Origin of the sequence: Streptomyces sp. NPDC002054 (assembly GCF_040296685.1) — a bacterium.
Taxonomy (GTDB): Bacteria; Actinomycetota; Actinomycetes; order Streptomycetales; family Streptomycetaceae; genus Streptomyces.
Window position 1 is genome coordinate 57,485 of the sequence record NZ_JBEOXT010000015.1, and the last position, 115,343, is coordinate 172,827.

Sequence of the window (115,343 nt, forward strand, 5' to 3'; positions counted from 1 at the left end):
GCGACCAGACCCGTCCCCTGCCCGACCGGAGAACCCGTGCGTCATCCAGCCCGCCTCGCCATCGCCCTCACCGTCCTTCTCTCGACCGCCGGTTGCTCGGCGACCGGCGGCTCCTCCTCGGACCAGAAGCCCGCGGCCACGGCCGCCGGCACTCCGACGACCCTCACCAGCTGCGGCCGGCAGCTGACCCTCGACGGACCGCCCCGGCGTGCCGTGGCCCTGGACCAGACCTCGACCGAGGTCCTGCTGGAGCTCGGACTCCAGGAGCGCATGGCCGGAACGGCCAACCTGAAGACGAAGATCCCGGCGAAGTACCAGGCCGCCTACGCCAAGGTCCCCGTCATCGCCCCGAAGATCGCCACCGGCGAGCAACTGCGCGCCGCCACGCCCGACTTCGTCGTCGCCGGCTCCGGCGACCTCTTCACCAAGGACCGGGCGGGAACCCGCGAGGAGCTGGCGGCCCTCAAGGTCCCCACCTTCGTCAGCGCCGTCGACTGCCCCCGGCAGAACGAGGCCGGCCAGAGCGCCTTCGAGCTCCTCTTCGCCGACTACGAGGGCCTGGGCAAGGCCTTCGGTGTCGGCGAGGCCGCCGGCCGGCTCGCCACCGAGCAGCGCGCCGCGGTCGCGAAGGCCGGGGAGACCGCCGCGAAGGTCAAGGACCGGCCGACCGTGGTCTACCTCTACTCCGTCTTCAACGGGATGCCGTACGTGGCCGGCAAGACCGGCCTGCCCAGCGAGATGAGCCGGATCGTCGGGGCCAGGAACGCCTTCGACGACGTGAACGAGGACTGGCCGGAGGTCTCCTGGGAGGAAGTCGCCAAGCGCAACCCGGACTTCATCGTCATCGGCGACCTGTCCGAGCGCGGTCGGCCGGGCGACAGCGCCGCCGAGAAGCGCAGCGCGATGGCCGGGCACCCGGTGATCTCCAAGCTGGACGCCGTACGCAACAACAGGATCATCGAGGTGCCGGGCATCGAACTGGACCCGTCCGTACGCTCCGTGCACGCCCTGGAGTTGCTCGCCGCGGGCATGAAGGGCCTCGGGTATGCCCGCTGAGCCGGCCACCCGCCCGGGACCGGTGGATCTGCTGCACCCGGCGGCCCGCACCGCCCCCGTGACCACAGCGACCTCGGCGACCGTGCCCCGGGCCGGCCGGTCCGGGGCGGCCCGGGCGGGGCTTTTCCTCGCCGCGGCGACGCTCCTGGCCGTCTCGGTGGCGTGGGCGGTGCGCATCGGCACCGCCGACGTGGCATGGACCGATCTCGCCGCGGTGTTCGGCAGCCGGCTCGGTCTGGCCGTCGAACCGCCACCGCCGCTGGTGGACTCGCTCATCTGGGATCTGCGGCTGCCGCGCGTGCTGATGGCCGCCCTGGTCGGCGCCGCACTCGCGGTGTGCGGCACGGTCCTGCAGGCGGTCACCCGTAACGCGCTCGCCGACCCGTACCTCCTCGGCGTGTCCTCGGGCGCATCGACCGGTGCCGTGGCCGTCGTGGTCCTCGGCGTCGGCGCCGGCGTACTCGGGGTGACCGGAGGTGCCCTGATCGGGGCGCTGCTCTCCTTCGGCCTGCTCCTGCTGTTGCTGCGCCGGACCGGACTGGACTCGGTGCGCATCGTGCTGACGGGCGTGGTCGTGGGCCAGCTCTTCACCGCACTGACCTCGCTGATCCTGATGGCCTCGGCCGACGCGGACACCACCCGGGCGGTCACCCACTGGCTGCTGGGCTCGATGGCGCCCGCCCGCTGGGACGCCGTCGCCGTCTGCGCGATCGTCACGCCCCTGGGGCTGGTGGCCGCATGGCTGTGCTCGACCGCCCTCGACGGGCTCGCCTTCGGCGCCGACACCGCCGCGTCCCTGGGCATCGGCGTGCGACGCACCCGCATGCTGCTGCTCGTGGTGACGGCGGTGCTGACCTCCGTGGCCGTGGCCACCGTCGGCGCCATCGGGTTCGTCGGGCTGATCGTGCCCCATGGCGTGCGGTTCCTGACCGGGCCGCTGCACCGGGTCCTGCTGCCGTACGCGGCACTCGCGGGCGCGGTGTTCCTCGTAGCGACGGACGCCCTGGCGCGGGTCGCCTTCGCGCCCCGGGAACTGCCCGTGGGCGTGATCACCGCACTGCTCGGCGCCCCGCTCTTCCTTCTCGTCCTGCGCAAGCGGGGTGAGCTGTGAGGATCACCGCCGAAGGGCTGAGCTGGTCCGTGGCGGGTACGCCCGTCGTCCGCGGGGTCGACCTGGACATCGCCCCGGGAGAGACGGTGGGGCTGCTGGGGCCCAACGGATCAGGGAAATCCTCCCTGTTGCGGTGCCTGGCGGGCCTACGGGACCCGGACGCCGGCACCGTCCGGTACGACGGCGAGTCCGTACGGGGGTGGAGCGCCCGCCGGATCGCCCGCCGTGTCGCCTTCGTCGAGCAGGACTCGGGATCCGACAGCGACCTGAGCGTGGCGGACATCGTGGGCCTGGGACGCACCCCCTTCCGGGACCGCTGGCGCGGGCCGGACGCCGCGGACCGGGCCGTCGTCGCCGCCGCGCTGGACCGGGTCGGGCTCGGCGCGCTCGCCGGCCGCTCCTGGCGGGCCCTTTCGGGGGGTGAGCGCCAGCGCGCCCACATCGCCCGCGCGCTGGCCCAGCAGCCGTACGCCCTGCTGCTCGACGAGCCCACCAACCACCTCGACGTGAAGCACCGGTTGGACCTGCTGGAGTTGCTCGCCGGCACCGATCAGACCGTCCTCGTGGCGCTGCACGACCTGTCGCTGGCCGCCCGGTACTGCGACCGCCTGGTGCTGATGCACCACGGACGGCTGGTCGCCGCCGGCACCCCCGAAGCGGTCCTGACCGCCGAGCGGCTCGCCGAAGTCTTCGAGGTCGACGCCGAACTCACCACCGACGCCCTGGGCAACCGCGCGGTCGCCTACCGCCGCCGCGTCCCCGCCCCTTCCACCCCCTCCACCCCGCTCCCCCTGTGACAAGGAATCCCATCATGACCCTCACATCCATCCGGACCGTGGACGCGCTGACGGCGTCGGTGCTGGCCGGTGAGCACGGCCCGCTGCCCTCCGAACTCGTCGCGACGAGCGTGTTCTGGATCCACCACGGCACCCGCCTGGCCGGCGCCGACACCACCTACCTCAACCAGTATGTCCTGGTACGCCTCGGCGGCTCCTTCGGAGGGTGCGCCTTCGAAGCCGGCGAAATCGACCCGGCCGTCTGCCGCGAAGCCTCCGGCACCCCGCTCGACGTCCTGCTGCGCGAGGCGCCCCGCCCGCTGCGCATGGCGGCGCTCGATGCCTACCTCGCCGAGGCCCGCCCGCACACGAGTGCCGCGGACGCGGGAGAAGCCGAGGCCGTCATCCTTCCGGCCGGCACACCGGAGGTCCGTGCCGCGGCCCGCGACAGGGCGATCGCAGGGCTGCTGGACATCGAGGCGGGCACGAAGGTCGGCCTCATCGGTGTCGTCAACCCGCTGGTCGCCGCGATCCGCGAGCACGGCGGCGTACCGCTGCCCTGCGACTTCAACCTGAAGACCACCCGATGGGGAGACCCGGTCACGGACGACATGCACCAGGTCCTCGACGAGGCGGAGGCCGTCATCGCCACCGGAATGACCCTCGGCAACGGCTCCTTCGACACGATCCTGGACCGCTGCCGGTCCCGTGGGATCCCCCTCGTCGTGTACGCGCAGAGCGGGAGCGCCGTCGCCCGCGCCTTCCTGGGCGCGGGTGTGACCGCACTCTCGGCGGAGCCGTTCCCCTTCTCCCAGTTCAGCGCCGACCCCACCCGGCTGTACCGCTACCGCACCACCGCCAGCGCCTGACCCCGCTCGCCACGACCAAGGAATTCCCCCATGGACCAGCACATCGCGGAGTCGGTCGGCCGACCCGACCTGATACGCCTCGACGACCGGCTCGTCTGCCTCCGCTTCGAGACCATGAAGGTGGTGTCCGCCCTCGCGGCGGTCCGCCACCTGCTCGACACCGGAACCGTCCGGCGCGGCGACACCCTGCTGGACAGCTCCAGCGGCATCTACGCCCACGCCCTTGCCCTGGCCTGCCACCGCTACGGCATGCGATGCCACATCGTCGGCTCGACCACCGTCGACCGCACCCTGCGGACCCAGCTCATCGGACTCGGGGCGACACTGGAGCAGATGCCGCCCTCCAACGACCTCAAGCTCGACCAGAAGCGGCGGGTCGAACGCATCCACGAAATCCTCGCCGAACACCCCGAGTACCACTGGATGCGCCAGTACCACGACGACATCCACTACCTCGGCTACCGGTCCATCGCCGACCGCATCCGGCGGTCGGCCGGCACCGAGGCCCTGACCATCGTCGGCGGCGTGGGGACGGGCGCTTCGACCGGAGCCCTCGCCCGGTACCTCCGGGAGGAGGACCCCGGCGTCGAACTCGTCGGCGTACAGCCGTACGGCAGCGTCACCTTCGGCGCCGAGCACGTCTGTGACCCCGAGATCATCATCGCCGGGATCGGCAGCTCCATTCCGTTCCGGAACGTCGCACACGAGCTGTACGACGTCCTCCACTGGATCTCCTTCGACGCCGCCCGCGCCGGCAGCCTCGACCTGCTCCGGCGGCACGCCCTCTTCGCCGGGCTCTCCACCGGGGCCGGCTACCTCGCCGCCCGCTGGGAGCGCGACCACAGCCCCGGCCGGACCGTCCTCTTCATCGCCCCCGACACCGGCCACCGCTACGTGGACACCGTCTACGCCCGGCACACCGGAGCCGCCCGGCTGGAGGACCTGGCCCCGCGCACGGTGGCCACCGGGGCCGAACTCGCCCTCCCCTGGTCCCGAATGCGCTGGAACCGCTCCCCCGCCCCGGCGCGATCGGCCGCGTGAGCCCCGGAGGGGGCACCGCGTGCGGGAGAGTGGGGAGCATGGTGCACGTACTGGGCAGCAGGGTTCTGTTGCTCCCCACGGATCCCGAGCGCTCGCGCGCCTTCTACGGCGACACCCTGGGGCTCGCCGTTTACCGCGAGTTCGGCACCGGCCCCGAGCGCGGGACGGTCTACTTCCTCGGCGGCGGCTTCCTCGAGGTCTCGGGGCGCGCCGAGACGCCGCCCGCGCCGGGGCTGCGGTTGTGGCTCCAGGTCGCGGACGTGCAGGCGGCGTACGAGGAACTGCGCGGCCGGGGCGCCGAGGTGCTGCGGCCTCCGCAGCGCGAGCCGTGGGGGCTGATCGAGATGTGGATCGCCGACCCCGACGGCGTGCGCATCGCGGTTGTGGAGGTGCCGGCGGATCACCCGCTGCGCTTTCGCCCCTGAAGGGCGCCGCTCGCGGCGGGGTGGGCGTTGAGGTAACCGACCACCGTGTTGCCCACGGCGACGAGCGGGACAGCCACGACCGCCCCGCCGATTCCCGCGACGATGCCTCCGGTGGCCACGGCCAGGACGACGGCCAGCGGGTGGACCCGCACGGCCCGGCCCAGGATGAACGGCTGGAGCACGTGTCCTTCGATCTGCTGCACCAGGAGGACGACCATCAGGGCCATCAGCGCGGTGAAGACCCCCTCGGTGACGAGCGCGACCACGACCGCGAGGGCTCCGGAGACGACGGCGCCGACGAGGGGCACGAAGGAGGACAGGAAGACCACCACGGCGATGGGGACGGCGAGCGGGACACCGAGGAAGTAGATGCCGATGCCGATGAAGACGGCGTCGATCATTGCGACGATCAGCGTGCCGCGCACGTAGGCGGTCAGCGTCCGCCAGGCGCGCGGGCCGGCGCCGGCGACCGCGGGCCTGGCGTCTGCGGGGGCCAGCCTGAGCGTCCACAGCCAGATGCGCTTGCCGTCGTAGAGGAGGAAGAGGGTGGCGAACATGGCCAGCAGCAGTCCGGTGATCGCCTCCACCAGCACGGTCACGCCCTGGAGGCCGGTGGAGGTGATCTCACTCGTACTGGTGCCGATCGTGTCGCTCAGCCGGTCGGCAATGTCGTTGATCTGTTGTTCCGTGACATGGAGCGGGCTGTTGATCAGCCATTGTTTGAGTTCGCCGATTCCCTCCTGAACCCGTTCGGAGAGATTGTCGAGGTTGTCGAGAACCTGCCAGACGACGAACCATCCGACCAGCCCGAGCAGCACGAATCCGCAGGTCGCGGTGAGCGCGGTCGCCGCGCTGCGGGACAGTCCGCTGCGGTGCAGCCGGGCAACCGTCGGCTGGAGCAGCGCGGTGACCAGGAGCGCGACGACGAAGGCGAGCACAACCAGCCGGACCGCCTCGATCACACGCATGAGCACCCAGACGGCGGCAGCGAGCACCAGGAACCGCCAACCGGCCTCCGCGGCCACCCGCACCCCCCACGGCACCGCCGCCACGGGGTCCCGCGCTCCGGGACGATCACCGCGGCCCGCCTCCGGGGGGAGCGCGTCCGCCCACGCTCCGGCGCCCTCGGCGCCCTCAGCGCCCTCGGCGCCCTCAGCGTCCTCGGTGTCCGCGGCATCCGCAGCGTCCTCGGCGTCCCGTTGGGCCTGCAACTGCGCTCGACGCTCGCCGATCCCGGCAGCTCGCTGCTTGACGCGGCCAAGCCATCCGCCCAGACCAAGCATGCGTGGTCGCTTCACCCCGAACTCCCCGCGTACGTGTTCATGCCTGACGCCTACCCGGCATCGCGCCACCGCCCCCGGCCCTCACCCGGATGCCCGGTCCAGTGGACATCGGGGCCGCCGGACCGTTGGCTGGGAGGCCCGGAGCCCTTGGGAGGCATGGTGGCGGCGGTCGCGTGGATGCGTGGTGCGGCAGGTGCGGTGCTGTCGGTGGTGGCCCTCGGCGCCGCCGGCTGTTCGGACGGCGGCGGCAGCCCGTCCGCCGCCGTGTCGAGCGCCGCGGCGGCGGTGAAGTCGGCCGGCGAGGCGCTCTCGTCCGCCGCTGCCGAGGCCACGAAGGCCGCAGAGTCCGCCGCTGCCGTCGCGAAGGACAAGCTCGCCGAGGTCAAGGGCGGGGTCAATGCCAAGGACCAGGTGTCCTTGGGCTCGGTGGCCACCGACGGGGACGGGCGCACGACGGTCCCCGTGACGGTACGGAACACCGACGACGCGGCAAAGTCCTTCGCGGTGCAGGTCGAGTTCAAGGACGAGAGCGGCAAGCTCCTCGACACGGTGGTCGTGACGGTCTCGGACGTACCCGGGAAGGGCACGGGGCAGGGCACCGCCCGCAGCACGCACAAACTGTCCGGCACGGTGTCGGCGCAGACGGGCACGGCGCTGCGCTACTGACGGTGCAGCCGGCTGTGCCCCGCGTCAGGACGGTTGGCGCAGGCCTGCGACGAGGAGCGCGACCATGCGGCGCGCGTCGTAGCGGGGGTCGCTGTCGGCGCCGATGCAGAGGTTTCCGATGCCGCGCATGAGCTGGTAGGCGTCGAGACCCGGGCGGATCTCACCGGCGTCGGCGGCAGCGTCGAGGAGCTGGGTGCACACCGGCAGGAGGCGGTCGAGGAAGTAGGTGTGCAGCGTCTCGAATCCGGCACTGTCGCTCTGCAGTGCCGCCGCGAGGCCGTGCTTGGTGACCAGGAAATCGACGAAGAGGTCGACCCACCGTCCGAGGGCGGCGTGCGGGGTCGGACCGGTCGCCAGCAGGTCCGGCCCGGCTTCGGCGCAGGCGTCGACCTGGTGGCGGTAGACGGCGATGATCAGGTCCGCCCGGGTGGGGAAGTGGCGGTAGATCGTGCCCATCCCGACGCCGGCCTCGGCCGCGATGTCGCGTACCGGCGCGTCCACGCCCGAGGTGACGAACACCGTGGCGGCGGCGTCCAGCAGGGTCTGCTGGTTGCGCCGGGCGTCCTTCCGCTTGGATCCGGCTGCGCTGCCCGCGCCCTGACCCCCGTCGTTCACCACGACGCTCCTTCCGTGATCCGCACCACTGTCGGCTGTCGGAGCAAGGTTCCGTTTCGCCCATGATGGCAGACCGGCAAGGGTGTGGTGGACGGGTGGCAGACTGGCCCCTGTTCTGCCTAGGGAGTCGCAGTGTCGATGTTGAGCAACATCCGTCAGGCGGTACGCCGCAGCTACCGGCGTGCCGTGGACCTCAGCCACCCGGCGCGGTCGCCGCTGGGCAGCGCAGTCGTGAACTGCGTGGTCTATGCCGACGGCGTGCGGCAGCAGGGCGAGTGCGAGGTCGAAGAGGCGCTGCGGAGAGTCCGCAAGTCGGGCGGCGGATTCGTCTGGATCGGTCTGCACGAACCGGACCAGGACGAGTTCGCCGGCCTCGCGAAACTGTTCGGCCTGCACCCGCTCGCGATCGAGGACGCGGTCCACGCGCATCAGCGGCCCAAGGTGGAGCGGTACGACGACACGCTGTTCGCGGTCTTCAAGACGGTCCGCTACGTCGAGCACACGGAGCTGACGGCCACCAGCGAGGTGGTGGACACCGGCGAACTCATGGCCTTCGTCGGCACCGACTTCGTCATCACCATCCGGCACGGCGGGCACGGCTCCCTGGGCCCGCTGCGCGAGGTTCTCGAAGCGACGCCGGAGCAGCTCGCCAAGGGTCCGGCGGCGGTCCTGCACGCCATAGCGGACCATGTGGTCGACGACTACCTGGCCGTCACGGACGCGGTGCAGAGCGATATCGAGGCCGTGGAGACCGCGGTCTTCAGCGACGACAGCGGCCGGGGCGACGCGGGCCGGATCTACCAGCTCAAGCGGGAGCTACTGGAACTCAAGCGGGCCGTGGCACCGCTGGACCGGCCGCTGCAGCAGCTCGCGACCCAGCCCATGCCCGCCATCGAGCCGGACATCCGCACCTACTTCCGTGACGTGGCCGACCACCTGACCCGGGCCACCGAGCAGATCGCCTCCTACGACGCGCTGCTCGACTCCATCCTCCAGGCCCACCTCGCGCAGGTGACCGTCGCCCAGAACGAGGACATGCGCAAGATCACGGCCTGGGCCGCGATCATCGCCGTGCCGACCATGGTCTGCGGCGTGTACGGCATGAACTTCGACCACATGCCAGAGCTCCGCTGGACCTACGGATACCCACTCGTCCTCTGCATCATCGCCGTCGCCTGCTTCGTCATCCACCGGGGCTTCCGCCGCAACGGCTGGCTCTGACCCGTCGACCGTGGTGGCGAAGGCGGCCGGCGCGCCGGGATCCACGGCTCCTGGATCCCGGACACCAGCATCGACGCCTCACGAGCCGAGCGCGTCCTTGATGTCCTGCTGCCAGTAGGTGACCGTCAGCGAGCTGTCGTAGTAGAGGCCCTTCGCCGGCAGGGACGGGGTGGCGGACGCGCCGCCGCTGCTGTTGGGTGTCCGGCCCTGGAAGGCGATCGTGAGCCGCTTTCCGGTCGTCCCGCCCTCGCCGCTGCCGTCGGCCGCCGACAGCATGGCCGCTGCGTAGCCCGACTGGCCGGGCGCGAGGGACACCACCGCCTGGGGCTGGGTCTCCTTCCGCGCGGCCGGCGCCCACTGCATCTCGTCGAAGCGGAGCACCGGGTAGTACGTCAGGTCGCAGAGCTTCGAGCCGGTGTTCTTCACGGTGATCAGCATGTGGTTGAGCGGACGGGACACCGGCTGGACGGTGACGGCGGTGTTGGAGCCGTTGCACATGACGCGGTTGCCCGGGGCGGACGGGTCCGACGAGCCCTTCGACTTGGCCGGGTCGGTACCGGTCTTCGTGCCGCCGGTGGTCGGCGCGGAGCCCGGGGCAGGGGTGCCCGACGCCCCCTCCTTGCTCGCGTTACCCGTCGTCGAGGGCGTGGCCGCGGCGGAGCCCGAGGCCACCGCCGCTCCCCCGTCTTTGATGCCCGTACCGTCCTGGCAGGCGGTGAGGGCGAGCGCGGCGAGGGCGACGGCGACCGCACTCGCGAGCCGTCGGGAGGTGGGGGTGACACGGAGCGCGGACATGGCGGGTTCCTTCTCTGCAGGGAGCGGTGTGCTTGGATGGCCTCAGCCTGCGCGGTGATCCGTCCCAGCCGCCACATCCGATGGGGTATCAGGGATACTGGGACGCTGAAACAGGCTCTGAGCTGCTGAAACAACCCGTTCCTGGGATGCGGGACGGGACACGGGGTGGGAGGAATCAGTGTCGGAAGACACTGCCGAGGCCGGGTTCGCCGGGCTGTTGCGGGAGTTGAAGGACCGGTCCGGGCACAGCTACGGAACGCTCGCCAAACGGCTCCACATGAGCACGTCGACGCTGCACCGGTACTGCACCGGCGATGTCGTCCCGACGGATTACGCCCCGGTCGAACGGCTCGCCCGCCTCTGCAAGGCATCGCCCGAGGAACTCGTCGAACTGCACCGGCGCTGGGTGATGGCGGACGCGAACCGCCCGCGCAAGGGGGTTGAGCCGGGGGCCAAGGCCGCAGCCGGCCAAGCAGCAGCGGCGACAGCCGCCGAGGCGACCCGGCAGTCGGCGGAGGCGACCGAGCCGAGCGCGACGGAAGAGTCCGCGGCGAGCTCGGCGGCGCCCCGCGCGACGCTTCCGGCCGATCTGCCCGTGCCGAAGGAGCGCCGACGCAACCGCCGGGCGGTCCTCGCCGGGATCGGCGTGGCCGCCGTCGCCGGAGCGGTCGCGCTCAGCGCGAGCCTGTGGGCACGGGACGCCGACGCCCCCGACGTCCGAAGCGGCCCCGCTGCCGCCGCGCCGCTCCGGAGCGGCGAAGCGGGACGTACGGATGGCAAGGCGGCGTCCGCGACCCCGTCCGGAGCATCACCCTCGGCCTCCGCGCCCCCTGCCCCCGGTACCGCGACCCCCAGTGCCGGCACCGGCGCCCCTACGGCCGCCGCGAGCCCGGCCCCCGCCCCGGCCGGCCGCGGGGGCGACACCGAGACCGGTACACCGGTGAAGGTGAACACCCAGCCCTACACCTGGGAATCGCCCTGCGGCCAGCACTACCTGATCGACAAACCTCCGGCCCAGGTGAGCCCGCCGCCCGTGGAACAGGACGCGCCCGCGTGGGTGGCGGCGTCCGGAGCAGTGTCCGCGGGCGAGCAGTACGTCACCCTCACCCTTCAGGGCTCCGGCAAGGAGACGGTGGTCCTGAAAAGCCTGACCGTCCGCATGGCCGGCAAGCGTGCGCCGCTCGCCTGGAACGACTACGCCATGGGCTACCCGGGCGTCGGCTGCGGCGCCGGGGTACCGACCCGCTCCTTCACCGTGGCCCTCGACGCCACGCGCCCCGCCGTCGTACCCGAGGCGGGGCAGCCGAACTTCCCGTTCATGGTGAGCGAGTCCACGCCCGAGGTGTTCTACATCAAGGCGGACGCGTCCGCGTACGACGTGAGCTGGTACCTGGAGCTGTCCTGGTCCAGCGGTCCCCGCCAGGGCACCCTCAAGATCGACAACAATGGCAAGCCGTTCCGCACCAGCGGCCACAACGGGCGGCCCGGCTACGAGTTCCCCCTCGGCGGCGACGGGTGGGTCAAGGCGGGAACGACCTCCTGACCCGAACGCCGTGTCAGAGACCGTGTCAGGGGCCGTGTCAGGGGCGTGACACCTCGGTGACAGGCCCGGTCGCGACAGTGAAGCCATGAAAAGTTCGGCAATTGCGGTTTCAGGGCTGCACAAGGCATACGGCGACAAAGTCGTCCTCGACGGCATCGACTTCGAGGTTCCCGCGGGATCGGTCTTCTCCCTGCTCGGCCCCAACGGGGCCGGCAAGACGACGACGGTGAACGTCCTGACGACGTTGATGAAGGCCGACGCCGGAACGGCGCGGGTCGCCGGGCACGACGTGGTGACCGCGACCAAGGAGGTGCGCGCGGTCATCGGCGTGACCGGTCAGTTCGCCGCGGTGGACGAGCTGCTGTCGGGCCGGGAGAACCTCCGGCTGATGGCGGACCTGAAGCGCGTGCGCTCCGCCGGCCAGCTGGTCACGCGGCTGCTGGAGCGGTTCGACCTGGTGGAGTCGGCGGACAAGTTGGCGGCGACCTACTCCGGCGGTATGCGCCGGAAGCTGGACCTGGCGATGACACTGGTCGGCAACCCGCAGATCATCTTCCTGGACGAGCCGACCACGGGTCTCGACCCGCGCAGCCGGCGCACCATGTGGGAGATCGTCCGCGAGTTGGTGGCCGGCGGCACCACCATCTTCCTCACCACCCAGTACCTCGAGGAAGCCGACCAGCTCGCCGACCGGATCGCGGTGCTCAGCCAGGGCCGCCTGGTCGCCCAGGGCAGCCCCGAGGAGCTGAAGCGGCTCATCCCCGGCGGCCACGTGCGGCTGCGGTTCAGCGACCCGGCCGCGTACCGGTCCGCCGCCGCCGCGCTGCGCGAGGTCACCACGGACGACGAGTCCCTCTCATTGCAGATCCCCAGCGACGGCAGCCAGCGCGAGCTGCGCGCCATCCTCGACTGGCTGGACTCGGTCGGCATCGAGGCGGACGAGCTGACCATGCACACCCCCGACCTCGACGACGTGTTCCTCGCCCTGACCGAGCACACAGACAACACCAACGACACGAACAAGGAGGCGATCGCACAGTGAGCGCTGTCTCGACGACGTTGGCCGATTCGGCGATCATGTTGCGCCGCAACCTGAAGCACACCCTGCGGAACCCGACCACGATGTTCAATGCGGTCCTGTTCCCGATCGTCCTCATGCTCATGTTCGTCAAGGTGCTCGGCGGCGGGTTCGACGTCGGCGTCGACTACATCGACTACGTGACACCGGGCCTGCTGGTGATGGCCGTCAGCTACGGCCTCGGAGCCACCGCGACGGAGGTGAACTCCGATATGACCAAGGGCGTCATCAACCGCCTCAAGGTCATGGACGTCTCCCGCGGTGCCATTCTGAGCGGGCACGTCGTCATCACCACGGTGCGCGCCCTGGTGGCCTGCGCGGCCATCGTCGGGGTGGCCTTCCTGATGGGGTTCGACCCGGCCGCGAGCGCCCTCGACTGGCTCGGCGTGATCGGAGTCGTCCTGCTGCTCGCCTTCGCGGCCAGCTGGCTCACCGTCGCCATGGGGCTGGCCGCCAAGACTGTGGAGTCGGCGGGCATCGCCACCGTGCCGCTGATCATGCTGCCGTTCCTGAGCAGCGCGTTCGTGCCCGCGGACACGATGGGGACCGGCGTGCGGCAGTTCGTCGAGTACCAGCCCTTCACCCCGATCATCGAGACGCTGCGCGGGCTCCTCGCGGGCAACCCGGCGAGCGGGGACCTGATCGCGGCCCTCGCCTGGTGCGTCGGGTTCGCCCTCGTCGGATACGTGTGGGCGGTCTCCACGTTCAAGAAGCGAGCGTGACCTCGACCAACCGGGACCAGTCGGTCCGCTCCCCCTCACGAGCCGCCTCGGCGAACTTCGCGTCGCCGAGGCGGCTCCGCGCGCTCTGCTCGATCCGGGCCGCGTCCGGGTGGGAGCGGTCCGGCAGCCCGCGCACGCCCGTGCTCGCCGCGAGCAGCCGCGCGGCCTGCTCGTGCTCGTCGTAGCGCAGCGCCAGGTCCGCGACCCCGACCAGCACCCGCGCGATCAGCGGTGCGTATCCCGTTTGGGACGCCGCCTCGCAGGCCGCCACGCGGTGCGCCCGGGCCTCGCCGAGGTCGTCGGCGAGATAGCCGAGCAGGTCGTGCGTCTCCGCGCGGAAGTAGGGCCCCTCCGCTTCCTCGCCCAACAGGGCGGTCGCGACGCCGAGTTGCACGTGCGCCTTCTCGGCGTCGCCGCTCCACCGGGCGAGTTCCGCCTTCGCGAAGGCCAGCTCGACCAGGGCGCTCGGCCAGGTGACCCGCCCCGCGTACCCCTGCGCCTCGGCGATGGCCGCCGTACAGGCGTCCTCGTCGCCGAGCAGCCGGTACACCCGTGCCTGCAGCGATCGCACCCGGATGACGTCCTCGACGGCACCGACCTCCGTGACCACCCTGATCGCCTGCTCGTAGTACGCGCACGCAGCGGCGAACTCGCCACGCACGGCGACCCGGTCCGCCAGCTCGGTCAGGGCGAACGAGATCCCGAACCGCTCGCCGAGCGCCCGGAACTCGGCGAGCGCGCTCTCCAGGTGTGCGTCCGCTTCCCGTCCCTGGTGGCCGAGCATGATCCGGCTCTTGCCCAGGTGCAGCCGGGCCAGCGCGCGCACCCAGGGGTCCTCGTCATCGAGCAGCGATTCGAACGCGGTCAGGAACGCACCGGGTGCTTGCAGCATGCGTTCCAGCGGGGCAACGAGCCCCAGAGCCGGGTGGCGGCGCCGGCCGTCGGGGCTGCCGTCGCTGAGCCGGCTGAACCGCTGCGCCTCGCGGATCCACGCCTCCGCCTGGCGTACGTCGCTGCCCCGCCCGTCGCCCACGAACAGCACGACCAGCGCGTACACCGTGGCCCGGATGTCGTCGGGCACCTCACCGGGCGTCCTGGTGGCCGCGGTGAGCAGCTCGATGCCCTCGGTCCGGTGCCCGCCGAGCCACCAGTACCAGCCCGTGCCCGCCGCAAGCCGCATCGCCGCCTGCGCCTCGCCCGCCGCGAGCGCGCCCCGCATCGCCGCACCGATGTTGTCGTGCTCGGCCTCGAGCGTGGCCAGCCATTCCAGCTGCTCGGCACGGCGCAGGTGCGGCTCCGCGGTCTCGCTGAGCTCGGTGAAGTAGGCGAGGTGCGCGTGGCGCGCCGACTCCGATTCCCCCGCCTCCGCGAGCCGCTGCCGGGCGTACTCCTTGATCGTGCCGATCATGCGGTAGCGCGGGGCGCTGTCGGCCTCGGCGCGCAGCAGCGACTTCTCGGTCAGCGCAGTGAGCAGTTCGAGCACCTGCTCCTGCTCGACTGTGTCACCGCCGCCGCCCGCGCAGACCCGTTCGGCCGCTTCCAGACTCGCTCCGCCGGAGAACACCGAGAGCCTCCGCAGCACCGTCCGCTCGGCGTCGGTGAGCAGCTCCCAGCTCCAGTCCACCACCGCGCGCAGTGTCTTGTGCCGCGGCAACGCGGTCCGGCTGCCGCCGGTCAGCAGGCGGAACCGGTCGTCGAGCCGGTGGGCGAGCTGATCGATGGACATCGTACGCAGCCGGGCCGCGGCCAGTTCGATCGCGAGCGGCATCCCGTCCAGCGCCCGGCAGACGCGCACCATCGTCGCCAGCGTCCGGGCGTCGCCCGCGAGGTCCGGCCGCACCGCCCCGGCCCGGTCCCGCATCAGCCGGACGGCGGGTGAGGACTCGATCTCGGCCGGGCCAGCGTCCCCGTCCGGCAGGGCCAGCGGCTCGGCCGGCCACAGCGCCTCCCCGGTGATGCCGAGCGGCTCCCGGCTCGTCGCCAGGATCCGCAGCCGCCGGCACTCCCCGAGCAGCCGGTGGGCGAACACCGCCGCGGACTCGATGAGGTGCTCGCAGTTGTCCAGGATCAGCAGCGCCTCGCGCTCGCGGATCGCGGCTATGAGCCGGTCCGCCGGCTCCGCGTTCGGTGCCCCGCCGAGCAGGGTGTCCCGCAGGCCGAGCCCGGCGAGGGCCGACTGGGCCACGTCGGCCACGTCGCCGTCCGCGCCGATGGCGGCGAGCTCCACCAGCCAGGCCCCGTCCGGCAGATCGCCGAGCAGCGTGCGCGCGGTCTCCGTGGCCAGCCTGGTCTTGCCTGCGCCGCCCGGCCCGATCACGGTGGTGAGCCGGTGCCCGGCCATGAGCTCGCGGACCGCGGCGACATCGGCGTCCCTGCCGACGAAGGTGGTCAGCTCGGCGCGCAGGTTGGTCTTGCGGCTCGCTTCCCCCCGTCGCGGCTCGCCGTGGACCGGCTCGCCCCGCAGCAGTGCGAGGTGCAGCGCGGCCAGCTCCGGAGAGGGGTCGACGCCCAGCGCGTCGGCCAGGGCTTCCCTCGTACGCTGGTACACCAGCAGGGCCTCGCTGTCGCGACCGGCCGCGACGAGGGCGCGCATCAGCGTGGCGACGAGGCGTTCCCGCACCGGGTGTGCGGCCACCAGGTCGGTCAGCTCCGTGACCAACTCGGCACCGCGCCCGAGGGTGACGTCCGCCTCGGCCCGCTCCTCCGTGGCGGTCAGGCGCAGCCCCTCGAGCCGGGCGACGGCGGCGTCGAACGCGGCGCTGTCCTGCAGACCGACGTCCTGCATGGCCTCGCCGCGCCACAGCCCGAGGGCCTCGCGCAGCAGCCGCACCCGCCGGGAACCGTCGTCGGTACGGGCACGGGCCTGGCCCGTACCCGTACCCGTACCGCGGACGAGGCGTTCGAACCGGACGGCGTCGACGGCGTCGGGATCCACCGTCAGCCGGTAGCCGTCCGGCTGCCCCTCGACCACCCCCTCCGGAAGTGCCTTCCGCAGCCGGGAGACCAAGCGCTGCAGGGCGTTCGTCGCATCGGCGGGCGGGTGCTCCCCCCAGATCCAGTCGATGAGCGATGCCTTCGGGACCGCATGGCCCGGCTTGAGCGCGAGGCCGACCAGCAGTCCGCGCAGCCGCGCACCCGGCACGTCGACCGGGCCGCCGTCGTCCGTGCGCACCTCGAATGGACCCAGCATCCCGATCTGCACCCGCTGATTTTGCCATGGGCGTCCGGCCGGGTCAGTAACGGTAGTTCGGCGCTTCCGCGGTGATCGTCACGTCGTGCGGGTGGCTCTCGCGCATCCCGGCCGAGGTGATCCGCACGAATTCGCCCCGCTCCTTGAGCTCGGGGACCGTGGGCGTGCCGCAGTACCCCATGGCGGCGCGCAGTCCGCCCACGAGTTGGTGGACGATCTCCGCCAGCGGGCCCTTGTAGGGGACCCGTGCTTCGACGCCTTCGGGGACGAGCTTCTCGGTCTCGGTGACATGGCCCTGGAAGTACCGGTCCTTGGAGAAGGAACGGTCTTTCATGGCCGCGAGGGACCCCATCGCGCGGTACGTCTTGTACCGCTCGTTTCCGACGGTGATGATCTCGCCCGGTGCCTCGTCGACACCGGCGAGGGCGTTGCCCATCATCACGGTGTCGGCGCCGGCCGCGATGGCCTTGGGGATGTCGCCGGAGTACTGCACGCCGCCGTCGGAGATGATGGTGGCGCCGTGCCGCTCGGCGGCGAGGGCGCAGTCGTGGACCGCGGTGATCTGCGGTACGCCCACGCCCGCGACGATGCGCGTGGTGCAGATCGAGCCGGGGCCGATACCGACCTTCACTCCGTCGGCGCCCGCGCCGATGAGCGCCTCGGTGGCGGCGGCGGTCGCGACGTTGCCGCCGATGACCTCGACGTCCCAGGTGCTTTTGATCGTCTTGACGGTGTCGAGGACTCCCTGGGAGTGGCCGTGCGCGGTGTCCACGACGAGGACGTCGACCCCGGCCGCGACCAGCGCCTCGGCCCGCTCCACCGCGGCGGGGCCGACGCCCACCGCCGCGCCGACCAGCAGGCGGTCCTGCCCGTCGACGGACGCGTGGGGGTGGTCCTGCTTCTTGCGGATGTCCTTGACCGTGATGAGCCCCTGGAGGACGCCGTCCTCGTCGACGATCGGCAGCTTCTCCAGCCGGTGCGTGCTCAGCAGCCGCCGTGCCTCCTCCAGCGTGGTGCCGACCTTGGCGGTCACCAGCGGGAGGCTGGTCATGACCTCCCGTACGGGCTGGTCGGCGGCGCCGGCGAACCGCAGGTCGCGGTTGGTGAGGATGCCGACGAGCCGTCCTGCTTCGTTGGTCACGGGGACACCGGAGATGTGGAAGTGGCTCATCACCTCGCGTGCTTCGGCGACCCGGGCGTCGGGCCGCAGGGACACCGGGGCGGTGATCATGCCGGCCTGGGTGCGCTTGACCAGGTCCACCTCGGCGGCCTGCCGCGCGACGGGCATGTTGCGGTGGAGGATGCCGATGCCGCCGAGGCGGGCGAGGGCGATGGCCATGGGCGCCTCGGTGACGGAGTCCATGGCCGCGGCGACGATCGGCACGGCGAGTTCGATCCTCGGCGTCAGCCGGGTGCGCGTGTCCACCTGTGCGGGAACCACGTTGGACTCGGCGGGCAGCAGGAGGAGATCGCTGAACGTCAGGCCCTCCTTGCGGAACTTGCCGGGCCGCTCGGTGCCGGGTGCGACGCCGTGACTGGAGTGGTGCTGGTGCATGGTGCGTTCTCGTCGCTTTCTCGCGTGAGTGGGGGAACCGTGGGAGTACGGATGAGGTGTCAGGCTCCGGTGCCGGCGTGGGCGGGCGGCTCGGCGGCGGCCCGCCGCCGCGCGGCCTGGGAGAGGAACACCAGGGCCAGTGCCGTCGTGCTGAGTGCGGCACCCGCCCAGCCGACGGCGGCGTAGCCGGCCCCGGCGTCGATCAGCAGGCCGCCGAACCACGGGCCGGCGGTGTTGCCGACGTTGAACGCCGCCACGTTCGTCGCCCCCGCGAGGGTCGGGGCCTCGCCCGCCAGGCCGTACACCCGGGCGTTGAGCGCCGGGCTGATGGCGAACCCGGCCACGCCGAACAGGAACACCAGCGGCACGATCAAGCCGGCGCGCGGCGCCAGCGCGAGGACGGCGAGGAGCACGGCGACCGCGCCGGTCCCGGCCTTGAGCACGGCGAACGGATGGCGGTCGGTGAACCGCCCGCCCACCGTGATCCCGGCGAAGGCGCCGATGCCGAAGAGTGCGAGCACCCAGGGCACCGAGCCGGCGGACAGCCCGGCGACCTCGGTGAGCACGGGCGCCAGATAGCTGAAGGCGCAGAAGATTCCCGCCGAGACCAGGGCCGTCGTGCCGAGGGCGAGCCACACCTCGCCGTCCCGGTAGGCGCGCAGTTCGGCCCGCAGACGTGGTCCGGACCCGCGGGAGTTGGAGCCCTCGGGTACGAAGCGGAGCACCCCGAAGACGGCCAGGACGGCGATCGCTCCGACGCCCCAGAAGGCGACCCGCCAGCTCGCGTGCTGGCCGACGAAGGCACCGGCGGGGACGCCCAGGATGTTCGCGACGGTGAGCCCGCCGACGAGCACCGCCATGGCCCGGCCGCGCCGGTCCTCGGGAACCATTCCGACGGCCGTGGCGGCGCCCACCGCCCAGAAGCCGGCGCAGGCCAGGGCGCTGACGATGCGTGAGGCGAACAGGACGCCGTAGGACGAGGTGAGGGCGCCGACGGCGTGGCCCAGTGCGAAGACCAGCAGCAGCCCGGCCAGGGTGATGCGCCGCGGCACGCGCAGGGTCGTGGCGGCCAGCACCGGAGCCCCCACGACCATGCCGATCGCGAACGCCGACACCAGCAGGCCGGCCTGGGAGATGGAGACCCCGAGGTCGTCCGCGACGAACGGCAGCAGTCCGGAGAGCATGAACTCGGAGGTCCCGAGCGCGAAGGCGCTCATGCCGAGGACGTAGACGGCGAGCGGCACGCGTACTCCAGTCTGGTCGGGAATCGTGGTCGGACAACCGCGGGTGCCGGTTCCGTGCGGAGGGGGTGGCACGGAACCGGCAGTGGGCCTCAGCCGCGGTGGGCGGCGAGCCGCTCGGGGGCTTCGACGGCCGCGGTGAGCGGACCGGGGTACTCCAGCGTGACGGCGGCCAGCGCGACGGCCCGGCCGAGCAGGTCGACGGTCTCCGGGAAGGGGCGCTCGGCGGGGGCCGCGGCGCCCTGGGCGAGCCAGGTGATCCAGGCGGACACGGCGGTGTCGTTCGCCCCGATGTAGTTCTCCACCACGTGGTCCGGGCCGGTGCTGGCCGGCACCCCGGCCTCCTGCACGCCGTCGGCGGTACGGGCCACCAGCTGGGCGCCCCCGACTCCCCAGGACAGCAGCAGGGCCCAGCGCGGGTTGGTGGCGTCGAACAGCGTCCGCGCGAGCTGCACGCCGTCCATGCCCTCGACGTCCAGGGCGAGGTGCTCGGCGAGCACGTCCGCCTCCCGCTGGCTGACGACGATCACGTCGGCGAGGGGGTAGAACTCCGCCGACACCTTGCGCCGTTCCTCGATGGCCTCCGGGCCCAGGTGCAGGACGAGGAAGATGCCGTGCTCGTGTGCAAAGGCGACCGCTTCCTGCGAGGCTTCCAGCGAGATGCCCTGGTTGACGATGACGGCGTCGATCCCGGTGCCGCCGGCGTGCAGCGCGGACAGCCCGTCCCGTACGTGCTGGGCGGTCAGCGCCCAGTTGGCGCCGCGCTCCATGCGCCAGCCCTGCTCCTCGAAGAAGTCGGCGCCGGTCTGCTCGCCCGCCAGCTCCACGACGGTGGAGACGTCGGCGCCCGCCTTCCGCAGGGTCTCCAGGATGGCTGCGCCGTCCGCGTCGGGCCCGGTGCAGCCCATGACCGCGGCCGGGGTGCCCAGCGCGCGGGCGGTCACCGCGTAGATCGATGCCTTGCCGCCGGGGTGGCGGCGCTCTCCCCGGTCACCGTAGAACACGTCGACCATCACGTCACCGATGCAGACAATCATGTGGTTGTTCCTCACTTACTGGTGTCCGCCGGGGCGGCGGACGTCATGTGGTGGGCAAGAGCGGTGGCCCAAGGGGCCAGCAGATCGGGCGACTTGCGGACCAGTGCCTGGACGTCGGCGGAGCCGACGAGCCGGTAGCGCTGGGCCGGCTTGGGTGCCTCGACGGAGTTCTGGGTGTCGCAGCCGGCCACGCGCACCCCTTGGCGCCGCAGTGAGCGGCACCGTTCCAGCAGCACGTCGGCCGGGACGTCGTCCGCGACCAGGACCGGTACCCGGTTGCCGCGCATGGCCGTGGCGGGGAGCGGGTCGCCCGTCGGCCGCGGCAGGGGGGAGGCGGTGCCGTCCGGCGTGTCCCGGGCCCCCGTGATCAGATCCGGCTGGTGGGCCGAGGAGTCGACCAGGATGTGGTCCGTGGCCGGGTCGAGCAGGCCGTCCAGGAACCGGAAGTACGCGGCGAAGTCGGCCTGGTCGGCGCCGATCGCGCAGATGAGCCCGCCGGTCACGGCCTGGCGCAGCAGGGCGATCTCCTCGGCCGTCACCCGGCACTGGAGCTGCAGTGCGGACGACGCGGGCAGGCCGAGTTCCGTCCGGATGCGGCGCCAGTCGCCGGCCGTGGGCACGTCCTCCATGACGACGGCCACCACGAGCCCTTCGGGCAGGGCAGCCGCCATCGCCCGGACGGAGGCGGTCTCGTGGTGCGCCAACGGCAGGTCCGCCACCGCTGCCGCTGCCGCTGCCGCGGGCGGCGGCAGGACCGGCACGTGGCGCGCCTGGCTCGGGAAGTAGGCGGGCTCACGGGGCGAGACGGCGTGCACGCCGATCGCATTGGCCCCGGCGCGCACCACGGCGGCCAGGTCGACGGCGTTGTGCACGCGGCAGACCTTGAAGAGCCAGTCCTGCCCGTCGCCGAGGGTGGCGGGCAGGTGCGGGGCCGCCGCGGGCAGGGCTGCGTACATCCGGTGGAGCGCCTGGGTCTTGGCACTCGTACCCCAGGTGGCGAAGGCCGTCAGGTAGTCGGCCACCGGACGCAGGTCCAGTACCTCCTCCCAGCCCTCGCACAACGGCTCGGCCGCCGCCCCGCGCAGGTGCCGGGCGATGTTCTCGTAGTTGACGCAGGCCACGGTGGCCCGGATGCGTGCGGAGGCGTGCCTGCCCAGGAGCCGCTTCACGTGGGCGAGCGTGGCGAAGGTGGTGACGTTGTTGTCGTAGAGGACGACGGTTCCGTCGCCGTCCAGCCACTCGTGGATGCGTTCCCGGAAGTGCTTGGGCACCCGGGACATCAGGTGGCCGAAGCTCGGCGCTCCGTCCTCCGCCAGGCCGCGCATCGCGTTCTTGGACGAGTACGCCATGTGGGCCACGCCCACGGCGGGCTTGTCCGGCCGGGTCAGTCGGGCAATCACCCGGAAGGCGAGCCCCAGGTCCAGGGCCCCGGACGGAAAGTCGATCAGGCCGACGGGCCAGTCGCCGCTCTGCTCCAGCTGCCCGGCCAGCGAGAGCGCGGAGACGGCGATCACGCGCGGATCGTCCAGCTCCCGCATCGCGAAGGGTGTGCCGGTGCATTCGCCGACGGCCCTGCGCAGGGCGGACCAGCCTTCGGCAGCCAGGACGTCCGCCACCTGCGGAGCGTCGAACACGGTGCTCCAGTAGGCCAGATGGCAGTCCTCGACGAGCCGCTCGACCTCGTCGTCGAGGGCGTCCGGCGCATCGTCGGCGACGTTGGACTTGACCAGCACGTCCAGGGCGTGGGTGGCGGCGTTCTTCAGGTGGTCCAGGACGCCGACGACGATCCACCGCTGTGCGCGGGGTAACGCTTCCCAGCCGGCGAGGACCCCGCCGTCGGCGAGGATCCGCAGGCAGTCGAGCGAGACGTCCAGCGCCTCGGTCCACCGCTCGCGGCCGGTGGTGGGATCGGCGAACAGGTAGGGCGGGGCGGCGAGATGGAAGAGCCTGCCCCGCAGCAGGACGCGGTCCGCTGCGGACTGGGTGAGTCCGAGCAGGAGTTCGCGCAGACGTGCACGTTCGGCGGGGTCGCCGGTGGCCGTACGGCACAGGTCGTCGAGCGCGCCGAGGTACAGGTCCTGGGGCACGGCGCCGACGCCGATGCCGTTGTCCGCCGGGGGAAGGTTCGCCAGTGCGTGCCCGTGGCCGGCGAAGACCTCGTCCAGGTCGGCCAGCGCGTAGGTGGCCGCACCGGTGGTCAGCCGTGCCTGGCTCTCGACGTCCGGGAGGGTGGCCGTGAACTCCCGCCAGCTGCGGCTGGAACGGGCTCCCCGCTCGTGTACGACGCGGACGGTACGGCCGCCGGCCCGCTCGACCAGGTCGAAGAGCTCGTGGTCGTGGTAGCTGTCGTCCGCCAGCAGCTCGATCCGGGCACCGGCACCCAGCAGGTTCCGCACGGCGTCGGCCTTGCGGTCCCCGTCGACCACGGTGCCCAGCCGGCACTGTCCGGCCTCGAACTCGAGCGTGGATCCGGCGACTTCGTACGGCAGCCCGGTCAGGAGGCACCGGGCGAGCAGGCCTTCGACGACACCCGCGATGAAGGGCCGGTATCCCGCGCTGAGGAACAGGATGCGCAGGCCCGGGTCCTGACGGTAGTGCAGGTGGCGCAGGTAGCCGGCGACCTCGGGGTAGAGCGCGAGCCGGGCGGCGACGGCCGCTCCGGCGTCCTCCATCCGCTGCGCGGTCCAGGGGCCGAGGGGGGAGGCATTGATCAGGTCCAGGGTCCGTCGGCGGAATTCCACATCGGAGAGTGTGGGCTGCGGACCGTATGCCCGGTCATTGAGGGAGAGGAATTCCTGGACGCCGTGCTCGTCGAGCAGGAGGCCCGGGGAAGCACAGGCGTGGTACCAGGCGGTGGTATTCATCAGCGTGCGATCGACATCGAGGACGATCCACGACTGCTGCGGTTCGGTATGAGTCGACAGGGTCACGATATACTGCTCCACGATTTTAAGCTGAAATCGTCCGCCACGGGCCTCCCGCTACATCTGCTCATGAGATTCCTCCCTCGCTGGACTACCGGCTCGATCCGGACGACGTCACGGATCGGGTTGATGAGGACGAGACATTCCGTGCCCGGGGTGACGAAGAGATCACGGAGGTGGGAGATGCCGTGCTGCCGCGGCCCTGCGGACTGCCCGCGGACTTCCATGTGGATGTGGCCGCGAGGCTCGTAGGGTTTGCCGCCGCGCAGTTTCTCCCAGTCGACGGACCTTCGCGGCCAGTACGTTCCGTAGCAGTGCAGTTCCTGACCGGGAAGCAGGGTGAATTCCTGCTCCGAGGCGATGTCCGTGGCCTGCTGCACATGGGTCAGGCGCCGGTGCGGAATGCGCCGCAGAACCCGCCCGATGATGCGAGGGGGGCGGTCGGCATCCGTGACACGGACAAAGATTCGGACGGCATAGGAGTCGATCCGGTTGACCGAGACGAATTCCTTGACGGCATCCAGGGCGTTCAGCCCGTCCGGTGAGCCTTCGAGGCGCAGCAGATGGCTCCCGGGCGCCGGCCCGTCGGTCTGCGGGAGGAAGGCCGTGTGCGAGTAGACGCTGCGGCGTTCCAGCAGCTGGGGCGAGGTGGGCACGGTCAGCGGGGTGGCCACGCTGAACTCGCCGCCCGGCGGCAGGTAGCCGCTGGCCGTGAAGGACTCGCCGGTCAGGTGCGGGCCGCCGAGGAGCGAATGCTCCAGCACCTCGCCGCCCGGGTGGTCACCCGTGGGAGGGGCGCCCGCCGCACCGACTCTGAGATAACGGGTGTCCGGCTTCGCCATGCCCAGGGCGATCACGGTCTGCCGTGCGGTCGCGTCCTGGAAGTATTTGGCGCGGGCGAAGAGGAACGCGTCGATGCCCTGGAGGTCGACACTGAAGGACTCGGGCCCGCCGTAACGTAAGTGCGCATCGTGTAGCGGGTCGTCCGCGAGTTCCTCCGGGGCCGTGAGGCGTACGGAGGGCGGGGCCGAGGGCTGCGGGACGATCCGCTCGTTCCATCTGCTGCGTACGGCGAGGTAGCGACCTTGTTCCGTGCCGAACAGGAGACGTTTCCCGGAACGGTCGGACAGGACCCTGCCGCTGAGTGGTAAGGCTTCGCCGATGATGGCGGAATGACGCACTGGCTTTCCCCCTGAGAGCCATGGAAAGAAGAGACTGCATTCCCGGCATCGGGAATCACCGGCAGCACGGAAGACCGCTGCGGAACGCATACCCAAAGGCAGCGAAGAATAAGCGGGCGGCATCCACCGAGACCCGCTCGGAGCGGCACCGGCCTGCCTCCCTAGTGATCATGAAGCAGGATGATCATCCATGTCAACAGCAATTATCCAGGCGTTCACTCGTAGTTTCCTACCAATCATTTACCGTTTTCCTTACCAAATCCGACAGGATCGGACATGTCGCACCTATCACGGTTCGCTCCTCTTTGGCGCATATTTCATCCGAGTCGGTGGCGGGATTTCCTCGGAAGGTGGCTTGAATTTCGCCATTGACGCATCCCGAGAAAATCGAACCAGCCACCGGTGGCGTTTAATCGAGCATTGGGTACGATGCGCGAATGATTCCTCACCGATTGATTGCCACCGACCTCGACGGAACCCTTCTGCGCAAGGACGGAAAGATTTCCGAGCGCACCCGGCGGGCGCTCAAGGGAGCCACCGAAGCCGGCGCGGAAGTGGTGTTGGTGACGGCTCGGCCGCCCCGCTACGTCGACGCGCTCATCGAGGCCTACGGCCTCGCGGGCACGGCCGTGTGCAGCAACGGCGCCATCGTGTACGACATGACGTCCCGCAGCGTGGTCTCCTCCCGCGCGCTCCCCATCGACTCCGCGCGGCGGGCGGCCGAAGCCCTGTCGGAAACCGTGCCCGGCATCGGCTTCGCCGTCGAGACCGGCCACCGCGTACTGTTCGCCCCGGGATACGGCCACCGCCTTCCCGAGGACGCGGACGCGGAGTTCGCCGTCCCCGGCGTGGACGACCTGTGGCAGTCCGAGGCCCCCATCGTCAAGCTCCTGGCATGGTCGGACGCGGTCGACGCCGACAGCATGCTCGCCACCGCGGAGCGCGCCGCGGGCTCGGTGGCGCAGTTCACCCACTCAGGCGGCAGCGGGCTGCTGGAGATCAGCGCCTCCGGCGTCACCAAGGCGGGCACCCTGTCCGCCCTGTGCGCCGACCGCGGGATCGACACCGGCGAGGTGGTCGCCTTCGGCGACATGCCCAACGACCTGTCCATCCTCACCTGGGCGGGAACCGGGTACGCGGTGGCCAACGCCCACCCCAGCGTCCTGTCGGCGGTGTCCCGGCACACGGCCTCCAACGAGGAGGACGGCGTGGCGGTCGCCCTGGAACAGCTCTTCTCCCTCTGAGACCATGCAAGAGGAAAAACAGCCGCCGAACGAGGCCGTGGCAACGGACGTTTCGTGGTGGCGGATCGGCTTCATCTGCTCGGTGCTGCTGCTGGAGGGCATGAGCTCCTCCAGCATCAACGTGCAGATCGCCGCGCTGGGCAGCAGCCTGCACCTCACCCCCGTACAGCTCCAGTTGACCGCGAGCATCTTCCTCGTCGCCTACGCGGGCCTGCTGCCCGCGGCCGGCCGGCTCGTCGATGCGTGGGACCGGCGCGCGATGTTCATGATCGGCGTCGGGGTGTTCGGCCTGGGCTCCGTTCTGTGCGCCGCCGCCACCTCGGGCTGGTGGCTGGTCCTCGGCCGCTTCGTCCAGGGCGCGGGGGCGGCCTTCAGCGCACCCGCGGCCATCGCCCTGATCACGGCCAATCTGCCGCCGGGTCGACTGCGCAACAAGGCACTGGCCCTCTACGGCTCGATGGGAGCCGCCGGGTTCACACTCGGACTCGTCATCCCCGGGTTCCTCGTGACCCAACTGGGTTGGCGGGCCAGCTTCCTGGTCTACGTCCCCCTGGTGGTCGCGGTGCTGGTGGTGACCCGTACCATCGACTCCGCCCCCGGTACCGGCGCTCGCGTCGACGCCGTGTCGGCGGTGGCCCTGACCGCCTCCGTCATCCTGGCCGTCGGTACGGTCGGCAGCATCGGCGAAACGTCCCTGTGGGCGAGCGGCGGCCTGCTCGCAGCCGCGGCCGGCCTGGCGGCGCTGCTGGTCCACCGGGGCAGGCGGCGCGGAACCCGGATGTTCCCGGCGGGCGTGGTGCGTTCGCCCCGAGTGATCGTCGGATGTGTCGCGCTGGCGGGCCTGTTCGCGGCGATCGTCGCCTCCATGTACCTGACCGGACTCGAGCTGGCTCTGAACCGCGGCCACGACGAGTTCGCCGTGGGACTCGCCCTCGCACCGCAGAGCATCAGCAACGCGGCGGTCGGGATGTGGGGCGGTCGCCTGGTCACCCGCTTCGGCCCCGGCCGGGTACTGGCCGCGGGAATGGCCCTGGTGGCCTGTGCACTGGGCTATCTGGGCGCGGTCGGCTTCCAACTCCCGTACGCACAGGGGCTGCTGCCCGCCACCTTGGCCATCGGTTCCGGAGTGGCGCTGTGCTACCCGGCGGCGTCGATCATGGCGGTGAGCGCGGTACGCCCCCAGGAACACGGCACGACCTCCGCCCTGCTGACCGTCTTCCAGAACGTCGGCGGCGCGGTCGGCCTGGCGCTGGTCACCGCCTTCGGCGCGGTCCCGCTGGCCGGCGGCGCCCAGGGGCCGGAAGCCGGGATGTACATCTCGGCCGCCTGCATCCTCGTGGCCGGCGTCGCGTCCCTGGCCGTCCTGTCCCGTAACGCGCGACGGATGCAGGGCACTCCCGGCTCAACAGCAGAGCCGGTTCAAAAAATGACAGTCCATCAAGAAAGTTGAAATCCATGACTTCCATGGCTTCTTCCATGACGTCCGCTCAGCCCGAGCCCCAGCTGGTCATGTTCACCGGCGGCCGTGACAGCACGCTCGCCGCTTCCGTCCTGATGCTGCAGGGCATACCCGTCCATCTCTGGAGCGGCAACAGCGGCTGTTCGCTCCACCGGGACATCCTCGCCCTGCGCGTCGCCGAGCTCCGCGCGCGGTTCGGCGACCTGGTCGTCACCCACGTGGTGCAGGACACCAGCGGCGCGTTCCGCAGCATCGCGATCGAGAACCTCGAGCAGGACATCCTGACCCACCGCAAGAACCTCGTCCTCCTGGGCGAGAAGATCGCCATCCACGCGCACGTGATCGACTACTGCCGGCGCAACGGCATCCGCGTCGTCAACGACGGAATCGCCGCCTACCAGCAGGAGTTCCCCGAGCAGCGGCCCGTCGCGAAGGAGTACTTCGTGAACTTCCTGAACGAGTACGGCCTCGAGTACAACAGCCCCGTCTACGAGTTCGCCCAGTCGCAGGACGACGTCAAGTACCGCCTGCTCCAGCTCGGCCTGTCGACGAAGTCGCTGGAGGGCGTCTCCATCTTCGGGGACAGCTTCTCCACTCCCTCCGACGACACCATCCTCAACTACCTCAAGGAGAAGGAGGCGCTCAGCCGGGACATCATCGACTTCTTCTCCGGCAGCGCCCTCACCGTCTCCGCGTCCGCCTCCGCCTCCGTCGGTGAACTGGCGGCGGTCCCGGCGTGAGGACGATCCGGAAGGTCGCCGCGGTCGTCGTCCGCGGCGGCCTCCTGCTCGCGGTCCGCAAGCGCGGAACGTCCGTGTTCCTCTCCCCCGGTGGCAAACGCGAGCCAGGCGAGACGTCCGAGCAGACCCTCACCCGGGAACTCGCCGAGGAAACCGGGTTGCGGGTGCGCTCTTGGCGTCACTTCGGCACGTTCAGCGACCGGTCGGCCCTGGAGGCCTCGACCACCGTGGAGATCGAGGCCTTCCTCGTCGAGGCGGACGGTGTGGCCGAGCCGTGCGCCGAGATCGAGGAGGTCGCCTGGGTCGATGCCGGGTTCCGGGCGAGCGGCATCGAACTCGGCTCCGTACTGAGCCGGTTCGTCGTGCCGGAGCTGTGTGCCCGGGGGATTCTGCGGGAGGCCGCCGGTGCGCCCGGCCGCGTCGGCACGGTGGCGGCGGACCTCGACGGCACGCTGTCCTTCGACGGCCGGGGCCCCGGCCCGGCCGTCACCGAGGCCCTCACCGAACTCGCGGACCGCGGCGACGTGGACCTTGTGTACGCGACCTCCCGGGCTCCGCGCGGCACCCGGCGGCTGCTCGGCCCGCTCGCCGACCGGGCCACGCTGATCTGCTGCAACGGCGCGGTCACCGTGCAGGGCGACACCGTGACCCGTCGGGTCCCCCTGCCCGCCGACGTGCTGCGCACCGTGGTCGACGGCCTGCTCGCCGAACAGGCCGACTTCTACCTCGACTACGGCGACAGCTTCGTGGTGAGCGGCACCGGATTCCCGTGGATGGACTACCCCGACCGCGCCCAGCTGGGCCGGGGGGAGGTGCCCTCCCTGGAGGGGGTGGTGAAGCTGAGCGTGCACCCGCCGCGGACGGCCGATGCCGTGGCGAAGCTGCGCGCGGCGGCCGGGCCGGCGCTCGAGGTGTGCGCGCATGCCGACGGGGTCGTGGACGTCACCTGCGCCGGGGCGACAAAGGCGGCGGCCCTCGCGGCGTTGCCCGGTACAGATACACACCCGGTGGCCGTGCTCGGCAACGATCTCAACGATCAGGAGATGCTGGGCCTGGCCGACATCGCGGTCGTCGTCGGCGACGGCCTGCCCGGGCTCGAACGCGCCGGACACGTCCTACGGGTTCGCGCGGCGGACGCCGACGTCGCCGCGGTGCTGCGCGACCTGACCTGCTGCCGTACCGGCGCGGATCGGACCGGCGGCTGATGGGCGCTCTGGACGCCGCCGCCCTCCACCCCGGGCTCCAGGAGCCCGGCCTCGCACGGCACCACTTCGCCGAGGCCGCGGCCCTGCGCGCTGCGGTCACGGAGCGGCTGCGGCAGGAGCTGCGCGCGGCCGACTTCACCCCGTACCTGGTCCACAACACCACCTCGAGCCTGCTGGCGGTGCTGTTCGCGGCGAGCGCCTCCGGCCGTACGGTGCGCACCTGCGGTCCGGACGACCGGCACTATCCGGCCTACGCGGGGATCCTCCCCCGCGGCGGCCCGGACGCGGAGTGGGAACTGCGGACCCATGTGTCCCCACTCACCGGCACCGTCGACAACCTGGCCGAAGACGGGGACGGGGAAGTCGGGGCCGGGGTCCGGATCGTCGACGCCGCCCAGTCCCTGGGCACGGCCCTCACCTCGGCAGCGCTCTCCCGCGGTGATGTCGTGCTCGCGCCCCTGCACAAGCACCTGGGCCTGGCGGTGGGGCTGGGGCTCGCACTCGTACGCAGCAGCCGGCCGGAGCTGGAGCACGTACACCGCGTGCTCGGCGTGGCCGAGTCCGGCGCCCAGTCGCTGGACCCGCTGCGCACCGCGGAGCGGGCGCTGTGCGAGGCGGAGGGGAGGATCTTCAACCGGGCCGTGATCGACGTGGACGACGGTCTGCGGGCGTGGTGCGCGCAGCACGGCATGCGCCTGTTGAACCGAGGGCAGGGGGTCCCCTTCGCGTGCGTCACCACCGCGGACGGCTCAGCGGTCGCCGAGCGGCTGGCTCCTTCCGGCTGGCGCCATTTCCGGACCGGGAACACCGCCCGCTTCGCGTTCCACAGCCCCGGTTTCGCCGACGATCCACCGGCCGACCACACCACGGCGTTCCAGGAAGCCCTCACCCGCGCACTGCAGGGCTAGCGCGGTTCCTGGGGCGCCACCCGGCAGGCGGCGTTGGCGAAGCCGATGGGCACGCCGGCGTCCGTCAGCCCGGTCACACAGCCGTTGAGATCGCTGACCACGCCGCGGTTGCAGGCCGCCGTGACGGACGCGGTGACGTCGATCCCCGCGCGCTCGACGATGTCCGTGCAGGCGGGGATGTCCGCATGGGCGGCGGGCGCGGCGAGGGCGGCGCCTCCGAGGGCGAGTATCAGGCCGGTGAGGACACCAGCGGTACGGGTCGACATGCGCATGGGACGCACCTGCTCTCCGAGATGGTCGCGCTGCCCCCACTGAGCGGGAACTCCTACTGGGCGGCCACTCTGCAGGCGCTCACCGCGGTCCCGTTGGTCACACCGCCCGTGGTCAGGCCGGTCACGCACTGCTTCTGGTCGCCGCCCATTCCGACGGAACACGCCGTGCGGATGGAGGCCGGGGCCTCGCCTCCCTGCAACTCCCGCTCGACCTGGTTGATGCAGGCCGTGACGTCCGCGTGGGCAGCGGGGGCCGTGAGGGCGGCGGCGCCGCCGAGGGCGAGGGTCAGGCCGGTGAGGACTCCGGCGAGTCGGGTCGACGTGCGCATGGGACGCACCTGCTCTCCACGTTGGCGTGTTGGCGTTGGGAACGGCTCCGAGCACATGGGCCCGGACTCCTCCCCTCCCTTCGACGCTAGAGCAGTTCCCCGCCACCCGCGCGGCGGGGCCGCATAGACTGCTTCGGCAGTCCGCACGCAGGTCAGGAGCCCGCCCATGCACCGCTTCGATGTCGAGACACTGACGGCGGGCCGGTGGCGCAACGGCGGGGGCGCCACGAGGGAGATTGCCTCGTCGCCGACTGGCACCGAGGAGTTCGGATGGCGCGCGAGTGTCGCCGACATCGACCGGGACGGGCCGTTCTCGGCCTTCCCGGGCGTCGACCGGACGCTCACCCTGCTGGCGGGCGACGGCGTACGGCTGGCCTGCCCCAGGGTGTTCGACCGGCTGCTGTCGCGCCCGGGCGAGCCGTTCGGGTTCTCCGGCGACCACGCCCTGACCGCCCAACTGCCGGGCGGCTCCTGCCGGGTGCTCAACATCATGGTGCGGCGCAGCCACTGGACGGCCCGGGTGGATAAGGTCGCCGGCCCGGTCGTGCTGCCCGCCGGGCACGCCGGTGTGCTCTATGTGCTGCGCGGCCACTGGCAGGCGGGCCCCGACGGGCATGTCCTGGCGTCCGGTCAGGGCGTGTGGTGGGACGTAAACGACAAGGCGCCGGGCGGAGCGGTCACACCGCTCTCGCCCGGCGCCGCCGCCCTGTGGGCGGATGTCACTCCGGCGGGGTGACCCGGGTCAGCCGACCGGCGCCGCTGCCACGGGCGCGGGCTGCGGCGGGTGGATGGTCTCGGCAGGCGGGTTGGCGGTGCGCCGCGCCCACAGCCCGTACAGGACCGAGGTGACCAGCAGCCCGACGATCCAGGAGATGTCGGCGCCGTCGAGCTTCTTGGTGATCGCGCCGGTGTACAGCTTGGTGGCCAGGAACGGAATCTGCACGGCGACGCCGACGACATAGCAGGTCAGCGCGGTGACGTTCCAGCGCCCGTAGCGGCCGTCCGGGTCGTAGAGGGCGGGGATGTCGACGCGTTCGCGGGAGACCAGGTAGTAGTCGACCAGGTTGATCGCGCTCCACGGGGTGAACACCATCAGGAGCAGCAGCACGAAGTTCTTGAAGTTGGTCAGGAAGTCGTCGCTGGCGGCGAGCGCGATCACCATCGACACCGCGATGAAGCCGACGATGTAGGCGGCGCGTGCGACGGCCGAGATGCGCGAGCGGCCGTTGAAGGCGGTGACGGTGGTCAGGATCGACATGAAGCCGCCGTACGCGTTCAGGCAGTTGACGGTCAGCTTGCCGACCACGATCACCAGGTAGATGAGGACTGCGAGAAACGCCGGGCCAGCCAGGTCGCCGAGGAAGCCGACCTGGTCGGGCAGGAACGCCTTGCCCGCGACCGCCGCGGTGAGCACGCCGAGCGTCATGGCCCACTGGGAGCCGATGACGGATCCGGCGAACGTCGCCCAGAACGTCGCGCGCGTGCTGGTGTCGCGCGGCAGGTAGCGCGAGTAGTCGGCGACGTACGGGCCGAAGGTCAGCTGCCATCCGGCGCCGAGCCCCACGGCGAGCAGGAACGTCGCCGCCTCGAAGCCCTTGTTGCCGATGTGCGCGCCGACGTCGTACTGCGTGAACACCCGCACCAGCAGGTAGCCGAGGCCGAGCACGCCGACGACGGTCGCGATGCGGCCGGCGATGTGGATGAGCCGGTAGCCGGTGACGGCGACCACGGCGGTCAGCGCGCCGAAGATCAGGATGCCGGCGTCCGTGTTGTCGATGTGCAGCATCTCGGACACCGCCTGCCCGGCCAGCACACTGCCGGTCGCGGCAAAGCCGAGGTACATGAGGATCACCAGCAGCAGCGGCAGGATCGCGCCGTAGACGCCGAACTGCGCGCGGCTGGAGATCATCTGCGGGACGCCGAGCCGCGGCCCCTGCGCGGAGTGCAGCGCCATCACGATGCCACCGAGCACGTTGCCTATCAGCAGCGCGGGTATCGCCCACAGCGCGTCGGCGCCGAAGACCACCGCCAGCGCGCCGTCGACGATCGCGGTGATCTGCATGTTGGCGCCGAACCAGAGGGTGAACTGGCTGCGCGGCGTGCCGTGCCGCTCGGCGTCCGGGATGACCTCGATGGTGCGTTTTTCCATTGCGAGTCGTTCCGCAGGGGCGTGTTGGACCGGCATGGTGATGACCTCTCCCGCAGCGATTCCGGCGTGTGCTGCGCCGAATCTGGCATAGAGGTGAACAGACATCAAGATCTTGAATGAATAATTTCAACTACTGGTCATCGCGGGGCGGGCGAGCGGGGTCAGGGACGCGTACTCGAGCGGTGCGGACGGGTCGATGGATACATCGAGCGGGGCCGGTTCGGCGCCGGAGCGGACCAGGAGGTCGCCGACGGCGGCAATCATCGCGCCGTTGTCGGTGCACAGGGTCATGGGCGGGACGCGCAGCTCGATCCCGGCCGAGGCGCACCGCCTCTCCGCCAGGGCGCGGACGCGGGAGTTGGCAGCCACTCCCCCGACCACGACGAGCGTCTTCACCTCGTACGCGCGGCAGGCCGCCATGGCCTTGCGGGTCAGCACATCGGCCACGGCCTCCTGGAGTGCGGCGGCCCCGTCCGCGACGGGCACCTCCTCGCCGCGCTGCCGATGCTGCTCGACCCAGCGGGCGGCGGCCGTCTTGAGGCCGGAGAAGGAGAAGGCGTACGGGTCGTCGCCGGGCCGGGTCAGCGGGCGCGGGAAGGCCACGGCCTTCGGGTCCCCCGCCCGCGCCGCCCTGTCGATGGCGGGGCCGCCGGGATACGGCAGGCCCAGGATCCGGGCGACCTTGTCGAAGCACTCGCCGGCCGCGTCGTCCAGGGTGTCGCCCAGGTGCAGGATCGGCTCGCGGACCAGGTCCCGTACGAGCAGGAGCGAGGTGTGGCCGCCGGAGACGATCAGCACCACACAGGGGTCGGGCAGCGGGCCGTGCTCCAGGGTGTCGGCGGCGACATGGCCGGCCAGGTGGTGGACGCCGTACAGCGGCACCCCCGCCGCATAGGCCAGGGACTTCGCCCCGGCCAGCCCCACCTGGAGGGCCCCGGACAGACCGGGTCCGGTGGTGACGGCGACCGCGTCGATCTGCCCCACCCGCAGCCCGGCCTGGTCGAGGGCCTGCCTGACCACCGGGTTGAAGGAGTGCAGGTGAGCGCGTGCGGCAATCTCCGGCACCACCCCGCCGAAGCGGGCGTGCTCGTCCATGCTCGTCGCCACCACGTGCGCGAGCAGCTTCCCGTCCTGAACGATGCCCGCCCCGGTCTCGTCGCACGACGACTCGATCCCCAGCACCACCGGCCCGGCCATAACGCCTCCTTTTGCCTAACTCTTGCAACTGCAATATAGGTGCAATAAGGAAGAGCACCGGCCGCCGGATGCCGACGTCCGTGACGGTGCGCCGCCGCGGCCGAGTCCTCGCAGGTGGCTTCTGCGGAGCATGGCGGCGTAGAGGATCCCGAATGCGGTCCAGGCGAGGTAGAGGCCCGGCAGGCCGAGGCCGGCGTGCACACCGAGCAGCCAGCCGAGCGGCACCAGGAGGAGGTAGTCGCTGGTGACCGAGGCGAACAGGACCGCGCGGGTCTCTCCGGCGGCGCGCAGCTGTGCGGCGTAGGCCATGGCGGGCACAAACGGGACGAGGCTGATCAGGGCCAGGGTGTGCGGACGCAGGGGCGTGAAGTCGGCTTTGACCGCGCGGGCCTGTCCGCTGGAGCCGGGACCGCGGTAGGGCAGCTGGTAGAGACGGCCGTCGTGTTCGACGCGGGTTGCGTGGGCCACCGCCTTGCGGACGATGTCGACGTACTCGCGGGTGCGGCGGAGCGGTTTGTCGTACGTACGGCCGGCCGTGCCAGCCTTCGACGAATTGGACTATTAATCCGAAACGGTTGGGATTCTGGGTCATTGTAGTGGGTGTGCGCGATCTGGTGGGGGACGCGCGGCATCTGCCGCCGTCGGCGCAGGAGACGTGAGGCTCTGACCGCTCGCCCGCGGGCAAGCGTGTGGGTGAGCATCAGGTGCTGTCGGAAGCCGAGCAGGCGGCGCTTCGCCAGGTGGTACTCGGTCACCGTCCTTGTGACGTGGGGCTTTCGGGGCAGTTGTGGACTCGTGGCCAGGTCGGCGTGCTGATCGCGAAGCTGTACCGGGTGATGCTGACCGAGCCGGAGGTGGGGAAGTACCTCAAGAGGTGGGGACTGTCGCTCCAGCGGCCCGACAAGCAGGCGATCGAGCGGGACCCGGAGGCGGTGCGGGTCTGGCTGGAAGAGACACGGCGGCGATCCGCGTGAAAGCGAAGGCTGAGGGCGGCGAGGTCCTGTTCGCGGATCAGGTCGGCATCCGCTCCGACCAGGTCATCGGCCGCGCGTGGGGCGAGCGGGGGCCACACCCCCGATCGTGCGGCGGACCGGGAACCGGATCTCGGTGAACGCTATGTCAGCGATCAGCACGAAGGGCCGCATGCACTTCATGGTGTTCACCGAGAACTTCGACGCGAGCGTGATGTGCCGGTTCCTCGACCGTCTCTCCAGCCACTTCGACCGCAAAATCCACCTCGTGGTGGACCGGCACTCCACCCACCGCTCCCGCGCGGTCCGCGACTGGCTGGCCGATCACCCCAACCAGGTCGAGCTGCGCTTCCTGCCGTCGCACTCGCCCGAGTTGAACCCCGACGAGCTCGTGATCGCCGACCTCAAACGCAACCTGCGAGCAGCAAAGCGCGCACCCAAGTGGATGCGGTGGCGACCCCGGACATTCGCCGCCTCTCTCCCCGATTGAAAGAGCCTGGGATGATCTGGTGTCGACCCGCTTTAGAGGTACTTAGCCAGGGCCGCGTCGAGGCTGGAAAACTCCTTGGACGGGACGAGTTTGGGTGTACGCATCACCTCGGAAACCATCTCCGCATTCCGCTTCGTACATCCAGCGACTTGCTCCTCTTCGATATACCATGGAGCCTTGCCTTTTCTCCAGTCGGGGAAGAATGCGGGATTGCCCCCCGAGTCGACGACTGCAATTGGGCCAATCTTCAGCTTCTGGCCGCCGTCGTGTTCCAACGTGATGTCGAGAACGCCGAACCACGGGTTACCCCCCTCCACAATGGTTTCCGGGCCAACGGTCAGCGTAAATTTCTCGTACTTGTTGGGGGGAATCTCGTGCGTCAGCTCTTTGGAGAGGGAGAAGGGAACCTTATGCAGCCGAGGGCGTCCATCAGTAGCGGCCTCGGCCGGCTGGCTGTCCGGAATAATGAAACCGTAGGTGGCCGTAGTCAGGAGCTGCCCGCCGATGCCATAGCACGGCTCAGGGTAGCCGGACTTGCGAAACGTCATAGTTGCCTTAGAGATGAACGCGGGAGCCTTGCCGAGGTTTTTTGCCGTAACGTCGATGTGGACACCTCTGCCGCTCCCTTTTTCTGACGTGGAGTCATCGAGAGCGTTTTTTCTCTCGATGGGAATCCCATCCTTCAACTCCGCCGTGACCTTCTCCAACTCCAGGCTGGCGGTCGGCTTCGCTTCCTCGTTTCGCCCGTTGCCGTCGCCGCACTGTGACGAGCCGGTGCAGTTGTTGTTGGTCTCGCTCGTCGAGCAACCGACAAGCGTCGCAAGGAGGACGACCATCCCCATCAGGGCCGATGCCTTCACAGCCTTAGCTCGCACTGGGCTGCGGTCCGTTCTCGACACGGTTGTTGCCGTCGCCGCACTGTGACGAGCCGGTGCAGTTGTTGTTCGTCTCATCCCCTGACGAACCTGCCATCAGCGTGCCGATCACGGTGATGATGGCCGCAACGATCGGAACCACGATCAAGATCCACTGGTTCCTGGTGAGGGGGCTTGCCACTGAGTCTCGTCCTTCTATTCAGGCGGAATGAGGGCAACTAGTATCCCTTAACTTCCCTCTGGCCAAGGCCAGTTCAGGACAAACACCTCTTCGGATATCGCACTGGCGTTTAGCCTGCGCGTCAGGACTACTCCGGCGCGCGAATGTATCGGGCAAGCGTTGCCTCGACGCGTTCGTATCGATGAGCCGCAGCTCGACGTGCGGCGTGATCAGGCCGACGAAGCCGATCTGGCCGCTGACGGCCACGATGGTGCCGATCATCAGGGCGACCAAGGTGAACAGGCTGACGTTCAGCACGAGGACGGTCACCGCCCCGACCGAGGCGACCGAGGACACCCCGAGCAGCATCGGGTCGGCGAGCGGATTGCGGACCAGGGCCTGCAGCGCCATGCTGGCCACTCGTGCGGTCGCACCGGGGCGCGCAGCAATGCCATCCGCCGTACCCAGCGGGAGGCACCACCGGGCCGAGGGCACGGACCGGGAAGCCCCGGCAGACGACGCGGAGACCCTCTCCTTCACCGAAGACGAACTCGACGCCACCAACCGCTACGGCGAAGAAGGAACCGAAGCGTCGTACGGGGCTCAAACAGCACGGGGCCGGTCATCGCACACGACCCCGCCTGCTCAGCCCTGACGACGAGGACTTCGTCGTCACCGCTTCCCTCAGCTGTCGTGCCCAGTCGTAGGTTTCTTGGAGCTCGGGCCCCTCGACGTCGAAGGTGCATTCTCGGCTATCGAGATCGACAGTCCGTCGGTCAGCCATCGATGAGCCACCGTCATGTTCAGCACGCGCCCGCCGGTGGCGGTGCCGACCAGGGCCCAATACCGTTCCAGGCGGGGGTCGAAGCCGGATGACCTCGACACCAGCCCGTGCAGATATGCGCGGAAGGCGGGGGTGTCCGACTCCCGCCGGGCTCGTGCGTGGGCGGATACGAAAGCGTTCACCGCATCCCCGGCGCTGGGCGGCAGCCCCTGGGCCAGAGCGGCGGCCGTCAGAGCGGCAGCATCGTCGATCTCCCCGTAGAAGGCCGGGGCGTCCCTCATCTCTTCGTCGTGGTCCTGGGTCCAGCGGGTGAAACTGGGCGTGGAGATGAGCAGATGAAGCTCGGCGTAGGCCAGGGCCGAACCGGGATCGGGGTCCCGGGGCGGGTCGGGCGACAGCATGGCGATCATGATGTCGAGCCGGCGCTTGGGCATGGCCGCGGACAGCTCGCGATACCAGTGATCGGTGAGAGTGCGCTGCGCCTCCGGGAGCCGCTGCACGCGGGAGAGGATCTCCAGACGCCGGAGCCGTTCCTCGCCCGCGCAGTCGTCCAGGGACTTGAGCGTGGCCTCGCGCCACCGCAGTTCGGTCAATCGTTCCTGCACCATTTCGAGCTCGGTCGACACCAGTTCACCGAGGGAGCACTCACCGGTGACCACCTGCGTGATGGTCGCGATCGGGGTGTCCAGCGCCCGTAGGCGTCGGATGAGACGGATCCGCTCCCACGCGTCAGGACCGTAGCGCCGATGACCACCGGTGCTACGGGCGGCCACGGGCAGCAGACCGCTGTCGGAGTAGTAGCGGAGGGTCTTCACCGGAACCCCCGTTCCGGCCGCGAGCTCACCGATGCTCCACGTGTCGTGCGTCACAGCCTCTTGAACCTCCAGCGCGCGGGAGGTCCTAGCGTATTGATCACTGACCGGCCTCGTCCGATCCCCTCCCCGACCAAGAACGGCGGGTGCGCATGTTCCCGAAATTCCCCCTGCTCTGCGCGGTGGCACTGCTCATGGCCACCGCCGTACCGGCGACCGCCGCGGGGCAGAGCCCTACCGTCGTACGGACCGACCACGGCCTGGTACGCGGCGTGTCACACGGCTCGTACACCACCTTCGACGGCATTCCCTACGCTGCGCCGCCGACCGGACCGCTGCGCTGGCGCGCTCCGGCGCCCGCCGCCACCTGGCCCGGCGTCCGGGATGCGACGAAGCCGGCTCAACGCTGTGTGCAGATGCCGACACCAGGTGCGGGCACGGGCGCGGGCTCGGTCCTCGGGTCGGAGGACTGCCTCTACCTCAACGTCACCGTGCCGACGCCGAAACCGAAGGCGAAGCCGAAGCCGGCCGGGCAGAAGCGGCCCGTGCTGGTGTGGATGCACGGCGGTGCCTTCCTGGGCGGCTCCGGCAGCGACTACAGCGCTGAACAACTGGCGGTCCGGGGTGACACGGTCGTCGTCACGGTCAACTACCGGTTGGGGATCTTCGGTTACTTCGGCCACCCCGGGTTGGGCTCCGCCCCACCGTTCGGCCTGGCGGACCAGCAAGCCGCCCTGCGCTGGGTGCGGGCGAACGCGGAGCGCTTCGGCGGTGATCCGCGCAGTGTCACGCTGTTCGGCGAGTCCGCAGGCGCCCTGAGCATCTGTGCACACCTCACCTCGCCGACGGCCGTCGGGCTCTTCCAGCGGGCCGTACTCCAGAGCGGTTCCTGCCTCATGTCCTTCCCACGCGGCGCGCTCGGACCCGGAACACCGGCGTACCAGCCGTTCGCGTCACAGGCCGATGTCCAGACGGCCGGTGCAGAAGCCGCCCGGCAGGTGGGCTGCACAGCGGGCGGCGGAGACGAGGTACTGGCGTGCCTGCGCGGGCAGAGCACGGATCGCCTCGCCACCGCACAGCTGATGCAGTCCTTCAACCGGCCCGCCTTCGGCAATGCGCTGCTGCCGGTGGCACCGGACCAGGCGTTGGCCTCGGGACGCTTCCACCGTGTGCCGGTCGTCCTGGGCACCAACCGCGATGAGATGCGGATGTTCGTCGGCCTGTCGCTCGCCGCGTTCCCGATCCGCACCGAGAACGACTACCGCGCCCGTCTGGTGGACGCCTTCGGGCCCGCTGCCCCGGCCGTCGAGGCGCAGTATCCGGCAGCACACCACCCCACGCCCGCACTGGCCTGGGCCGCGGTGCTGACCGATCGATCCCTCACCTGCACCACACTGGCAGCCGGCCGGACCATCGCCGCTCATGCCCCCGGACTCCCCCTCTACGGCTACGAGTTCAGCGATCCGGATGCTCCTGTCCTCGCCGGCCTGCCGGCAAACCCGGGCTTCCCCTACGGCGCGGCACACGGCTTCGAGATGCCGTTCCTGTTCTCCTCCCTGCCCACCGAGCGACCGCTGACCGGCGCCCAGCGCGCCCTGTCGGACCGGATGGTCGACTACTGGACGAACTTCGCGCGCACCGGCAACCCGAACACCCCCAACGCCCCGCTCTGGCCTCTCCTCCACCCGCAGTCGGTGCAGTCGTTGGCTCCCGGACCCGGCGGAATCCACCCCGTCGATGCGTATTCCGCACACCACTGCTCGTTCTGGGACCGCCTGGCTCAGTGAGGCGAAGCCAAAGTTCCTGCCTCGGCATGTAGTTGCTAACCTGGCAAGTAGATGCTGGGGCAGACAAGTGGATGCCCCAGCGACAACGGGAGGGGTGTGCCATGCACGAACAGGTCGATGCGGCCACGGTGTTGAAGGGGATGGCGCGGATCGAGGCGACCGCGCGGGTGCGAAGCCGCTGGTACGTCGGCTACCTGTGGCTGTTCGCCGTCTGGCAGCTTGTCCTGGTTCCCGCCGTGCTGCTGTGGCACGGGCCGACGGGGACCCTGGTCAGCACACTGACGAATGCCCTCGTGGTCATGGGGCTGTCCCTGTTCGCAACGCGGCAGCCCGTAGTCCCGCGCGGCTACGGCGGCCGGCACCTCAGGGTGATCGGCGCCTGGGCGGCTGCCTACGTCTTGTCCCTCGCGCTCGGTTTCACGGTCTTCATGGACAGTGTCGCCTTCGCGGCCGTGGCTGCCCTCGCATGTGCGCTGCCGGCCGCGGCGGCAGCCTGGCGGGAGGCACGCGCCGTATGACGCCGGAAGCAGCCCCGGCGGGCGCAGGACAAGGCCCTCACCCGCGCCATGCACTCGAGCCCCTGCTGGCTTCGGCGGTGCGTCTGTCGATCGTCGCAGCCCTCGCTGCCGTGGAGAAGGCAGAGTTCGCCTACGTGCGGGACCTCGTGGAGATCACCGACTCCGCGTTGTCGAAACAGGTCTCGCGCCTGGAAGAAGCGGGCTGGGTGACGGTCGAGAAGGGACAAGTCGGACGTCGGCCGCGGACCTGGCTGCGCCTGACCGAGGACGGAACAGCTGCTTACCGCCGCCACCTCACCGCGCTCACGGCAATCGCGGGCCCACTGCCGTGATGAGGGCTCCCCGTGCTGCCCCGAAGCTCCGCTTCGGGGCAGCACGGGGAGCCCTCTGCGAAGCCCGGATAACTCCCGTCGTCACAGGTCACACGGCACATCACCGTCGTCAAGGCACCCACTGGCCATCACCCGTCCGTGGAGCCGCCTTCGCAACTTCAGCGCAAGTTGTACACATCCCCTCTCCGAATGGGCCCCGATGGTCTAGATTGACGCGTGCTTCGGATGTTCGGGCACGAGGCGACACATTTTGATCTAAATGATCTTTCGGCAAGTGATCAACTCCTGGTGCCCGAAAGGGCCGTGGGAGGGCTATGCCATTCGGGGGGAGGTGGGGCCTCCCGAAGGAGGAACAGTGCGAGGCGAACACGCCGAACCACTGGTGACCTGGGGGGGTCCTGTGCAGCAGAGGGAATTAGCCAGCCCGTTTCCGGGGACGCGCGGGCGGCCGGCAAACGGGAAAGTCAACCAGCCCGCGATCGATTGGGAGCAGCGCTACCGCCGGACCGTGATCACCAGCGATACCGTGGCCACCGCCTTAGTGGTGGCGGCGATCGGCGTCTTCTTCGGCGCCAGGGACGCGGCCAACTGGCACGAGAAGTGGGGAATTCTCGCATTCGGCACCGAACTGCTGGTGTTGGGAGCGCTTGCGGTGGGCCGGGCGTGGGCTCCGGCCGTACTCGGCCAGGGCGCCGAGGAATTCCGTCGGCTCGGACGCTCACTGTTCACGGCGGCCGTCGTACTGGCGCTCGGCGGAATCGCCCTCACCTCGCACAACATCAAGCTCTGGATCTTCGTCGCGATACCGGCGATCACGCTCATCACCATGACCGAGCGGTATCTGCTGCGCCTCTGGCTGCACAAACAGCGGAAGGAAGGACGGTGCCTGCGCCCGGTGCTCGCTGCCGGGAGCCTGGATACCGTGCACGACCTGATCACCCGGACCCGCAAGTTCCCGCATCTCGGCTGGCGGGTGGAGGCGGTGTGCACGCCGGATGGTCTCGGGCTCGACGGTGACCAGCTGGACGGAGTGCCGGTCGTCGGCCGGCTGACGGCGGTCGCAGGCCACGTCCGCCGCGACGGCTATCGTGTCGTCGCGGTCACACCGGACCCGCACTGGTCACCGGACCGGCTGCAGCGGCTGGCCTGGAACCTCGAAGGCAGCGATGCCGACATGGTCGTGGCCCCGGTGCTGATGGAGGTGGCCGGCCCGCGGCTGCACGTCGACGCGGTGCTCGGGATCCCGCTGCTGCGGGTCAGCATGCCGAACTTCACCGGGGGTCCCCGGGCGGTCAAGGAGGTCGTCGACCGGGTGGGCGCGGCGGTCCTGCTGCTGCTGTTCGCGCCGCTGATGGTGCTCGTCGGGCTGCTCGTGATGATGGACAGCCCGGGTCGGGTGTTCTACTGCCAGCGCAGGGTCGGCAAGGACGGCCGCGAGTTCACCATCGTCAAGTTCCGCACCATGGTCCCCGGGGCCGACGGAACACGTGGCGAGCTGGCCGACCGCAACGAGGGCGCCGGCCTGCTGTTCAAGCTCCGCCGGGATCCGCGGGTGACCCGGGTGGGCACGATGCTGCGCCGGTACTCGATCGACGAGCTCCCGCAGCTTTTCAACGTGCTCACCGGATCGATGTCGCTCGTCGGTCCGCGGCCTCCGTTACCGGAGGAGTGCGCTGCGTACGACCCGGACATCCGGCGTCGGCTGCTGGTCAAGCCCGGGCTCACCGGCCTGTGGCAGGTCAGCGGACGCAGCGACCTGCCGTGGGAGGAGGCTGTCCGACTGGACCTGCGGTATGTGGAGGACTGGTCGCTCGCCCTTGACACGGTGATTTTGTGGAAGACCCTGCGTGCGGTGCTTCAGGGCCAGGGGGCCTACTGATGCGCGGGGAACGTCGTCCGGTCGGCTCGCGAATGGCAGGCCAAAGAGGCTTGCCCTGGGGGAGGAACGGGTCATGAAGGTCAGCGTCTTAGGGCTGGGCTATGTGGGTTGTGTGTCGGCCGCGTGCCTGGCCAGCCTGGGTCACGAGGTCATCGGTGTGGACGTGAACCAGGTGAAGGTCGACCTGGTCAACGACGGCAAGGCCCCGGTGGTCGAGGAGCGGATCGGCGAGCTCATCGCCGAGGTCGTGAAGACCGGAGCATTACGGGCCACCGCCGACGTCCGCGAGGCGATCATGAACAGCGAGGTGTCGCTGGTCTGCGTGGGCACGCCGTCGGAACCCAACGGCAGTCTGTGCACCACGTACCTGGAGCGGGTCACCGAGGAAATCGGTGCCGCGGTGGCCGAGCGGGGTGGGCGGCATACCGTCGTGTTCCGCAGCACCATGCTCCCGGGCACCTGCCTGAATCTGTTGGTACCGATCCTGGAGAAGTACCTCGGCGGCACGGCCGGGGTGGACTTCGGGGTCGCGGTCAACCCGGAGTTCCTGCGCGAGGGCACGAGCGTGCGGGACTTCTTCGACCCGCCCAAGACCGTCATCGGCGAGTTCGACCCGGCGAGCGGCGACGTGGTTGAGGCCCTGTACGACGGCTTGCCCGGCGAGGTGTTCCGGGTGCCGATCCCGACGGCCGAGGCGATCAAGTATGCGGACAACGCCTTCCACAGCGTCAAGATCGGCTTCGCGAATGAGCTGGGCGCGGTGTGCCAGGCGCTCGGGGTGGACTCGCACCAGGTGATGGACGTGTTCCTGGCCGACCGCAAGCTGAACATCAGCCCCGCCTACCTGCGGCCCGGCTTCGCCTTCGGTGGCTCCTGCCTGCCCAAGGACTTGCGCAGCCTGGTCCACGCGGCGCGGCGGGCCGACATCTCGGTGCCCATCCTCGCCCACGTCCTGCCCTCCAACTCCGACCATCTGCAGCGCGCGGTGGAACTGGTGGAGCGCGCCGGCAAGCGTCGAGTGGGCCTGTTCGGGTTGTCCTTCAAACCCGGTACCGACGACCTCCGCGAGAGCCCGCTCGTCGAGCTGGCGGAGAGACTCTTCGGCAAGGGGTACGACCTGCGGATCTACGACCCCAATGTGAACCTCTCCCGGCTGCTCGGCGCGAACCGCGAGTACATCGAGACCCGGCTGCCGCACCTCGCGCAGCTGCTGACGGACTCCGTTGACGAGGTACTCGAGCATGCCGAGGTGTGCCTGGTCGGGACCAAGGATCCGGCCGTGCTGTCGGCGCTGCCCCATGGCGCCAGCCCGGTGATCGTCGACCTCATCCGCCTTCCCGACGCCGAGGCGCGCCGGGCCGAACCGGGGTACATGGGCCTTGCTTGGTAATGCAAAGAGCGGCGCCGGGGCGGCCCGGCGCGCGCTGATCCTGGTGGAGAACCTGTCGGTGCCCTTCGACCGGCGGGTGTGGCAGGAGTGCACGACACTGCGCGACGCGGGCTGGACGGTGCATGTCATCTGTCCCCAGGGAGAGAAGCGGGACAGGGAACCGGAGGCGGAGATCGACGGGGTGCGGATCCACCGCTACCCGTTGCGCGCGGCCACCGGAGGGCCGGCCGGCTTCCTGCAGGAGTACGGAACGGCGTTGTGGCATACGTTCCGGCTGGCCCGCAAGGTCGGCCCGGTCGACGTGGTCCACGCCTGCAACCCGCCGGACCTGCTGTTCCTGCCGGCGCTGTGGCTGAAGCGGCGCGGAGCGCGGTTCGTCTTCGACCAGCACGACCTGGTGCCCGAGCTGTACCTCTCCCGGTTCGACCGCGGCAAGGATCTGCTCTACCGCGCCGTGCTCGCGCTGGAACGGCTGACCTACCGGGCCGCGGACGTCGTGCTGGCCACGAACGAGAGCTACCGGGATGTCGCGCTGCGCCGCGGCAAGCGGCGGCCGGAGGACGTCTTCGTGGTGCGCAGCGCGCCCGACACCGCCCGGTTCCAGCCGGTACCGCCCGAGGAGGAGCTGAAGCGCGGCAAGCCCCATCTGCTGTGCTACCTCGGGGTCATGGGCCCGCAGGACGGCGTCGACTACGCCTTGCGGGCCCTGGCGAAGCTGCGCGAGGAGTTCGGGCGGACCGACTGGCATGCGGTGTTCATCGGCGGCGGCGACACCTTCGATGCGATGGTGGAGCTGTCCCGGCAGCTCGGGCTCTCGGAGCAGGTGCAGTTCACCGGGCGCATTCCGGACGCCGACCTGGCGCGCTACCTGTCCACCGCGGACGTGTGCCTCTCCCCCGACCCGCGCAATCCGCTCAACGACGTGTCGACCATGAACAAGGTCCTGGAATACATGGTGATGGGTCGGCCGATCGTCTCGTTCGACCTCCGGGAGGCGCGGGTCTCCGCCGGTGACGCCGCTGTCTACGCGCCGGCCAACGACGAGGCCGAGTTCGCCAAGCTCATCGCACTGCTGCTGGACGATCCGGAGCAGCGGGCCCGGATGGGCAAGATCGGCCAGGAGCGGATCAGCGGGCCGCTCTCCTGGCGGAACTCGCAAGCGTCGCTGCTCGCCGCCTACGCGGCTGCGTGCCGTGACCACGCTCGGGTGCCGGCGACCGAACGGGACGGGCTAGGAGGAGACCGCACCGTTGAGCGATGACACGATACGCCTGGTCACGATCGGGCGGATTATCCGTCGGCGCCGGCGGCTTCTCACCCTCTTCACCCTGGTGGGTGCGCTCGTCGGCTTCGGCACCTCCTTGCTGCTTCCGCCGCGTTACACGACCTCGGCGTCGGTACTGCTGCCGGGGGCGTGGGAGGAGCGCGAGCTGATGACGCAGACGGAGATCGCGACCAGTTCGGTGGTGGTGGACCGCGTGGCTGCCACCCTCGGCTGGTCCGGGGTCCGCGGCAGCGAACTGCGAGACCGGGTGAGCGCCAAGGCTTCCGACGGGAACATCATCAAGATCTCGGGTACGGCCGAAACCCCGGAGCGCGCACAGCAACTCGCCGACCAGGCGGCCCGGCAGTTCGTCACCTTCGCCGAGCGGATTACGGGCGACAACACCGACCCCGAAGCGGCGGCGGGGCCCGAGGCGCTTCGGAAGATGGTGGTGCAGACCAGCCGCCGCATCACCGACCTGGCCGAGGCGGCCGATCCGGGGCGGACCGTGGAGAGCGTGCAGACCCGCACCGAGCTCACCAAGCTGCGCACCGCGCTGCAGGAGGCCATCAACAAGCTGGAGCAGGTCGACCCGGCTGCCAGCAAGGCCAATATGGTCGTCATGGGACCGGCGGCCCGGCCGGCCGGCGAGGCACCGCCGACGAGGCTGCAGCTCATCATCGGCGGGGCGGGGCTGTTCTTCCTGCTCGCGGTGATCGGCCATCTCACCGCCGCACGGATGAATCGCCGGCTGCGCACCGAACCGGAGATCGCCGCGGCGCTGGGTTCAGCGCTGCTGGGTACCGTCGACGTACCGGGTGAAAGTCCCGCGCACCGGCCGGAAGACCGTGGCCCGTGGGCCCGGATCCGCCGGCTGCTGGGCCTCGACGTCCGGTGGGACCTACCGACCCCGCAGACCTCCGGCGACGAGGCCGGCCGACAGATCCGCTACCGGCGGGTGTGCGCCCGCCTTCGGGACCAGCTGCCGGCCCCCGGGCGGCTGCTGGTTGTCGTCCCGGACGGCGACGAGATCGCCCGCCGAGCCGCCAAGCAGCTCGTCGCCGAGGCCGACAGCGAGCTGCTGCGGGTGGTGGAGGTTTCGGTGTCCCGGCCGCTGGTGCCCGACCACGACGACGAGTCCGGTGCCCTGGTCGTACTCAGCGCGGGCAGCTGGACCGCAGAGGAGCTCGCCGGCATCGCCGAGGCGTGTGCGGACGCCGAGTACGAGGTCGTCGGCGCCGTCCTCGCCGGCACGGTCCGGGCCGGTGGCGACGATGCGAGGCGAGGTTCAGCGTGACGACGAGCACGAGTTCGGAGCCGTCGGCCGCCGCTCCGCTGCTGGACCTGCAGGCGCTGGTGGTCGCGGTGCGCAGGCGCCGCCGCCTCTGGTACTCCGTGGCGCTGCTGGGGCTGCTGGTCGGCGCGGCGGTGGCGGTCCTCATGCCGCCGCCGCCGACCGCGGTGACCAAAGTGCTGGTCGCGCATCAGGCGGACCAGCCGAACGACCCCGGAACACTGATCCGTACCGACGTCGCGCTGCTGCAGACCACGCAGATCGCCGGCAAGGCCCTGCAGTCCCTCGGGTCCCCGGAAAAACCAGAGGACTTCATGCAGGACTACGGGGGTATCGGCTTGACCAACAACCTGCTGCAGATCACTGTGACAGGTGACAGCGACACGGAAGCGGTGGCCAGAGCCAAGGCACTGGCCGAGGCGTTCGTCGCGGACCATGTGAGGCGGATCCAGGAAGCCGCGGACGCCGAGGCCAAGACCCTGCTCGCCCAGCGTGACCGTATGCGGGAGGAGCTCGCCCAGGTCAACAAGGCGATCGGGGACGGATCGCCGGCGAGCGGGCCGAAGGCGTCGGCGAACATGGAGTCGCTCTTCGCCCGCCGGGCCGAGCTCACCTCGCGGATCGCCGAGTTCGACCGGCGCGCCGCGGAAGCGCGCGTCGGCACGCCCCGGCTCATCGCCGGCACACAGATCGTGGACGCCCCGCGCGCGATGCAGCACTCCCTGCCCAGGGCCGCTGCCACCAATGCCGCGATCGGGCTGGTCCTCGGGCTCGTCCTCGGGCTCGCGGTGGCCGCGGTCGGCACGGTGGTGGCGGACCGCCCTGTGCTGCGCCGCAACATCGCCTCGCATCTCGGTGCCTCGGTCATCGCGGAGCTGCCCCGCCGGTCGGCCTGGCCGTGGCAGCGCCGACGGACCCGGGCGACCCGCGAACGGCTCACCACGACCCTGGCCCGCACCGTGCGGGGCTCCGCGGAACCGGTGTCTCTGCTGGAACTGGGCTGTGCGCGCAGCACGACCGTGATCGCCCTGGACCTCGCCAGGGCGCTCTCGACAGAGGGGCCGGTGGTCGTCATCGATGGCCTGCCGGGCCCGCAGCTCGCAGGCCTCCGCCCGAAGCCGGGAGACCCCACCGTGGTCAGCGGCGAGGGGGCCGCGGCCGTGTCGGATCAGGAGCGCCGGCTCGGTGTCGGCTCGGTGGCACCCGGCACTGCGTGGACCGACCTCCAGTACCTCGGCACCCGGACGGTGCTCGTCGTACGTGCCGGGCACGGCAGCGCGGCATGGCTGCACACCGTGGCGCGGCAGCTGGCGGACCAGCGCATTCCGGTCATCGGTGTCGTGCTGATCGACCCCGATCCGCTCGACCGGACGGACGGCACCTTGTGGGACGGGCTGCACGTCGCGCTGCGCGGCCAACGAGTCCCGGACACAGACCAGGAGGCGCGGTAACACATGTGTGGCATCGCAGGAACGTACCGATGGCCGGACGGGAAGGTCGTGACCGACCGGCTCACCGATACCCTGGCCCACCGCGGTCCGGACGGGGCGGGCCGGTACAGCCACCCCGCCGGTGACGGCGAAGTGCACCTCGGGCACCGTCGGCTGGCCATCATCGACCTGTCCGATACCGGCGCCCAGCCGATGGTCTCGGACGGCCTCGTCCTGACGTACAACGGCGAGCTGTACAACGCGCCCGAGCTGCGTGCCGAACTGGCAGCCGCCGGCGTCCGCTTCCGCGGGACCTCCGACACCGAGGTGCTGCTGGAGGCCTGGCGGCGCTGGGGCACGGACTGCCTGCCCCGGCTGCGCGGCATGTTCGCGTTCGGGATCTTCGACGAGCGAACCGGTGAGCTGGTGCTCGCCCGCGACCAACTCGGCATCAAGCCGCTGTTCCTGCTCCGGCGCGGTGAGGGCCTGGTGTTCGCCTCCGAGCTCAAGGCGCTCGCCGCCGCCACCGGCGGGTCGCTGGAGGTGGACCACGCGGCGCTGGTGGCCTCACTGCTGTACTACTGGGTGCCGGACTCGCGCTGCGCGTTCCGCGAGGCGGAGAAGCTGCCGCCGGGGAGCTGGCTCCGGTGCCGGCCCGACGGCCGGGTGGAGCGCGGCCGTTACTGGCATCTCAGGGACGTCGCCGCCGAGGGGCAGGAACGGGCCCGGAGCGGCGAGCGGCCGGACCTGGCCGCCATCGTCGAGGAGTCGACCCGACGCCACCTGCTCTCCGACGTACCCGTGGCGACCTTCCTCTCCGGCGGTCTCGACTCCAGCTACCTGACCGCGCTGGCGGCTCGCGACCGGCCCGGGATCTCGGCCTACACGATCGGGTTCCGCGCCGAGGACGCCAAGTTCGAGGCGATGCCGGACGACCTTCGCTATGCCCGGCAGGTGGCCGAGCGGTTCGGCGTCGACCTGCACGAGATCGAGATCGCTCCGAACGTGCTCGACCTGCTGCCGCAGATGACGTACCACCTGGACGAGCCGATCGGCGACCCCGCCGCGATCAACACGTTCCTGATCTGCTCGGCCGCCCGGGAGGCCGGGGTCAAGGTGATGCTCTCGGGGATGGGTGCCGACGAGCTGTTCGCCGGCTACCGCAAGCACCTGGCCAACCTGCTCGCGCTGCGCTACCAGCGCGTCCCGCGGCCCCTGCGGCGCGGGGTGTCCAGGGCCGTGGACCGGCTGCCGGTCGCCACGGCCCGCCGGGGGTACCGGTCGGTGCGGTTCGCGAAGCGGTTCCTCTCCTTCGCCGATCTGCCGGAGGAGACCGCGTTCCGGCGCAGCTACACCATGTACGACCAGGACGAACTGCTCGCCCTGATCGATCCGGACCTGGCCGGGACGGTCGAGGACGTGCTGACCGAGCACGCGGACGTCTACCAGGACAACGACCTCGACGACTTCGTCAACCGCATGTGCCTGGGCGACGCCAGGATGTTCCTGCCGGGCCTGAACCTCGCTTACACGGACCGCTCCAGCATGGCCGCGTCCACCGAGGTGCGGGTGCCGTACGTGGACGTCGAGGTGGTCAAGGCGGCGTTCGCCGTACCCGGCGATCGCAAGATCGTCGGACGGCAGGGCAAGGCCGTCCTCAAGGAGGCGGCCACCTCGATCCTGCCGCGGGAGATCGTGTACCGGCCCAAGGGCCTGTTCAGCGCCCCGCTGCGCGCCTGGATGAGCCGGGATCTGGCACCGCTGGTGCGCGAGGTGGTGCACGACGGCGTGCTCGTCAATTCGGGGTTCCTGCGCCGCGACGCGCTGGCGCGCATGGTCGCCGAGGACGCCGCCGGGCAGCGGGACTTCTCCAAGCATCTGTGGCATGTGCTGACCCTCGAGTACTGGTACCGCGGCGCGACCTCCGGCTCCGGCCAGAGCACTCACAGCACTCACTAAACAGCGTAGAAAAACAGGAGTTCGGGTGAAACAGGTCGTGCAGAACTACAAGAGCGGCGAGCTGGCGGTGCTCGACGTGCCGGTACCGGGATGCAAGCCGGGTGGTGTGCTGGTCCGCACCGCCTACTCGCTGATATCCACCGGAACCGAGCTGATGAAGGTGTCCGAGGCCGGCATGTCGATGCTCGGCAAGGCCCGCTCCCGGCCGGACCAGGTGGCCAAGGTCATGCAGAGCGTGGCCACCAACGGGCTGCCCGCCACCTACCGCAAGGTGATGGGCAAGCTGGACTCCTATACGCCGCTGGGCTACTCGCTGTGCGGGGTGGTCGAGCAGGTCGGCGCCGGGATCGATGACGTGGCGGTCGGCGACCTGGTGGCCTGCGCCGGCAATGAGCACGCCTTGCATGCCGAGCTGAACTGGGTGCCAAAGAACCTCTACGCCCGGGTGCCGGACGGCCTCGCGCCACAGCACGCTGCCTTCGGTACCGTCGGGTCGATCGCGTTACAGGGTGTCCGCCAAGGCGAACCGCAGCTCGGCGAGGTGGCGCTGGTCATCGGCCTCGGGCTGATCGGGCAGCTGGTGGTGCAGCTGCTGGCCGCCTCGGGAGTCCGCGTCGTCGGGGCCGACCCCGACCCGGTGCGCTGCGAGCTCGCCGAGCGCCTGGGCGCCGCTGCCTGCGGCGATCCCTCGTCCGCGGCCGTGGAATCCGCCGTCGCCGAGCTCACCGACGGTCATGGCGTGGACCAGGTGTACCTGGCGGCCGGTGGCGGCAGCAACCAGCCCGTCGAACTGGCCGCCCGGCTGTGCCGGGACCGCGGCCGGGTCGTCGACATCGGCAAGTGCCGCCTGGACCTGCCGTGGAACGCGTACTACGAGAAAGAGCTCGACGTCCGGTTCTCCCGCAGTTACGGCCCCGGGCGCTACGACCCGGAGTACGAGCTGGAGGGGCGGGACTACCCGATCGGCTATGTGCGCTGGACCGAGCGCCGCAACCTGGCCTGCTTCCTCGATCTCCACGCCCGCGGCAGCATCGATGTGGAGCCCCTGATCTCCCACATCGCCGACTTCGACGATGCCGTCAAGACGTACCAGAGCCTGAAGGACGGCGAGCTGAAGGCCGTGGCCGTGCTGTTCCGGTACGCCGAACACGCGGAGGACGGGGAGGCGGAGGCCCCGGCGGTTGCGGTGCCCGCGGTGCGACGCGGCGGCAAGGTGTCCGCCCCGGCCCGGTCCGCCACGGCGCCGGTGCGGTTGGCGTTCGTCGGCGCGGGGAACTACGCAACGTCGATGCTGCTGCCGCACCTGGCGGAGCGGGACGGCGTCGCGTTGTCGACGGTCGTCACCACGACGGCGCTGTCCGCGGCCAACGCGCAGCGGAAGTTCGGCTTCGCCCGGGCGACCACCGATCTCGACGCCGTGCTCGGCGACCCGTCGATCGACGCGGTGTTCGTGGTCACCCGGCACAGCTCGCACGCCGAACTGACCCGGAAGGCGCTGCTCGCCGGCAAGACGGTGTTCGTGGAGAAGCCCCTGGCCCTCACCGAGGACGAGCTGGCCGGTGTGCTCGCGGCGGTGGAGGAGTCCGGCAACGACCGGCTGCAGGTGGGCTTCAACCGCCGGTTCGCGCCGCTGCTGCGGGAGGCCAAGCAGCGCTTCGGCGCCCGGACCGGTCCGGCGAGCCTGCGCTACCTGGTCAATGCCGGCACGCTCGGGCACGGCAGCTGGTACCTCCGGAGCGGCACCGAGGGCACGCGGTTCGCCGGCGAGGGCGGACACTTCATCGACACGGCGAGCTGGCTGCTCGACGCCGACCCGGTCTCGGTGTACGCGACCGGCACCTCCGGCCAGGAGGACCTGCAGGTTGTACTGCGCTACCTGGACGGGTCCACCGCCACCATCGGCTACGTCACCACCGGCTCCCCCGGCTTCCCCAAGGAGACGCTGGACCTGATCGCAGACGGCAAGGTGCTGAAGCTCGACGACTTCGTCCGTGCCTCGGTGTACGACGACCGCCGCAAGCGGTGGGTCAGCTCGCGGCTGCCCAAGGCCCGGGACAAGGGGCAGAACGCCGAACTGGCCGCGTTCATCAAGGCCGTGCGGACCGGCGGCCCGATGCCGGTGCCGCTGGAGTCGCTGGTCGCCACCACGGCGGCCACCCTCGCCGTACAGGCCGGCCTGGCCGGCGGCGCGCCGGTGACGTTGGCGAGGGCCCGATGAGCATGAGCGCGGGCTGGTACCTGCGGCGGCTGTCCCGGATGGGACCGCGGGAGGTCGGCGGCCGGGTGGGCGACGCGGTGCGCAGGCGGCGGTGGCGGTCGGCGCGGCCGGCCTCACCGAGCGTGACCGGCGCCCGGTTCACCGCGGTCCTGCCTGCCGAGGCGATCGCCGCAGTGCCGCCGGACGCCGCGAAACGTCTCATCGCCGAGGCGGACCGGCTGATGGCCGGGCAGGCCGAGTTTTTCGGGGTGGACCGCGACGACCTGGTCGACCCGGACTGGTGGTACGACCCGAAGACCGGGCGCCGGGCTCCGTCCGGTTACGCCTTCGACGTGCCGTACCGGAACGAGGACGCGGTCGGGGACGTCAAGCAGATCTGGGAGCTGTCCCGGCACCATTACCTCACCGTCCTCGCCGCCGCCTACGCGATCACCGGGGACGAGCAGTACGCCGAGCGCGTGGCCGCGCACCTGCGGTCGTGGTGGGCGGCCAACCCACCGCTGCGCGGCGTGCACTGGATCAGCGGCATCGAGCTGGGCATCCGGCTGCTGTCCTGGGTGTGGATCCGCCGGCTGCTCGACGGCTGGCCGGGCGTGGCCGGGCTGTTCGAGGCCAACCCGGTGGCGGTGAGTCAGATCTGGCACCACCAGCGCTGGCTGGCCGCCTTCCCCAGCCGGGGGTCTTCGGCGAACAACCATGTCATCGCCGAGGCTGCCGGGCAGTTCGCCGCAGCCTGCGCGTTCGGGTGGTTCCCCTCCTCGGCGCGCTGGCGGGCCGGCGCGCTGCGGTCGCTGGAGCGGCAGCTGCGCAGCAACACCTTCCCCTCCGGCCTCAACCGCGAGTTGGCAACCGAGTACCACGGACTCGTGCTGGAGCTCGGCCTGGCCGCGGTGGCTGAGGCGGATGCCGCAGGCGTGCCGGTCCCCGGGTCGGTCCGGCTGGTGCTGCTGCGGATGACGGACGCGCTCGCGGCCGTCGTGGACAACCGGTTACGGCCACCGCGGCAGGGGGACGCGGACGACGGGCACGGTCTGATCGTGGACGGCGCGGGCACCGACCGTTGGGCCTCGCTGCTGGCCACCGGGGACGCCGTATTCGGCCGGCTCGACTGGTGGCCGGCGGTGACCGGCACCGATGTGCGCACCCCGCTGCTGGCTGCGCTCATCCGGCCCACTGCACCGGCCGTGACCCGCCCGGCAAGCCGACCGGCCCACTTCGCGGACGCAGGACTCACCATCCTGCGCGGTCCGGGCGAGATCTGGTGCCGCTGCGACGGTGGTCCGCACGGGTTCCTGTCCATCGCCGCACATGCCCACGCGGACGCCCTGTCCGTGGAGGTCCGGCACGACGGGGTCGATGTGCTCGCCGACCCGGGGACGTACTGCTACCACGGGCAGCCCGAGTGGCGGCAGTACTTCCGGTCGACCCTCGGCCACAACACCCTGCAATGGGACGGCGGTGACCAGTCCGTCTCCGGCGGCCCGTTCCTGTGGACCCGGCATGCCCGCAGCCGCGTGCTGGTCGCGGACACCTCCGGTGCGGGTGTGGCCCGCTGGTGCGCCGAGCACGACGGTTACCAGCCTGCCGTGCACCGCCGTCGGGTGGAGCTGACCGCCGCGAGCCAGGAGCTGCGGTTGGTCGACGAGGTGCGCGGCGGTCCCGGGGCCGTACGCCTGGCGTTCCACCTCGGCCCGGCGATCTCCGCGGACCTGGTGGGGAACCGGGCGGTGCTCACCTGGACCCGGGACGGCGAGGACCGCTCCGCGGTGCTCGACCTGCCCGGGCAGCTGTCCTGGCGGGCGCACCGCGGCGAGACCGAACCGCCGCTGGGCTGGTACTCCGCGGGCTTCGGGCGCAAGGAACCCGCCACCGCGCTGGTCGGCACCGGCTTCGCCGACGGCACTGCGCTGTCGGGGGAGTTCACCACCGTGCTCAGGTTCCGCGGCTAGGGGGGCGCGTGGGGATCAAGATGGGGCACTGGGCGTTGCCGACGGCACTGCCGGCGCTGGTCCTGCTGGCGGCCACCGGCTGCACGAGCGGCTCGGACGCCCCGGCGAAGCCGTCCGGTGCGCCGTCCACATCCGCGTCCGGGGCGCCCAACACGGCCGTGGCCCGGGTGTGCGACAAGCCCGCGCCCGGGCCGGCGACGGCGCCGGCGGGCGCGGTGACGGTCGACCCCGCGGTGGTCGGTGACCTGGCTGCGAAGACCAAGAGCAGCCCCCCGAACACCACGTTCTGGCTTCGACCGGGGACGCACCGGCTCGAATCGGACCGCTATGCCCAGATCATCCCCAAGGAGGGGAACAGCTATCTCGGCGCGCCGGGCGCGGTGCTCGACGGCTGGAAGACCAACCAGTACGCGTTCGGCGGCACCGCCGGCAACGTCACCATCCGCCACCTGACCGTGCAGGGTTTCGTCGCGCCGCAGAACGAGGGTGTGGTCAACCATGATTCGGCCGACGGGTGGGTGATCGAGCACGCGACGATCCAGAACAACTCCGGCGCCGGGCTGATGGCCGGTGCCCGCCAGCGGGTCCGCGCCAGCTGCCTGCGCGGCAACGGACAGTACGGCCTGAACGCGTACAAGTCCGGCGACCCCATCAGCGACCTGGTGGTCGAGGGCAACGAGATCGCGGCCAACAACACCGACGACTGGGAGCGGCAGCGGCCGGGCTGCGGCTGCACCGGCGGCGTCAAGTTCTGGGCCGTCAACGGAGCCGACGTACGCGGCAACTGGGTGCACGACAACCGCGGACCCGGCCTGTGGGCGGACACCAACAACAACGACTTCCGCATCGAGGAGAACGTGCTCGAGGCCAACGACGGTGCCGCGCTCATCTACGAGACCAGCTACAACGCGGTCATCCGGACGAACACGATCCGGCGGAACAACTGGGTCGAGGGCCGCAGGAAGGCCGACCAGGGCGACAACTTCCCGTTCGCGACCGTCTACCTGTCCGAGTCCGGCGGCGAACCACGGATCCCAGCCCGCACGGACAAGATCGAGGTCTACCGGAACGTGCTGGAGAACAACTGGTCCGGGATCACCCTGTGGGAGAACGCCGACCGGTTCTGCAACAGCCCGGCCAACACCTCCTCCGGTGACTGCACGATGCTGGTGAAGACCACCGACCGCTGCGCACAGCCGGCGATAGCCACCGCACCGCTCTACGCCGACTGCCGGTGGAAAACCCAGCGGGTGGACATCCACAGCAACCGCTTCGTGCTGGACCCGTCCGTCATCGGGTGCACGGTGAAGTGCGGTCGCATGGCGGTGCTGGCCAACTACGGCACCTATCCGGACTGGTCGCCGTACAAGGGCGAACCGGTGGCCGAGGCGATCACCCACGAGCAGCAGAACCGCTGGCACGACAACGTCTACCTCGGACCGTGGAGCTTCGTCGCCCACGACCCGAGCCGGGAACTCGACTTCGGGCAGTGGCAGGGCACGCCGTACCAGCAGGACGCGGGCAGCACCTTCCAGCCACGGGCCGGTGGTTGAGATGGGCGCGGACCGCACGTCGAAGACCGTCGGGATCGTCTGGGGGCTGCTGATCCTCAACACGCTCGGCTCCACCGGGGCGAAGACCATCGTCCCGCTGCCCCGCTCCCTCATCCAGATGGTCACCATGGGCGCGCTGGTCGCCGCGTTCGCGCTGGCGCTCGCCCTCAATCTCCGGCTGCGCATCCGAGCCAGCGCCTTCCTGCTCCTGCTCACCCTGCTGCTGGTGCCGAGCGTGATCTCCAGCGCGAACCTGGAGTCCGGGTTCGGTGCGCTGTTCCGCTGCACCCGGCTGGCTCTCTTCGTCGGTACGCTGTGGCTGCTCAGCCGCTGGTGGGACGGCAGCCCGACGTTCGTCCGGCACCACATCCGGCTGTACTTCGCGGTGCTCGCCTCGGTGGCCGCCGGCCTGCTCATCTCACCGGGCGCGGCCATGCCCGAGCTCTACGGCGGCCGGCTGGTCGGCGCGTTGTGGCCGCTCACCCCGCCGCAGATCGGACAGTACGCCGCGGTGATCACCGGACTCACCGTGCTGCTCCTGCTGGGCCGGCAGACCGACAGGCGCAGCGCGGCGGTGGTCATCGTGCCGGCCCTCGTCCTGCTCGCGCTGACCCATACCCGGACGGCCACGCTCGGCCTGCTCATCGGGCTGGTGCTGGCGATCGGCTCGCTGGTCCTGACCAGCGCCGCCGCCCGCCGGTTCTTCGCCTGGTCGGTGCTGTGCGCCACGGTGGCCGCGGTGGCGTTCAACTCCGCGCTACAGGCGTGGTTCCTGCGCGGGCAGAGCAAGGAGAACTTCTCCAACCTCACCGGTCGGGCCAAGGTCTGGGACGCCCTGCTGGCAGCCCCCCGGACGGCCTCGGAGCAGCTGTTCGGCTCGGGCCTGGGCGACAAGTCCTTCGGCGGGCTGCCGATCGACAACAGCTGGCTGGCCGTTTACCACGAGCAGGGCCTGACCGGCACCGCCATCGTGGCCGCGGTCATCCTCGTGCTGGGCGGCGTCGCCCTGCTGCGCCCGCCCTCCCTGCCGAGAGCCTGCGCGATCTTCCTGATCAGCTACTGCGCGATCGCGTCGTACACCGAGGCCGGTCTGGGCGACGCCTCGCCGTACCTGCTGCATCTGACCGTGGCCGCCTCACTGCTGGCGGCCCCTGCCGCGGCCACTCCCCTCTTACCGCAACGCGCCCGGACATCGGAGGTGACCTGAGCATGCACGTACTTGTGGTGCACAACCGCTACGCCTCGGCGCAGCCGAGCGGGGAGAACAAGGTCGTCGACCAGGAGGTGGCGCTGCTGCGCGACGCCGGCCACCGGGTCGAGCTGTTCGAGCGGCGCAGCGACGACATCGCCGCCCGGTCCCTGCTGGGCAAGGCCGCACTGCCGCTGCTGGTGCCATGGAACCCGGCGGTCCGCTCGGAGCTCGCCGCGCGGCTCCGCGCCGACCGGCCGGATGTGGTGCACGTCCACAACGTGTTCCCGCTGCTGTCGCCCGCGGTGCTGGCCGCCTGCGCCGACGCCGGGGTGCCCGCTGTGGCCACCCTGCACAACTACACCCAGGTCTGCCCGCCCGGCACCCTGCAGCGGGACGGCCGGCCGTGCACCGAGTGCGTGGGGTCGGCGCCGCTGCCCGCCGTCCGGCACGGCTGCTACCGGAACTCCCGGCTGGCGACGGTACCGCTCGCGGTCAGCCTGTCGGTCAACCGGCGGCGGTGGTGGTCCGGAGTGGAGCGGTTCTTCTGCATCTCCGGTGCGCAGCGCGAGGTACTGGTGCGGTCCGGCATGCCGGCCGAGCGGCTGGCGGTGAAGCACAACTTCGTGCCCGACCCGGGCGAACGCCGAGCGGGCGCCGGCGCGCATCTGCTCTATCTCGGCCGGCTCGCGGAGGCCAAGGGCGTACGGCTGCTCATGGCCGCGTGGGACGAGATCGCCGCCGGCGGCGGTGTGGGCGTACCGCTCGTGGTCGCCGGTGCGGGGCCACTGGAGCGGGAGGTGACCGCCTGGGCGGCGGGCCGGGACGACGTGCGGTACGTCGGCCTGTACGACGCGGCGGAGAGCCGGAAGGCCGTCGCGCGGTCGGTGGCCGTGGTGGCTCCCTCGACCTGGCTGGAGGCGTTCGGCCTGGTGGTCGTGGAGGCGATGGCGGCCGGGGTCCCGGCCGTCGCCGCCGGTCACGGCGCCTTCGTCGAACTCGTCGAGGACGGGGTGACCGGACTGCTGCACCGGCCGGGCGAGCCCGCCTCGCTCGCGTCCTGCATACGCCGGATCGCGGCCGACCCGGCCGGGAACCGGGAGATGGGCCGGGCGGCCCGACTCCGCTACGAGGCCGGGTTCAGCCCGGCCGTCGGGCTGGAGCGCCTGGTGGAGGGGTACCGCACCGCAATCGCGGGGCGGTCCGGCGGCGGGGACGGCCCGCCGCCAGAAGGCAATGGAAACGCTGGCTCGCGACGGGGCACCCGCGCGGGCAGGGATGGGGGCAGTAGATGACACAGTGCCGACTCTGCGGTTCGGCGAAGCTGGCGAGCGTCGCCGATCTGGGGGCGACCCCGCCGTGCGAGAGCTTCCTCGCCGCGGACCAACTGGACCGGCCCGAGCCGACGTACCCGCTGCACCTGCGGGTGTGCACCGACTGCTGGCTCGCGCAGATCCCCCCGCTGATCACCCCGGAGGAGACCTTCACGCAGTACGCGTACTTCTCCTCCTACTCGACCTCCTGGGTGGAGCACGCGCGGACGTTCGTCGCCGACAGCGTGCAGCGGCTGGGCCTCGGCCCCGACTCCTTCGTGGTCGAGGTCGCGAGCAACGACGGCTACCTGCTGCGGCACATGGTGGAGCGGGGGATCCGCTGCCTGGGCATCGAGCCGTCGGTGAACGTCGGCGCGGCGGCGCGGGAGGCGGGTGTGCCCACGCTGACGGAGTTCCTGGACCCGGACACCGGCGCGGCCGTCCGCACCGAGCACGGCCCGGCGGACCTGGTCGCGGCCAACAACGTGTACGCGCACATCCCCGACGTGGTCGGCTTCACCCGGGGGCTGCGCGCCCTGGTCGCCGACGACGGCTGGGTCTCCATCGAGGTGCAGCACCTGCTGACCCTGATCGAGGAGAACCAGTACGACACGATCTACCACGAGCACTTCCAGTACTACACGGTCGCCTCCGCGATCCGGGCGCTGGCCAGCGGCGGACTCGCCCTGGTGGACGTCGAGCTGCTGCCCACGCACGGCGGCTCCATCCGGCTGTGGGCCCGGCCGGCCGAGGTGGCCGGCGAGCCGTCCCGGCGGGTGGCGGAGGTGCTGGACCGGGAGAGGGCCGCCGGGCTGCAGGACCTGTCCGGGTACACCGAGTTCTCCGCCCGGGTGGCCAAGGTGCGCCGGGACCTCCTGAAGTTCCTCGTCGAGGCGGCCGAGCGCGGCGAGACGGTCGTCGGCTACGGCGCCCCGGGCAAGGGCAACACCCTGCTCAACCACTGCGGCATCCGGCCCGACCTGCTCCGCTACACGGTCGACCGCAACCCCTACAAGCACGGCCGGTTCACCCCCGGGACCCGGATCCCGATCCTGCCGCCCGAGCAGATCGCCGCGGACAAACCGGACTATGTGCTCGTCCTCCCGTGGAACCTGCGGGCCGAGCTGATCGAGCAGCTGTCCTTCGTGCACGACTGGGGCGGCCGGCTGGTCTTTCCCATTCCGGAACTGAGCATTGTGGAGGTCACCCGATGAAGGTCGTCCTGTTCTGCGGCGGTTACGGGATGCGCATGCGCAACGGAACCTCCGACGACGTGCCCAAGCCGATGGCGATGGTCGGCCCCCGGCCGCTGATCTGGCATGTGATGCGCTACTACGCGCACTTCGGGCACACGGAGTTCATCCTGTGCCTCGGGTACGGGGCCCACCACATCAAGGACTTCTTCCTCAACTACGAGGAGACCACGTCCAACGACTTCGTACTGCGGGGCGGGCGGACCGAATTACTGTCCACCGACATCGCCTCCTGGACGATCACCTTTGTGCAGACCGGCATTGAGTCGCCGATCGGGGAGCGGCTGCGCCGGGTGCGGCACCACCTGGACGGCGACGAGATGTTCCTCGCCAACTACGCCGACGTGCTGACCGACGCCCCGCTGCCGGAGATGATCGACTCCTTCTCCCGGCGCGACGCCGGGGCGTCGATGATGGTGGTGCCGCCGCAGTCCTCGTTCCACTGTGTGGAGCTCGGCGAGAACGGCCTGGTGGGGGGCATCACCGCGGTGAGCGACATGCCGCTGTGGGAGAACGGCGGCTACTTCGTGCTCCGCCAGGAGGTCTTCGACCACATACCCGAGAACGGTGACCTGGTCGCCGACGGATGTGCCCAACTGGCCAAGCAGGGAAGGCTGGTGGCGCACCAGCACCGCGGCTTCTGGAAGCCGACCGACACCGTGAAGGAGCGGGCCGCACTCGACGCCGCCTACACCATGGGCGACCGCCCGTGGGCCGTGTGGGAGCGGGACCGCTCGAGCGCCGGAGCGAGGGCGTGATCCGGCTCGGCTCCGGGCGCCTGGACCGGATCGCCGCGGTGGGGGCGCACTGCGACGACATCGCCATCGGCGCCGGCGGCACCCTGCTGACGCTGTGCCGTGCGCGGCCGGGTATCCGTATCGACGCGCTGGTGCTCTCCGGCGGCGGCACCGAGCGGGAGGCGGAGGAGCAGGCCGCGCTCGCCGCCTTCTGCCCGGGCGCCGACCTGCGGCTGACCGTGCTCAAACTGCCGGACGGCCGGATGCCCGCGCACTGGGAGGAGGCCAAGGCCGCGGTCGAGGAGCTGCGTACGCAGACCGACCCGGACCTGCTGCTGGCGCCGCGCACCGACGACGCGCACCAGGACCACCGCGGCCTGGCGCAGCTGCTGCCCACCGCCTTCCGCGACCACCTCGTCCTCGGCTACGAGATCGTCAAATGGGACGGCGATCTCGGCCGTCCGACGGCCTACCAGCCGCTGTCGCCGGAGACCGCCGAACAGAAGGTGCGGCTGTTGCAGGAGCACTACCCCTCGCAGCGGCACCGGCCCTGGTACGACCGGGAGGCCTTCCTCGGCCTCGCCCGGATCCGCGGTATCGAATGCCAGACGCGCTACGCCGAGGCGTTCGCCGTCACCAAACTCACTCTCGATCTGGGGGAATGAACCTTGCGCGTACTGCTGACCGGGCACCAGGGCTACCTGGGCACCGTGATGGCCCCGGTCCTCACCGCCGCCGGACACGAGGTGGTCGGCCTCGACTCCGGCCTGTTCGCCGACTGCCTGCTGGGCCCGCAGCCCGCTGACCCGCCCGGGCACCGGGTGGACCTGCGCGACATCACGGCCGAGCACGTGGCCGGGGTGGATGCGGTGATCCACCTGGCCGCGCTCTCCAACGACCCGCTGGGATCGCTGGCTCCGCAGCTCACCTACGACATCAACCACCACGCTTCCGTACGGCTGGCCCGGCTGGCCAAGGAGGCCGGGGTGCGGCGCTTCCTGTACGCGTCGACGTGCTCGGTCTACGGCGCTGCCGGCGGGGGCGACCTGGTGGCCGAGGACGCCCCGCTGCGTCCGGTGACGCCGTACGCGGAGTCCAAGGTGCGGGTGGAGGACGACCTGCACGCGCTGGCCGACGGCGACTTCAGCCCGGTGTTCATGCGCAACGCCACCGCCTTCGGCTACTCGCCCCGGCTGCGCGCCGACATCGTGCTGAACAACCTGGTGGGCCACGCACTCCTGTCCGGCGAGGTGCTGGTGCTGTCCGACGGCACCCCCTGGCGTCCGCTGGTGCACGCCGCCGATATCGCACGGGCCTTTGCCGCCGCGCTGACCGCGCCGCGGGAAGCGGTGCACGACCGGGCGTTCAACATCGGCAGCGAGACCAACAACGTCACGGTCGCCGAGATCGCCGAGCAGGTCGCCGAGGCGGTGGCCGGCGCGAAGGTGGTGATCACCGGGGAGACCGGTGCCGATCCCCGGTCGTACCGGGTGGACTTCTCCCGGTTCCGCGCCGCGGTGCCCGGCTTCGACTGCGAGTGGACGGTGCAGCGGGGCGCGCTGGAACTCGCCGAGGCCTACCGGAAACACGGGCTGACCCGGGAGGACTTCCAGCGGCGCTTCACCCGCCTCGCCGTGCTGCGCGAGGCCTCCGAGGCCGGCGCCGTCGACGACACCCTGCGGTGGCGCCGATGACCTCGGCGGGCGAGGAGATGCACGCGCTGGTGGAGCGGCTGTACCCGCTCTGCCGGAGCATCACCGGGGACGGTGTGCGCGCCACCCTGGAGATCGTCGGCGAGTACGTTCCGCTGCAGGTGCACGAGGTGCCGACCGGGACGCAGGTGCTCGACTGGACGGTGCCGCAGGAGTGGAACATCCGGGACGCGTACGTCGCCGACGCCTCCGGAAGGCGGGTCGTCGACTTCGCCGCGTCCAGCCTGCACGTGCTCGGCTACAGCGTGCCGGTGTCGCGGACCATGCCGCTGTCCGAGCTACGCGGACATCTGCACACCTTGCCGGAGCACCCGGGCTGGGTGCCGTACCGCACCAGCTACTACACGCCGGAATGGGGGTTCTGCCTGGCCCAGGAGACCTTGGACGCGCTGCCGGACGGCGAGTACGAGGTGTGCATCGACTCCACGCTCGCGGACGGCCATCTCACCTACGCCGAGCACGTGGTCCCCGGGCAGGTCGCCGACGAGGTGATCGTCTCCTGCCATGTCTGCCATCCGTCGCTGGCCAACGACAACCTGGCCGGGATCGCGGTGGCGACGTTCCTGGCCCGGGCGCTGGCGGAGCAAACCCCGTACTACACCTACCGGTTCATCTATGCGCCCGGCACCATCGGGGCGATCACCTGGCTGGCCCGCAATGCGGAGCGGATCGAAAGGGTCAAGCACGGGCTGGTGCTGGCCTGCGCCGGCGACTCGGGCCGGCTGACGTACAAGCAGAGCAGGCGCGGCGATGCGGAGATCGACCGGGTGCTGCGGCATGTGCTGGCTGCCTCCGAACGCCCGCACAGTGTCGCCGAGTTCACTCCGTACGGCTATGACGAGCGGCAGTTCTGCTCGCCCGGGTTCGATCTCGGGGTGGGCTCGCTCAGCCGGACCCCGTACGCCGGCTACCCCGAGTACCACACCTCGGCGGACAACCCGGACTTCGTCTCCCCGGAGGCGATGGCGGACACGCTCGCCGTCTGCCGCGAGGCATTCGCCGTGCTCGACCGCAACCGGCGGTACCTCAACCTCAGCCCCTACGGCGAACCACAGCTGGGCCGACGCGGGTTGTACGACTCGCTCGGCGGTCGCAGCGACGCGAAGCAGGCCCAGATGGCCATGCTCTGGGTGCTCAGCCTCTCCGACGGCGAGCACAGTCTGCTGGACGTCGCCGAGCGGTCCGGGCTGCCGTTCGACACGGTCGCCGCCGCGGCCGATGCCCTGCACGGTACCGGGTTGATCAAGGCATGACGCGGATGCCCACCGGGAAGGAGCAGCCGACGACCGCGGCGGACCGGGCCGAGCCCGCCCGGCCCACCGCCAAGCGGGCCATGGTCGGCCGGCTGTCCTGGGGACTGGCCGACCAGGCGGTCTGCAGCATGACCAACTTCGCGGTGGGGCTCTATGTGGCACGCTCGCTGGGGCTGACCGCGTTCGGCGTGTTCAGCCTGGCCTGGCTGACCTACGGCGTGGTGCTCAACGTCGCCCGCGGGCTGTCCACCGACCCGCTCGTGGTCCGCTTCAGCGGGGTGCCGGAGGCCTCCTGGCGCGCGGCGGCGGCCCGGGCCTCGGGTGCCTCGCTCGGTGTCGGTGCCGCCCTCGGCTCGGTGTGTCTGCTGATCGGGCTCGGCCTCGGCGGCCGGGTGGGAGCTGCGTTCGCCTGCCTTGGCGTCGTCCTGCCGGCGCTGCTGCTGCAGGACGCCTGGCGGTACTCGTTCTTCGCCGCGGGCACCGGGCGGAAGGCGTTCGCCAACGACCTCCTGGGGGGCATCGCACTCGTCCCGGCCATGCTGGTGGCGGCCCGCGTGGGCAGCGTGGCCGCCTTCGTGCTCGCCTGGGGCGCTACCGCCGCGGTGGCCGCGGCGTACGGCTGCCTCCAGTCGGGCATCCTGCCCCGGCTGGCCGGGGCGCCCGGGTGGCTTCGCGAGCAGCGCGATCTCGGCTACCGGTACCTGGTCGAGAACGTCAGCCTCAGCGGCGCGAGCCAGCTGCGGGCGTACGGGCTCGGCGCGATCGTCGGGGTCGGCGCGGTGGGTGCGGTCCGGGGCGCGGAGCTGCTGCTCGGCCCGTTCCTCGCCCTGCTGATGGGGCTGTCACTGGTCACCGTCGCAGAGGCGGCGCGGGTGCTGCGGCAGGCCCCGGACCGCCTCGCCAGGTTCTGCTTCCTGCTCGGCGGCGGGCAGGCCGCCGCCGCACTGCTCTGGGGCGCGGCGCTGCTGCTGGTGCCGGACCGGGCCGGCGAGCTGGTGCTCGGCGGCGTCTGGCAGTCCGCCTCCGAACTCATCGTGCCGGCCACGCTCGGTGTCGCGGGCGCCGGCCTCGGCACCGGCGCGGCGGCCGGGCTGCGCGCGCTCACCGCGGCCCGGCGCAGCCTGCGCTGCCAGCTGTTCGCCTCCGCCTGCTACGTCGGCGGCGGGCTCGGCGGGGCGGCCGTCGCGGGCACGATCGGCTCGGCCTGGGGCGTCGCCGCCGCGACCGTCTGCGCCTCGGCCGTGTGGTGGCTGCAGCTGCGGTCCGCCCTGCGCGAGCGCCACCACCATCCCATTCCCGAAGTGAGGACACCATGACCGCCCAACCCAGGCTGAGTATCGGCCTGCCCGTCTACAACGGCGAGGAGTACCTGGCCGAGTCGCTCGACGCCCTGCTCGGCCAGACCTACGAGGACTTCGAGCTGGTCATCTCCGACAACGCCTCGGCCGACGCGACGCAGGAGATCTGCCGGAAGTACGCCGCGCAGGACTCACGCATCCGGTACATCCGGCTGCCCCGGAACATCGGCGCCGCCCCGAACCACAACTACGTGTTCACCCAGTGCCGCGGCGAGCTGTTCAAATGGGCCTCGCACGACGACCTGTACGCCCGCGACCTGCTGCGGCGCTGCGTTCAGGCGCTGGACGAACGGCCGGACGTCGTCCTCGCCCACGCCGACCAGGCGGTCATCGACGAGGGCGGCAAGGTGAAGGTCCCCTACGACTACACGCTCGCCACCGGCTCGCCGCACGCGCCGGAGCGCTTCCGCAGCATGCTGTTCGAGCCCGGCGGCGACGACTTCTACGGGGTGATGCGGGCCGACGTGCTGCGCCGGGTGAAGCCGCACGACAGCTATCACCACGCGGACCGCACCTTCGTCGCCGAGATCACCCTGCACGGGCCCTTCCACCAGGTGCCGGAGCTGCTCTACTTCCGCCGCGACCACCCCACCCGCGCCGAGCGGGCGAACCCCTCCAAGCGCTCCCGGTGCGTCAACCTGGACCCGCGCCGGGCGGGCCTGCTGCACCCGACGCCCCGGCTGCTCGCCGAGTACGTCTGGGGCTTCGTCGCGGCGATCGGGCGGGCGCCGCTGTCGTCGGCCGACCGGCGCGCGTGCCACCGCCACCTGGCCGCGTGGATGACGAGCCGGGTCGGGCCGGGCGACGCCGGCGAGCGGGTCGAGGACCGCACCCCGGTCGACCCTGCCCTGTTCACCGTCTCCGTCGACGCCCTCGTCGCCGGCCGCGAGGGGAGGCAGGCATGACGTCCGCGGGCGGAACTCCGGTGCGCGTCGGGGTGTTCGGCCTGCTCGGCTCCGGCAACCTCGGCAACGACGGGTCGCTCGAGGCCGTCCTCGGGTACCTCCGCGCCGCACACCCGGAGGCGGTCGTGGACGCGCTGTGCGGCGGGCCCGAGGCCGTCGCGACCCGGTACGCGATCCCCGCGACGCGGCTGCACTGGTACCGCGGGGAGTACCGGACCGCGTCGCGGGCGGGCGCGATCGCGGGCAAGGGCCTGGGCAAGCTCCTCGACGTCTTCCGCACCGCTGCCTGGGTGCGTCGGCACGAGGTGGTGATCGTGCCGGGCATGGGCGTCCTGGAGGCCACGCTGCCGCTGCGGCCGTGGGGCTTCCCGTACTCGCTGTTCCTGCTCTGCGCGAGCGGCCGGATGTTCGGCACCCGGGTGGCGCTGGTCGGCGTCGGCGCCGCCGCGATCGGCGACCGGCCGACCCGGGCCCTGGTGCGCTGGTCGGCGCGGCTGGCCGCGTACCGCTCGTACCGGGACGTGCTGTCCCGCGATGCGATGCGGGCGATGGGCGTGGACACCGCGCGCGACGAGGTCCACCCGGACCTCGCCTTCGCCCTGCCGGCGCCACAGGCGATCGAGTCACCGGGCCTGGTCTGCGTCGGCGTCATGGACTTCCACGGCGGCAACGACGACCGGGCGCGGGCCGAGGAGATCCACCGGCGCTACCTCGACGGGACGATCCGGTTCGTCCGCGCGCTGGTCGAGGACGGCAGGCAGGTCCGGCTGCTCACCGGCGACGCGTGCGATGCGCCGGTGGTCGCCGCGATCCTCGAAGCGGTGGACTCGCCGCTGGTCACCGCTGCCGAGGCGAGCTCACTGGAAGACCTGATGAAGGAGACGGCGGCGGCCGACACCGTGGTGGCGACCCGGTACCACAACCTGATCTGCGCGCTGAAGGCCGGCACGCCGACGCTCGCCCTCAGCTATGCGGCGAAGAGCGACGCGCTCATGGACCGGATGGGTCTGGGCGCGTACTGCCATCCGGCTCGCGAGCTCGACGCCGACCGGCTGCTCGAGCAGTTCCGGGAGCTGGAGCAGCGATCGGCGGAGCTGCGGAGGACCCTCACCGAGCGGAACCTGGTCGCCGCCCGGCAGGTCGAGCAGCAGTTCACCGCCTTGACCGCGGCCCTGTTCCCGGCCACCGACCACACCCACGCCCACACCCACGCCCTGCGGAAGGCTTCATGAAGGCGACCGAAGTTCCTGAGATCACCGGCGCGTACCTCTTCACGCCGACGCCGTACGCCGACGAACGCGGCTTCTTCTGCCGCACCTTCGACGCCGACGTGGTCCGCTCGGTGGGCCTCGACCCGGACGGCTTCATCCAGGACAGCATGTCCCGCTCGGCCCGGGGTGTGCTGCGCGGCCTGCATCTGCGCTCGGGTGCCGGTGAGGCCAAGCTGGTGCGCTGCTCGTACGGGAGGATCTTCGACGTCGTCGTGGACCTGCGGCCCGACTCGCCGACCTACCGCAACCGGGCCTCCTTCGAGCTGTCCGGCGAGACGCAGGTGACCCTGTACATCCCGGCAGGGTGCGCGCACGGCTTCCAGGCGCTGACCGAGACCGCCGACACCTCGTACCGGATCGACCGCCCGCACGATCCGGCCGAGGACGTGACGATCGCCTTCGACGACCCGGAGCTCGCCATTCCGTGGCCGCTGCCGGTCACCTCGATGTCCCAGCGGGACCGGGAGGCGCCGAGCCTCGCCGAGGCCCTGAAGCAGAAAGAGAGCTGAAGTCACCGTGGACACCGAAGAGTTCGAGCTTCCCCGGTCGCGGACGGCGAACGAGCGGCTGCACGCCATGATCCCCGGCGGTGCGCACACCTACGCCAAAGGCGAGGACCAGTACCCCGAGAACCTGGCCCCGGTCATCAGCCACGGCCGCGGCGCCCACGTGTGGGACGTCGACGGCAACCGCTACATCGAGTACGGCTCCGGCCTGCGCTCGGTCAGCCTCGGCCACGCCCATCCCCGTGTGATCGAGGCCGTACGCCGGGAACTCGACCGCGGCAGCAACTTCGTCCGGCCGTCCATCGTGGAGGTCGAGGCCGCGGAACGCTTCCTGGCCACGGTGCCGACCGCCGAGATGGTGAAGTTCGCGAAGAACGGCTCTGACGTCACCACCGCCGCGGTGCGCCTCGCCCGCGCCGTCACCGGGCGCCCGCGGGTGGCCATCTGCGGCGACCAGCCGTTCTTCTCCGTCGACGACTGGTTCATCGGCACCACGCCGATGTCCGCCGGCATCCCGGCCGCGACCACCGACCTCACCGTGTCCTTCCCCTACGGGGACCTGGCCGCCACGGAGGAGCTGCTCACCCAGTACCGGGACGAGATCGCCTGCCTGATCCTCGAACCCGCCGGCCACACCGAGCCGCCGCCCGGGTACCTCGAGGGCCTGCGCGAACTGGCCGACCGGCACGGCTGCGTACTGATCTTCGATGAGATGATCACCGGCTTCCGCTGGTCCGAAGCGGGCGCCCAGGGCCTGTACGGGGTCGTCCCCGACCTCTCCACGTTCGGCAAGGCGCTCGGCAACGGGTTCGCCGTCTCCGCGCTGGCCGGGCGCCGCGACCTGATGGAACGGGGCGGGCTGCGCCACCCGGGCGACCGGGTCTTCCTGCTCTCCACCACGCATGGTGCGGAAACGCACTCGCTGGCCGCGGCGATGGCCGTGCAGACCACCTATGCCGAGGAGGGCATCACCGCGCGGCTGCACGCCCTCGGCGAGCGCTTGGCCGCCGGCGTCCGCGAGGCCGCGGCCGGCATGGGCGTCGGCGACCACATCGTCGTCCGGGGCCGGGCCAGCAACCTGGTCTTCGCCACCCTCGACGCGAACGGGCAGCCGTCGCAGCAGTACCGCACCCTGTTTCTGCGCCGGCTCCTCGCGGGCGGAGTGCTGGCCCCGTCGTTCGTGGTGAGCAGCGCGCTCGACGACACCGACATCGACCACACCGTCGACGTGGTGGCCCAGGCGTGTGCGGTGTACCGGAAGGCACTGGACGCCGCTGACCCCACCCCCTGGCTGGGCGGGCGGCCGGTGAAGCCCGTATTCCGCCGCTTGGTGTGACGCAACGTCAGCGAGGCTGATGGCACATGGCGTCGGCCACCCGATCGACCAGCCACGCGGTGGCCGGTGTCACCGCCAGCGCGGTGCACCAGCCGCCGAGGGCGTCGGTCGGGTAGTGCGCGCCCAAGGCGACCTGCGCCCAGCCCATGGCGGCGCCGGCAACCAGCGCCGCGGCGAGCACGAGCATCGTGCCGGCGGTCCTGCCGAGGCCGAGGCGGCCGGTCGCGAGCAGCGCCACCACGAGGGCGAACACGGTGAGGAAGGCGGTGTGCCCGCTCGGGTAGGACAGGTACCCGCCGTTGATGGTGCGTCCCGCCAGGGGCTTGAGCAGCGTCGTCGTCCCGACGGTCAGGCCGGCGCCGACAACGAGGAGCACCGCTGCGCGAGGATGCCGAAGCAGCAGGCAGCCCGCCACCGTGACCGCGACCAGCGCCGCCGCTCCGGCGGGCTCCCCCAAGAAGTCGGTGGCCAGGGCAACGTGCCGCCACGGCGCCGGCCGCACACCATCCACCACCGCCCCGACCCGCTCATCCACCCTGCCGGGCCGGCTGTCGCCGGCGTACAGGACCCCGAGCACGACGACCACCAGCGCGGCGAGGGCCGCGACCATCCCGAGCCACGCGCGCAGCGACGAGGGCAGCACCGCGGGCGCACCACGGCCTCCGGCCAGTCGATCCAACGCGAGCCCCCTGTCGTGTCCGACACCCTCCCGGCGAAGACAGCGTACGGCCCACCGAAGGTGTTGTTAGTCCTCGCAGCCGAGTACCTCGTAGAGGCGGGACCGGGTCTGCATGCGGGGCAGCAACTGGCCAGGACTGCGCCCAGCGGGCCCGGCTCCGGCAGGCCGTCCGGCACGGGGTGCATCGTCATTTAAGATTCAAGGCGACCGCGGGGGCTGCGGAACGGGCCAACCCGCCGGTCGAGGAGAGCGGCCTGGGGAATCGCGTGACCACCGGCGTGCGTCCCAGTGGTGTGGGGCGCCCAGCTCACCCGCCCACGAACAGAAGACCCCCAGGGAGAAGTGAGGTATGCCAGTGATCTGCGTCGGAGGCATGATCGGAATCGGCAAGACGACGGTGGCCGAACTGCTCGCCAAGGAGCTGGGCAGCGAGGTCTTCTACGAGAGCGTGGAAGACAACCCGATCCTGCCGCTCTTCTACACGTCGAGCCCCGAAGAGATCCAGGCGAAGCGCTACCCCTTCCTGCTCCAGCTCTACTTCCTGCAGACGCGGTTCGCCTCGATCAAGGAGGCGTACAGGCAAGGCGACAACGTCCTCGACCGGTCCATCTACGAGGACTGGTACTTCGCCAAGGTCAATCACGATCTGGGCCGGATCAGCTCCCTCGAGATGCAGGTGTACGAGGGGCTGCTCAACGAGATGATGCGCGAAATCGACGGCCTGCCGTACCGCAAGGCACCCGATCTCATGGTCTATCTCAAGGCGGACTTCGAGACGGTGCTGCACCGTATCGGACTGCGGGGCCGCGGTTTCGAACAGGACGAGAGCCTCGTCGAGTACTACCGGACTCTGTGGTCCGGCTACGACGACTGGGTGCACAAGCACTACTCGGCCAGCGAGGTCCTCGTCATCGACATGAACCACACGGATGTGGTCAACAACGCCGAGGACGCGGCCCGCGTGGCACGGGAGGTCAAGGACGCCCTGGCGGAAGTCGGACGTCGGGCCTGAGCCCACACGCGTTGTCGCTACCTCCAATATCTCCTGCTCAGACGCCGCGCCACTTGGGGCATCGACCAAGCATTTGCCAGGAGATTGTCGAATATCTGCCGCAGATGCAGGATGAGACCTGACGGTGTCCTCGCGGAGGAGGCGGCAGGTGAGCGACGGAGAGCAGGACAGCAAGGTCCGCATTTGGCTTCGGGGCATCGAGGTCTTCGCAGGGCCGCTTCCCGAGTTCGCGCCCGAGCAGGCCCCGGACGATCCGGTCCGCCTGTTCCTGTCCTGGCTGTCCGACGCCGTGGCGGACGGGCTGCGCGATCCGCACGCGATGACCCTGTCCACCGTCGACGAGGCAGGCGACCCCGACGCGCGCGTGCTGATCCTCAAGGGCGTGGACGGCTCCGGCTGGCAGTTCGCCGGGCACGGCTTCAGCCCCAAGGGGCACCAGCTGGCCGTGCATCCGCGGGCCGCGCTGACCTTCTACTGGCCCGAGCACGGCCGGCAGGTCCGCCTGCGCGGACCCGTGACGCCCGGTTCCGCGCAGGACAACGCCGACGACTTCCTCGCCCGGTCGGCCACCGCCCGCGCCGAGGCACTGCTGGCCCGCCAGAGCCAGTACCTGGCTGACGCGGCTGAACTCGACCAGGCCCTGGACAACCGGGGCGTGCGGGCTCCATCCCCCTGTTCCCTGCTCACAAGGCGAGGTAACCCATGACGACACGTACCCAGGACGGCAGCGCCGGTGACGTCGACTACGGCGCGATCGGCGGCGGCTACTCCTCCTACCGCCGGCCGGACGAGCGCATCGCCCGGTTCGTCGCCCAGGCCTTGGGCGACGCGCAGTCCGTGCTCAACGTCGGGGCGGGCGCCGGGTCGTACGAGAGCGCGGCGCGCACGGTGACCGCCGTCGAGCCGTCCGAGTCGATGCGCGCCCAGCGGCCGGCGCAGCTCGCCCGGGCGATCGACGCCGTCGCCGAGGACCTGCCGTTCGCGGACGGGGAGTTCGACGCGGCGATGGCGCTGTTCAGCGTGCACCAGTGGTCCGATGTACGGGCGGGCCTGCGGGAGATGCGGCGCGTCACCCGCGGTCCCGTGGTCGCCCTCACCTGCGACCCCGCCCTCGTACGCGATTTCTGGCTCTACCGGTACGCGCCCGAGGTGCTGGACACCGAGGCCCGCCGCTACCCGACCGTGGAGGAGCTGGCGTCAGCCCTCGGCGGCACCGGAGCCGTGCAGACCGTACCGATCCCGCTCCACTGCACCGACGGGTTCAACGAGGCCTACTACGGCCGTCCCGAGATGCTGCTCGACCCGGCCGCTCGCCAGGCGTGCTCGGCCTGGAGCTTCGTCGACGACCAGGTCCGCGAGCACTTCGACACATCCCTGCGCAGCGACCTGGGATCCGGGGCCTGGGACAAGGAGTTCGGTCACCTGCGCCGCCAACCCGCCTACGAAGGTTCGCTCGTCATCGTGCGCGCGACCCCGTAAGCACAGCAGTGTTCGAGCCCGGGCGTCAGCCTTCGAGGAGTGCCTGGGCGACGTAGCCGCCCGGACGGGTGCCGCCGGGTACGGCGAATAGCGCCGACGTCTCGTGGACCAGGTAGCGGGCGAGGGCGTCGCCGCGGGAGAGGCGTTGTTGGACGGGGATGAAACCGGTGCGCGGGTCGGACTGCCAGGCCATGAAGAGCAGCCCGGCGTCCGGGGTGCCGTCCGCGCGCAGTCCGTCGTGGAACGACCAGCTGCGCCGGACCATGGTGGCGCCGTGGTTGGAGGCCGGGGCGGCAAGCCGGATGTGCGCGTTGGCGGCGATCACCGGGACCCCGTCGGGGCGGGCCGCCGCGAGGTCGACGGGGGTGCGTTCGGTGCCGCCGGTCAGCGGGGCACCGTCGGCGGCGCGGCGGCCAAGGACCTGTTCGCGGTGGGTGGGCGGCAGGGTGTCCCAGTGGTCGAGGAGCATGCGGATGCGCCGGATCACCACGTACGAGCCGCCTTCGAGCCACGGCGGGACGTCCGGCCCGTTCAGCAGAGCGCGGGCGGGCTCCGGGTTGTTCGTACCGTCGATCTGTCCCATCAGGTTGCGGCGTCCGTCGGCGGCGGTGAAACCGGTCATGGCCCAACGGAGTTTGGCCTCGCCATGGGCCAGGCGCTGGAGGGTGCGCAGGACGTGCGCCGTGACGAAGGCGTCGTCGGCGCCGATCTGTACGAGGAGGTCCCCGTCGCTGCGGGCGGGGTCCAGCTGGTCCTCGGGGAAGGAAGGCAGGGGCGCGAGGGTCGCAGGACGGGCGGCCGTCAGGCCGGTGCGGTCGAAGAAGGTCGGGCCGAGTCCGAAGGTGACGGTGAGCCGGGCCGGGGCGCTGCCGTCCAGCGCCCCGGTCTCGGCGGCCCGGGAGCCGGGCGGCTCCAGCTCGGCAGGTACGGCCTCGCCCCGGGTGAGGTGCTCCGCGGCGGAGGTCCAGCGCAGGAGCAGCGCGGCGGCGCGTCCTCGGTCGGTACGGTTGCCGAGGTCGAACGCGGCCAGTCTGACGTGCTGTTGGCGGGGCGTCAGGATCCCTGCCTGATGGGGTCCGTGGAAGGGGATGACGGCGGAGGCAGTTGCCCTGCCGTCACTGCGGAGGGCTGCAGCGGTGACGGTCCCGCCGCCTGCAAGGGCCGCGAGGCCGCCGCCGGCGAGCAGGGTCCGCCGGGAGACCCGCCGGCGGCCGGCCGTGGCCGGGCGGCCGGTCTGCCCCGCTGACGCGTCGGCGTCGGCGTCGGCGACGCCCTCGTCGGCTGCCGGCACCGTCAGGATCCGCCGGTGCCGTCGACCGCGGCGTCGACCGTGCCCACCCAGAGCTGGTTCAGCTCGGAGACGTAGCGACCGCCCTTGACGTCCTGCGGTACCACCAGCCGCGGACCCGCCGCGTCGTCGAAGGGCTTGCCGTCTTCCGAAACAGCCAGCAGGATCTGCGACTTGGCGAAGCCGGGGTCCAGCTCCGCCCAGGCGAAGAGCGCCCGGTAGTCGCCGCCGCCGGTGGCCGCGACCACCCCGCGCAGCTGGCCGTTCTTCTTCGCCGCGTCGAAGCGGGGCTGGGCGTCCTTGAGGACGTCGTGCAGCAGGACACCCTGGTAGGTGTGCTTCTGCTGCCCCTTGGCGCTGGTGTACTCCACCTCCACGGACTTCTGCGGCAGGCCGCGCAGCGAGGCGAGGGTCACGGTGTACGGCTTGTCGACCTGGCCGGCGACACGAACCTCGCCGGGCTTCAGGGCGGGGGCGGGTGCGGGAGCGGGTGTCGCCTGAGCCGGCGAACCAGCTGCCGCCTCCGGGGTGTTGTCGCCGCAGCCGGCGAGCACCAGGACCGCGACCGCGGCAACAGCGGGCAACGATGCACGACGGTTCACGACGAGACTCCATCTTCTCGGGCTGGGCGGACCCGATCGCAGCTTGATCGCCGCAGCCGGCTGGCAAATACATGGAGAAAGATATCGAACAAATGGCATCTGCCCATGGCTACCTGAAGGTTCTGCGGAACCTCCAGACGCGGAGCGATGCCGTGGTCGGAATCGACATCCCGGCGTCGCTCCTCGTAAGCCGGCGGCGCCATCTGGGCACCGGGCCGTAATGACCCCCCTGCTCGCGTCCCACGGACGGAGACGGTCTGGCATATGCACCCCGCAGAGGCGCATCCTTACCTGGGATGCCACCTGAAAGAGACAGGATGGCTCGAATATGAGGAGTGAGGTATGGCGGTCGTCGTCGTCCAACGCGATTCTGCGGAGAGTCCACCCACCGTGTGCAGGGTGCTCGCCTCGGCGGGTCTGGCGACGCGAACGGTCATGCTCACGGATGACGGCGGGGATCCGTCCGCCGACCTCGACGGAGTGGACGGCGTGATCATCCTGGGTGGCCGCCATGGCGGCCATGGCGGCCACACCACGTCTCGCGACGGCTCCACAGCCGTCTACGCCGCCGCCCGGGCGCTCGTACGAGACGCCCTCGCCGCCGAAGTGCCGGTGCTGGCCCTCGGCGACGGCACGCGGCTCCTGACGGAAGCCGGGGGCTCAGCACCCGGGCGCGGTGGTCCTCCCCGCACCCCCGGCGACGGCCGGACCGTGCAGCTCACCCCGGCCGCCGACACCGACCCCGTCTTCGCCGGGTCCGGCCTGCCCTCCCCCGGGCTGCGGCCGGCCACCGAACCGCTGGAGCTGCCCGCCGACGCAGTGGTGCTGGCCACCTGCAACGGGTATCCGGAGCAGGCGTTCCGGGTCGGCACCAGCGGGTGGGGCGTGCGGTTCGCCGCGCAGGACGCCGCCGCGGTGGGCGGGCGCCGTGCCGGGCCCTCCCTGGACTCATGGGGCGAAGCGCTGCTGGGCCGGTTCGCCGTACTCGTCGCCGCCCGCGCCGAGCACACCGCCACACGCGCCTTCTTCACCCGTCGGGCCGAAGCCTGGGAGGAGCGGTTCGCGTACCAGACCCCGGCCTACGAGGCAGCCGTCGCCCGCATGCGGCTGATGGACGGAGGGCTTGCGGTGGACCTCGGCTGCGGCACCGGGCGGGCCATGCCCGCTCTCCGGGCTCAGGTCGGCCCCTCGGGCCGGGTCCTCGGCATCGACGTCACGCCGGCCATGCTCACGGCTGCCGCCCGGCACGGCCGCACCCGCCTCGGCCACCTCCTCGCCGCCGACTGCACCCGCCTCCCACTGCCCGACGCGTCCGTGCACGGCATCTTCTCCGCAGGCCTCCTCGACCACCTGCCGGACCCGTACGCCGCCCTCCGGGAATGGGCCCGCGTGACCGCACCCGACGGCACGCTCCTCCTCTTCCACCCCTCCGGCCGAGCCGAACGCGCCGCCCGTCACAACCGCCCCCTCGATCCCGATGACCTCCTCGCCGAGAACAATCTCCGCCGCGCCGTGGAATCCACGGGCTGGCACCTGGACGAGTACGAGGACGCCCCCGGCCACTTCCTGGCGCGCGCCGAGGCCCGGGGGACGGTGGCCGGTTCCGTCTGACCGGCTACGGCGACATCCCGAAGCCGGGCGGCAGGGCCGTCCGCGGCCGGCGACCCACCACCATCGCGCCCCACAGGCGACGGCGGCCTCGACGTACGGGGTGCCGCGCACCCGGAGGGTGGCCGGGCGCTATCTGATCGACCTAAGCAGGTCCGTCGGCAAGTCGGGGCCCGTCCACGGCGCGAGCGTCGAGGAACGCCCATGCCGTCACCCCGGACCGCAGGAGCACCTCGCTCCTGATGTAGTCGTCGACCTCGTAGTCATCGGCCGCGGCGAGTTCGGACTCGGTGATCCGGAAGAGGGTGCCCTCCACGGCGTCCGTTTCCTGTGCCGACGGAAGGACCAGGGGGTGCAGGTCGGTGCCGCTCGCGGCGATCACGTCCGGGTCGGTGATCCGGACGGTGGTCGTCGTATACCCGGGCAGTGCGTCAGGGCTGCCCTCAAGGAGCCGCCCGAACCGGGCCAGTTGCACCCGCCCTACCCGGTCGGTAGTTGGTTCACTGGCTGCGGACACCCGCCCCTTGACCGCTTGCGGCTCTCGCTGTCACAGCGGGCGTGGTGAAGGAAGCCCCTGCTCGCCGATCGCGGTGTTCGGCAAGCAGGGGCTCCGTCATGCCCGTTAGGCTGCGGGCGTGCCGTCCTATTCCATCGGGCAGGCCGCCGGCCTGCTGCGCGTGAGCCCCGAGACAGTCCGCCGCTGGGTCGAGTCGGGCCGACTGCCCTCACACCGCGCGCCGGACGGGTCCCGAATCGTCGACGGCGCGGTCCTCGCCGTGCTCGCTCAGGAGCGCGCCGCCGGGCTGCATCCCCTGCCGTCCGGCGCTGCCGCCACGTCCGTCCGGAACTCCTTCGCCGGGATCGTCACTTCTGTACGGCTCGACGACGTGGCAGCCCAGGTTGAGATCCAGTCCGGCCCGCACCGCGTCGTCTCCGTGGTGACCCGGGACTCGGTCGAGGAGCTCGGCATCGCAGTAGGGGTCACCGTCACGGCCCGGGTGAAGTCCACCGACGTTCACATCGACCTGCTCTAGCGGGACATCGGCGGCTCGTCAGCCGCAGCGCAGCGCCGCGTACAGGTCGACCTTGTGGTCGAGGCGGGTGAGGTCCCGGCCCGTGAGGGTCTGCACCCTGTCGATCCGGTAGTGGACGGTGTTCACGTGCACATGCAGGGCCTCCGCCGTGCGCGCCCACGAGCAGTTGTTGGCCAGGAACACCTCCACGGTTTCCCGCAGTATCCCGTCCCCGAGCGCCCCCAGGATCCGCGCCGAGAAAGCCGTCCGTACCTCGGGCGGTACCCCCGCCAGCAGTCCCGCGAGGGTGTCCAACTGCTCGACCCCGCGCACCGGAACCGCCTCGTCCGCCGCCGTGAGGGCGAACCGGGCCTGGCTCAGCGATGCGCGCAGCTCCTCGGTCCCGGCGGCCTGCGCGCCGATGCCCAGGCGCAGGTCCGCCTCCGGGCCCCCGCACGCCTGGATCAGCGGCCACACCGGGCGGAGCCGCGCCACCGGGTCCGCATCCGCGTCCGCTTCCGCGTCCGGGTCCTCGTACAGCACCGCCACCGTCCCGCCCACCGCATACGGGACCCCCTCGAGGTGCGCCAGCGCCTCGGCCAGGGCGTCGCCCGAGGTCGCGGTGAGAACGCGGTACGGGCCGCCCGTCGGCAGTCCGGCGGCGCCGAGGGCCTCCTCCAGGGCCCCGGGGTCGGCCGGGCCCTCCCCCAGCAGTGCGAACAGCTCCGGGTCCGCGACCCGGCCGGCGGCGGCCCGGCGGCTCTGCCCGTCGCGGTACTGGGCGAGGATCTCGGCTATCTCGTGGAGCACCCGCGGGGGCGCCGCGTCCGGGTCGGGGACGTGCAGCTGCCAGGCGTCGTACGGGGAGCTCTCGGCCTCGATCCGCAGCCAGACGCCGGCCCCCGCGGGCGCGGAGACCGCCTGCCGGGCGGAGATCGCGGGAGCGGACGGGGTACGCGCCACCGTGCGCCCGCTCGCGGTGAGCAGGTAGCAGGACACCCGGCCCAGATGGGCGCAGGCCCGGTCGAGGAGCTCGGCCGGTTCGGCCCCGTCCTCCACGAGGCGGCTCAGTTCGCCGCGCACGTTCTCGGGCAGCGCGAAGATCCGGTTCCGGGTCGGCCGTCGGCTGAGGTCGCCCCACTGACGCAGGTACACCGCCTCCGTCACGGCCCGGAAGCTGGTGGTCGCGGGCACGGCCGCGATGGGCATCCGGTGGGCGCGGCAGGCGGCGACGAGCTCCTCGGGAACCCGCCCGTGCGTCTCCTCTCCGGCCAGCAGCGCGGTCGCCCCGGCCCCGGCGAGGGCGGCCACGAAGCGATCCGCCTTCGCCGTATCGCCCTGCGACCACCACACCAGCCCGCTGAGGACGAGCTCCCCGGGCCCCAGGAAGCGGCCCGGGTCCTCCAGGTCGGTGGCGGTGACCCCGCTGATGGCCTGGCCGAGAAGTGGCTCCTCTCCCCAGAGCAGGGTGAGTCCGAGACTGTCGGATTGGAGCAGGTCGAGGACGTGCATGACAGGGACTCCTTGCGGTGGACTGCATCCCACATTCGCTAGGTGAATACGAGGAAGTCCATCGTAAATGCGAGCACAATGAGCAGATGCCCTCTTGGTTGATCGTCCAGGGGCGGCCACCGGCAGGCTGCCTGATTCCGTGGTCGGGACCAGTCGTTTCGGCCTCGCTGCGTTGGTTCACTGGCGGAAACCCGCGGTTCCCCGCCGTCGGGCCGGAGAGGCTGGTGGCGCGAAATGGATCTCAACACGGTGCTGGACGTGCGCGATGCGCGCCGTCGTGAGCCCTGGCGGCCGGGCGACGCCTGGCTCGGCGGCGGCACGTACCTCTTCTCCGAGCCGCAGCCGCACATCCGCCGCCTCGTCGACCTCTCCCGTATGGGCTGGCCGCCCCTGTCCCGGCAGCCCGACGGCTCCCTGGACATTGCCGCGACCTGCACGATCGCCGAGCTGTCGCGCTTCGGCCGGACCCTCCCCGCCACGGCCGCGCCGCTCTTCGAGCAGTGCTGCCGGGCGTTCCTGGCCAGCTTCAAGATCTGGAACATGGCGACCGTGGGCGGGAACCTGTGCAACGGCCTGCCCGCCGGTCCGATGATCTCCCTCGCCGCTGCCCTCGACGGCACGGTCCTCCTCCAGGGCCAGGACGGCGCCACCCGCCGGCTGCCCGTCGCGGACTTCATCCGCGGAGCCGGGGTCAAGGACCTGCGCGAGGGGGAGCTGCTCCGGTCCGTCCGCCTGCCGGCCCGCGCGCTGGAATGCCGTACGGCCTTCCGGCAGGCCTCGCTGTACGGGCTCGGGCGCTCCGGCGCCCTGGTGATCGGTGCCTCCGACCCTGCGGACGGCTCCCTCACGGTCTCGGTCACCGCCGCCACCACCCGGCCCTTCCGCTTCTGGTTCGCGCTGCCGCCCACGGCCGCCGAGCTGCGCGAGGCGATCGACGGGACTGTCCGGCCCGAGGAGTGGTTCGACGACATCCACGGACTGCCCGCCTGGCGGCGGCATATGGCGCTGCGCCAGGCGGAGGAGATCCGCGCCGAACTCACGCCGGAGGACGTTTCCCGATGAGCTACGAGATCGAGATCAACAAGCAGCGGTTCGAGGACGAACCGCGGGCCGGCCAGTGCCTGCGCACCTATCTGCGCGAACGCGGCTGGTTCGGCGTGAAGAAGGGCTGCGACCAGGGCGACTGCGGGGCCTGCACCGTCCACGTCGACGGTCAGCCGGTGCACAGCTGCCTCTACCCGGCCGTCCGCGCCGAGGGCCGCTCCGTCACCACCGTCGAGGGGCTCTGCTCCCCCGGTGGCGAACTCCATCCCGCCCAGCAGCAGTTCCTCGACGCCCAGGGCTTCCAGTGCGGCTTCTGCACGGCCGGATTCCTGATGACCACCGCCGCGCTCCAGGCCGAGCAGGGCACGGCCCACGACGACGGCAAGCTCGACGACCTCCCACGCGCGTTCAAGGGCAATATCTGCCGCTGTACGGGCTACCGCGCCATCGAGGACGCCGTGCGCGGGGTGAAGCACACCGAACGTCCCGAGGCGGGGCAGGCCGTCGGCAGGTCCCTGGGCGCCCCGGCCGGCCCGCAGGTGGTCACGGGCACCGCGCGCTACACCTTCGACGTGGAGGTGCCCGGGCTGCTGCACATGAAGCTGCTGCGCTCCCCGCACCCGCACGCCCGCATCGTCGCCATCGACACCACCGACGCCCTCCAGGTCCCGGGAGTCCACGCGGTCTTCACCCACCACGACGCCCCCGACCGGCTGTACTCCAGTGCCCGGCACGAGCACCCCACCGAGGACCCAATGGACACCCGCGTCCTGGACGACGTGGTCCGCTTCGTCGGCCAGCGCGTGGCCGCCGTGGTCGCCGACAGCGAGCAGGCCGCCGAGGAGGGCTGCCGCCGCGTGGTCGTCACGTACGAGGAGCTCCCGTACGTGATCGACCCGGAGGAGGCCATGCTCCCGGGCGCCCCCGTCCTCCATCCCAAGGGCCCCGAATCGGGGATCTTCCGCGCCGAGAACAACGTGTGCGGCGAGGTCCACAACACGATCGGCGACATGGAGAAGGGGTACGCGGAGGCGGATGTCGTCTACGAGGAGACTTATCTGACCCAGCGCGTGCAGCACGCCAGCCTGGAGACCCACGGCAGCGTCGCGTACTTCGAGCCCAAGGAGGAGGGCGACGGCGAGCGCATCACCGTCCGCTCCTCCACCCAGGCGCCGTTCCTGACCCGGCGGGCGCTGTGCGCCCTCTACGACCTGGGTGAGGACGAGGTCCGCGTCGTCGCGGGCCGGGTGGGCGGCGGGTTCGGCGGCAAGCAGGAGATGCTCACCGAGGACATCGTGGTCCTCGCCGCCCTGAAGCTGCGGCGCCCGGTGAAACTCGAATTCACGCGAGCCGAGCAGTTCTACGGTGCCACCACCCGCCACCCCTTCAAGATCACCATCAAGATCGGCGCCAAGGCCGACGGCACCCTCACCGCGCTGCGCATCCGCGTCCTCTCCAACACCGGCGCCTACGGCAACCACGGCCCGGCGGTGATGTTCCACAGCGTCGGCGAGTCCTTCGCCGTCTACAAAGCACCGAACAAGGAAGTCGAGGCGTACTCCGTCTACACCAACGGGATACCGGCGGGCGCCTTCCGCGGCTACGGCCTGGGCCAGGTCCTCTTCGCCCTCGAATCGGTGATGGACGAGCTCGCCATCCGGCTCGGTATGGACCCGCTCGTCCTGCGCGAGAAGAACGTCATCGGCGCCGGCGACCACATGGTGACCCCGATCGGCCACGAGGAGGACCTCTTCATCGCCTCGTACGGGATGAAGCAGTGCATGGACGTCGTCCGCAAGGCCATCGCCGAGGACCGCAGCCACGAGGACGTCCCAGAAGGCTGGCTCACCGGGACGGGCACGGCGGTCGCGATGATCGCGACCGGCCCCCCGGGCGGCCACTTCGCCGACGCGCGGGTCAGCCTGCTGCGCGACGGCACGTACGACATCGCGGTCGGCACCGCGGAGTTCGGCAACGGCACCACCACCGTCCACAAGCAGATCACCGCCGGCGCACTGAACACCACGGTCGACCGGATCGCGGTCCGCCAGTCGGACACGGACGTCGTCCGCCACGACACCGGCGCGTTCGGCTCGGCCGGCACGGTGGTGGCGGGCAAGGCCGTGATGCTGGCGGCCAACTCCCTCGCCGAGCGCCTCCAGACCTTCGCGGCCCGCCACACCGGCGTCGCCCGCCACCTGTGCAAGCTGGGGGCCGAGGCCTTCGACTGCGCGGGCCGGACCGTCACCCTCAAGGAGCTGTACGAGGCCGCGTACGACAAGGGCAAACTCGAAGAGATCGCGGCGGACGGCCACTGGACCGGCTCCCCGCGCTCGGTCGCCTTCAACGCACAGTGGTTCCGCCTCGCCGTCGACCCGGACACCGGCGAGATGAAGATCCTGCGCAGCGTCCACGCGGCCGATGCCGGCAAGGTCATGAACCCGATGCAATGCCGCGGCCAGGTCGAGGGCGGCGTGGCCCAGGCACTCGGCGCCACCCTCTTCGAGACCGTACGGGTGGACGAGCGCGGGGAGGTCACCACGGCCGCGTTCCGCCGCTACCGCCTCCCGCAGTACGCGGACATCCCGCGTACGGAGGTCCACTTCATGGAGACCTCGGACGCGATCGGCCCGCTCGGCGCCAAGTCCATGTCCGAAAGCCCCTTCAACCCGGTGGCCCCGGCCTTCGCCAACGCCCTGCGGGACGCCACGGGGATCCGCTTCACGGAAATGCCCGTGACCCGCGACATCGTCTGGCAGAAGATCCATCAGAATCGGAATCAGAATCTGCAAGGTGGGAACGCATGAATGCGCCACAGCTGCGAGTTGTATCAAGCCATCAAACGTGCAGATGACGTTCCGCGAGGCGCGGCCCCGGGCATCACCTACGCATGGCGAAACTCATGCTGCACGGAGCCTTGGACCACCCCGCGACCCTGAGCGTCGCCGACCTTCGGGACTGGGCACAGCACCGGGCCGCGGTCACCTTCGACTGCGCGACGAACGGTCCGCAACACCACGTGTTCGAGGGCGCGCTGCTCCGCGAGGTGGTCGCGGACGCGGGCCCGGCCTTCGACGCCCGGCGGAGAAAGGACCGAAGCCGCTTCCTCCTCGCGATCAGCGGCGGGGACGGCCACCGCTCCGTCCTGTCCTGGGCCGAGCTGGACGCCGACTTCGGCAACAGTCCGGTCCTTCTCGCCACCCGCCTCGACGGGGAGGACCTCGACGAGGCGGGTGCGCAGCTGGTGGTCCCCACGGACCGGTGCGGGGCCCGCTATGTCAGCGCCGTCACCCATGTGTGGTTCGGCACGCTGGACGCCTCGGCGGATCAGTAGACGTCGCGGACGTACCGCTTGTCGGCGGCGAGCTGCTTGACGTACAGGACCGCCGCCTCCTCGTCGAGGCCGCCGTGGGTGACCGCGATCTCGCGCAGTGCCCGGTCGACGTCCTTGGCCATCCGCGTGGCATCGCCGCAGACGTAGAAGTGTGCGCCGTCCTGCAGCCAGGACCAGAGCTGGGGGCCGCATTCGCGCATCCGGTCCTGGACGTAGATCTTGGCCCGCTGGTCGCGCGAGAAGGCGGTGTCGAGGCGGGTGAGGGTGCCGTCGGCGAGGAAGGCCGTGAGTTCGTCCTCGTAGTAGAAGTCCGTGGCGCGGTGCTGTTCGCCGAAGAAGAGCCAGTTGGGGCCGCGGTGGCCGCGGGCCCGGCGTTCCTCGAGGAAGCCGATGAAGGGTGCCACCCCCGTCCCCGGGCCGACCATCACCATCGGCGTCCCGGGGTCCGCCGGAGGCCGGAAGTGCGGGGAGCGCTGGACGAAGACCGGGACCGCGGCGTCGGGCACGGCATCGGCGAGGAACGTCGAGCACACGCCCTTGCGGGGGCGGCCGTGGACGTTCTCGTACCGGACGACGGAGACCGTCAGCGACACCTGACGGGGGTCGGTGAGCGGGCTGGAGGATATGGAGTAGAGGCGGGGCTGAAGGCGCTTGAGTACGGTCGCCCACTCCTGGGCCGTGGCGCGGACCGGGTGCTCGGCGATGACGTCGATGGCCTGGCGGCCCCAGGACCACCGGGCGAGCTCGCCCTTGTTGTCGGGGCGCAGGAGCTTCTTCAGTTCGCGGTCGCCGGTGCGTTCGTTGATGAAGCCCAGCAGTGCGGGGGTGAGTTTGGCGATGTCCAGGTGCCGGTGCAGGGCGTCGGCCAGCGCCACCCCTCCGAGGCCGGCGACCTCGACGGTTTCGGCGGGATCCACTCCGGTGACCGCCAGCCATTCGGTGACGAGGTCGGGGCAGTTGACGGGGTGCACGCCGAGTGCGTCGCCGGCCTCGTAGACGAGCGGCGTCTCGCTGTCCCGGGTGTCGAAGGTGAACCGGCGGACCTCCTTGCCCGCCCCCGGAAGGCTGAGCAGGCGGTTCCCTGTCAGCAGTGCGGTGGCCAAGGCCGGCTTTGAGGTGCGGACGGGGGCGACAGCGGGGGCAAGGACAGGGGCAGGTGCAGGGGTGCCGTCCGTCGCCGGCTGTTCGGTGAGATGGCTGAGGATCTGGTCCAGCCAGGCGTGGGCGGAGGGCTCGTAGTCCGGTTCGCAGTCCGTGCGCGGTGCCAGACGTACGGCCCCCAGCTCGTCCAGGCGCTGGTCCAGGCGGCGTCCGTGGCCGCAGAAGTCGTCGTACGAGGAGTCACCGAAGGCAAGCACGGCATACCGTCGGCCGTCCAGGCGCGGAGTGTCGGCAGCCGCGAGGGCGTCCCAGAACCCGGCGCCGTTGTCAGGGGCCTCACCATCACCGAACGTGCTGGTGACCAGGAGCAGATCGGCGGCAGGGGGCAGGGACTTCAGGTCCGTGTCGTCCATGCCGAGGAGCGCGGCGCGGTGTCCCGCTGCGGAGAGCCGCTCGGCAGCTGCCGCGGCGAATTCCTCGGCGTTGCCGGTCTGCGAGGCCCACAGCACGAGGACCTCACGGCCCGGGGCAGTGCCCCCCGCCGTCGCTTCCGCTGCGGACTGCGGGGCTCGGGAGTACAGGCCGGCGAGTACACCGTTCACCCAGCGCGCGTGCTCTTCGCTGAACGGCGCACCGGGCGGCAGCACGGGAACGCCGGGCGCGCCCGATTCCAGTCCGGCGAGGAATCCGACCAGGTACTGGCGTTCGTGCTCGGCGAGCACCGGCGGGGGTGTGCTCTCCAGCCCGAAGACGGCTGCCGCGCCGGGCTGGACGGCGGCCGGCACGATCACGGCCGGCTCCTCGGCGAGGGCGGCCACGGGCGCCGGAGTCACGGTTACCGGCGTGGCGACCTTCGCCAGCGTCACCGCGCACACCTTGAACTCGGGCTGGAAGGAGATGGGGTCGACGGCGTCGCTGGTCACCGCGTTGATGCTCAGGTACTCGCCGAACAGGTCGTTCCAGTGGAACGGCGCGAAGCAGCAACCCGGGCGCACCCGGTCGGTGACGACGGAGGGGAGTACGGCACGGCCGCGCCGGGAGGCGACTTCCACCGAGTCGCCGTCCGCTATCCCCAGCCGCTCCGCGTCCTCCGGGTGGACCTCGACGAAGGGGGCCGGGTTGAGCTTGTTGAGCTTGGAGACTTTCCCGGTCTTGGTGAGGGTGTGCCACTGGTGCTGGAGCCGTCCGGTGTTGAGGGCGAACGGATAGTCGTCGTCAGGCATTTCGGCGGCGGGGATGTGCGGGCGGGCAAAGAAGACGGCGCGTCCGCTGGCGGTGGGGAACACCGGGCCCCCGTCCTCGGCCAGGTAGCGGATGGGGTTGCGGTCCGGTCCGTCGGCCGTCGCGGCGGGCCACTGCACGGGCGTCTCGCGCAGCCGTCCGTACGTCACACCGCGCAGGTCGTAGCCGGTCTTGGGGTTCGCCGCACGCTTGATCTCCTCGAAGATCTCCTCGGCGCTGTCGTACGAGAAGGCATCGGCGTAGCCCATCGCGCAGGCGATGCGCGCGAGGATCCGCCAGTCCGCGAGCGCCTCCCCCGGCGGGTCCACGGCGGGCCGGGAGAGGGTGAGGTTGCGTTCGCTGTTGATCAGTACGCCCTCGGTCTCGGTCCACAGGGCGCCGGGGAGCACGACATCGGCGTAGGCGTTGGTCTCGGTGTCGGCGAACACATCCTGGGTGATGACGAACTCGGCCGTCTCCAGACCCTCGATGACGGTCCTGCGGTTGGCGACCGAGGCGACCGGGTTGGTGCAGATGATCCAGCACGCTTTGATCTCGCCGTCCGCCATGCGCTGGAACATCTCGACGGTGCCCTTGCCGGATCCGTCCTCGCGTACGGTGCCGGGTTCCAGTCCCCACAGCTCCTCGACGAAGGCACGGTCCTCATCCACGAGCACTGATCGCTGCCCGGGCAGGCCGGGCCCCATGTAGCCCATCTCTCGGCCTCCCATGGCGTTGGGCTGGCCGGTGAGGGAGAACGGGCCGCTGCCCGGGCGGCAGATCGCGCCGGTGGCCAGGTGCAGATTGATCAGGGCGTTGGTGTTCCAGGTGCCGTGGGTGGACTGGTTGAGCCCCATGGTCCAGCAGCTCGTCCACTCCCCCGCTGCACCGATCCACTGCGCCGCCCGCCGGATGTCCGCTTCCGGGATGCCGGTGATCTCGGCAACCGTCGCGGGCGGGTAGTCCGCGAGGAACTCCGGCATCGCCTCCCAGCCCTCGGTGCGCTCCGCGATGAAGCCGGCGTCCGTGTGGCCGTTCTCCACCAGCAGGTGCAGCAGGCCGTTGAGCAGCGCCAGGTCCGTGCCCGGCTTGATCTGCAGGAAGAGGTCGGCCTTGTCGGCGGTCGCGCTGCGCCGCGGATCGACGACGATCAGCCTGGCACCGCCCACCTTCACCCGCTCCATCAGCCGCAGGAACAGAATGGGGTGGCAGTCGGCCATGTTCGAGCCGATGACGAAGAAGAGGTCTGCCTTCTCGAAGTCCTGGTACGAACCGGGCGGGCCGTCGGCGCCGAGGGACAGCTTGTAGCCGCTGCCCGCGCTGGCCATGCACAGTCGTGAGTTGGACTCGATCTGGTTGGTGCGGACGAAACCTTTGGCCAGCTTGTTGGCCAGGTACTGGGCTTCCAGGCTCATCTGCCCGGAGACGTAGAACGCGACGGCGTCGGACCCGTACTCGTCGATGATCGCCCGCAGCCGCCGGGCCGTGCTGGAGATCGCCTCGTCGACACTGGCGGGTACCGGCTCGGCCCCGCGCTCGGGACGCACCAGTGCGGTGGTCAGCCGTCCCGGGGCGGCGAGCATGTCGGCCGTCGTCGCACCCTTGGTGCACAGCCGGCCGAAATTGGCGGGATGGGCCTTGTCACCTGACGCCTTGAGGACCTTGCGGCGGCCATCGGGACCGGAGGCGATGTCGAGGAGCATGCCGCAGCCCACACCGCAGTACGAGCAGACCGTCCGCACCTGGGAGACGGCCGTCGACGAGTCCTGTGGGGGCACCGGATGACCTCTTCTATTGATCGACGCGTGCCCCTGACGGTACGAAACGCCCATTACGCCGATGTGACCCCGGCCGATCATGGACGGTAACGCTCGTCACACACCCACTCGCTCTGCACTGTGAGGACGAGGTTCGGGGCCCGTGCGTGACTGCCCTGTCCGGCGTCACGCACGGGCCTGATGTCCGGAGACGGTGCGGGTCAGTACGCGAAGCCGGACTTGCCGGTGAGGGTCGCCGCCACGCGGGTGATCTGGCTGCCCGGCGGCAGGGCGGTCGTCGTCGACGCGGGAGCGGTCGTGGTGCCGTCGCCGAGCTGGCCGAGGGCATTGGCGCCCCAGCCGATCACCGAGCCGTCGTCGAGAGCGGCGAGGGTGAAGTCCACTCCGCCATTGACGTCCTGGACGCCCTTGAGGTGGTCGAGGGGGACCGGGGTGGTGCGGTTGGCCTTCGTCCCGTCGCCGAGCTGGCCCTCGGCGTTCTTGCCCCAGCCGGTCACGCTGCCATCGTCGAGGATGGCGAATCCGGAGGCCGAGGTGGCGAAGACCTTCGCCACGGCGTTGAGGTAGGCGACGTCGACCGGCTTGTTGCTGTCGGCCGTGCTGTCGTTGCCGAGCTGGCCCTCGGCGTTCTTGCCCCACGCCTTCACGGTGCCGTCGGCGGTGAGGGCGAGGACGTGGTCGCAGCCGACCGAGATGGATTCGACGTCGGCCAGGTCAGGGACCTGCTGTGGCGTTGCCCGGTCGGTCGCATTGCCCGTGCCGAGGCGGCCGTTGGCCCCCGAGCCCCAGGTCCAGACGGTGCCGTCCTGGCGCAGGGCCACGCTGAAGTCGCAGCCCGCGCCGACGTCCCTGACCTTGTCCAGGCTCTGGACGTCGACCGGCGTCCGGTACGGGGTGGTGGCGTCCAGGCCCGTTCCGAGTTGCTTCTTGGCGTTGTCGCCCCAGGCCAGGACGCGGCCGCCCTTCACGGCGAGGGCGTGGTTGGCGCCCGCCGCGATCTCGCTGACGCCGGACAGTTTGGTGACCGTCGCGGGGAACGACTGGTTGACGATGGTGCCGTTGCCGAGCTGGCCGGTGAGGTTCGCGCCCCAGCTCTTGACGGTGCCGTCCCTGAGGAGGGCGATGACGAAGGGGTTTTTGTCGCCGCCCCCGGCGGCGAGTTCGCGTACGTCGTCGCGGGTGACGCCGAGTACCGCGGCAGGGGTCTGTTGAGCGAGGACACTGCCGTTGCCCAGTTGTCCCAGGGCGTTGTCACCCCAGGCGCGGATCCAGGGGTCGGTGCCCGCGGCCTGGGCCGACAGGCAGGGGGTGGCAGCGGTCAGTGCGGTGAGGGTGAGGGCGGTGAGCAGGGTGCGGCGCAGAGGTGGGGTCATCTGCATGCCTTTCGCGTGGGGTGCGGGAGGGCGCGGTGCGTGCGCCAGGGTTCAGTAGGCGTAGCTCGAGTTCCATCCGAGGGACGCGGCCAGTCGGGTCGTGCCACTGCCCGCAGGCAGAGCCGTGACGGGGGTGAGTGAGGAGGTGGTACTGGCGTCGCCGAGCTGGCCGTTGGCGTTGTCGCCCCAGGCGACAACGGTCTGGTCGTCGAGGACGGCGAGGGTGTGGGTCCAGCCCCCGGCCATTGCCTTGACGCCGGTCAGGACGGGGATCGGAACCGGGGTCGTGCGGCTCGTTGTGGTGCCGTCACCCAGTTGGCCGGCGCTGTTCCAGCCCCACGCCCGGACGGTGCCGTCGTCGAGGAGCGCGAAGCTGTGGTGGCTGGCTGCGACCACGCCCACGACGCTATTGAGGTGCTGGACGTTAACGGGTACGGAGCTGGCTGTCGTGGAGTCGTTGCCGAGCTGGCCGTTGGCGCCCCGGCCCCATGCCTTCACCGTGCCGTCGGCCGTCAAGGCGAGCATGTGGGTGCAGCCGGCCGCCACGGCCACGATGTCCTGAAGGCCGACGACGCGCTGGGGAGTGTTGCGGTCGCTTGTGGAGCCATCACCGAGCTGCCCCTCATTGTTCCGTCCCCAGGTCCAGACCGAGCCGTCCTCGCGGAGGGCGGCCACATGGTTGCAGCCCGCCGCGATGTCCTTGACCTTGTTCAGGCTCTGGACGGGGACGGGGCGGCTGGTCGGCGGGGCGGTGCTCGCCGCGGTGCTGCCGTTGCCGAGCTGGCCGTAGGTGTTGTCACCCCAGGCGAGGACGCGGCCTTTGCGTACCGCGTAGGCGGATACGACCCCGGCGGCGACCCCGGAGACGCCGGACAGCCCGGCGACGGCGGCCGGGTAGGACCGGGAGGCGGTGGTCCCGTCACCCAGCTGTCCGCGCGAGGCGTTGCCCCACGCCTGCACGGTGCCGTTGTTGAGCAGCGCCACGGCGAAGGACGTGGTGGAGCCACCGCCGCCCGCCAGTTCGCGCACATCGTCGCGGGCGAGGCCGCGGACCGCCGACGGCGTCTGCTGGTCGAGCGTGGTGCCGTTGCCGAGCTGGCCGAGGGCGTTGCTGCCCCACGCCCGTACCCACGGCTCTGGCTTCTCAGTGCCGGCGAAGCCCAGGGCGGCTGTGGCGAGGAGGGCGGAAAGGGCCAGAAGGACGCCCAGACCTGCGCGTCGACTGGGGTACGTCATGGCGTGACGCACCCCCTCAGTAGGCGTACGTGGTGTTGCCGCCCAGGGACACGGCCACGTCCTTGATCGCCGAGCCCTCCTTGAGGATCTTCACGGAGTCATAGCGGGGGACGGTGGTGCCGTTGCCGAGCTGGCCCTCGCCGTTGTGGCCCCAGGTGAAGACGTCGTCCGCGGTCACCGCGACGCCGTGACGGGCTCCGGCGGCGAGGTGCTGGACGCCCTCCAGGCGCGGGATCTCGACCGGCGCGGTGCGGTTGGTGCGCGAGATGTTGTCGCCGAACGACTCGTCGCCCTCGAGGAGCTGTCCGTACTGGTTGTTGCCCCAGCCCCAGACATGGCTGTCGCTGGTCTTGACGTAGTTGTGGAAGGCGCCGGCCTCGATGTCGGAGACGCCGTCGACCCAGTCGACGTCGACGGGAACCGGAGAGGACTTGGTACTGGAGTTGCCGAGCTGGCCGTAGAGGTTGTACCCCCAGGACTTGACGGTGTTCTCGGCGGTGAGCGCGAGGGCGTGGTGGCAGCCCGCGTCGACCGCGACGACGTTCTCCAGCCCCTGCACCTGGCGTGGCACGGAGCTGGTGGCGCGACTGCCGTTGCCGAGCTGGCCGTGGATGCCGCGGCCCCACGCGTAGACCTTGCCGTTCTCCAGCAGGGCCAGGCTGAAGTCACAGCCTGCGGAGATCTGCTTCACCTTCGGCATGCCCTGGACCCGGTCGGGGACGGTGCGGCTGTCTCCGGTGCGGTTGTTGCCGAGCTGGCCGTAGGCGTTGTCTCCCCAGGAGTAGACCTGGCCGGAGGTGTCGAGGGCGAGGCCGTGCTTCCCGCCGGCGGCGATGCTCTTGATGTTGGTCAGGCGCGGGACGGTGGTCGGCACGGTCTGGTTGGTGTTGCCGCCGTTGCCGAGCTGGCCGGAGGAGTTGTGGCCCCAGGACTTGACGGTGCTGTCGGTACGGGCGAGGACGAAGGAATCGGCCGAGGAGGTACCGCCGGCCGAGATCTCGTCGACGTCGCCGCGGAAGAGGCTGGTGACGGAGGAGGGGGAAAGGCTGTCGGCGAGGGTGCCATTGCCGAGCTGGCCGGTGCGGCCGGCGCCCCAGCTCAGGACGGTCGGGTTGCCCTCGTTGGCCGTGGCCATGGGGGTGGCCAGAGCCGTGGCCATGGCCGTGGTGACGGCCGCGAGCATCCAGCGGCGGCGGGTCGAGGGGCGCGGGGCGGACGGGGCCGCCGCGGCTGCGCCGTGCGGGGAGCGTGCCCGGTCGGGGCCTGAGAGACGTCGAGGGGTCATGCGCTGCTCTCCTTGGTGTGAGGGCGTACAGAACCTCGGCGCACAGGGGGGAGTCTTCGCAGGCCGAGGCGTACGGGAGCCCGGCGGTGCGGTCTGTCGACGCCGTCGGGCCTGTCAGTAGATTTACCGAAAATGATCACCATCGCGAGCCGGGGGCGCGGAACCACCTCAATGCCGGGCACCCGTTCGAGTCCCCACCCATACGGAGTACCAGCGGCCGAACGCGGCAGGGCGGGAGAGGAGCCTGGCGGGCCGCCGATCGGCCGCACCCGACGGGGGAGCGCGGCGCCTCCCGCGGCGGTCGTACGAGGAAGGTCGGTCATCCCGGAGGGTGTCGGCGACGGGTGCGCGGGTGGATCCCGGGCGTCGCGCCGACTCCCCTTCTGGCGTGGCATCCGGGGCAATTGGGCGGCACGGCCGTTGCGGTGAACGCGACTGGGGGACCGCGCCGCCCCGTGTGTCCTGCCATGCGGCCAGGGCCGGTCCGATTAGCGTCAGATCATCTTTGGTGATCACGGAGGCCGCGTTCTGCGGCCCCTGCGTCGACTCCATGACGCCGTCCACCGACCTTTCCGGGAGTTCAGGTGAACCCACGCACGTCCGCGCGCCGCGCCCTGTCCGCTGCCCTGCTCGCCGCATCCCTGTCCCTCGCCGCCCCGGCCTTCCTCGCCGCGCCCGCCCACGCCCAGCAGGCCGGGTACGAGTTCCCGGGTGTCCTGGGCGTCCCGGCCGCCCCGACCGAGGATTGCGCGCCCGACGACCAGGCATGCAAGGACCAGAAGGAGAACGAAGAGCAGGAGAAGGAGGTCGAGGAACAGCAGAAGGAGACCGAGGAGGACGCCAAGAAGGCGGAGAAGACCATCGAGGACGTCGGCAAGCAGCTGGAGGAGTGCAAGCCCGGCTCCAGCAGCTGCATGGAGGGGCTCACCGGCCCGGGCATGGGCGAGAAGCAGGGCATCGCCGACATGACCAGCACCATCAAGGGGATCGAGCACGGTCCCGCCGGCGACGCGACCGCCGCGGTCACCTCCACCTGCTCCGGCTTCCTCGCCTCGCTGCCGGCCGGATCGACGGACGCCGCCCAGAGCCCCTTCCCCGTCTCCCAGTTGTGCGCCCTGCTCGGCGGCTGACGGACCCGCTCACACCGCTCCCCCTCACTCCTTGAAGGGATCCACCCATGCCCGCGCGCCGCATCGTGCTCGCCGCCCCGGCTCTGGCCCTCGCCGCGTCCCTGGCCTCTCCCCTCCCCGCCCTGGCCGCGCCACCCCAGCCCGGGGCCGCCCCCGGCCCCGTACCCGTACCCCGTGCCGTGACCGCGGACGGCCGCCCCGCGAAGGTCGCCGACGTCCTGAAGGAGTGCGAACGGAACCCGTCCGGCTGCTCCTTCCGGATCGACCGCAAACTCGGGATCGAGTTCGCCACGACGGTCAGGTCCCTGGGCAACGCCGTCATCAACTGCACCCAGAACGACATGAACGTCGAGCGGACGGTGACCCTGCGCGCCGGCACCACCGACAACATCAACGGCGAGATCTCCGGCTCCGTCACCGCCGAGGGCACCATCCAAGCCTCCGGAGAGGTCACCACCAACCTCGCCAACGAAAGCGGCACCAGCCACAAGTCGCCCGACCTGTCGAAGGGCCCCACCACCGAGACATCCACCAAGGTCAACGTCGGCGGCGGAGCGAAGGTGGCCGGCGGGACCAGCGCCAAGCTCGCCTTCCAAGCCGCGTTCAAGGCCGCGTACGCCAAGACGTGGACGGTCGACACCACCGAGACCACGACCTACAAGAGCACCGTAAAGGCCCACGACATGATGGTGTTCGGCGCGACCGTCGCCATGCGCCGCATCGTCGGCCAGCTCGTCACGAACAAGGGCAGCGGCATCCTCAACGTGGCCGTGGACAGCCCCTCCATGGCCAACGACAGCCACTTCGTCGCCCAGACCTCCACCGCCCCGGGCGGGCTCTGCAGCGGCACCCGGCCCCCCAACAACACGGCTCCCGGCAACACCAGCCCGTGAAGAGGACTCCCGCCATGAGGCACCCCTTCCGCCCGCCCCTGGGCACCACCCTGACCGTGCTCACGGCCACCGCCGTGCTGCTACCACCCCTCGCCACCGCCGTCCACGCCGCGCCGGGCGACCAACCCGTGGCCGTCCTCAACGGTGACTTCGCCGAGCCCGCGATGAAGGGCGACGGCCCCACCACCGTCACCATCGACAACTGGACCGGCGCGAACCAGCGCTACTCCCCCGCCGCCTCCGGCCGCACCGGCACCTCCCACGCCGTCGCCCTGCAGAAGGACGGCAACACCCTGCGGCAAAGGCTGCGCGGAGTACGCGCCGGAGCCCGGGTCACCGTCACCTACGAGGACAGCCCCGCCGTCTCCAAGGAGTGCGTGGCCGCCGACGTCGACAGCGGGCAGCCGTACACCGTCGAGGGCAGCGGCGGACCGGTCCAGGCGGTGACCACCGCCCCCGACACCGGCCGAGTCAAGGGCACTCCCGGCACCGGCAAGTGGACAAGCCGCACCTACGCGTTCACCGCCGGCGAGAGCGACCCCGCGCTCACCTTCACCTCGAAGGTCACGGGCACCCGCACGCACCTCACCTGCACCCCGATGATCGCCGCCATCCGCGCCGTGGAGGTGCCCCCGGCGGTCGACCAGACCGTCGACCGGACCGCGCTCGGCACATCCGAGGCGTACAAGGGCAACGAACGCGAGAAGTCCCTGCACAACGCGGCAGCCGCGTGCAACGGCGAGAACGCCTGCACCTTCCGCCCCGACACCCGGACCTCCTTCCGCTACTTCGGCCAGGCCCGCGTCATCGGCGAGACGTTCATCAACTGCACCCGCAACCCGCTGGAACACACCCGCGTCCTGCAGTACTCCGAACGCAGCCACGACAGCATCGCCCAGACCTACAGCAACGCGAACCTCGCCCTGGAAGAAGTCGCCCGCCTGCCCACCACCGGCGACCGCGCCGAGGACACCAAGCGGATCAAGGGCCGCCCGATGGCCACCCAGTTCGCCCTCGCCTACGAGAAGACCTGGCAGCGGCCCTGGCAGTGGTTCAGCAGCGACCAACGCCAGGTCAACGAGAAGATCCAGCCCGGCGAGGTCAGCTGGGTCGAACTCCAGCCCAGCAGGGAACGCGTGGAGGGCTGGTTCGTCAGCAACAAGGAGGACTACCGCCTCCACGCGGTCATCGACGGCCCCTCCCGCGCCGTACCCGACCGGCTCATGCAACGCACCGGCCCGATGACCGAGACCGAGAAACAGCGCTGCATCGCCGACCGCCCCACGACCACCACCCCCGTCGGCGCGAACACCCCCGCCTCCTCCGCCGACAAGGGCCTCCAGGAAATCCCCACTCCAACCACCCCGGGAACCCGCGCGACCACCACCATCCCCCTCAGCTGATACCGAGCAGCGTCAGCGCCGAGCGCATCGCGAAGTACGGTCCCATGCAGCTCCGGGAGTACACGGCGGAGTGGCTCTGACTTGAGATCAAGGGGCAGGCAGCGGGCCTCCTCTGCGACCTCCCGAGGCCTCTGTCGTGCTAGAGGGATTCGAGGAATACCCATGAGCGCCGCTCCCCTTGATCCGCGCCTCACCGAGGAACTACCTGCTGGCACATCGCACCAGCAGGCCGTCCCGGGACCGTCGCGCTCACGGGACGGTCGTACTTCGCTGACGGAGACGGCGTCACCGTCCTTGTGCGCGTGTCCGGAGACGACGCATTGGCAAGCTACGGGGGCACCTTGGTCTGGGCCGTCGTCCTCTGCGACAGACGGATGTACTCAGCTCTACGCGTACCTTGACGATGCCCGCATCGCCTACGACCGGCGCCCCACCGTGGAGCTTCCCCGCGGCGCCAAGGTACGCCCCACCGCACGCATCAACCTATAACCGGGAGGAGCTCAGAAAAGACAATCAAGACGGCCGGATTCTTGGATCCGGACGGGCCGTGCACGAGGCCCTGACCAGCCGACATTCCGGCCGGCTCGGAAGCCGCTGGGCTCGGGCCCGCCGGCCGCGGACGCGGAGTGGCTCAGAGGCGTCGTGTCCGGCCGCGTCCGGCTGCGCTAGCGTCGCCCTCCCGAACACCGATGGGGAGGTCTCGTGCGCGCTCTCGTGTATCTGGGTCCAGGCTCCGCCGAACTGCAGGACCGGCCCGCCGCGCAACTCGTGAACGGTGATGACGTCGTGGTGGAGATCGTCGGTACGGGGGTCTGCGGAACAGACCGCAAGATCCTGCTCGGGCGGTTCCCGGCCCGGCCGGGCGTGGTGCTCGGGCACGAGTCGGTGGGTGTGGTGCGGGAGACCGGGCCCCAGGTGCGTTCGGTCGGGGTGGGGGACCGGGTGGTGGTCAACCCCACGCTGTACTGCGGGTGGTGCGTTCCGTGCCGTCGGGGCGCGACCAACTTCTGCCGTCACAAGGCCGGGACCGAGGTCGGCGTCGACCGGGACGGCACGTATGCGGAGGCCGTGACCCTGCCGGAACGTTTCGTCGAACGGATCCCCGCCGGGCTGCCCTTCCGCAGCGCGGTCCTGATCGAGCCGCTCGCCTGCGTCCTGAACAACGTCGAGGCCGCTTCCGTCACCTTCGACGACACCGTGGTGGTTCTCGGCGCGGGCCCGATCGGGATGCTGACCGCACTCGTCGCCGCCCGCCAGGCACGCCGGGTCACCGTTGCCGAACCGGACGGCTACCGGCTGGAGCAGGCCCGCGAACGGTTCACACACGTGGTGGACGTGGCCGAGACGGACCCGGCCGAAGCCGTGGTGAAGGCCTCGGGCGGCGAGCGTCCCTCCGTCGTCTTCGACACCACCGGCACCGGCCTCGACTCGGCGCTACGGCTGATCGACGACGGCGGCCGGGTCGTGGTGATGGGCTTCGACGACACCTACACCGTGCCGCTGCGCCCGCTCCGGCTCACCAACCGGGGGATCCGGCTGATCGGCGCCGGGGACTACCGGGCGGACATCTTCCCGGTCGCCGTGGACCTGGCCGCCGAGCTGGGCGACCCACAACGACCCGGCGCCGGCGCCGTACCGGTCCTGGAGCGGCTGGTGACGCACGAGTTCCCGCTCGAACGTCACGCAGAGGCCTTCGCCGCGCTCGGCGGTCTCGCCCAGGACGACGGCTACGGCGGCACCGGACGGCCACCGCGCTACGACGCGCTCAAGGTCGTCATCCGCTCGCACTCCGGCCCGGTCGGCGCCGACGGCTGGCCGGTGGACGCGTGAGCGCGCAGCGGCTCGGGTCGATCGAGTCCGGTGGGACCAAGTTCGTCTGCCTGGTCGGCTCGTCCCCCGACCGGATCGAGGCCGAGATCCGGTTCCCGACCGGCGAACCGGGCCCCACCCTGGCCCGGGCCATCGCCTTCTTCCAGGAGACGGCTGCCGCGACCGGACCGCTGGACGCGATCGGCATCGCCTCCTTCGGGCCCCTCGAACTGCGCCCCGGCCACGCCAAGTTCGGCCACCTCGCCGCTACCCCCAAACCCGGCTGGTCCGGGGTGGACGTCGCCGGTCCGGTCGCCGCCGCGCTCGGCGTGCCGGTGGGCATCGACACCGACGTCAACGGCGCGGCCCTCGGCGAGGGCCGCTGGGGCGCGGCGCGCGGCCTGGACACCTACGCCTACCTCACCGTCGGCACCGGCATCGGCGGCGGCGCTGTGATCGGCGGCAAGGTGGTCAGCGGCCTGGTCCACACCGAGATGGGCCACCTCGCGGTGCCCCGGATCGCGGGTGACGACTTCCCCGGCTCCTGCCCCTTCCACGGCGACTGCTGGGAGGGGCTGGCCGGCGGCGAGGCGATGGGCGCCCGCTGGGGGACCCCGGCCGAAGAACTGACCGGCGAAACCCTGCGTGAGGCGCTGCAGCTGGAGGCGGCCTACCTCGCCGCGGGGCTGCGGAACATCGTCTATACGACCGCGCCCCAGCGGATCGTGATCGGAGGCGGCGTCGCGGAACTCCCCGGGCTGTTCCCGCTGCTCCGCGCCGAGCTGGCCGCGGCACTGGCGGGATACCCCGGGCTGCCCGAGCACGCGGCCGAGGAATTCGTGGTCCCGGCCCGGCTCGGCCGCCTCGCCGGACCGGCGGGCGGACTGGTCCTGGCGGCCGGGGCGGCCTCTGCCGCGCGGCAGCGGCCGTGGTCCGACCCTGGGCCATCGGGGGGAACGGAGGTATGAGGACGGCCCCGGGCCGGGCAGGCTGGCCGATGTGACGCGCCCAGATCCGGTGGGCCTCCTCGACCCGGCCACCCACGCCTGGCTGACCCGGCACGCCCTGCCCGGCGCCCGGCTGCACGAGGTGGACCCGCTGCCCGGCGGATTCACCAACGACATGGCCCTGCTCACGGCCCAGCCCGCCGACGCACCGGGCGCGGAGCGCTACGTGCTGCGCCGCTACCGACCCAGCGGCAGTCGGGTCCCGCGCAACACCTGTGCGGTGGAGGTCGCCGTCCTCGGCCGGGCGGCGGCCAGTACCGTCCCGGTGACCGCGGTGGTCGCGGCCGATCCGCACGGCCGGGCCACCGGCCGCCCCACCCTGCTCTACCGGTTCGTGGACGGGACCCCGCTCAGCCAGGTGCTCGCGGACGGCCCGGTGAGCGGCGAAGCGCGGGCCCTGGGCCGGGCCGTCGGCGCCGTGCTGGCACGGATCGGCCGGGTCAGGCTGCCCCGCCCGGGCGTCTTCGGAGACGCTTCGCTGGTCCCGGCCCCGGACGGCGCGGCCCCTCTGGGCGACCTGCCCGGTTTCGTCGACCGTTGTCTGGCGACCTCGGCTGCGGACGGGCCGCTGAGCGGGACGGATGCGGCCGTACTGCGGGCCCTGGCCCGCCGGGGGCCCCGGGCACTCGCCGCCGTGGCGGGTGAACGCAGCCTGGTGCACTGCGACTTCAACCCGAAGAACGTCCTGGTCCAACGGCGCAGCGGGCAGTGGGCGGTGGCCGCCGTGCTCGACTGGGAGCTCGCCTTCAGCGGCTCCCCGCTCTTCGATGTCGGGAACATGCTGCGCTTCGCCCACGAGTACCCGCCGGCCTTCACCGCGGGCTTCGTGGAGGGCTTCCGGGGCGGGAACGGCCGGCTGCCAGTGGACTGGCTGCGGCTCAGCCGGACACTGGACCTCTTCGCGCTCGCCGACATCCTCACCGCACCACCCGACCCGGCCTACTTCGCCCGCGCCCGCGCCGTGCTGTGCCGGTCCGCCGCCGACCGGTAGTGAGTGCGGCCGGACGAGCGCGCGCCAACGATTGTCGCCCTGTCCCATCCGGCCCGTGCGCCACTCTTTTCCCAGGAGACGACTGCTGTCCGTGCGGATCACGGAAGCCCTGGCAATATGCGTCCAATAAATGGCGAAGAGGTGACACGGGGCCTTCTTCTCAACATCGGGAATGCCGGTTAGTCTGCCTGGACGGAAGCGAAGATCCTTGACCAAGGGAGAATTCCGCCGTGGAGAACGGAAGTCCGGAAAATGTCCTGAAGACGCTCACGCCGACCGTTCGCTGCAACGGGACGCCGCCCACGCCCGCCCTGCGCGAAGGGCCGTACTACAAGCCCGACACCCCCTGCAGGACCAGCTTCCGGGGCGATGTGGAAGGAGGCGTTCCGATGCTGCTGCACGGCGCCGTGCGCACCCCCGAGGGCAAGCCGATCGGCGGCACCCTGCTCGACTTCTGGCAGGTCGGGGACGCTGGGGTCTACGACGACGACGGCTTTCGGCTGCGCGGCCACCAGTTCGCCGACGCCGATGGGCGGTGGCGGCTGGAGACGGTACTGCCCGCCCTGTACCCGGGGCGGACGCGGCATGTGCACGTGAAGGTGCAGCCGCCCGGTGGAGCCGTACTGACCACGATGCTGTATTTCCCCGGGGAACGCCGAAACCATCTCGACAAGTATTTCCGGCCAGAATGTCTGATGGATGTGCGGGAGACGTCCGAGGGGTGGGACGCCGCGTACACCTTTGTTCTGGACGTGTGAAATCCGGCCACCTAATCCCGTAAGGAACCATTTAGTCCACTGCCCGGAGATATCGATATCCGCCGTCCGTCGTGTCCGCGGGACGGAAGTCGACAGGAGACACATGGCCGATCTCATGCGCGCCCAATGCGATACGCAGAGCGATGCCCGGAGTGACGCGCGAATCGGTGCCCGGAGCGACGTCCGAGGCGATGCCCTGAGCTACGCGCAGAAGCACCTGTACTACCCGGTCAGCGCGTATGAGATGGACCACGGCGAAGGCATCCACCTGTACGACACGGACGGCAACGAGTACCTGGACTGCGCGTCCGGCACCTTCAACCTGAGCCTCGGCTACGGGCACCCCGAAGTGGTCAAGGCCATCCGCGACCAGGCCGAACGACTGGTGCACACCACCTCGACCTTCCAGACCGCCCCCGTCAACGAGCTGGTCCGGCGGCTGGTCGAGGTCACCCCGCCGAACCTGACCAAGGTGCACCTCAAGGTGTCGGGCGGCTCCACCGCCAACGAGGGCGCGGTCAAGATGGCGCAACTCGCCACCGGCCGCCGCGACGTCATCACCTTGTTCCGCAGCCACCACGGCCAGACCATGATGACGACGACCATGTCGGGCGAGTCCTTCCGCAAGGCCCCGTTCCCGCACCTCATGCCCGGCGTGCTCCAGGTCCCCGACCCCTACTGCCTGCGTTGCTTCTACCGCCAGGCGGGCCCCGACAGCTGCGGCATGCTCTGCGTCGAGCGCATCAACGACTTCCTCGACCATGCCAGTTCCGGCAGCGTCGCCTGCGTGGTCGTCGAACCGGTCTCCGGCAGCGGCGGCAACATCGTGCCCCCCGACGGCTACCTGCCCGCGCTGCGCGCCTTGTGCGACGAACGGGGCATCGCACTCGTCTTCGACGAGATCCAGACCGGCATCGGCCGGGTCGGCCGGATGTTCGCCGCAGAGCACTACGGGGTCCGGCCCGACATCCTGACCACCGCGAAGGGCCTCGGCGGCTCCGGCGCCCAGATCGCGGCCATCGTCGCCGACGAGCGGATGTCCGGGCTCAGCGCCGACCACCACTCCTTCACCTACGGCGGCAACGTCCTCGCCGCTGCCGCCGCGGCCACCACCCTCGAGGTGATAGGCCGCCCCGGCTTTCTGGAGAACGTCCGGGAGGTCGGCGCCCACATCATGGAACGGCTACGCGCACTGGCCGCCTTGCACCCCGCCGTCGTGGACGTGCGAGGCCTCGGCCTGATGATCGGGATCGAGATCGGCGACGACGCGGGCCGCCCGCACAGCGAACGCGCCCAAACCCTGGCCCGGCGCGGCATGGACCATGGTCTGATCCTGCGCACCTCCCGTTATGGACGGGGGAACGTGATCAAGATCCGCCCGCCGCTGATCCTCACCCGCGCCGAGGCCGATCTGCTCTGCGACCGGCTCGAAGCCCTCTTCGCGGCCGAGGCCGCCGCATGACGGGCACCGCGCACAGCAGTCCGCCGGAGGCCGCGGCTGTGCGGCAGTACGTGACCGGCCTCGCCAGTGCTGTCCGCGAGGCCGTGCTGGCCGCCCGGCACCGGGCCGGCAGCCGCCTGGTCCGGGGCCACTCGCCGGGCGGGGACGCCCAGTTCGGCCTCGACGAGGTCGCGGAGGCGGCCGTCTGGAAGTACGTCGTCGGTCACGACCTGCCCGTCGCCGTCTACTCCGAGGACCGCGGCCTGCAGTACCACGGCACGGACCCGGCCCACCTGCTGGTCGTCGACCCCATCGACGGCACCCGGCCCGCCGTCGCCGGCCTGGAGTCGGCCACCGTCTCGGTCGCCGTCGCCCGTATGTCGCAGCGCCCGCGCATCGCCGACGTCGAGCACGCGCTGCTGATGGAACTGCGCACGGGCGCCTACCTCTACGGGGACCTGGCGACGCCCGGCATCACGGCGTACGGCTACGACCACCCCGTCCCGGCGCTGACCCGTACCACCGACCCCGCGCGGATGTTCTGGTCACTGGAGTTCAACGGCCACCCGGCCCGCCTGATGACCGAGGCCTACGGCCACCTCATCGACCGCTCGGCCAACACCGGCGGGGTGTTCGTCTTCAACAGCGCCACCTGGTCCATCTCCCGGCTGCTCACCGGCCAGCTCGACGCGTACGTGGACATCGGCAACCGGCTGCTGCGCGACGACCCGGCGCTGCTGCCCGAGTTCGAACGCGTCGGCAACGGCCGGGTCCTGCACCTGTTCCCGTACGACATCGCGGCGGCCGTCTTCCTCGCCGAGCGGGCCGGCGCGGTCATCACCGACGGCTACGGACAGCCGCTCGGCGAGACCGTCCTCACCGACCTGAGCATCAACAACCAGCGGTCCTGCGTGGCCGCAGCCACCCCCGAGCTCCACCGGGCCCTGCTGTCGGCCGTCCGATGGAAGGAGTGACGCCCATGCGCCCCCAATACACCCCGCCCACCGGACCGGCCGGCACCGCGACAGCGGACGACACCGAGTTCAGGGTCCTGCTCGACCGGCTTTCCGACAAGGCCACCGCGGACTACTACAACCCGTTCACCACCTTCGACTGGCCGCCCACGATCCCCACCGACGGGCTCTGGATGTCCCCCGAACTGCTCTCCGTCCACGGAACCGAGCTGATGGACGAACTGAGCCCCGGCCAGTTCCAGGCCCTGAGCCGGTGGGAGAGCATCAACTTCTACAGCCTCAACGTGCACGGTATCCGCGAACTGCTCATCGAGGTCACCCGGCGCATCCACACACCCGGCTTCGAGCTCCCCTCCGAGTTCTTCCATCACTTCATCGGGGAGGAGAACGACCACATGTGGTTCTTCGCCACCTTCTGCCTCAAGTACGCCCACAAGATCTACCCTGACAAATCGGTCAAACTGCCCGAAACCCCGCGCGACCCGGACATCGAGAACTTCCTCGTCTTCGCCCGGATCCTGATCTTCGAGCAGATCGTCGACCACTACAATGTCCAGCTGGCCGCCGACGGCCGACTGCACGCGACCATCCGGCACATCAACCGGCTGCACCACCAGGACGAGTCCCGGCACATCGCCTTCGGCTGCCGCCTGGTGCAACTGCTGTGGGAGCGGCTCCTCGGCAGCGGCCTGGACGAGGCGGCCCGGCTCGAACTGCGTAGCTATCTCGGCCGCTACATCGCCACCAGCATGGAGTCCTTCTACAACCCGACCGTCTACCGCGACGCGGGCCTACCGGACGGCTTCGCGCTGCGCCGGCGGCTGCTCGCCCACCCCGCCCGGCAGGCCGCCCACGCCAAGGTCCTGCACAAGAGCACCGACTTCCTCCAACGGATCGGGGTGTTCGATGCCCGTCACTGACCCCACGGCCACCGGGACCACCTGGTCGGTCCGGGACGGACTCGCCACCCTCGACGAACCCGCCGTTCTGCTGCGGGACGCACTCGACGCGGTGTTCACCCGCTGGGGCACCGAGGCCGGAGCCCGGCAGCAGAGCTACCCGCCGCTGCTGCGGGCCGAAGACCTGCGGTCCCTCGACTACTTCCGCAACTTCCCGCACCTGGGCAGCCCGGTCACCCGGATCCGCCCCGACCGGCTGGCCGCCCTCGCCGCGGCTCCGCCCGGGGCCACCACCGCGCTGCCTGCGGCCGAGCTGGCCGACGCCACCCACATGCTGCCCTCCGCAGCCTGCTACGGCTGCTTCCTGCACCTCACCGGCACCAGCGCCGACACCCCCGTCCTGATCACCACCGTCGCGCAATGCTTCCGCAACGAGGACCACCAGGACGGGCTGCGCAGGCTCTGGGGGTTCACCATGCGGGAGATCGTGTGCGTCGGCTCCGCCGAAGCCGTACGGACCCACCTCGACCGGCACCAGGAGCGGATCCTCGCCTTCGGCGCGGCCCTCGGCCTCACCCTGGACCGGCAGCCCGCCACCGACCCGTTCTTCGAGAAGGACGGCGCCCGCGCCGTCATGCAGCTGCTCGCCCCGGTCAAGGACGAGTACCTGCACACCGACGGCACCGCCGTCGCGTCCACCAACAACCACCGCAACTTCTTCGGCGAGCGTCGCGCCATCAGCCACGCGGGCCGCCCGGCCTTCACCGGTTGCGTCGCCTTCGGCCTGGAACGCTGGGTGCACGTCCTGAGCGACCTTTTCGAAGGAGACCTGGCCGCCGCGCACCGCGCCGTACGGCAGATGGGGGAAGCCTCGTGACCCGGCTGACCGCCCGGCTCGGGCTCGAACTGCCGCTGCTCCAAGCCGGGATGGGCGCCGTAGCCGGCCCCGCCCTGTGCGCCGAGGTGTCCCGGGCCGGAGCGGGCGGGACCCTCGCGCTGTACAAGGAAGCGCCCGCGCGGGCCGCCCGGCTGGTCCGGGAAGTGGCGGCCTCCACCGGCCGCCCGTTCGGGGTGAACGTGGTCCCCGAGGTCACCGGGCCGGCCGGCTGTCTGGACCAGCTCCGGGCCGTCCTGCCCGAACTGCCCCGGGGCGGCTTCGTCACCTCTTTCGGGCTGCCCGACGCCGACGCGGCCCAGGCCGTGCGGGCAGCCGGACACCCGCTGGTGGTCCAGGTCGGCAGCCTCGCGGACGCCGACACGGCCCTTGGGCAGGGCGCGGCGGTCCTGGTCCTCCAGGGCACCGAATCCGGCGGCCACCTGCTCGGCCGGCTGCCCGTGGACCTCCTGCTGGCCGCCGTCCGGGCCCGCCACCCGCACGCGGTCCTGGCCGTCGCGGGCGGGATCGCCACCGGGAGGGACCTCGCGGAGGCTGTGGCGCGCGGCGCGGACGGGGCCATGGCCGGAACCCTGTTCATCCCGGCCGCAGAATCCACCGCGCACCCGGAGTTCAAACGCCGGGTGGTCGAGGCCGTGGCCGACGACACGCTCATCACCTCCCTCTTCGACATCGGCTGGCCGAACCGCCCGCACCGTGTCCTGCGCAATGCCCTCACCAGCGCCTCGGACCGCGCCCCGGCCACCTTCATGGCCACCACCCGGGTGGACGGCCGGGAGCACCCGGTACCGCGCTACAGTGCGGCGGCTCCGAGCGAGGCCACCACGGGCCGCATCGAGGAGATGGCCATGTACTGCGGCCGGTCCTGCACCCGCGTCACCGCCCTGGACCCGGCCGCCGTCACCGTCGCCCGCATCCGCCGGGAGTATGAGAGCGCGCGCCGGCCCCCGACGGACTCCCGACAGCTGCACCGGATCCAGGAGAGGTGACCATGGACGACGTGATCAAGCCGGTCGTGGACTGGCTGCGCGAACGCAACCCCACCGTCGAAGAGATCCCGGAGGACCTCGACCTGATCGAGAACCGGCTGATCGACTCCCTCGGCTTCATGGAGTTCATCCTGCTGCTGGAGGACCTGATCGGCCGGGAACTGCAGCTCGACCAGATCGACGTGAACCAGTTCCGCACCCTTCGGTCCCTCACGGACCATTTCCTGAAGGGGTGAACCGCCCATGGCACAGGCCCCGCCGCTCATCGGACCCGGCCGGGTCACCTCCCTGCACCTCGCCGCGCGCACCGGGGCTCCCACCTTCCGCGTAGCAGAGGCCCGCGCAGCGACCGGCCGCGGGCTGGTGGGGGACCGCAACTACTGGGCGGGCGAGGGCCCCAGGCCCCGGCGCCGGGGCACCGGCCGGGCGTCCGGGGTCTGCGACGTCACCCTCATCGAGGCCGAGGCGCTCGAGGCCCTGGCCCGCGAGCACGGCATCACGCTCACCCCCGCCGAATGCCGGCGCAACCTCGTCTGCCGCGAGATCCGGCTCAACCCGCTGGTGGACCAGGAGTTCCAGATCGGGGCGGTAATCCTGCGCGGCCTCAAACTCAGCGAACCCTGCGCCCGCCTCGAACAGCTGGTCCGCCCCGGCCTGATCCGCGGCCTGCTGCACCGCGGCGGCCTGCGGGCCGAGGTGGTCCGCGGCGGGACGATCCGAGTGGGCGACCGGATCCTCCCACTGCCGCACGACGCGCGGCAGCTCGTGCCCCCCGTCCCATCCGACCTTCCCTGAGGGCGGCACGGATCCCAGCCACGACGCGCCCAGCCGGATCCGGCCCCGACTTCTTCGCATCCCTCACCCGCGGGCCCGCGACCCAGTGGCGAGTTCGCCGACGGCAGGCGGCCGAACGGCTACTTGTCCCCACCGGACGGCCCGGTGAATCGTGGGACGGGCCGCAAGCGTCCATGTCAATCCGCGGATCGGGACGGTTCGCCCGCGCGCCGCGCGGAATGCGGGCTGTCCGGCCCGTGGCCCAGCAGGCAGGAGGACAGCATGGCGATCGAAGGCGCCGCCCCCGGGCGGCAGAGCGGCAAGGCACCGGAGTTCGGTGCGGACGCTCCGTCATCCAAGGCCGTGGAGCGCGCGGAACGGGCGGGCGAGGAGCTCGCCGCGACGGGGGCGGCCGTCTCCGTCCGCCTGCTGGAGTGGGGCTTCGCCCTCCGCCTCGACCAGCGCGCCGCCGACCGCCTCGCACCCCCCGGCAGCACCAGGCTCGACAGTGGCTTCCCCCGCCTGGTGGAGGAAGTGCTCGCCGGCCACCTGCCCGAGGCCCTCGCCGAAGCTGTCGGCGCGGGGCTGGCCGGACGCGCCGAACAGATCGGGTCGGCCGCCCGGGGCGCCGGGTGCGAGCTGGTCTCGCCGTGGGCCGCGCCCACCCTCCTCGCCCCCGTGGCCCTGAACGCGCCGCCGCGCGAGACCGGCCTGTGGTTCAGCGTGTTCGAACCGGGCGAAGGCTGGGGAGCGGACGTGCAGTTCACGGCACGCTACGCCTCCGAAACACCGGCCCTGGCCGTCTTCCGCAATGACCTGTACTGCGTCTACCAGGGCCGAGGCGATGACCCCGACCTGTGGTGGACCGCGCACCGCGCGGACGGCAGCTGGTCCGAGGACCAGCCGTTCCCCGGTCACCACACCCTGGGCAGCCCGGCCCTGGCCGTGTTCCAGGACCGGCTGTACTGCGCGCACCGTGGCGGCTCGGGCGACTGGGGCATGGCGCTGACCTCGTACGACGGTGGTACCTGGACGCCGGACCGGCCGGTCCCGGACGCCGAGAGCGTCTACGGCCCGGCGCTGGCCGTCTTCCGCGACGAGCTCCACCTCGCCTACGCCGACGCCGCCCAACGGATCATGGTCACCACCAGCCGGGACGGCCGCAGCTGGACGCCCCCCGAACCTGTCCCCGGCTGCGCCACCACGAGGTCCCCGGCGCTCGCCGTGTACGACGGCAACCTGCACCTGCTGTACGGCAACCCCAAGGACGGGGCGATCCACTGGACCAGGCTGCGCGGCACCACCTGGACCTCCGAGGGTGCGCTGCCCGGCCATCGCACCCGGAGCAACATCGGCCTTGCCGTCTTCGACGGCAAGCTGATGTGCGTCCACCGGGACCCCGCCGGCCAGCAGCTGTGGTGGTCCTCCTTCGACGGCGCAGGGTGGAGTACGGACACCGCGATGCCGGGGCACAGCAGCAAGTACGGTCCGGCGCTGGCCGTGCACCGGGACCGGGCCGGCACCCGCGACCAACTCCTCTGCGTCCACCGGGGCCACGCCCAGCGCTTCGTCACCGCGACCGGGGAGGTGCTGACCGACGAGGACCCGGCGGGGCTGCACGAACTCGACGATCCGGCCTCCGCCGCCGACTGAGACCGGGTCCTGTGCGGCAACCCGGGGACGTGTGAGCGCCGCACACGTGTCGCCCCCATCGGCGTTGGGGCCTCTGTCGTCGTGGGAACTCCCACGACCGCAGGGGTCGTCGCCACGATGGCGACCGGCAATGCCGCCGTCCCCGACGTCGTGTGCCCGGGGTCGACGTGCTGCGTACGGAAAAGCGACGCCGATTTCACCGGGTCGCGCGCATTCGTCCATGACATGCTCCGCGCGCACCTGGGCTCGACGCCCGCCTCCGACCGTCACCAGTAGCCATCCTTGTAGCGACCACGCGAGACGCGAACACGAAAAGTAGCAATCCGGCCACCCCAGGTGACCATCCGTCCGATTCGCACCTTTTCTCGGCGGGGTGCCAACCCTAAGATCGCGCCAGGCGGCCACCAGTACGTACGCGCCTGCCGTTGAGGGAATCCGTGAACGGGCTGTCGGCCACGTACGAGGAGATTCGCCACCATGCACGAAAGTGACTTGCGCAAGGCACTGGAAGGCGAGGTCGCGGAACTACGCGTCCTCACGCTGCGCGATCTGGGGCCCGCCGATGGTGCGGTCCCCCTGTTCCCGGGCGGCACGCTCCAGCTGGCACACGACGACGGGGACGTGGCGGGGCTTCGAGTTCGGGGGCGGGCCCCGATCGCCATCGGCTCCGAACCAGCCTACGTGCGGGCGGAGTTCGGGTGCGCCGACGGGGAGGTCTCCGGGACCGCCCTCGCCATCACGCTCCCCGGGACGGGGGTATGCGTAAGCGAGGTCGCCCGGCTGTACGGGTACGAGCTGCCCGAGCTGCCCGCGCCGCCAGTGACGGGGCTGACGTTCCGTGGGGACGCCGCCGGATTCACGCTGGCGCTGGACGGTCTCGCCGGAGACGGCGGCATCCTGGACCGGGACGGCGCGCAGGTGCTGGTGGTGCCCGTCCCGGGCGGTCATGTCCTGGCCACCCGGACCGACCTGACCGCACACCAGGTCAGCAACCTGGGCGTGCCGGTGGCGGTCGCGCTGCCCGCCGGGGTGTGGCTCGCCCTGCCGGACGGGACGGTGGTGCCGGTCAGCGCGCCCCGCACCGTGGTCCCCGACCACTCCGGTGGCACGGACGGGCTGGGCCGCCCGAGGACGGCCGCCACCCGAGTTCCGTACGCGCAGCACCCCTATCCGGGACTGTCGCCGCGTACCCGCGCCGTGCCCACCGCGGACGGCTTCGTGGTGCTCAACGCGCCGAAGTTCGGTGGTCCGGGCGTGAGTTTCATCCCCGGCGGGCCGCTGGACGGTTATCACGGCATCGAGGTCGTCTACGACAAAAGCCCGTTGTCGGTGAAGGGCGCGCTGCAGGTACAGCCCGCCCAGTCCCCGTACCGCGCAGTGGTCGGCGGCTTGCTGACCTTCGCGTTCGGGGGCGGCGCCCCGGGCAGTCGCGGCCTGTACGGCATGGGCACGGGGGCGGTGGTCTTCCCGCAGGACGCCGGCACCCGGCCCTCGTTCTTCGCCTTCGCCTCGCTCGGTGCCGAACCGGGGCTGGGGATCCCGGCGTTCCGGCTCACCGGTGTCGCGGCCGGCTTCGGCTGGAACAGCCATCTGCGCACACCTGGACTCGGCGACCTGACCACCTTTCCGTTCCTCCAGGCGCTCCACGACCCCTCGGCCATCGGCGGGGACGACACCAATCCAGTGGCCATTCTGAACACCTTGATCGGTGGCCCCAGCCCGTGGATCACTCCCCGGCAGGGTGGGTTGTGGATGACCGCCGGCCTTGCCTTCACCGTCGGCGAGCTGATCGACGGCACCGCAATGGCGGTGCTCCAGACCGGGACGGACCTCACGATCGGGCTGCTGGGCACGGCCGGGACATCGTTCCCCAAGGCCGGCGACAAGAAGTACGCCCGGATCGAGGCCGGGCTCCAGCTGGTCATCAAGCCGAACTCCGGTGAACTGACCGTCGGCACCTCCCTCAACCCCAGTTCGTATCTCATCGACGAGGACTGCAAGCTGCGCGGCGGCGTCGGCCTGACGCTCTGGTACGGAAACCACCCCAACCGCGGGGACTTCGTCTTCAGCGCGGGCGGCTACCACGAGAGCTACCACGCCCCCGCGCACTATCCCCGGCTGCCCAGGATCGGCTTCGACTGGTCGCTCGGCGGCAAGGTCACCGTCTCCGGAAACGCCTACTTCGCGCTCACCCCGCGTGCAGCGATGGCGGGTGGCAGCCTCGATGTGCGCTACGCGTCGGGGATCATCAAGGCATGGTGCACCGCCAAGGTCGACGCACTCATCGAATGGAAACCGTTCTACATCGATGTCGGCCTGTCGCTGTCGATCGGCGTCGAAGGCTCGGTCAAGGTGCTCTTCGTACGGATCACCGTACGCATCGAGGTCGGCGTGTCGCTGCGGATCTGGGGTCCGCCGACCGGGGGCGAGGCCCGGGTGAAGGTGTGGTTCGTCTCCTTCACCATCAACTTCGGCCATGCCGCGCGTGGCCAGGGGGACAAGACCCTGGACTGGCCCGGCACCCGCGCGATGCTGCCCGAACCGGGGGCCCGAGCGCGGCTGCGGCCCGGTGACGGCCTGATCTCCGAGGGCACCCCGGACAACCCGCACCAGGGCGACTGGCTGGTCAAGGCGTCCGGGTTCACCTTCGGCACCGATACGCAGGTGCCCCTGAGCCGGATCGAACTCGAAGCGACCGGGAACGACGTGGTCTTCGCGGGGCCGGGCTTCGGCATCCATCCGATGCGCGTGACCGGCCTCACCACCGTCCAGCGCATCCGGGTGACCCTGGAGGGCGAGACGGTCGACCTGGCCCGCTGGAAGGCGACGCCGCAGTACACCGCCCTGCCGCCGCAGCTGTGGGACGACACGGGCGATCCCGAGCACGGGAGCGGGCAGGAGAGGCATCTGACGGGAGTCACCCTGACCTCGCCCGATGTCGACTACGGCCACTCGACCGGGTACATCGGCGAGGACACCTTCAAGTTCGACCCCGTCTACCCGCAGGGCAAAGTCCCGATCAAGGCCACCGATGTGCCGCTGACACCGGCCCCGACCCGGCCCGGCGGGGTCGTCGGGCGGATCGCCGGCACCGTGGACACCGCCGCCGCGTGCGCCGCCCGCACCAAGGTGCATTCACTGATGGGTGCGCTCGGCCTCGACACAGGGGGCGCCAAGGCCGAGCTTCCCGGCTATGCCCACGGCGTGACCGGCTACTTCACCGCCGAACCGCTGCTGGTGCCCGCAGGCACCACCCGCGCCACCAGCACCCCGAACGCCCCTGAGGGAGACAACTGATGGCAGGCCCCGGACACCGCACCCGGTTCTTCGACCACCGGCTGCCTCCGCTGTACTCCGGACGACACACCGTCACCGTCGACCACACCGTCAGCGGCTCCGACAAGGTCGGCAACGATCTGCTGCCGGACCTGGAGCAGGTCTTCGCGGTGCGCCAGCCGCGCTTCCAGTTGCTGCCGGAGGACGTCACCGCCTGCTATCCGCCGCCCGGCGCGGAGGGCGAGTACGGCATGCTGCTCCCGCACATCACCCTCACCCGGCCCGGCTTCCCCTGGATGCATCTGCTGCGCGGCGCCAAGGCCGGCGCCCCCTGGCTGGCGCTGCTGGTCTTCCGGGCGGACGAGCTCCCCGAGGACCCGCAGGCCGTGGGCCAGGTGACGGTCTCGACGGCCGCCGACTTCGCGGCGGGCCGGGCCGGAGCGGGCCGCCCGCCGACCTTCGACCCACCGTTGTACGACGACGAGAAGGAGCTGACCGTCACCAGCGTCCTGGTACCGGCAGCGCTCTTCACGGCCCTGTGCCCCACCACGTACGAACTGGGCATGCTCGCGCACATCCGCGAGGGCGGCCCGCCGGACGCCACCCGCAGGGTCGGTGAGGACCCGCCGCCGGACGAGAACGACATCAAGGCCGTGGTGGTGTCCAGCCGATTCCCGGACGCGGGCGGCCTGCACGTCGCCCACCTGGTCTCCCTCGACGGCTTCGAGGACTATCTCGACGGCAAGGTCCCGCCGCCCGCCGAAGGGCTGCGGCTGGTGTCGCTGCACTCGTGGGCGTTCACCTCGATCGACGACGGCAAAATGGGCTTCGCCGAGTACGCCCAGCCCCTGGCTGCCGATCCGGACCCGCTGCTTCGTCACCCCGGGCTGCCGACGACCTCCGATGTGCCGCTCGCCCTGGACCTGTTGCGCCAGGGCGGCACCGTGCTCCCGCAGAGCCTGGAGTCCGGGGAGCCGACCGTCGGGTTCTACCGGGGCCCGCTGACGGCCGCCCCCGCCCATCGGCTGCCGCAGGGCACGGGCGTCCGCCTGAAGTCGGCGGGCGAGGGGCTGGTGTACATGGAGGAGCTGGGCGCGTACGACACCGGGTACGCGGTCGCGTTCAGCCTGGGTCGCGGGCTCGCCCTGGCCGACGCCGAGTTCCGCAGCGCACTCGTGGCGTTCCGCAAGGCGGCGCGGCGGGCCGCCCGCAGACTGCTGGCCTTCCCCGAACTGGCCGCGCTCGGTGAACGGGACGCTGCCGCCGGGATCGACACCCGCCTCGTACGGCGTTCCTTCGACCGGCTGCTGGGCGACAACGGCCCACTGGCCACCGCACTCACCCGGCCGGGCGCCGAGGTGAAGGCCGAGGGCAGGCGGCCCACGGCACGGACCGCGACCGTCGCCCCGATGAGCGTCGACCGGCTGCGCACCGCCGTCGCCGATGCCTCGACCCGTTCGGTGCTGGCAGCGGCCGTGCGGGCCGAGCTGACGCCGGTCCAGACGTGGCTGACCCGGCTGACCCGGCTGGAGATGGTGCCGTTCGGATATCTCGTACCGGACGAGCAGCAGCTGCCGCAGGAGTCGGTGCGGTTCTTCCACGTCGACACCGGCTGGATCCAGGCGGCCGTCGACGGGGCGCTGAGCGTCGGGGAGGGACACGCGCTGGACGCCGACCTCAACGACCTGGCACGGGAGCTACGGGGCATTCCGCAGCTCGCCTCCGGGGTGCTGATCCACTCCGAGCTACTGGCCAACTGGCCCGAGGCCATTCTCACCGCGTTCGGCCAGGACCGCGAGATCGCGCCCGTCCAGCAGCGGAATCTCGGCGACGACCTCCGTCTGCTGTTGTATCCGCAGGTGATCGACCGGTTCACGCTCGTCGAGCCCGCGCAGGGCCTGCACTTCGGGCTGAGCTTCAACAACACCACGGAGCTGCGCTCCATCGTCGCCCCGGTGGGGCAGGCGCTCGGCGACTTCCCCGCCGACGGCAGCGGATACGGGCCGTTCCTACGGCCCGGCGGACACGATGTCCTCGACATCGAGCACCGGCTCGCACCGGCTCTGGCCGCCGCCCTGTCCGTGGGTGAACTCTCCTCCGCACAGTTCGCGCTCCAGGTCGTAAAGGCCCCGCTGGCCCAGGAGTTCACCATGAATCCGCAATTGTCGTCCGAGCCCACCGAAGGGACGCTGTAACCCATGGCGCTGAACGACACCCTGGTGGTGCCTGTCGAGGTCGCCGCGTTCGCGGTGAACCCCCAAGTGCGCGATACCGACGACTCGTACGTGATGCACCGCTGGGAGTCCAGCTTCCTCACCTTCGCCTCGCGCAATGACACGCCGGAGCCCCCGGCGTTCGAGGGCCTGGATGTCTGGCGGGACAAGCCGGAGCGGCTCGGCGCGTACGTGATGTGGCAGCTGCCGTCCGGCCTGGCCCACGGCCAGGAGACGGAAGACGGCATCAGTGACTTCCCGCTGGTCCCCAACCGCTGGCTGGTGACCCGCCGCTGGGACGGCGGCATCCGCAGCTGGCTGGTCGAAAGCGACCATCTCGGCGCCACGGGCACCGTCTCCTATCTCGACCCGCACACCACCACGGCCACCTCCACCAAAATCGGCCGCAAGCACGAGCTCACCGCCTCCTCGCCCTGGCGGGAGCCGACGGACCGCCGCGACCCCTTCCTCACCGCGCTCGGCCCCGGCCTGCTGACCTTCTCCGTCTACCAGCCGTACAACACCAACGTGCTCTCCATCCACGACACGCTGGAGGACGTGACCACTGACGCCCGGGTCAGCTACCGGGTGATCGGCTGGTACGCGCAGGAGGACAGCGACCCCCTGCGCGGCGAGGGCGAGTTCCGCGACCTCATGGCCGAGCTGGAATGGATTCTGCCGCCCGGCTACGGCACCCCCGGACGCTCGCTCTACGCGGGCAGCGTGCTCGGCGTCGACTGGCAGCCCAGCGGGCCCGTCCCCGCCCGAACCAACCCGCACCCCGAAGAGGTGGCCGTCGGCATCGGCAATTCCACCGCCGAGGCGTCCGCCGCGGTGGCGGACCAGTACGGCGGTACGGGCGCGCTGCACGCCGACGAGGCCCGACTGTACGAGGCGTTCGCCCTCGGCTGCCTCGAGCAGCTCGACCGTACGGACGGGGACCTGTTCCCGCCGCGGGCCGCGCACCGTTCCGGCTTCGGCCCGGTGCCGGGCGGCTTCGCCTGGCGCGTGGTGGACCGCGGGAACCCGGACGCCCTGCCCCCGCTCTCCGCCGCCGAGGCGGCCCGCGAACGGGCCGCAGAAGCGGACGTCGTCGCCGACCTCAACGCCACGCAGCGCGAACTGGACTCCCTCGAACGCGAGTTGCGGAGCGCTCAGGAGCACCTCTTCCACCTCTGGTCGCTGAACAAACTGCGCGACAAGCCCGCCTTCTTCACCGAGCAGATCGAATCCAAGCTCAACCCCGAGGTGGCGCGATCTCCCGCCCAGAAGGTCGCCGAGCTGACCGCCGAGGTCACCGCCAAGCGCGCCGACCTGCCCTGGTCGATGGACCAGGACGAGCTCCACGCCGAGGCGCTGCGGCACGCCGCCAAACACGGCATGCGCGCGTCCCGCGTTCTCCAGCGCGTCCCGCTCGCCCCGTACGAGGAGTCCAGCGACCCGGTCGTCCTGCTGCGCGGAGCCAAGCTCCACGCGCCCCTGGACCGGGACTCGCTCCTGCCCTGCCGCACCGAGGAACGCCTGGTCACAGCGGTCGGCCCGGTCACCGAACTGACGGTGGCCGCAGATGTCGCCCGGGTCAACACGGCCGGGCTGCCCGCCCTCGTCCCCCGGCTGCTGGCCGAGTTCTTCATCCTGGACCGGGCCCGCGCCCAGGGCCTGGACCTGGCGCAGGCCGAGGGCGCGCTGCCCGAATACGGAACGGCGGCATGGGTCCAGCCCTGGCAGCCGCTGTATCTGGCCTGGAAGGCGGACTACGTGGCCATCCCCTTCCAGGAGCCGGACGGCACCGAGAACTGGCGCTTCGACGGCACCCGCTACCGCTGGACGGGCAACGGAACCGTCACCCACCGCATTCCTGCCTCCGGCCGGCAGATCCTCACCCCCACCAGCGGGCACCAGTCGGAGGGCCGCCTCGCCGCATACGCCAACGGCCGCACGGACCTCGATCAGGACATGATCCGCTCCCTGCGTTCGCGGCTCCGTGAGACCGACGAGCTCTCGCAGCGCCTCGACGGGCTCTCCGCGCAGATCGGCCAGCGGATCATCGGCTCGGGGCTGCGGCCCGACGGGACGCTCGGCGCGCTGATCGCCGACGGCGACCAGGGCAAGCCCCGGCCGGGGAACTTTCCCGAGGAGGAGTGGGAGGACTGGGAGGCCAGCGACTTCCAGGAACTGCGCTCCGGGCAGCTGGAGTTCACCCGTCTCGCCGTCGTGGACCGGTTCGGCCGGGCCGTCAATCTCATCGACAACCCGCGCCACTTCGACTTCGCCAGGCCCGCGACGTTCGTGCCCGACGAGGAAGTCGGCGAGATCGAGCAGGACCGGTTCGCGCAGTTGGGCCCGCGGCTGCTCCAGCCCGGTAAGCTCGCCTTCCACTTCGTGGACGGGAAGACCGGCCGGGAGGTGGACGTCACCGCCGGAGCGAACCCGGTGTGCGCCTGGCTGATCCACAACCGGCTCGACCGGTCCATCGCGTGCTACGGGCCCGAGGGCACGGCGCTCGGTGACGTCCGGGTCGTCGTCGGCGCCGGCGGACAGCAGGTGGTCGACTGGAATCCGCTGCCGGGCTCGCCCGTCCCGGACTTCGCCGGCCTCGCAGACCTCTCCCCCCACGCCCACGGCTTCCTCGCCGGGGTGATCCGGCAGGGCCCCACCGGTTTCGACGCGCTGCGCCATCACCTGGACGCCTCGCTCGCCGGAATCGACCCGGACGGCCCGGACGACGCGAGCCTCGCCTACTTTTTCGGACGCCCGCTGGCCCTCGTACGGGCCGAACTGGGCCTGGAACTGTGCGGACCCGCCCGGAGGGACGTGCACTGGCAGACCATCTTCGACCAGCCGGAACCGAAGCTGGGGGGCTACGAGTGGCGCGTGCGGCTCGGCGAGGCCGCCCAGCTGGACGACGGCCTGGTCGGATATGTGCGCGGGGACGACTACGACCACATCGAGACCGCCCTGAATCCCGGCGAGGACGGCTATCTGCGGTGGATCGACACCGCGGAACGGCTGAAGCTGTCGTTCGACGGCCCCCGGGCGCAAGTGACGCTCCTGCTGGACGCGCGCGCCTCGGTGCACGCGACGACCGAGATCCTGCCGGTGGGTGAGGTGTTCGTGCCACAGGAGTTCACGGACGAGGCGGTCGCGGCCATGGCTGTGGCCTTCCGGGCGGGCCCGCTGCTCGCTCCCGTCGAGCCGGGTACCTCCGGCTCGGACACCGTGCTGGCCCCGCATCCGGCGACGGCCACCGGCACCTGGTCGTGGGCCGAGCGCGACGGCGACGCATGGCCCCGCTCGCCCATGTCGGCGCCGGACCCGGCGGTGTGGCCCCAGGGGGTCCGGCCCCGGATCCGCAGCGGATTCATGGTGCTGGACGACGCGGCGGGGGCGAGCCGCGACGGCGAGGGCTGACGCCCGTCACCCCGCCCCGTCCACCGTCCCCATACGTCACGAGGAACCTCACCATGACCGAGTACGTCCCGGCGGGCGCGCCACGCGCCGCCGAGAGCCGCATGGCCTTCCGACTGAACACCGTTCCCGAGCCGGTGCGGGTCTCGCCCGGAACCGGAGACACCGAGTACGCCAAGATCACCGCCGTCGGGTCGGTGACCGACGGCGAGAAGATCACCCTTACCGAGATCACCGTGAAGGTCCTGGCCGGGGCCGACTCCCCCCACTTCGCCTCCTCGCTCACCGGAGTGGAGCCCTCGGTCGACCGCTCCGGCTGGAGGTACACCGGAGTGCAGCAGTCCACCTTCTCCTTCATGCCGTCCTCCGGCGGTGAGTTGGTGGGACCCGGCACGAGCCTGACCGTCACCCTCGACCGCATCCCCGTCAACAAGGCGACCGGCTCGTCCCAGGTGACCGTCACCGCGTACTGGAACAACGAATCGGGCACCGGCAGGACCATCTTCGAGGTCGGCAAGTTCCCGCCCGGCTTCTCCCTGCGGGACTTCACCCCCTCGCGAGCCGTGGTGAACAACGGCGAGGACGTCGAGCTGCGCTGGCAGGCGTCCGACGGCGCGACCCTGCATCTGCTGCACGAGAACGTGCAGTACGACGTCACTGCGCGCAGCGAGTTCACCGTGCCCGATATGCGCCGTACGACCGTGTTCTATCTGCGCGGCAGCCACGGGGCGGCCGAGCTGACGCTGGGCACGATCGTCGGGGTCGCCGACCCGGACTTCGAGGTGAACAACCTGGTCGTCACGGGCGCTCTCCGTACCGACCGGCTGGAGAGCCACACTCTGGACCGGATCAGGATCGCGCCACCGATCGCGGAGAGCGCGGCAGCCGTGCCGGAGCCCACCGCCGAGGAGGTCTGATGTCACTCGTCCGCCACG

Annotated in this window: 97 protein-coding genes and 1 pseudogene (1 of these 98 cut by a window edge); 71 read left to right on the forward strand and 27 right to left on the reverse strand. The window is 71.2% G+C overall.

The window, feature by feature from the left end; all coding sequences use genetic code 11:
• Positions 1 to 36: 36 nt before the first annotated feature.
• From ABT123_RS16205 to ABT123_RS16230, 6 genes are read left to right on the forward strand one after another with little or no spacing between them, the layout of a single operon-like run.
• The gene (locus tag ABT123_RS16205) at positions 37 to 1,056 is read left to right on the forward strand and encodes an ABC transporter substrate-binding protein (protein WP_351314072.1); all 1,020 of its coding nucleotides are present in this window, start codon (positions 37 to 39) and stop codon (positions 1,054 to 1,056) included.
• Entirely contained in the window at positions 1,046 to 2,167 is a 1,122-nt protein-coding gene (locus ABT123_RS16210; protein ID WP_351314075.1) for a FecCD family ABC transporter permease, read from the forward strand. Before ABT123_RS16205 ends, ABT123_RS16210 begins: the two co-directional genes overlap by 11 nt.
• Positions 2,164 to 2,964, forward strand: coding sequence for an ABC transporter ATP-binding protein (locus ABT123_RS16215; RefSeq protein WP_351314078.1), 801 nt, complete (start codon positions 2,164 to 2,166; stop codon positions 2,962 to 2,964). Before ABT123_RS16210 ends, ABT123_RS16215 begins: the two co-directional genes overlap by 4 nt.
• Before the next feature lie 14 nt (positions 2,965 to 2,978).
• Entirely contained in the window at positions 2,979 to 3,812 is an 834-nt protein-coding gene (locus tag ABT123_RS16220; RefSeq protein WP_351314081.1) for a Rossmann-like domain-containing protein, read from the forward strand.
• A 30-nt stretch (positions 3,813 to 3,842) separates the two neighbouring features.
• On the forward strand, positions 3,843 to 4,853 hold the full coding sequence (locus ABT123_RS16225) for a pyridoxal-phosphate dependent enzyme (RefSeq protein ID WP_351314084.1): 1,011 nt from the start codon (positions 3,843 to 3,845) through the stop codon (positions 4,851 to 4,853).
• A 38-nt stretch (positions 4,854 to 4,891) separates the two neighbouring features.
• The gene (locus ABT123_RS16230) at positions 4,892 to 5,278 is read left to right on the forward strand and encodes a VOC family protein (protein WP_351314087.1); all 387 of its coding nucleotides are present in this window, start codon (positions 4,892 to 4,894) and stop codon (positions 5,276 to 5,278) included.
• On the opposite strand, the gene ABT123_RS16235 is transcribed toward ABT123_RS16230, so the two are convergent.
• Positions 5,254 to 6,561: an AI-2E family transporter gene (locus ABT123_RS16235; protein ID WP_351314362.1), complete on the reverse strand. Its 1,308-nt coding sequence runs from the start codon at positions 6,559 to 6,561 to the stop codon at positions 5,254 to 5,256. The two genes, ABT123_RS16230 and ABT123_RS16235, sit on opposite strands and share 25 nt — an antisense overlap.
• 156 nt (positions 6,562 to 6,717) lie before the next feature.
• Here ABT123_RS16235 and ABT123_RS16240 point away from each other — a divergent pair, with 156 nt between their 5' ends.
• A complete protein-coding gene (locus ABT123_RS16240; protein WP_351314090.1) occupies positions 6,718 to 7,227 on the forward strand; it encodes a hypothetical protein in 510 nt (169 codons plus the stop codon).
• Positions 7,228 to 7,251: 24 nt separating this feature from the next.
• On the opposite strand, the gene ABT123_RS16245 is transcribed toward ABT123_RS16240, so the two are convergent.
• Positions 7,252 to 7,842 (reverse strand): TetR/AcrR family transcriptional regulator, encoded by a 591-nt coding sequence (locus ABT123_RS16245; RefSeq protein WP_351314093.1) that lies wholly within the window; start codon positions 7,840 to 7,842, stop codon positions 7,252 to 7,254.
• Positions 7,843 to 7,980: 138 nt separating this feature from the next.
• Between ABT123_RS16245 and corA the strand changes: the two genes are divergently transcribed.
• On the forward strand, positions 7,981 to 9,063 hold the full coding sequence (corA, locus tag ABT123_RS16250; protein ID WP_351314096.1) for a magnesium/cobalt transporter CorA: 1,083 nt from the start codon (positions 7,981 to 7,983) through the stop codon (positions 9,061 to 9,063).
• 78 nt (positions 9,064 to 9,141) lie between these two features.
• Here the strand turns inward: corA and ABT123_RS16255 are convergent, their stop codons facing one another.
• Positions 9,142 to 9,858 carry a DUF4232 domain-containing protein gene (locus ABT123_RS16255; RefSeq protein ID WP_351314099.1) on the reverse strand — a complete coding sequence of 239 codons (717 nt, stop codon included), beginning with the start codon at positions 9,856 to 9,858 and terminating at the stop codon, positions 9,142 to 9,144.
• 178 nt (positions 9,859 to 10,036) lie between these two features.
• Between ABT123_RS16255 and ABT123_RS16260 the strand changes: the two genes are divergently transcribed.
• The 3 genes from ABT123_RS16260 (at position 10,037) to ABT123_RS16270 (ending at position 13,201) form a co-directional block, all read left to right on the forward strand.
• Positions 10,037 to 11,401, forward strand: coding sequence for a helix-turn-helix domain-containing protein (locus tag ABT123_RS16260; protein ID WP_351314102.1), 1,365 nt, complete (start codon positions 10,037 to 10,039; stop codon positions 11,399 to 11,401).
• An 85-nt stretch (positions 11,402 to 11,486) separates the two neighbouring features.
• Complete coding sequence (locus tag ABT123_RS16265) at positions 11,487 to 12,443, forward strand: ATP-binding cassette domain-containing protein (protein WP_351314105.1); 957 nt, start codon at positions 11,487 to 11,489, stop codon at positions 12,441 to 12,443.
• On the forward strand, positions 12,440 to 13,201 hold the full coding sequence (locus ABT123_RS16270) for an ABC transporter permease (RefSeq protein WP_351314108.1): 762 nt from the start codon (positions 12,440 to 12,442) through the stop codon (positions 13,199 to 13,201). Before ABT123_RS16265 ends, ABT123_RS16270 begins: the two co-directional genes overlap by 4 nt.
• Here the strand turns inward: ABT123_RS16270 and ABT123_RS16275 are convergent.
• The 6 genes from ABT123_RS16275 to ABT123_RS16300 all read right to left on the reverse strand — a co-directional run bounded on the left by ABT123_RS16275 (position 13,185) and on the right by ABT123_RS16300 (position 24,329).
• Positions 13,185 to 16,403, reverse strand: a complete 3,219-nt coding sequence (locus ABT123_RS16275; protein WP_351314111.1) for an ATP-binding protein — start codon at positions 16,401 to 16,403, stop codon at positions 13,185 to 13,187. The two genes, ABT123_RS16270 and ABT123_RS16275, sit on opposite strands and share 17 nt — an antisense overlap.
• A gap of 31 nt (positions 16,404 to 16,434) precedes the next feature.
• Positions 16,435 to 17,946, reverse strand: a complete 1,512-nt coding sequence (gene guaB / locus ABT123_RS16280) for an IMP dehydrogenase (protein ID WP_351314114.1) — start codon at positions 17,944 to 17,946, stop codon at positions 16,435 to 16,437.
• Between the two features lie 59 nt (positions 17,947 to 18,005).
• Complete coding sequence (locus ABT123_RS16285; RefSeq protein WP_351314117.1) at positions 18,006 to 19,190, reverse strand: Cmx/CmrA family chloramphenicol efflux MFS transporter; 1,185 nt, start codon at positions 19,188 to 19,190, stop codon at positions 18,006 to 18,008.
• A gap of 89 nt (positions 19,191 to 19,279) precedes the next feature.
• Complete coding sequence (locus ABT123_RS16290; RefSeq protein WP_351314119.1) at positions 19,280 to 20,224, reverse strand: carbohydrate kinase family protein; 945 nt, start codon at positions 20,222 to 20,224, stop codon at positions 19,280 to 19,282.
• Between the two features lie 11 nt (positions 20,225 to 20,235).
• Positions 20,236 to 23,169 (reverse strand): hypothetical protein, encoded by a 2,934-nt coding sequence (locus ABT123_RS16295; protein ID WP_351314122.1) that lies wholly within the window; start codon positions 23,167 to 23,169, stop codon positions 20,236 to 20,238.
• On the reverse strand, positions 23,151 to 24,329 hold the full coding sequence (locus tag ABT123_RS16300; protein WP_351314125.1) for a hypothetical protein: 1,179 nt from the start codon (positions 24,327 to 24,329) through the stop codon (positions 23,151 to 23,153). The genes ABT123_RS16295 and ABT123_RS16300 overlap by 19 nt, the downstream gene beginning before the upstream one ends.
• Positions 24,330 to 24,766: 437 nt before the next feature.
• On the opposite strand from ABT123_RS16300, the gene ABT123_RS16305 reads away from it, so the two are divergent.
• From ABT123_RS16305 to ABT123_RS16325, 5 genes are read left to right on the forward strand one after another with little or no spacing between them, the layout of a single operon-like run.
• Positions 24,767 to 25,573: an HAD family hydrolase gene (locus tag ABT123_RS16305; RefSeq protein ID WP_351314128.1), complete on the forward strand. Its 807-nt coding sequence runs from the start codon at positions 24,767 to 24,769 to the stop codon at positions 25,571 to 25,573.
• Between the two features lie 4 nt (positions 25,574 to 25,577).
• A complete protein-coding gene (locus ABT123_RS16310) occupies positions 25,578 to 27,023 on the forward strand; it encodes an MFS transporter (RefSeq protein WP_351314131.1) in 1,446 nt (481 codons plus the stop codon).
• Positions 27,024 to 27,049: 26 nt separating this feature from the next.
• Positions 27,050 to 27,772: a hypothetical protein gene (locus ABT123_RS16315; RefSeq protein WP_351314134.1), complete on the forward strand. Its 723-nt coding sequence runs from the start codon at positions 27,050 to 27,052 to the stop codon at positions 27,770 to 27,772.
• Complete coding sequence (locus ABT123_RS16320; RefSeq protein ID WP_351314137.1) at positions 27,769 to 28,977, forward strand: HAD hydrolase family protein; 1,209 nt, start codon at positions 27,769 to 27,771, stop codon at positions 28,975 to 28,977. The genes ABT123_RS16315 and ABT123_RS16320 overlap by 4 nt, the downstream gene beginning before the upstream one ends.
• Positions 28,977 to 29,885 carry a DUF6024 family protein gene (locus tag ABT123_RS16325; protein WP_351314139.1) on the forward strand — a complete coding sequence of 303 codons (909 nt, stop codon included), beginning with the start codon at positions 28,977 to 28,979 and terminating at the stop codon, positions 29,883 to 29,885. Before ABT123_RS16320 ends, ABT123_RS16325 begins: the two co-directional genes overlap by 1 nt.
• Here the strand turns inward: ABT123_RS16325 and ABT123_RS16330 are convergent.
• On the reverse strand, positions 29,882 to 30,157 hold the full coding sequence (locus ABT123_RS16330; RefSeq protein ID WP_351314142.1) for a hypothetical protein: 276 nt from the start codon (positions 30,155 to 30,157) through the stop codon (positions 29,882 to 29,884). The two genes, ABT123_RS16325 and ABT123_RS16330, sit on opposite strands and share 4 nt — an antisense overlap.
• A 53-nt stretch (positions 30,158 to 30,210) precedes the next feature.
• Positions 30,211 to 30,486 carry a hypothetical protein gene (locus tag ABT123_RS16335; protein ID WP_351314145.1) on the reverse strand — a complete coding sequence of 92 codons (276 nt, stop codon included), beginning with the start codon at positions 30,484 to 30,486 and terminating at the stop codon, positions 30,211 to 30,213.
• 166 nt (positions 30,487 to 30,652) lie between these two features.
• Between ABT123_RS16335 and ABT123_RS16340 the strand changes: the two genes are divergently transcribed.
• Positions 30,653 to 31,222 carry a HutD/Ves family protein gene (locus ABT123_RS16340; protein WP_351314147.1) on the forward strand — a complete coding sequence of 190 codons (570 nt, stop codon included), beginning with the start codon at positions 30,653 to 30,655 and terminating at the stop codon, positions 31,220 to 31,222.
• A 6-nt stretch (positions 31,223 to 31,228) separates the two neighbouring features.
• On the opposite strand, the gene ABT123_RS16345 is transcribed toward ABT123_RS16340, so the two are convergent.
• From ABT123_RS16345 to ABT123_RS16355, 3 genes are all read right to left on the reverse strand, one after another.
• A complete protein-coding gene (locus tag ABT123_RS16345) occupies positions 31,229 to 32,671 on the reverse strand; it encodes a purine-cytosine permease family protein (RefSeq protein ID WP_351314150.1) in 1,443 nt (480 codons plus the stop codon).
• 90 nt (positions 32,672 to 32,761) lie between these two features.
• Positions 32,762 to 33,832, reverse strand: coding sequence for a tRNA (adenosine(37)-N6)-threonylcarbamoyltransferase complex transferase subunit TsaD (tsaD, locus tag ABT123_RS16350; RefSeq protein ID WP_351314153.1), 1,071 nt, complete (start codon positions 33,830 to 33,832; stop codon positions 32,762 to 32,764).
• Positions 33,833 to 33,847: 15 nt separating this feature from the next.
• Entirely contained in the window at positions 33,848 to 34,300 is a 453-nt protein-coding gene (locus tag ABT123_RS16355) for a hypothetical protein (RefSeq protein ID WP_351314156.1), read from the reverse strand.
• Between the two features lie 221 nt (positions 34,301 to 34,521).
• Here ABT123_RS16355 and ABT123_RS16360 point away from each other — a divergent pair, with 221 nt between their 5' ends.
• Positions 34,522 to 34,806, forward strand: coding sequence for a helix-turn-helix domain-containing protein (locus tag ABT123_RS16360; protein ID WP_351314158.1), 285 nt, complete (start codon positions 34,522 to 34,524; stop codon positions 34,804 to 34,806).
• A gap of 76 nt (positions 34,807 to 34,882) precedes the next feature.
• Entirely contained in the window at positions 34,883 to 35,293 is a 411-nt protein-coding gene (locus ABT123_RS16365) for an IS630 family transposase (protein WP_502970970.1), read from the forward strand.
• A gap of 32 nt (positions 35,294 to 35,325) precedes the next feature.
• Here the strand turns inward: ABT123_RS16365 and ABT123_RS16370 are convergent, their stop codons facing one another.
• From ABT123_RS16370 to ABT123_RS16385, 4 genes are all read right to left on the reverse strand, one after another.
• Positions 35,326 to 36,135, reverse strand: coding sequence for a hypothetical protein (locus tag ABT123_RS16370; RefSeq protein WP_351314164.1), 810 nt, complete (start codon positions 36,133 to 36,135; stop codon positions 35,326 to 35,328).
• Positions 36,136 to 36,157: 22 nt separating this feature from the next.
• Positions 36,158 to 36,349 carry a hypothetical protein gene (locus ABT123_RS16375; protein ID WP_351314167.1) on the reverse strand — a complete coding sequence of 64 codons (192 nt, stop codon included), beginning with the start codon at positions 36,347 to 36,349 and terminating at the stop codon, positions 36,158 to 36,160.
• Positions 36,350 to 36,367: 18 nt separating this feature from the next.
• Positions 36,368 to 36,739 carry an iron chelate uptake ABC transporter family permease subunit gene (locus ABT123_RS16380; RefSeq protein ID WP_502970971.1) on the reverse strand — a complete coding sequence of 124 codons (372 nt, stop codon included), beginning with the start codon at positions 36,737 to 36,739 and terminating at the stop codon, positions 36,368 to 36,370.
• Between the two features lie 273 nt (positions 36,740 to 37,012).
• Positions 37,013 to 37,981, reverse strand: coding sequence for a MerR family transcriptional regulator (locus ABT123_RS16385; protein ID WP_351314170.1), 969 nt, complete (start codon positions 37,979 to 37,981; stop codon positions 37,013 to 37,015).
• Positions 37,982 to 38,076: 95 nt separating this feature from the next.
• Here ABT123_RS16385 and ABT123_RS16390 point away from each other — a divergent pair, with 95 nt between their 5' ends.
• The 24 genes and pseudogenes from ABT123_RS16390 to ABT123_RS16505 all read left to right on the forward strand — a co-directional run bounded on the left by ABT123_RS16390 (position 38,077) and on the right by ABT123_RS16505 (position 68,330).
• Positions 38,077 to 39,711: a carboxylesterase/lipase family protein gene (locus ABT123_RS16390; RefSeq protein WP_351314173.1), complete on the forward strand. Its 1,635-nt coding sequence runs from the start codon at positions 38,077 to 38,079 to the stop codon at positions 39,709 to 39,711.
• Between the two features lie 101 nt (positions 39,712 to 39,812).
• Positions 39,813 to 40,229, forward strand: a complete 417-nt coding sequence (locus tag ABT123_RS16395; RefSeq protein ID WP_351314176.1) for a hypothetical protein — start codon at positions 39,813 to 39,815, stop codon at positions 40,227 to 40,229.
• 77 nt (positions 40,230 to 40,306) lie between these two features.
• The gene (locus ABT123_RS16400) at positions 40,307 to 40,561 is read left to right on the forward strand and encodes a winged helix-turn-helix domain-containing protein (protein WP_351314178.1); all 255 of its coding nucleotides are present in this window, start codon (positions 40,307 to 40,309) and stop codon (positions 40,559 to 40,561) included.
• Between the two features lie 400 nt (positions 40,562 to 40,961).
• Positions 40,962 to 42,440, forward strand: a complete 1,479-nt coding sequence (locus ABT123_RS16405) for a sugar transferase (protein ID WP_351314365.1) — start codon at positions 40,962 to 40,964, stop codon at positions 42,438 to 42,440.
• Between the two features lie 73 nt (positions 42,441 to 42,513).
• On the forward strand, positions 42,514 to 43,830 hold the full coding sequence (locus tag ABT123_RS16410; protein WP_351314181.1) for a nucleotide sugar dehydrogenase: 1,317 nt from the start codon (positions 42,514 to 42,516) through the stop codon (positions 43,828 to 43,830).
• A pseudogene (locus tag ABT123_RS16415) lies at positions 43,820 to 45,084 on the forward strand (glycosyltransferase family 4 protein). The gene ABT123_RS16410 and the pseudogene ABT123_RS16415 overlap by 11 nt, the downstream one beginning before the upstream one ends.
• Positions 45,081 to 46,391 carry a Wzz/FepE/Etk N-terminal domain-containing protein gene (locus ABT123_RS16420; protein ID WP_351314187.1) on the forward strand — a complete coding sequence of 437 codons (1,311 nt, stop codon included), beginning with the start codon at positions 45,081 to 45,083 and terminating at the stop codon, positions 46,389 to 46,391. Before ABT123_RS16415 ends, ABT123_RS16420 begins: the two are co-directional and overlap by 4 nt.
• On the forward strand, positions 46,388 to 47,839 hold the full coding sequence (locus ABT123_RS16425) for a Wzz/FepE/Etk N-terminal domain-containing protein (protein WP_351314190.1): 1,452 nt from the start codon (positions 46,388 to 46,390) through the stop codon (positions 47,837 to 47,839). The genes ABT123_RS16420 and ABT123_RS16425 overlap by 4 nt, the downstream gene beginning before the upstream one ends.
• A 3-nt stretch (positions 47,840 to 47,842) precedes the next feature.
• Entirely contained in the window at positions 47,843 to 49,777 is a 1,935-nt protein-coding gene (gene asnB, locus ABT123_RS16430; protein ID WP_351314193.1) for an asparagine synthase (glutamine-hydrolyzing), read from the forward strand.
• A 25-nt stretch (positions 49,778 to 49,802) separates the two neighbouring features.
• Positions 49,803 to 51,995 (forward strand): bi-domain-containing oxidoreductase, encoded by a 2,193-nt coding sequence (locus tag ABT123_RS16435; RefSeq protein ID WP_351314196.1) that lies wholly within the window; start codon positions 49,803 to 49,805, stop codon positions 51,993 to 51,995.
• Entirely contained in the window at positions 51,992 to 53,944 is a 1,953-nt protein-coding gene (locus tag ABT123_RS16440) for a heparinase II/III family protein (RefSeq protein ID WP_351314199.1), read from the forward strand. Before ABT123_RS16435 ends, ABT123_RS16440 begins: the two co-directional genes overlap by 4 nt.
• An 8-nt stretch (positions 53,945 to 53,952) precedes the next feature.
• Positions 53,953 to 55,497: a right-handed parallel beta-helix repeat-containing protein gene (locus ABT123_RS16445; RefSeq protein WP_502970972.1), complete on the forward strand. Its 1,545-nt coding sequence runs from the start codon at positions 53,953 to 53,955 to the stop codon at positions 55,495 to 55,497.
• A 1-nt stretch (position 55,498) separates the two neighbouring features.
• Positions 55,499 to 56,704 carry an O-antigen ligase domain-containing protein gene (locus ABT123_RS16450; RefSeq protein WP_351314371.1) on the forward strand — a complete coding sequence of 402 codons (1,206 nt, stop codon included), beginning with the start codon at positions 55,499 to 55,501 and terminating at the stop codon, positions 56,702 to 56,704.
• 2 nt (positions 56,705 to 56,706) lie between these two features.
• On the forward strand, positions 56,707 to 57,981 hold the full coding sequence (locus tag ABT123_RS16455; RefSeq protein WP_351314202.1) for a glycosyltransferase: 1,275 nt from the start codon (positions 56,707 to 56,709) through the stop codon (positions 57,979 to 57,981).
• Complete coding sequence (locus ABT123_RS16460; protein WP_351314205.1) at positions 57,978 to 59,213, forward strand: class I SAM-dependent methyltransferase; 1,236 nt, start codon at positions 57,978 to 57,980, stop codon at positions 59,211 to 59,213. The genes ABT123_RS16455 and ABT123_RS16460 overlap by 4 nt, the downstream gene beginning before the upstream one ends.
• Complete coding sequence (locus tag ABT123_RS16465) at positions 59,210 to 60,010, forward strand: glycosyltransferase family protein (protein ID WP_351314208.1); 801 nt, start codon at positions 59,210 to 59,212, stop codon at positions 60,008 to 60,010. The genes ABT123_RS16460 and ABT123_RS16465 overlap by 4 nt, the downstream gene beginning before the upstream one ends.
• Positions 60,007 to 60,654 (forward strand): PIG-L deacetylase family protein, encoded by a 648-nt coding sequence (locus tag ABT123_RS16470; RefSeq protein WP_351314211.1) that lies wholly within the window; start codon positions 60,007 to 60,009, stop codon positions 60,652 to 60,654. Before ABT123_RS16465 ends, ABT123_RS16470 begins: the two co-directional genes overlap by 4 nt.
• 3 nt (positions 60,655 to 60,657) lie before the next feature.
• On the forward strand, positions 60,658 to 61,683 hold the full coding sequence (locus tag ABT123_RS16475; protein WP_351314213.1) for an NAD-dependent epimerase/dehydratase family protein: 1,026 nt from the start codon (positions 60,658 to 60,660) through the stop codon (positions 61,681 to 61,683).
• Positions 61,680 to 62,954, forward strand: a complete 1,275-nt coding sequence (locus tag ABT123_RS16480; protein ID WP_502970973.1) for a DUF4910 domain-containing protein — start codon at positions 61,680 to 61,682, stop codon at positions 62,952 to 62,954. The genes ABT123_RS16475 and ABT123_RS16480 overlap by 4 nt, the downstream gene beginning before the upstream one ends.
• Entirely contained in the window at positions 62,951 to 64,270 is a 1,320-nt protein-coding gene (locus ABT123_RS16485; RefSeq protein ID WP_351314219.1) for an MATE family efflux transporter, read from the forward strand. Before ABT123_RS16480 ends, ABT123_RS16485 begins: the two co-directional genes overlap by 4 nt.
• A complete protein-coding gene (locus ABT123_RS16490; protein ID WP_351314222.1) occupies positions 64,267 to 65,217 on the forward strand; it encodes a glycosyltransferase family 2 protein in 951 nt (316 codons plus the stop codon). The genes ABT123_RS16485 and ABT123_RS16490 overlap by 4 nt, the downstream gene beginning before the upstream one ends.
• Entirely contained in the window at positions 65,214 to 66,449 is a 1,236-nt protein-coding gene (locus ABT123_RS16495; protein WP_351314225.1) for a polysaccharide pyruvyl transferase family protein, read from the forward strand. The genes ABT123_RS16490 and ABT123_RS16495 overlap by 4 nt, the downstream gene beginning before the upstream one ends.
• Positions 66,446 to 66,997 (forward strand): dTDP-4-dehydrorhamnose 3,5-epimerase, encoded by a 552-nt coding sequence (gene rfbC, locus ABT123_RS16500; protein WP_351314228.1) that lies wholly within the window; start codon positions 66,446 to 66,448, stop codon positions 66,995 to 66,997. Before ABT123_RS16495 ends, rfbC begins: the two co-directional genes overlap by 4 nt.
• 7 nt (positions 66,998 to 67,004) lie before the next feature.
• Entirely contained in the window at positions 67,005 to 68,330 is a 1,326-nt protein-coding gene (locus tag ABT123_RS16505; protein WP_351314231.1) for a glutamate-1-semialdehyde 2,1-aminomutase, read from the forward strand.
• 7 nt (positions 68,331 to 68,337) lie between these two features.
• Here ABT123_RS16505 and ABT123_RS16510 read toward each other — a convergent pair whose 3' ends face one another.
• Complete coding sequence (locus ABT123_RS16510; protein ID WP_351314373.1) at positions 68,338 to 68,940, reverse strand: phosphatase PAP2 family protein; 603 nt, start codon at positions 68,938 to 68,940, stop codon at positions 68,338 to 68,340.
• A gap of 418 nt (positions 68,941 to 69,358) precedes the next feature.
• Here ABT123_RS16510 and ABT123_RS16515 point away from each other — a divergent pair, with 418 nt between their 5' ends.
• From ABT123_RS16515 to ABT123_RS16525, 3 genes are all read left to right on the forward strand, one after another.
• A complete protein-coding gene (locus ABT123_RS16515) occupies positions 69,359 to 70,021 on the forward strand; it encodes a deoxynucleoside kinase (protein ID WP_351314233.1) in 663 nt (220 codons plus the stop codon).
• A gap of 148 nt (positions 70,022 to 70,169) precedes the next feature.
• Positions 70,170 to 70,727 carry a pyridoxine/pyridoxamine 5'-phosphate oxidase gene (locus tag ABT123_RS16520; protein WP_351314236.1) on the forward strand — a complete coding sequence of 186 codons (558 nt, stop codon included), beginning with the start codon at positions 70,170 to 70,172 and terminating at the stop codon, positions 70,725 to 70,727.
• Positions 70,724 to 71,500, forward strand: coding sequence for a class I SAM-dependent methyltransferase (locus tag ABT123_RS16525; protein ID WP_351314239.1), 777 nt, complete (start codon positions 70,724 to 70,726; stop codon positions 71,498 to 71,500). The genes ABT123_RS16520 and ABT123_RS16525 overlap by 4 nt, the downstream gene beginning before the upstream one ends.
• A 25-nt stretch (positions 71,501 to 71,525) precedes the next feature.
• Here ABT123_RS16525 and ABT123_RS16530 read toward each other — a convergent pair whose 3' ends face one another.
• Positions 71,526 to 72,791 carry a Dyp-type peroxidase gene (locus tag ABT123_RS16530; protein WP_351314242.1) on the reverse strand — a complete coding sequence of 422 codons (1,266 nt, stop codon included), beginning with the start codon at positions 72,789 to 72,791 and terminating at the stop codon, positions 71,526 to 71,528.
• A gap of 2 nt (positions 72,792 to 72,793) precedes the next feature.
• Positions 72,794 to 73,390, reverse strand: coding sequence for a molybdopterin-dependent oxidoreductase (locus ABT123_RS16535; protein WP_351314244.1), 597 nt, complete (start codon positions 73,388 to 73,390; stop codon positions 72,794 to 72,796).
• A gap of 435 nt (positions 73,391 to 73,825) precedes the next feature.
• Between ABT123_RS16535 and ABT123_RS16540 the strand changes: the two genes are divergently transcribed.
• Positions 73,826 to 75,001, forward strand: coding sequence for a methyltransferase domain-containing protein (locus ABT123_RS16540; protein WP_351314246.1), 1,176 nt, complete (start codon positions 73,826 to 73,828; stop codon positions 74,999 to 75,001).
• A 142-nt stretch (positions 75,002 to 75,143) separates the two neighbouring features.
• On the opposite strand, the gene ABT123_RS16545 is transcribed toward ABT123_RS16540, so the two are convergent.
• Positions 75,144 to 75,473 carry a gamma-glutamylcyclotransferase gene (locus ABT123_RS16545; protein ID WP_351314248.1) on the reverse strand — a complete coding sequence of 110 codons (330 nt, stop codon included), beginning with the start codon at positions 75,471 to 75,473 and terminating at the stop codon, positions 75,144 to 75,146.
• Between the two features lie 160 nt (positions 75,474 to 75,633).
• Here ABT123_RS16545 and ABT123_RS16550 point away from each other — a divergent pair, with 160 nt between their 5' ends.
• On the forward strand, positions 75,634 to 76,032 hold the full coding sequence (locus tag ABT123_RS16550) for a TOBE domain-containing protein (RefSeq protein WP_351314251.1): 399 nt from the start codon (positions 75,634 to 75,636) through the stop codon (positions 76,030 to 76,032).
• An 18-nt stretch (positions 76,033 to 76,050) separates the two neighbouring features.
• Here ABT123_RS16550 and ABT123_RS16555 read toward each other — a convergent pair whose 3' ends face one another.
• Positions 76,051 to 77,523, reverse strand: coding sequence for a helix-turn-helix domain-containing protein (locus ABT123_RS16555; protein ID WP_351314253.1), 1,473 nt, complete (start codon positions 77,521 to 77,523; stop codon positions 76,051 to 76,053).
• Between the two features lie 234 nt (positions 77,524 to 77,757).
• Between ABT123_RS16555 and ABT123_RS16560 the strand changes: the two genes are divergently transcribed.
• The 3 genes from ABT123_RS16560 to ABT123_RS16570 all read left to right on the forward strand — a co-directional run bounded on the left by ABT123_RS16560 (position 77,758) and on the right by ABT123_RS16570 (position 81,901).
• The gene (locus ABT123_RS16560; RefSeq protein ID WP_351314256.1) at positions 77,758 to 78,585 is read left to right on the forward strand and encodes an FAD binding domain-containing protein; all 828 of its coding nucleotides are present in this window, start codon (positions 77,758 to 77,760) and stop codon (positions 78,583 to 78,585) included.
• Positions 78,582 to 81,374, forward strand: coding sequence for a molybdopterin-dependent oxidoreductase (locus tag ABT123_RS16565; RefSeq protein WP_351314259.1), 2,793 nt, complete (start codon positions 78,582 to 78,584; stop codon positions 81,372 to 81,374). The genes ABT123_RS16560 and ABT123_RS16565 overlap by 4 nt, the downstream gene beginning before the upstream one ends.
• Before the next feature lie 83 nt (positions 81,375 to 81,457).
• Entirely contained in the window at positions 81,458 to 81,901 is a 444-nt protein-coding gene (locus ABT123_RS16570; RefSeq protein WP_351314262.1) for a molybdopterin-dependent oxidoreductase, read from the forward strand.
• Here the strand turns inward: ABT123_RS16570 and ABT123_RS16575 are convergent.
• The 4 genes from ABT123_RS16575 to ABT123_RS16590 all read right to left on the reverse strand — a co-directional run bounded on the left by ABT123_RS16575 (position 81,895) and on the right by ABT123_RS16590 (position 89,895).
• Positions 81,895 to 85,926: a bifunctional nitrate reductase/sulfite reductase flavoprotein subunit alpha gene (locus tag ABT123_RS16575; RefSeq protein WP_502970975.1), complete on the reverse strand. Its 4,032-nt coding sequence runs from the start codon at positions 85,924 to 85,926 to the stop codon at positions 81,895 to 81,897. The two genes, ABT123_RS16570 and ABT123_RS16575, sit on opposite strands and share 7 nt — an antisense overlap.
• A gap of 275 nt (positions 85,927 to 86,201) precedes the next feature.
• Positions 86,202 to 87,374 carry an RCC1 domain-containing protein gene (locus ABT123_RS16580; RefSeq protein ID WP_351314265.1) on the reverse strand — a complete coding sequence of 391 codons (1,173 nt, stop codon included), beginning with the start codon at positions 87,372 to 87,374 and terminating at the stop codon, positions 86,202 to 86,204.
• Positions 87,375 to 87,425: 51 nt separating this feature from the next.
• Positions 87,426 to 88,610 carry an RCC1 domain-containing protein gene (locus tag ABT123_RS16585; protein WP_351314268.1) on the reverse strand — a complete coding sequence of 395 codons (1,185 nt, stop codon included), beginning with the start codon at positions 88,608 to 88,610 and terminating at the stop codon, positions 87,426 to 87,428.
• Between the two features lie 16 nt (positions 88,611 to 88,626).
• Positions 88,627 to 89,895, reverse strand: coding sequence for an RCC1-like domain-containing protein (locus tag ABT123_RS16590; RefSeq protein WP_351314271.1), 1,269 nt, complete (start codon positions 89,893 to 89,895; stop codon positions 88,627 to 88,629).
• Positions 89,896 to 90,479: 584 nt separating this feature from the next.
• Here ABT123_RS16590 and ABT123_RS16595 point away from each other — a divergent pair.
• From ABT123_RS16595 to ABT123_RS16690, 20 genes are all read left to right on the forward strand, one after another.
• Positions 90,480 to 91,025, forward strand: a complete 546-nt coding sequence (locus tag ABT123_RS16595) for a hypothetical protein (protein WP_351314274.1) — start codon at positions 90,480 to 90,482, stop codon at positions 91,023 to 91,025.
• A gap of 47 nt (positions 91,026 to 91,072) precedes the next feature.
• Positions 91,073 to 91,918, forward strand: coding sequence for a hypothetical protein (locus ABT123_RS16600; RefSeq protein WP_351314277.1), 846 nt, complete (start codon positions 91,073 to 91,075; stop codon positions 91,916 to 91,918).
• A gap of 14 nt (positions 91,919 to 91,932) precedes the next feature.
• Positions 91,933 to 93,321, forward strand: coding sequence for a hypothetical protein (locus tag ABT123_RS16605; RefSeq protein ID WP_351314280.1), 1,389 nt, complete (start codon positions 91,933 to 91,935; stop codon positions 93,319 to 93,321).
• 702 nt (positions 93,322 to 94,023) lie between these two features.
• Entirely contained in the window at positions 94,024 to 95,151 is a 1,128-nt protein-coding gene (locus tag ABT123_RS16610; RefSeq protein WP_351314283.1) for a zinc-dependent alcohol dehydrogenase, read from the forward strand.
• Complete coding sequence (locus ABT123_RS16615) at positions 95,148 to 96,098, forward strand: ROK family protein (protein ID WP_351314286.1); 951 nt, start codon at positions 95,148 to 95,150, stop codon at positions 96,096 to 96,098. Before ABT123_RS16610 ends, ABT123_RS16615 begins: the two co-directional genes overlap by 4 nt.
• A gap of 31 nt (positions 96,099 to 96,129) precedes the next feature.
• Positions 96,130 to 97,128, forward strand: a complete 999-nt coding sequence (locus tag ABT123_RS16620) for a phosphotransferase family protein (RefSeq protein WP_351314289.1) — start codon at positions 96,130 to 96,132, stop codon at positions 97,126 to 97,128.
• A 230-nt stretch (positions 97,129 to 97,358) separates the two neighbouring features.
• On the forward strand, positions 97,359 to 97,886 hold the full coding sequence (locus tag ABT123_RS16625; RefSeq protein WP_351314292.1) for a dioxygenase family protein: 528 nt from the start codon (positions 97,359 to 97,361) through the stop codon (positions 97,884 to 97,886).
• Positions 97,887 to 97,989: 103 nt separating this feature from the next.
• Positions 97,990 to 99,348: an aspartate aminotransferase family protein gene (locus ABT123_RS16630; RefSeq protein WP_351314295.1), complete on the forward strand. Its 1,359-nt coding sequence runs from the start codon at positions 97,990 to 97,992 to the stop codon at positions 99,346 to 99,348.
• A complete protein-coding gene (locus ABT123_RS16635; RefSeq protein ID WP_351314298.1) occupies positions 99,345 to 100,301 on the forward strand; it encodes an inositol monophosphatase family protein in 957 nt (318 codons plus the stop codon). The genes ABT123_RS16630 and ABT123_RS16635 overlap by 4 nt, the downstream gene beginning before the upstream one ends.
• A gap of 5 nt (positions 100,302 to 100,306) precedes the next feature.
• The gene (locus ABT123_RS16640; protein ID WP_351314301.1) at positions 100,307 to 101,221 is read left to right on the forward strand and encodes a diiron oxygenase; all 915 of its coding nucleotides are present in this window, start codon (positions 100,307 to 100,309) and stop codon (positions 101,219 to 101,221) included.
• Positions 101,208 to 102,077, forward strand: coding sequence for a class-II aminoacyl-tRNA synthetase family protein (locus ABT123_RS16645; protein ID WP_351314304.1), 870 nt, complete (start codon positions 101,208 to 101,210; stop codon positions 102,075 to 102,077). Before ABT123_RS16640 ends, ABT123_RS16645 begins: the two co-directional genes overlap by 14 nt.
• Complete coding sequence (locus ABT123_RS16650) at positions 102,074 to 103,084, forward strand: NAD(P)H-dependent flavin oxidoreductase (protein WP_351314307.1); 1,011 nt, start codon at positions 102,074 to 102,076, stop codon at positions 103,082 to 103,084. Before ABT123_RS16645 ends, ABT123_RS16650 begins: the two co-directional genes overlap by 4 nt.
• Before the next feature lie 2 nt (positions 103,085 to 103,086).
• Complete coding sequence (locus tag ABT123_RS16655) at positions 103,087 to 103,320, forward strand: acyl carrier protein (RefSeq protein WP_327733592.1); 234 nt, start codon at positions 103,087 to 103,089, stop codon at positions 103,318 to 103,320.
• A gap of 7 nt (positions 103,321 to 103,327) precedes the next feature.
• The gene (locus tag ABT123_RS16660; RefSeq protein WP_351314310.1) at positions 103,328 to 103,879 is read left to right on the forward strand and encodes an MOSC domain-containing protein; all 552 of its coding nucleotides are present in this window, start codon (positions 103,328 to 103,330) and stop codon (positions 103,877 to 103,879) included.
• Between the two features lie 261 nt (positions 103,880 to 104,140).
• The gene (locus ABT123_RS16665) at positions 104,141 to 105,511 is read left to right on the forward strand and encodes a sialidase family protein (protein WP_351314312.1); all 1,371 of its coding nucleotides are present in this window, start codon (positions 104,141 to 104,143) and stop codon (positions 105,509 to 105,511) included.
• A 477-nt stretch (positions 105,512 to 105,988) separates the two neighbouring features.
• Entirely contained in the window at positions 105,989 to 108,808 is a 2,820-nt protein-coding gene (locus ABT123_RS16670) for a DUF6603 domain-containing protein (RefSeq protein WP_351314315.1), read from the forward strand.
• A complete protein-coding gene (locus tag ABT123_RS16675; RefSeq protein WP_351314318.1) occupies positions 108,808 to 110,982 on the forward strand; it encodes a hypothetical protein in 2,175 nt (724 codons plus the stop codon). The genes ABT123_RS16670 and ABT123_RS16675 overlap by 1 nt, the downstream gene beginning before the upstream one ends.
• A gap of 3 nt (positions 110,983 to 110,985) precedes the next feature.
• A complete protein-coding gene (locus tag ABT123_RS16680; RefSeq protein ID WP_351314321.1) occupies positions 110,986 to 114,411 on the forward strand; it encodes a hypothetical protein in 3,426 nt (1,141 codons plus the stop codon).
• A gap of 53 nt (positions 114,412 to 114,464) precedes the next feature.
• Positions 114,465 to 115,325, forward strand: coding sequence for a hypothetical protein (locus ABT123_RS16685; RefSeq protein ID WP_351314323.1), 861 nt, complete (start codon positions 114,465 to 114,467; stop codon positions 115,323 to 115,325).
• Positions 115,325 to 115,343, forward strand: the 5' end (the start) of a protein-coding gene (locus tag ABT123_RS16690; RefSeq protein WP_351314326.1) for a hypothetical protein. The gene runs 1,745 nt beyond the window's last position; 19 of the gene's 1,764 nt are visible here — the first part of the coding sequence; its start codon is at positions 115,325 to 115,327; its stop codon lies off the right edge, out of view. Before ABT123_RS16685 ends, ABT123_RS16690 begins: the two co-directional genes overlap by 1 nt.

Excerpts from the sequence above, each read along its gene's own strand:
- ABT123_RS16210 (WP_351314075.1), top strand. The coding sequence starts at position 1,046 with ATGCCCGCTGAGCCGGCCACCCGCCCGGGACCGGTGGATCTGCTGCAC.
- ABT123_RS16220 (WP_351314081.1), top strand. The coding sequence starts at position 2,979 with ATGACCCTCACATCCATCCGGACCGTGGACGCGCTGACGGCGTCGGTG.
- ABT123_RS16225 (WP_351314084.1), top strand. The coding sequence starts at position 3,843 with ATGGACCAGCACATCGCGGAGTCGGTCGGCCGACCCGACCTGATACGC.
- ABT123_RS16230 (WP_351314087.1), top strand. The coding sequence starts at position 4,892 with ATGGTGCACGTACTGGGCAGCAGGGTTCTGTTGCTCCCCACGGATCCC.
- ABT123_RS16235 (WP_351314362.1), bottom strand. The coding sequence starts at position 6,561 with ATGCTTGGTCTGGGCGGATGGCTTGGCCGCGTCAAGCAGCGAGCTGCC.
- ABT123_RS16240 (WP_351314090.1), top strand. The coding sequence starts at position 6,718 with ATGGTGGCGGCGGTCGCGTGGATGCGTGGTGCGGCAGGTGCGGTGCTG.
- corA (WP_351314096.1), top strand. The coding sequence starts at position 7,981 with ATGTTGAGCAACATCCGTCAGGCGGTACGCCGCAGCTACCGGCGTGCC.
- ABT123_RS16255 (WP_351314099.1), bottom strand. The coding sequence starts at position 9,858 with ATGTCCGCGCTCCGTGTCACCCCCACCTCCCGACGGCTCGCGAGTGCG.
- ABT123_RS16265 (WP_351314105.1), top strand. The coding sequence starts at position 11,487 with ATGAAAAGTTCGGCAATTGCGGTTTCAGGGCTGCACAAGGCATACGGC.
- guaB (WP_351314114.1), bottom strand. The coding sequence starts at position 17,946 with ATGCACCAGCACCACTCCAGTCACGGCGTCGCACCCGGCACCGAGCGG.
- ABT123_RS16290 (WP_351314119.1), bottom strand. The coding sequence starts at position 20,224 with ATGATTGTCTGCATCGGTGACGTGATGGTCGACGTGTTCTACGGTGAC.
- ABT123_RS16305 (WP_351314128.1), top strand. The coding sequence starts at position 24,767 with ATGATTCCTCACCGATTGATTGCCACCGACCTCGACGGAACCCTTCTG.
- ABT123_RS16310 (WP_351314131.1), top strand. The coding sequence starts at position 25,578 with ATGCAAGAGGAAAAACAGCCGCCGAACGAGGCCGTGGCAACGGACGTT.
- ABT123_RS16315 (WP_351314134.1), top strand. The coding sequence starts at position 27,050 with ATGACGTCCGCTCAGCCCGAGCCCCAGCTGGTCATGTTCACCGGCGGC.
- ABT123_RS16325 (WP_351314139.1), top strand. The coding sequence starts at position 28,977 with ATGGGCGCTCTGGACGCCGCCGCCCTCCACCCCGGGCTCCAGGAGCCC.
- ABT123_RS16330 (WP_351314142.1), bottom strand. The coding sequence starts at position 30,157 with ATGCGCATGTCGACCCGTACCGCTGGTGTCCTCACCGGCCTGATACTC.
- ABT123_RS16335 (WP_351314145.1), bottom strand. The coding sequence starts at position 30,486 with ATGCGCACGTCGACCCGACTCGCCGGAGTCCTCACCGGCCTGACCCTC.
- ABT123_RS16340 (WP_351314147.1), top strand. The coding sequence starts at position 30,653 with ATGCACCGCTTCGATGTCGAGACACTGACGGCGGGCCGGTGGCGCAAC.
- ABT123_RS16345 (WP_351314150.1), bottom strand. The coding sequence starts at position 32,671 with ATGCCGGTCCAACACGCCCCTGCGGAACGACTCGCAATGGAAAAACGC.
- tsaD (WP_351314153.1), bottom strand. The coding sequence starts at position 33,832 with ATGGCCGGGCCGGTGGTGCTGGGGATCGAGTCGTCGTGCGACGAGACC.
- ABT123_RS16370 (WP_351314164.1), bottom strand. The coding sequence starts at position 36,135 with ATGGGGATGGTCGTCCTCCTTGCGACGCTTGTCGGTTGCTCGACGAGC.
- ABT123_RS16380 (WP_502970971.1), bottom strand. The coding sequence starts at position 36,739 with ATGGCGCTGCAGGCCCTGGTCCGCAATCCGCTCGCCGACCCGATGCTG.
- ABT123_RS16390 (WP_351314173.1), top strand. The coding sequence starts at position 38,077 with ATGTTCCCGAAATTCCCCCTGCTCTGCGCGGTGGCACTGCTCATGGCC.
- ABT123_RS16395 (WP_351314176.1), top strand. The coding sequence starts at position 39,813 with ATGCACGAACAGGTCGATGCGGCCACGGTGTTGAAGGGGATGGCGCGG.
- ABT123_RS16410 (WP_351314181.1), top strand. The coding sequence starts at position 42,514 with ATGAAGGTCAGCGTCTTAGGGCTGGGCTATGTGGGTTGTGTGTCGGCC.
- asnB (WP_351314193.1), top strand. The coding sequence starts at position 47,843 with ATGTGTGGCATCGCAGGAACGTACCGATGGCCGGACGGGAAGGTCGTG.
- ABT123_RS16440 (WP_351314199.1), top strand. The coding sequence starts at position 51,992 with ATGAGCATGAGCGCGGGCTGGTACCTGCGGCGGCTGTCCCGGATGGGA.
- ABT123_RS16450 (WP_351314371.1), top strand. The coding sequence starts at position 55,499 with ATGGGCGCGGACCGCACGTCGAAGACCGTCGGGATCGTCTGGGGGCTG.
- ABT123_RS16455 (WP_351314202.1), top strand. The coding sequence starts at position 56,707 with ATGCACGTACTTGTGGTGCACAACCGCTACGCCTCGGCGCAGCCGAGC.
- ABT123_RS16460 (WP_351314205.1), top strand. The coding sequence starts at position 57,978 with ATGACACAGTGCCGACTCTGCGGTTCGGCGAAGCTGGCGAGCGTCGCC.
- ABT123_RS16465 (WP_351314208.1), top strand. The coding sequence starts at position 59,210 with ATGAAGGTCGTCCTGTTCTGCGGCGGTTACGGGATGCGCATGCGCAAC.
- ABT123_RS16480 (WP_502970973.1), top strand. The coding sequence starts at position 61,680 with ATGACCTCGGCGGGCGAGGAGATGCACGCGCTGGTGGAGCGGCTGTAC.
- ABT123_RS16485 (WP_351314219.1), top strand. The coding sequence starts at position 62,951 with ATGACGCGGATGCCCACCGGGAAGGAGCAGCCGACGACCGCGGCGGAC.
- ABT123_RS16490 (WP_351314222.1), top strand. The coding sequence starts at position 64,267 with ATGACCGCCCAACCCAGGCTGAGTATCGGCCTGCCCGTCTACAACGGC.
- ABT123_RS16495 (WP_351314225.1), top strand. The coding sequence starts at position 65,214 with ATGACGTCCGCGGGCGGAACTCCGGTGCGCGTCGGGGTGTTCGGCCTG.
- rfbC (WP_351314228.1), top strand. The coding sequence starts at position 66,446 with ATGAAGGCGACCGAAGTTCCTGAGATCACCGGCGCGTACCTCTTCACG.
- ABT123_RS16510 (WP_351314373.1), bottom strand. The coding sequence starts at position 68,940 with ATGGTCGCGGCCCTCGCCGCGCTGGTGGTCGTCGTGCTCGGGGTCCTG.
- ABT123_RS16515 (WP_351314233.1), top strand. The coding sequence starts at position 69,359 with ATGCCAGTGATCTGCGTCGGAGGCATGATCGGAATCGGCAAGACGACG.
- ABT123_RS16525 (WP_351314239.1), top strand. The coding sequence starts at position 70,724 with ATGACGACACGTACCCAGGACGGCAGCGCCGGTGACGTCGACTACGGC.
- ABT123_RS16540 (WP_351314246.1), top strand. The coding sequence starts at position 73,826 with ATGCTCACGGATGACGGCGGGGATCCGTCCGCCGACCTCGACGGAGTG.
- ABT123_RS16555 (WP_351314253.1), bottom strand. The coding sequence starts at position 77,523 with ATGCACGTCCTCGACCTGCTCCAATCCGACAGTCTCGGACTCACCCTG.
- ABT123_RS16560 (WP_351314256.1), top strand. The coding sequence starts at position 77,758 with ATGGATCTCAACACGGTGCTGGACGTGCGCGATGCGCGCCGTCGTGAG.
- ABT123_RS16565 (WP_351314259.1), top strand. The coding sequence starts at position 78,582 with ATGAGCTACGAGATCGAGATCAACAAGCAGCGGTTCGAGGACGAACCG.
- ABT123_RS16570 (WP_351314262.1), top strand. The coding sequence starts at position 81,458 with ATGGCGAAACTCATGCTGCACGGAGCCTTGGACCACCCCGCGACCCTG.
- ABT123_RS16575 (WP_502970975.1), bottom strand. The coding sequence starts at position 85,926 with ATGCTCCTCGACATCGCCTCCGGTCCCGATGGCCGCCGCAAGGTCCTC.
- ABT123_RS16580 (WP_351314265.1), bottom strand. The coding sequence starts at position 87,374 with ATGACCCCACCTCTGCGCCGCACCCTGCTCACCGCCCTCACCCTCACC.
- ABT123_RS16585 (WP_351314268.1), bottom strand. The coding sequence starts at position 88,610 with ATGACGTACCCCAGTCGACGCGCAGGTCTGGGCGTCCTTCTGGCCCTT.
- ABT123_RS16590 (WP_351314271.1), bottom strand. The coding sequence starts at position 89,895 with ATGACCCCTCGACGTCTCTCAGGCCCCGACCGGGCACGCTCCCCGCAC.
- ABT123_RS16600 (WP_351314277.1), top strand. The coding sequence starts at position 91,073 with ATGCCCGCGCGCCGCATCGTGCTCGCCGCCCCGGCTCTGGCCCTCGCC.
- ABT123_RS16605 (WP_351314280.1), top strand. The coding sequence starts at position 91,933 with ATGAGGCACCCCTTCCGCCCGCCCCTGGGCACCACCCTGACCGTGCTC.
- ABT123_RS16630 (WP_351314295.1), top strand. The coding sequence starts at position 97,990 with ATGGCCGATCTCATGCGCGCCCAATGCGATACGCAGAGCGATGCCCGG.
- ABT123_RS16635 (WP_351314298.1), top strand. The coding sequence starts at position 99,345 with ATGACGGGCACCGCGCACAGCAGTCCGCCGGAGGCCGCGGCTGTGCGG.
- ABT123_RS16640 (WP_351314301.1), top strand. The coding sequence starts at position 100,307 with ATGCGCCCCCAATACACCCCGCCCACCGGACCGGCCGGCACCGCGACA.
- ABT123_RS16645 (WP_351314304.1), top strand. The coding sequence starts at position 101,208 with ATGCCCGTCACTGACCCCACGGCCACCGGGACCACCTGGTCGGTCCGG.
- ABT123_RS16655 (WP_327733592.1), top strand. The coding sequence starts at position 103,087 with ATGGACGACGTGATCAAGCCGGTCGTGGACTGGCTGCGCGAACGCAAC.
- ABT123_RS16660 (WP_351314310.1), top strand. The coding sequence starts at position 103,328 with ATGGCACAGGCCCCGCCGCTCATCGGACCCGGCCGGGTCACCTCCCTG.
- ABT123_RS16665 (WP_351314312.1), top strand. The coding sequence starts at position 104,141 with ATGGCGATCGAAGGCGCCGCCCCCGGGCGGCAGAGCGGCAAGGCACCG.
- ABT123_RS16670 (WP_351314315.1), top strand. The coding sequence starts at position 105,989 with ATGCACGAAAGTGACTTGCGCAAGGCACTGGAAGGCGAGGTCGCGGAA.
- ABT123_RS16675 (WP_351314318.1), top strand. The coding sequence starts at position 108,808 with ATGGCAGGCCCCGGACACCGCACCCGGTTCTTCGACCACCGGCTGCCT.
- ABT123_RS16680 (WP_351314321.1), top strand. The coding sequence starts at position 110,986 with ATGGCGCTGAACGACACCCTGGTGGTGCCTGTCGAGGTCGCCGCGTTC.
- ABT123_RS16685 (WP_351314323.1), top strand. The coding sequence starts at position 114,465 with ATGACCGAGTACGTCCCGGCGGGCGCGCCACGCGCCGCCGAGAGCCGC.